The 113,944-nt window shown below is 65.1% G+C and carries 108 protein-coding genes and 1 tRNA gene (1 of these 109 cut by a window edge); 43 read left to right on the top strand and 66 right to left on the bottom strand.

What is annotated here, in order from left to right; translation table 11 throughout:
* From UU9_RS05870 to UU9_RS05835, 8 genes are all read right to left on the bottom strand, one after another.
* Positions 1–45: the start of an Ohr family peroxiredoxin gene (locus UU9_RS05870; protein ID WP_040670357.1), read on the bottom strand. Its footprint begins 450 nt before the window's first position; the window shows 45 of its 495 coding nt (coding positions 1–45); it begins with the start codon at positions 43–45; its stop codon lies off the left edge, out of view.
* Positions 46–81: 36 nt separating this feature from the next.
* Entirely contained in the window at positions 82–1,380 is a 1,299-nt protein-coding gene (locus UU9_RS05865; RefSeq protein ID WP_007080808.1) for a cytochrome b, read from the bottom strand.
* Positions 1,381–1,540: 160 nt separating this feature from the next.
* Complete coding sequence (locus UU9_RS05860) at positions 1,541–2,311, bottom strand: SDR family oxidoreductase (protein WP_007080807.1); 771 nt, start codon at positions 2,309–2,311, stop codon at positions 1,541–1,543.
* Between the two features lie 133 nt (positions 2,312–2,444).
* Positions 2,445–2,762, bottom strand: a complete 318-nt coding sequence (locus tag UU9_RS05855) for an antitoxin Xre/MbcA/ParS toxin-binding domain-containing protein (protein ID WP_156804206.1) — start codon at positions 2,760–2,762, stop codon at positions 2,445–2,447.
* A 51-nt stretch (positions 2,763–2,813) separates the two neighbouring features.
* Entirely contained in the window at positions 2,814–3,143 is a 330-nt protein-coding gene (locus UU9_RS05850) for a hypothetical protein (RefSeq protein WP_007080805.1), read from the bottom strand.
* Positions 3,144–3,410: 267 nt separating this feature from the next.
* A complete protein-coding gene (locus tag UU9_RS05845) occupies positions 3,411–3,821 on the bottom strand; it encodes a cupin domain-containing protein (protein WP_007080804.1) in 411 nt (136 codons plus the stop codon).
* A gap of 72 nt (positions 3,822–3,893) precedes the next feature.
* Positions 3,894–4,373, bottom strand: a complete 480-nt coding sequence (locus UU9_RS05840; RefSeq protein ID WP_007080803.1) for a carboxymuconolactone decarboxylase family protein — start codon at positions 4,371–4,373, stop codon at positions 3,894–3,896.
* 35 nt (positions 4,374–4,408) lie between these two features.
* Positions 4,409–5,365, bottom strand: a complete 957-nt coding sequence (locus UU9_RS05835; protein ID WP_162098769.1) for a sensor histidine kinase — start codon at positions 5,363–5,365, stop codon at positions 4,409–4,411.
* A 382-nt stretch (positions 5,366–5,747) separates the two neighbouring features.
* On the opposite strand from UU9_RS05835, the gene UU9_RS05830 reads away from it, so the two are divergent.
* From UU9_RS05830 to UU9_RS05800, 7 genes are all read left to right on the top strand, one after another.
* Complete coding sequence (locus tag UU9_RS05830; protein WP_050982394.1) at positions 5,748–8,654, top strand: ATP-binding protein; 2,907 nt, start codon at positions 5,748–5,750, stop codon at positions 8,652–8,654.
* A gap of 173 nt (positions 8,655–8,827) precedes the next feature.
* On the top strand, positions 8,828–9,832 hold the full coding sequence (locus UU9_RS05825; protein ID WP_007080800.1) for a LysR family transcriptional regulator: 1,005 nt from the start codon (positions 8,828–8,830) through the stop codon (positions 9,830–9,832).
* A 340-nt stretch (positions 9,833–10,172) separates the two neighbouring features.
* Entirely contained in the window at positions 10,173–10,937 is a 765-nt protein-coding gene (locus tag UU9_RS05820; protein WP_007080799.1) for an SDR family oxidoreductase, read from the top strand.
* Between the two features lie 79 nt (positions 10,938–11,016).
* Positions 11,017–12,243: a patatin-like phospholipase family protein gene (locus UU9_RS05815; protein ID WP_007080798.1), complete on the top strand. Its 1,227-nt coding sequence runs from the start codon at positions 11,017–11,019 to the stop codon at positions 12,241–12,243.
* A gap of 156 nt (positions 12,244–12,399) precedes the next feature.
* Positions 12,400–13,536: a hypothetical protein gene (locus tag UU9_RS05810; protein ID WP_202799803.1), complete on the top strand. Its 1,137-nt coding sequence runs from the start codon at positions 12,400–12,402 to the stop codon at positions 13,534–13,536.
* Positions 13,537–14,042: 506 nt separating this feature from the next.
* Positions 14,043–14,543, top strand: coding sequence for a hypothetical protein (locus UU9_RS05805; RefSeq protein ID WP_007080796.1), 501 nt, complete (start codon positions 14,043–14,045; stop codon positions 14,541–14,543).
* Between the two features lie 450 nt (positions 14,544–14,993).
* Positions 14,994–16,154, top strand: a complete 1,161-nt coding sequence (locus UU9_RS05800) for a patatin-like phospholipase family protein (RefSeq protein ID WP_083838939.1) — start codon at positions 14,994–14,996, stop codon at positions 16,152–16,154.
* Between the two features lie 64 nt (positions 16,155–16,218).
* Here UU9_RS05800 and UU9_RS05795 read toward each other — a convergent pair whose 3' ends face one another.
* Both UU9_RS05795 and UU9_RS05790 read right to left on the bottom strand, forming a co-directional pair.
* Complete coding sequence (locus UU9_RS05795; RefSeq protein WP_007080794.1) at positions 16,219–17,184, bottom strand: helix-turn-helix transcriptional regulator; 966 nt, start codon at positions 17,182–17,184, stop codon at positions 16,219–16,221.
* A gap of 178 nt (positions 17,185–17,362) precedes the next feature.
* Complete coding sequence (locus UU9_RS05790; RefSeq protein WP_237710228.1) at positions 17,363–18,208, bottom strand: helix-turn-helix domain-containing protein; 846 nt, start codon at positions 18,206–18,208, stop codon at positions 17,363–17,365.
* 220 nt (positions 18,209–18,428) lie between these two features.
* Here UU9_RS05790 and UU9_RS05785 point away from each other — a divergent pair, with 220 nt between their 5' ends.
* From UU9_RS05785 to UU9_RS05770, 4 genes are all read left to right on the top strand, one after another.
* The gene (locus UU9_RS05785; RefSeq protein WP_007080792.1) at positions 18,429–19,160 is read left to right on the top strand and encodes an alpha/beta fold hydrolase; all 732 of its coding nucleotides are present in this window, start codon (positions 18,429–18,431) and stop codon (positions 19,158–19,160) included.
* Positions 19,161–19,409: 249 nt separating this feature from the next.
* The gene (locus tag UU9_RS05780; protein WP_007080791.1) at positions 19,410–20,897 is read left to right on the top strand and encodes an aldehyde dehydrogenase family protein; all 1,488 of its coding nucleotides are present in this window, start codon (positions 19,410–19,412) and stop codon (positions 20,895–20,897) included.
* 5 nt (positions 20,898–20,902) lie between these two features.
* Positions 20,903–21,568, top strand: coding sequence for an OmpW/AlkL family protein (locus UU9_RS05775; RefSeq protein ID WP_083838924.1), 666 nt, complete (start codon positions 20,903–20,905; stop codon positions 21,566–21,568).
* A 16-nt stretch (positions 21,569–21,584) separates the two neighbouring features.
* Positions 21,585–22,055: an OsmC family peroxiredoxin gene (locus UU9_RS05770; RefSeq protein WP_007080789.1), complete on the top strand. Its 471-nt coding sequence runs from the start codon at positions 21,585–21,587 to the stop codon at positions 22,053–22,055.
* A 298-nt stretch (positions 22,056–22,353) separates the two neighbouring features.
* Here the strand turns inward: UU9_RS05770 and UU9_RS05765 are convergent, their stop codons facing one another.
* Positions 22,354–22,779, bottom strand: coding sequence for a cupin domain-containing protein (locus UU9_RS05765; RefSeq protein ID WP_007080788.1), 426 nt, complete (start codon positions 22,777–22,779; stop codon positions 22,354–22,356).
* 331 nt (positions 22,780–23,110) lie between these two features.
* Between UU9_RS05765 and UU9_RS05760 the strand changes: the two genes are divergently transcribed.
* Genes UU9_RS05760 through UU9_RS05745 form a run of 4 tightly spaced genes read left to right on the top strand, consistent with a single transcriptional unit; the run spans position 23,111 to position 26,890 of the window.
* Complete coding sequence (locus UU9_RS05760; RefSeq protein ID WP_007080787.1) at positions 23,111–23,575, top strand: DUF4126 family protein; 465 nt, start codon at positions 23,111–23,113, stop codon at positions 23,573–23,575.
* A 30-nt stretch (positions 23,576–23,605) separates the two neighbouring features.
* On the top strand, positions 23,606–24,712 hold the full coding sequence (locus UU9_RS05755; protein ID WP_007080786.1) for an NAD(P)-dependent alcohol dehydrogenase: 1,107 nt from the start codon (positions 23,606–23,608) through the stop codon (positions 24,710–24,712).
* Between the two features lie 4 nt (positions 24,713–24,716).
* Positions 24,717–26,339 (top strand): linalool dehydratase/isomerase domain-containing protein, encoded by a 1,623-nt coding sequence (locus tag UU9_RS05750; protein ID WP_007080785.1) that lies wholly within the window; start codon positions 24,717–24,719, stop codon positions 26,337–26,339.
* A gap of 14 nt (positions 26,340–26,353) precedes the next feature.
* Positions 26,354–26,890, top strand: coding sequence for an SCO family protein (locus UU9_RS05745; RefSeq protein ID WP_007080784.1), 537 nt, complete (start codon positions 26,354–26,356; stop codon positions 26,888–26,890).
* On the opposite strand, the gene UU9_RS05740 is transcribed toward UU9_RS05745, so the two are convergent.
* The 4 genes from UU9_RS05740 to UU9_RS05725 form a co-directional block, all read right to left on the bottom strand.
* On the bottom strand, positions 26,875–29,943 hold the full coding sequence (locus UU9_RS05740) for a sensor histidine kinase (protein ID WP_237710227.1): 3,069 nt from the start codon (positions 29,941–29,943) through the stop codon (positions 26,875–26,877). The two genes, UU9_RS05745 and UU9_RS05740, sit on opposite strands and share 16 nt — an antisense overlap.
* 300 nt (positions 29,944–30,243) lie before the next feature.
* Entirely contained in the window at positions 30,244–33,765 is a 3,522-nt protein-coding gene (locus tag UU9_RS05735) for a DEAD/DEAH box helicase (protein ID WP_007080782.1), read from the bottom strand.
* Positions 33,749–34,528, bottom strand: coding sequence for a Hachiman antiphage defense system protein HamA (locus tag UU9_RS05730; RefSeq protein WP_007080781.1), 780 nt, complete (start codon positions 34,526–34,528; stop codon positions 33,749–33,751). Before UU9_RS05730 ends, UU9_RS05735 begins: the two co-directional genes overlap by 17 nt.
* Before the next feature lie 16 nt (positions 34,529–34,544).
* The gene (locus UU9_RS05725; RefSeq protein WP_040670352.1) at positions 34,545–35,351 is read right to left on the bottom strand and encodes a restriction endonuclease; all 807 of its coding nucleotides are present in this window, start codon (positions 35,349–35,351) and stop codon (positions 34,545–34,547) included.
* A gap of 504 nt (positions 35,352–35,855) precedes the next feature.
* Here UU9_RS05725 and UU9_RS05720 point away from each other — a divergent pair.
* Positions 35,856–36,488 carry a response regulator transcription factor gene (locus UU9_RS05720; RefSeq protein ID WP_007080779.1) on the top strand — a complete coding sequence of 211 codons (633 nt, stop codon included), beginning with the start codon at positions 35,856–35,858 and terminating at the stop codon, positions 36,486–36,488.
* Between the two features lie 15 nt (positions 36,489–36,503).
* Here the strand turns inward: UU9_RS05720 and UU9_RS05715 are convergent, their stop codons facing one another.
* From UU9_RS05715 to UU9_RS05705, 3 genes are all read right to left on the bottom strand, one after another.
* Positions 36,504–37,412, bottom strand: coding sequence for a helix-turn-helix transcriptional regulator (locus UU9_RS05715; RefSeq protein WP_007080778.1), 909 nt, complete (start codon positions 37,410–37,412; stop codon positions 36,504–36,506).
* A 184-nt stretch (positions 37,413–37,596) separates the two neighbouring features.
* Positions 37,597–37,914 (bottom strand): antitoxin Xre/MbcA/ParS toxin-binding domain-containing protein, encoded by a 318-nt coding sequence (locus UU9_RS05710; RefSeq protein ID WP_237710226.1) that lies wholly within the window; start codon positions 37,912–37,914, stop codon positions 37,597–37,599.
* 51 nt (positions 37,915–37,965) lie between these two features.
* A complete protein-coding gene (locus tag UU9_RS05705) occupies positions 37,966–38,295 on the bottom strand; it encodes a hypothetical protein (protein ID WP_007080776.1) in 330 nt (109 codons plus the stop codon).
* A gap of 210 nt (positions 38,296–38,505) precedes the next feature.
* On the opposite strand from UU9_RS05705, the gene UU9_RS05700 reads away from it, so the two are divergent.
* On the top strand, positions 38,506–38,943 hold the full coding sequence (locus UU9_RS05700; RefSeq protein WP_007080775.1) for a carboxymuconolactone decarboxylase family protein: 438 nt from the start codon (positions 38,506–38,508) through the stop codon (positions 38,941–38,943).
* Between the two features lie 94 nt (positions 38,944–39,037).
* Here the strand turns inward: UU9_RS05700 and UU9_RS05695 are convergent, their stop codons facing one another.
* The 8 genes from UU9_RS05695 to UU9_RS05660 all read right to left on the bottom strand — a co-directional run bounded on the left by UU9_RS05695 (position 39,038) and on the right by UU9_RS05660 (position 45,904).
* Positions 39,038–39,220, bottom strand: a complete 183-nt coding sequence (locus UU9_RS05695) for a hypothetical protein (RefSeq protein ID WP_007080774.1) — start codon at positions 39,218–39,220, stop codon at positions 39,038–39,040.
* Positions 39,217–39,459: a hexameric tyrosine-coordinated heme protein gene (locus UU9_RS05690; RefSeq protein ID WP_007080773.1), complete on the bottom strand. Its 243-nt coding sequence runs from the start codon at positions 39,457–39,459 to the stop codon at positions 39,217–39,219. The genes UU9_RS05695 and UU9_RS05690 overlap by 4 nt, the downstream gene beginning before the upstream one ends.
* A 31-nt stretch (positions 39,460–39,490) precedes the next feature.
* Complete coding sequence (locus UU9_RS05685; protein WP_007080772.1) at positions 39,491–40,495, bottom strand: catalase family peroxidase; 1,005 nt, start codon at positions 40,493–40,495, stop codon at positions 39,491–39,493.
* A 149-nt stretch (positions 40,496–40,644) separates the two neighbouring features.
* Positions 40,645–41,124, bottom strand: a complete 480-nt coding sequence (locus tag UU9_RS05680) for a MarR family winged helix-turn-helix transcriptional regulator (protein ID WP_237710225.1) — start codon at positions 41,122–41,124, stop codon at positions 40,645–40,647.
* Positions 41,125–41,165: 41 nt separating this feature from the next.
* Complete coding sequence (locus UU9_RS05675) at positions 41,166–42,695, bottom strand: MFS transporter (protein WP_007080770.1); 1,530 nt, start codon at positions 42,693–42,695, stop codon at positions 41,166–41,168.
* 21 nt (positions 42,696–42,716) lie between these two features.
* Entirely contained in the window at positions 42,717–43,889 is a 1,173-nt protein-coding gene (locus UU9_RS05670) for an HlyD/EmrA/EmrK family protein (RefSeq protein ID WP_007080769.1), read from the bottom strand.
* A complete protein-coding gene (locus tag UU9_RS05665) occupies positions 43,886–45,382 on the bottom strand; it encodes an efflux transporter outer membrane subunit (protein WP_007080768.1) in 1,497 nt (498 codons plus the stop codon). The genes UU9_RS05670 and UU9_RS05665 overlap by 4 nt, the downstream gene beginning before the upstream one ends.
* Before the next feature lie 63 nt (positions 45,383–45,445).
* On the bottom strand, positions 45,446–45,904 hold the full coding sequence (locus tag UU9_RS05660) for a MarR family winged helix-turn-helix transcriptional regulator (RefSeq protein ID WP_007080767.1): 459 nt from the start codon (positions 45,902–45,904) through the stop codon (positions 45,446–45,448).
* A gap of 372 nt (positions 45,905–46,276) precedes the next feature.
* Between UU9_RS05660 and UU9_RS05655 the strand changes: the two genes are divergently transcribed.
* Entirely contained in the window at positions 46,277–47,245 is a 969-nt protein-coding gene (locus UU9_RS05655; RefSeq protein ID WP_007080766.1) for an NADP-dependent oxidoreductase, read from the top strand.
* Between the two features lie 249 nt (positions 47,246–47,494).
* On the opposite strand, the gene UU9_RS05650 is transcribed toward UU9_RS05655, so the two are convergent.
* From UU9_RS05650 to UU9_RS05640, 3 genes are all read right to left on the bottom strand, one after another.
* Complete coding sequence (locus UU9_RS05650) at positions 47,495–48,487, bottom strand: urea transporter (protein WP_007080765.1); 993 nt, start codon at positions 48,485–48,487, stop codon at positions 47,495–47,497.
* Positions 48,488–48,648: 161 nt separating this feature from the next.
* The gene (locus UU9_RS05645) at positions 48,649–48,894 is read right to left on the bottom strand and encodes a hypothetical protein (protein ID WP_007080764.1); all 246 of its coding nucleotides are present in this window, start codon (positions 48,892–48,894) and stop codon (positions 48,649–48,651) included.
* 286 nt (positions 48,895–49,180) lie between these two features.
* Complete coding sequence (locus UU9_RS05640; protein ID WP_007080763.1) at positions 49,181–50,392, bottom strand: bifunctional alpha/beta hydrolase/OsmC family protein; 1,212 nt, start codon at positions 50,390–50,392, stop codon at positions 49,181–49,183.
* Positions 50,393–50,619: 227 nt separating this feature from the next.
* Between UU9_RS05640 and UU9_RS05635 the strand changes: the two genes are divergently transcribed.
* The 6 genes from UU9_RS05635 to UU9_RS05620 all read left to right on the top strand — a co-directional run bounded on the left by UU9_RS05635 (position 50,620) and on the right by UU9_RS05620 (position 56,802).
* Positions 50,620–52,134: a catalase gene (locus tag UU9_RS05635; RefSeq protein ID WP_007080762.1), complete on the top strand. Its 1,515-nt coding sequence runs from the start codon at positions 50,620–50,622 to the stop codon at positions 52,132–52,134.
* 230 nt (positions 52,135–52,364) lie between these two features.
* Positions 52,365–52,784: a CBS domain-containing protein gene (locus UU9_RS05630; protein WP_007080761.1), complete on the top strand. Its 420-nt coding sequence runs from the start codon at positions 52,365–52,367 to the stop codon at positions 52,782–52,784.
* 196 nt (positions 52,785–52,980) lie between these two features.
* Positions 52,981–54,348 carry a cation:proton antiporter domain-containing protein gene (locus UU9_RS05625; RefSeq protein ID WP_007080760.1) on the top strand — a complete coding sequence of 456 codons (1,368 nt, stop codon included), beginning with the start codon at positions 52,981–52,983 and terminating at the stop codon, positions 54,346–54,348.
* Between the two features lie 163 nt (positions 54,349–54,511).
* Entirely contained in the window at positions 54,512–54,712 is a 201-nt protein-coding gene (locus UU9_RS17850) for a hypothetical protein (protein ID WP_007080759.1), read from the top strand.
* 10 nt (positions 54,713–54,722) lie between these two features.
* Positions 54,723–54,905 carry a hypothetical protein gene (locus UU9_RS17845; RefSeq protein ID WP_156804205.1) on the top strand — a complete coding sequence of 61 codons (183 nt, stop codon included), beginning with the start codon at positions 54,723–54,725 and terminating at the stop codon, positions 54,903–54,905.
* A gap of 208 nt (positions 54,906–55,113) precedes the next feature.
* Positions 55,114–56,802, top strand: coding sequence for a trehalase family glycosidase (locus UU9_RS05620; protein WP_007080758.1), 1,689 nt, complete (start codon positions 55,114–55,116; stop codon positions 56,800–56,802).
* Positions 56,803–56,849: 47 nt separating this feature from the next.
* Here the strand turns inward: UU9_RS05620 and UU9_RS05615 are convergent, their stop codons facing one another.
* The 12 genes from UU9_RS05615 to asnB form a co-directional block, all read right to left on the bottom strand.
* Positions 56,850–57,554, bottom strand: a complete 705-nt coding sequence (locus tag UU9_RS05615) for a glutathione S-transferase N-terminal domain-containing protein (protein ID WP_007080757.1) — start codon at positions 57,552–57,554, stop codon at positions 56,850–56,852.
* A 142-nt stretch (positions 57,555–57,696) separates the two neighbouring features.
* Positions 57,697–57,945: a hypothetical protein gene (locus tag UU9_RS17840; RefSeq protein ID WP_156804204.1), complete on the bottom strand. Its 249-nt coding sequence runs from the start codon at positions 57,943–57,945 to the stop codon at positions 57,697–57,699.
* Positions 57,946–58,122: 177 nt separating this feature from the next.
* Positions 58,123–60,468, bottom strand: coding sequence for a heavy metal translocating P-type ATPase (locus tag UU9_RS05610; protein ID WP_050982393.1), 2,346 nt, complete (start codon positions 60,466–60,468; stop codon positions 58,123–58,125).
* Positions 60,465–60,890 carry a heavy metal-responsive transcriptional regulator gene (locus UU9_RS05605; RefSeq protein WP_007080755.1) on the bottom strand — a complete coding sequence of 142 codons (426 nt, stop codon included), beginning with the start codon at positions 60,888–60,890 and terminating at the stop codon, positions 60,465–60,467. The genes UU9_RS05610 and UU9_RS05605 overlap by 4 nt, the downstream gene beginning before the upstream one ends.
* 201 nt (positions 60,891–61,091) lie before the next feature.
* A complete protein-coding gene (gene zipA / locus UU9_RS05600) occupies positions 61,092–62,093 on the bottom strand; it encodes a cell division protein ZipA (protein ID WP_007080754.1) in 1,002 nt (333 codons plus the stop codon).
* Between the two features lie 10 nt (positions 62,094–62,103).
* Entirely contained in the window at positions 62,104–65,604 is a 3,501-nt protein-coding gene (smc, locus tag UU9_RS05595; protein WP_007080753.1) for a chromosome segregation protein SMC, read from the bottom strand.
* Between the two features lie 129 nt (positions 65,605–65,733).
* On the bottom strand, positions 65,734–65,994 hold the full coding sequence (locus tag UU9_RS05590) for a BolA family protein (RefSeq protein ID WP_007080752.1): 261 nt from the start codon (positions 65,992–65,994) through the stop codon (positions 65,734–65,736).
* Positions 65,991–66,296 carry a YciI family protein gene (locus UU9_RS05585; RefSeq protein ID WP_007080751.1) on the bottom strand — a complete coding sequence of 102 codons (306 nt, stop codon included), beginning with the start codon at positions 66,294–66,296 and terminating at the stop codon, positions 65,991–65,993. The genes UU9_RS05590 and UU9_RS05585 overlap by 4 nt, the downstream gene beginning before the upstream one ends.
* 55 nt (positions 66,297–66,351) lie before the next feature.
* On the bottom strand, positions 66,352–67,899 hold the full coding sequence (lysS, locus tag UU9_RS05580) for a lysine--tRNA ligase (RefSeq protein WP_007080750.1): 1,548 nt from the start codon (positions 67,897–67,899) through the stop codon (positions 66,352–66,354).
* Positions 67,900–67,995: 96 nt separating this feature from the next.
* Positions 67,996–68,322 (bottom strand): hypothetical protein, encoded by a 327-nt coding sequence (locus UU9_RS05575; protein ID WP_007080749.1) that lies wholly within the window; start codon positions 68,320–68,322, stop codon positions 67,996–67,998.
* A gap of 56 nt (positions 68,323–68,378) precedes the next feature.
* A protein-coding gene (gene prfB / locus UU9_RS05570; RefSeq protein ID WP_156804203.1) for a peptide chain release factor 2 occupies positions 68,379–69,504 on the bottom strand; the annotation gives its coding sequence in 2 pieces (ribosomal slippage) (positions 68,379–69,428 and positions 69,430–69,504; 1,125 coding nt in all).
* Positions 69,505–69,620: 116 nt separating this feature from the next.
* Positions 69,621–71,303 (bottom strand): asparagine synthase B, encoded by a 1,683-nt coding sequence (gene asnB / locus UU9_RS05565; protein WP_007080747.1) that lies wholly within the window; start codon positions 71,301–71,303, stop codon positions 69,621–69,623.
* Here asnB and UU9_RS17835 point away from each other — a divergent pair.
* Positions 71,302–71,562, top strand: a complete 261-nt coding sequence (locus UU9_RS17835) for a hypothetical protein (protein WP_156804202.1) — start codon at positions 71,302–71,304, stop codon at positions 71,560–71,562. The genes asnB and UU9_RS17835 overlap by 2 nt on opposite strands.
* Before the next feature lie 53 nt (positions 71,563–71,615).
* Here UU9_RS17835 and UU9_RS05560 read toward each other — a convergent pair whose 3' ends face one another.
* The 4 genes from UU9_RS05560 to UU9_RS05545 form a co-directional block, all read right to left on the bottom strand.
* On the bottom strand, positions 71,616–71,990 hold the full coding sequence (locus UU9_RS05560; protein WP_040670350.1) for a SpoIIAA family protein: 375 nt from the start codon (positions 71,988–71,990) through the stop codon (positions 71,616–71,618).
* A 172-nt stretch (positions 71,991–72,162) separates the two neighbouring features.
* Complete coding sequence (gene recJ / locus UU9_RS05555; RefSeq protein ID WP_007080745.1) at positions 72,163–73,884, bottom strand: single-stranded-DNA-specific exonuclease RecJ; 1,722 nt, start codon at positions 73,882–73,884, stop codon at positions 72,163–72,165.
* The gene (locus tag UU9_RS05550; RefSeq protein ID WP_007080744.1) at positions 73,881–74,804 is read right to left on the bottom strand and encodes a hypothetical protein; all 924 of its coding nucleotides are present in this window, start codon (positions 74,802–74,804) and stop codon (positions 73,881–73,883) included. Before UU9_RS05550 ends, recJ begins: the two co-directional genes overlap by 4 nt.
* Before the next feature lie 13 nt (positions 74,805–74,817).
* Positions 74,818–76,752 carry an ABC-F family ATP-binding cassette domain-containing protein gene (locus tag UU9_RS05545; RefSeq protein ID WP_007080743.1) on the bottom strand — a complete coding sequence of 645 codons (1,935 nt, stop codon included), beginning with the start codon at positions 76,750–76,752 and terminating at the stop codon, positions 74,818–74,820.
* Positions 76,753–76,952: 200 nt separating this feature from the next.
* Between UU9_RS05545 and UU9_RS05540 the strand changes: the two genes are divergently transcribed.
* The 6 genes from UU9_RS05540 (at position 76,953) to UU9_RS05515 (ending at position 81,570) form a co-directional block, all read left to right on the top strand.
* Complete coding sequence (locus tag UU9_RS05540) at positions 76,953–77,321, top strand: hypothetical protein (RefSeq protein ID WP_007080742.1); 369 nt, start codon at positions 76,953–76,955, stop codon at positions 77,319–77,321.
* A 94-nt stretch (positions 77,322–77,415) separates the two neighbouring features.
* Complete coding sequence (locus tag UU9_RS05535) at positions 77,416–78,453, top strand: agmatine deiminase family protein (RefSeq protein WP_007080741.1); 1,038 nt, start codon at positions 77,416–77,418, stop codon at positions 78,451–78,453.
* A gap of 91 nt (positions 78,454–78,544) precedes the next feature.
* Positions 78,545–79,435 carry a carbon-nitrogen hydrolase gene (locus UU9_RS05530; RefSeq protein WP_007080740.1) on the top strand — a complete coding sequence of 297 codons (891 nt, stop codon included), beginning with the start codon at positions 78,545–78,547 and terminating at the stop codon, positions 79,433–79,435.
* An 80-nt stretch (positions 79,436–79,515) separates the two neighbouring features.
* Entirely contained in the window at positions 79,516–80,760 is a 1,245-nt protein-coding gene (locus UU9_RS05525) for a TraB/GumN family protein (protein ID WP_040670349.1), read from the top strand.
* A gap of 108 nt (positions 80,761–80,868) precedes the next feature.
* A complete protein-coding gene (locus tag UU9_RS05520; RefSeq protein ID WP_007080738.1) occupies positions 80,869–81,195 on the top strand; it encodes a c-type cytochrome in 327 nt (108 codons plus the stop codon).
* 15 nt (positions 81,196–81,210) lie between these two features.
* Complete coding sequence (locus UU9_RS05515) at positions 81,211–81,570, top strand: c-type cytochrome (RefSeq protein WP_007080737.1); 360 nt, start codon at positions 81,211–81,213, stop codon at positions 81,568–81,570.
* 70 nt (positions 81,571–81,640) lie between these two features.
* On the opposite strand, the gene UU9_RS05510 is transcribed toward UU9_RS05515, so the two are convergent.
* A complete protein-coding gene (locus tag UU9_RS05510; protein WP_040670347.1) occupies positions 81,641–82,249 on the bottom strand; it encodes an NfuA family Fe-S biogenesis protein in 609 nt (202 codons plus the stop codon).
* A gap of 141 nt (positions 82,250–82,390) precedes the next feature.
* On the opposite strand from UU9_RS05510, the gene UU9_RS05505 reads away from it, so the two are divergent.
* Positions 82,391–82,732, top strand: a complete 342-nt coding sequence (locus tag UU9_RS05505) for a 4a-hydroxytetrahydrobiopterin dehydratase (protein WP_007080735.1) — start codon at positions 82,391–82,393, stop codon at positions 82,730–82,732.
* Here UU9_RS05505 and UU9_RS05500 read toward each other — a convergent pair whose 3' ends face one another.
* Complete coding sequence (locus UU9_RS05500; RefSeq protein ID WP_083838922.1) at positions 82,733–83,731, bottom strand: RluA family pseudouridine synthase; 999 nt, start codon at positions 83,729–83,731, stop codon at positions 82,733–82,735. It lies immediately after the preceding gene.
* A gap of 335 nt (positions 83,732–84,066) precedes the next feature.
* On the opposite strand from UU9_RS05500, the gene UU9_RS05495 reads away from it, so the two are divergent.
* On the top strand, positions 84,067–87,168 hold the full coding sequence (locus UU9_RS05495) for an Rne/Rng family ribonuclease (RefSeq protein WP_007080733.1): 3,102 nt from the start codon (positions 84,067–84,069) through the stop codon (positions 87,166–87,168).
* A gap of 70 nt (positions 87,169–87,238) precedes the next feature.
* Here the strand turns inward: UU9_RS05495 and UU9_RS05490 are convergent, their stop codons facing one another.
* The 5 genes from UU9_RS05490 to UU9_RS05470 form a co-directional block, all read right to left on the bottom strand.
* Entirely contained in the window at positions 87,239–87,892 is a 654-nt protein-coding gene (locus tag UU9_RS05490) for a response regulator (protein WP_007080732.1), read from the bottom strand.
* 352 nt (positions 87,893–88,244) lie between these two features.
* Positions 88,245–88,329: transfer RNA gene (locus UU9_RS05485), tRNA-Leu, on the bottom strand.
* 24 nt (positions 88,330–88,353) lie between these two features.
* Positions 88,354–88,797: a preprotein translocase subunit SecG gene (gene secG, locus UU9_RS05480; protein WP_007080731.1), complete on the bottom strand. Its 444-nt coding sequence runs from the start codon at positions 88,795–88,797 to the stop codon at positions 88,354–88,356.
* Between the two features lie 13 nt (positions 88,798–88,810).
* Positions 88,811–89,569, bottom strand: coding sequence for a triose-phosphate isomerase (tpiA, locus tag UU9_RS05475; protein ID WP_040670413.1), 759 nt, complete (start codon positions 89,567–89,569; stop codon positions 88,811–88,813).
* A 228-nt stretch (positions 89,570–89,797) separates the two neighbouring features.
* Positions 89,798–90,700 (bottom strand): LysR family transcriptional regulator, encoded by a 903-nt coding sequence (locus UU9_RS05470; RefSeq protein ID WP_007080729.1) that lies wholly within the window; start codon positions 90,698–90,700, stop codon positions 89,798–89,800.
* A 139-nt stretch (positions 90,701–90,839) separates the two neighbouring features.
* Here UU9_RS05470 and UU9_RS05465 point away from each other — a divergent pair, with 139 nt between their 5' ends.
* Positions 90,840–91,607: an SDR family NAD(P)-dependent oxidoreductase gene (locus UU9_RS05465; RefSeq protein ID WP_007080728.1), complete on the top strand. Its 768-nt coding sequence runs from the start codon at positions 90,840–90,842 to the stop codon at positions 91,605–91,607.
* Between the two features lie 71 nt (positions 91,608–91,678).
* On the opposite strand, the gene UU9_RS05460 is transcribed toward UU9_RS05465, so the two are convergent.
* Positions 91,679–92,269, bottom strand: coding sequence for a TMEM175 family protein (locus tag UU9_RS05460; protein ID WP_237710224.1), 591 nt, complete (start codon positions 92,267–92,269; stop codon positions 91,679–91,681).
* 151 nt (positions 92,270–92,420) lie between these two features.
* Between UU9_RS05460 and msrA the strand changes: the two genes are divergently transcribed.
* A complete protein-coding gene (gene msrA / locus UU9_RS05455; protein WP_007080726.1) occupies positions 92,421–92,927 on the top strand; it encodes a peptide-methionine (S)-S-oxide reductase MsrA in 507 nt (168 codons plus the stop codon).
* Positions 92,928–92,983: 56 nt separating this feature from the next.
* Here msrA and UU9_RS05450 read toward each other — a convergent pair whose 3' ends face one another.
* Positions 92,984–94,087, bottom strand: coding sequence for a hypothetical protein (locus UU9_RS05450; RefSeq protein WP_007080725.1), 1,104 nt, complete (start codon positions 94,085–94,087; stop codon positions 92,984–92,986).
* Positions 94,088–94,274: 187 nt separating this feature from the next.
* Here UU9_RS05450 and UU9_RS05445 point away from each other — a divergent pair, with 187 nt between their 5' ends.
* Both UU9_RS05445 and UU9_RS05440 read left to right on the top strand, forming a co-directional pair.
* On the top strand, positions 94,275–94,832 hold the full coding sequence (locus tag UU9_RS05445; RefSeq protein ID WP_007080724.1) for a TetR/AcrR family transcriptional regulator: 558 nt from the start codon (positions 94,275–94,277) through the stop codon (positions 94,830–94,832).
* Between the two features lie 60 nt (positions 94,833–94,892).
* The gene (locus UU9_RS05440) at positions 94,893–95,852 is read left to right on the top strand and encodes an alpha/beta fold hydrolase (protein WP_007080723.1); all 960 of its coding nucleotides are present in this window, start codon (positions 94,893–94,895) and stop codon (positions 95,850–95,852) included.
* A 21-nt stretch (positions 95,853–95,873) separates the two neighbouring features.
* Here UU9_RS05440 and UU9_RS05435 read toward each other — a convergent pair whose 3' ends face one another.
* Positions 95,874–96,749 carry an NmrA/HSCARG family protein gene (locus UU9_RS05435; RefSeq protein ID WP_007080722.1) on the bottom strand — a complete coding sequence of 292 codons (876 nt, stop codon included), beginning with the start codon at positions 96,747–96,749 and terminating at the stop codon, positions 95,874–95,876.
* 105 nt (positions 96,750–96,854) lie between these two features.
* Here UU9_RS05435 and UU9_RS05430 point away from each other — a divergent pair, with 105 nt between their 5' ends.
* Together UU9_RS05430 and UU9_RS05425 are read left to right on the top strand one after the other, a co-directional pair.
* Positions 96,855–97,757 carry a LysR family transcriptional regulator gene (locus tag UU9_RS05430; protein WP_007080721.1) on the top strand — a complete coding sequence of 301 codons (903 nt, stop codon included), beginning with the start codon at positions 96,855–96,857 and terminating at the stop codon, positions 97,755–97,757.
* A 122-nt stretch (positions 97,758–97,879) separates the two neighbouring features.
* Positions 97,880–98,737 (top strand): sensor domain-containing diguanylate cyclase, encoded by an 858-nt coding sequence (locus tag UU9_RS05425; RefSeq protein ID WP_040670343.1) that lies wholly within the window; start codon positions 97,880–97,882, stop codon positions 98,735–98,737.
* An 84-nt stretch (positions 98,738–98,821) separates the two neighbouring features.
* On the opposite strand, the gene UU9_RS05420 is transcribed toward UU9_RS05425, so the two are convergent.
* Entirely contained in the window at positions 98,822–99,304 is a 483-nt protein-coding gene (locus UU9_RS05420; RefSeq protein ID WP_007080719.1) for a TlpA disulfide reductase family protein, read from the bottom strand.
* Between the two features lie 111 nt (positions 99,305–99,415).
* Between UU9_RS05420 and UU9_RS05415 the strand changes: the two genes are divergently transcribed.
* Entirely contained in the window at positions 99,416–100,348 is a 933-nt protein-coding gene (locus UU9_RS05415) for an MBL fold metallo-hydrolase (RefSeq protein ID WP_007080718.1), read from the top strand.
* Between the two features lie 6 nt (positions 100,349–100,354).
* Here UU9_RS05415 and UU9_RS05410 read toward each other — a convergent pair whose 3' ends face one another.
* The 10 genes from UU9_RS05410 to cmk form a co-directional block, all read right to left on the bottom strand.
* A complete protein-coding gene (locus UU9_RS05410) occupies positions 100,355–100,723 on the bottom strand; it encodes a tRNA-binding protein (RefSeq protein WP_007080717.1) in 369 nt (122 codons plus the stop codon).
* A complete protein-coding gene (locus tag UU9_RS05405; protein WP_007080716.1) occupies positions 100,720–102,009 on the bottom strand; it encodes an NAD(P)/FAD-dependent oxidoreductase in 1,290 nt (429 codons plus the stop codon). Before UU9_RS05405 ends, UU9_RS05410 begins: the two co-directional genes overlap by 4 nt.
* Positions 102,010–102,111: 102 nt before the next feature.
* Positions 102,112–102,987 (bottom strand): UTP--glucose-1-phosphate uridylyltransferase GalU, encoded by an 876-nt coding sequence (gene galU, locus UU9_RS05400; protein ID WP_007080715.1) that lies wholly within the window; start codon positions 102,985–102,987, stop codon positions 102,112–102,114.
* Positions 102,988–104,883, bottom strand: coding sequence for a polysaccharide biosynthesis protein (locus tag UU9_RS05395; RefSeq protein WP_007080714.1), 1,896 nt, complete (start codon positions 104,881–104,883; stop codon positions 102,988–102,990).
* Entirely contained in the window at positions 104,870–105,916 is a 1,047-nt protein-coding gene (locus UU9_RS05390; protein WP_050982392.1) for a glycosyltransferase family 4 protein, read from the bottom strand. Before UU9_RS05390 ends, UU9_RS05395 begins: the two co-directional genes overlap by 14 nt.
* Positions 105,909–107,081: a lipopolysaccharide assembly protein LapB gene (lapB, locus tag UU9_RS05385; RefSeq protein WP_007080712.1), complete on the bottom strand. Its 1,173-nt coding sequence runs from the start codon at positions 107,079–107,081 to the stop codon at positions 105,909–105,911. The genes UU9_RS05390 and lapB overlap by 8 nt, the downstream gene beginning before the upstream one ends.
* Entirely contained in the window at positions 107,078–107,326 is a 249-nt protein-coding gene (locus UU9_RS05380; RefSeq protein ID WP_007080711.1) for a LapA family protein, read from the bottom strand. The genes lapB and UU9_RS05380 overlap by 4 nt, the downstream gene beginning before the upstream one ends.
* Before the next feature lie 149 nt (positions 107,327–107,475).
* On the bottom strand, positions 107,476–107,775 hold the full coding sequence (locus UU9_RS05375) for an integration host factor subunit beta (protein ID WP_007080710.1): 300 nt from the start codon (positions 107,773–107,775) through the stop codon (positions 107,476–107,478).
* 77 nt (positions 107,776–107,852) lie between these two features.
* The gene (gene rpsA / locus UU9_RS05370) at positions 107,853–109,526 is read right to left on the bottom strand and encodes a 30S ribosomal protein S1 (RefSeq protein ID WP_007080709.1); all 1,674 of its coding nucleotides are present in this window, start codon (positions 109,524–109,526) and stop codon (positions 107,853–107,855) included.
* 169 nt (positions 109,527–109,695) lie between these two features.
* Complete coding sequence (gene cmk, locus UU9_RS05365; RefSeq protein ID WP_007080708.1) at positions 109,696–110,373, bottom strand: (d)CMP kinase; 678 nt, start codon at positions 110,371–110,373, stop codon at positions 109,696–109,698.
* Between the two features lie 178 nt (positions 110,374–110,551).
* Here cmk and UU9_RS05360 point away from each other — a divergent pair, with 178 nt between their 5' ends.
* From UU9_RS05360 to ykgO, 3 genes are all read left to right on the top strand, one after another.
* The gene (locus UU9_RS05360; protein ID WP_007080707.1) at positions 110,552–112,570 is read left to right on the top strand and encodes an NADPH-dependent 2,4-dienoyl-CoA reductase; all 2,019 of its coding nucleotides are present in this window, start codon (positions 110,552–110,554) and stop codon (positions 112,568–112,570) included.
* Positions 112,571–112,797: 227 nt separating this feature from the next.
* Entirely contained in the window at positions 112,798–113,709 is a 912-nt protein-coding gene (locus UU9_RS05355; RefSeq protein ID WP_007080706.1) for a LysR substrate-binding domain-containing protein, read from the top strand.
* 60 nt (positions 113,710–113,769) lie between these two features.
* Positions 113,770–113,895 (top strand): type B 50S ribosomal protein L36, encoded by a 126-nt coding sequence (ykgO, locus tag UU9_RS05350; RefSeq protein ID WP_007080705.1) that lies wholly within the window; start codon positions 113,770–113,772, stop codon positions 113,893–113,895.
* Positions 113,896–113,944: the final 49 nt, after the last annotated feature.

Here is a 113,944-nt window from a genome sequence, read left to right as displayed (position 1 = left end):
ATGCTTGTCGAGCAGGGATACGGGCGGTGGGCGAATATCGGTCATGAGTGGCCTTGAAGCATGAAAAAATGCGCGGCGGCATCAATGATGCGCGGTCACGCGCTCCGGCACCGGTTTCGGCCTCTCGAAGCCGAAGCGCGTGTAGATCCAGAGGAACACGAAGAACCCGAAATACGCGGCCACCATCAGGCGGCCGAACGCGTTTTCCCAAGTCGTGATGTCCGCACCTGGAAACCAGGCCGGAATCAGCTCCGCCGTAACACCGGCGCCCACCAGCCCGAGGCCGACGAACGCGCAGACCAGCACACCTAGCGCGATACGGAATCCCGCACCGCGATAGCGTACCGAGCGGACCTTGCCCCTGTCGATCCACGGCAGCAGGCCCAGCACGGCGATCGCGCCGAACATGGCAAGCACGCCCCACACCGCCGTACCCGCGAAGGACGGAACCATGCGCAAGATGGCGTAGAACGGCGTGAAGTACCACACCGGCTTAATGTGCGACGGCGTGGCAAGGTTGTTCGCTGGCACGAAATTGTCATGCTCCAGGAACCAGCCACCGAAGGTCGGCGCGAAGAACACGATGAACGCCGCCACCGTCAGAAAAAACAGCGCGGCGAAGATGTCATGCACGGTGTAATACGGATGAAACGGGATGCCGTCGGCCGGCTTCGAGGCATCCCAGCGATTGCCCTTGGGGCCCTTCTTGATCTCCACGCCGTCGGGGTTGTTTGAGCCCACCTCGTGCAACGCCAGGATGTGCAGCACCACCAGCAGCAACAGCATCAGCGGCATCGCGATCACGTGCAGGGCGAAGAAGCGGTTGAGCGTGGCGGTGGCCGGCAAGTAGTCCCCCATGATCCATTCCACCAGCGTGTCGCCGATGTACGGGATGGTGCCGAACAACGAGATGATCACCTTGGCGCCCCAGAACGACATGTTGCCCCAAGGCAGCACGTAGCCCATGAACGCCTCGGCCATCAACGCGACGAAGATCAGTACGCCGAGGATCCACACCAGTTCGCGCGGACGCTTGAACGAGCCGTACATGATGCCGCGGAACATGTGCAGGAACACCGTGACGAAGAACAGCGATGCGCCGGTCGAGTGCATGTAGCGAATCAGCCAGCCCCACTCCACGTCGCGCATGATGTATTCGACCGAATCGAAGGCATCTGCCGCGGTTGGCGTGAAGTTCATCGCCAGGAAGATGCCGGTGATGATCTGGTTGGCCAGCACCAGCAGGTTGCAGGTGCCGAAGTAATACCAGAGGTTGAAATTCTTCGGCGCGTAGTACTCGGTCAGGTGCTTGCGGGCCATGCCGCCGAGGCCCGGGGCACGCTCGTCGATCCAGCGCTGAAAACGTGTGGAAATGGTCATGGCGTATGTCCCGCAGTTGCGCTCCGGGGCGCGTGGGCGGCTCCGCGTGGATGGCCAGCGGCTTTCCTGCCCCCACGCGCCCGCCTGGTTTGACCCGTCTGGGCCGCTCAGTCGCCGCGGTGTGTACGGACGGCACCCGTGCAACGGAACGCAGGAAAGCTCACGCGGCCCTTTCGCGGCTGGCCAGGCCGGAACGGCTGAACCAGGTCTGGAAATCCAGCGAGCCCAGGCGCGCGGCATCGGCTGGCAACAGGCTGTCCGGCTCCAGCACGGCGCCGAAGTACGGCGCCTGCGGATCCGACACCACTTTGCGCGTGTCTCCGATAAGGGTGAGGAAGCGTTGCACCAGCTCCGCCATCGGAAATTTGTCGGGGCCGGCAATTTCCACCATGCCGTTGACCGGTGCGCCGAGCGCGTAATCGGTGACCGCGTCGGCGACATCGTCCGAGGCAATGGGCTGGATGAAGGCGGACGAGAGCCGGGTCTCCTGGTCTCCCGCGCCATTCTTCGCGATACCGTTGAGGAACTCGAAGAACTGGGTCGAATGGACGATGGTGTAGGGAACGCCCGACTCGCGTATCAACTTCTCCTGCGCCATCTTGGCGCGCATGTAGCCACTCGCCGCAAGACGCTCGGTACCGACCACCGACAAGGCCAGATGATGTTTCACGCCTGCCTTCTTCTCCGCATCCAGCAGGATGCGGCCGGAGGTTTCGAAGAACTCCAGCACCGCCTTGTCCTCGAACGAAGGTGAATTGGCCAGGTCGATGACGATGTCGGCACCGTCCATGGCCTCCTGCACGCCCTCGCCGGTGAGCGTGTTGACGCCCGAGGATGGCGCCGCGGCGAGGACCTCATGGCCATGCTTGCGCAGGCGCTCGACTGTCTTGCTGCCAATGAGTCCGGTACCGCCGATGACAACGATTTTCATGAGACACCTCTGCTTGCTGGGGACGCCGGTTGGCGCCGGGTGATTTCATGGTATGGAGGGATATCGCGAGCCGGTAGCGCTGGCGACGGGCTCGCCGTGTTGCCTCGTGCGCAACAATTGAGGCCGCGGATGTTCAGTACGCCAGCCGCGAACCCGATGGGGGGCGCGGCACCTCGGGCATGCCGAGCCCTTCCATCAAATCCCACACGCTGTCCTGATCGTTGTCCGCGAGCAGGTCGCAGGGGGATTTTCCACCGCAAGCACGCTGCGGGGCGCAGAGCCAGTGCGCGGCGCGCCGCTTGTTGCCGACCTGCTCGAGCAGGGCCTCGGCCAATGGCGGGTAGCGGAATTCGAGCGCGTCGAAGGCGCTCAGGACCAGTGCTTCGCGCCGCGCGGCAATCCATGAAATTTCACTGATGATGCTGCGGAACTTGTTGAAGCGCATTCGCATGGTGAGTTTCTCGGTGGAGGTGATATGCCCCGGCTATCGACCTTTCGATGTTCAGTTGCGTGCGCCATCGCGGATGGAATGCAGGAACGCGATCACCATCTCCGCACGACCCAGCGCCACCAGCCGTTCGGCGGGAAGGTTTCCCAGTTCCCTGATTGGCGTGTATCGGTACCACTGCATGACGGCCTTGGGGCAAGGCTCCACCTCGGCAGCGACGCGCAGCACCGCCAGCGCCACCGGTACCAGACCTGTCAGGGTGCTGTAGTTGTGTTCGCCCACCGGGGAGATCAGCGGATCGGACGGGTCGGCGGCACATGCTGCCAGCGTCAGCGACCATAACGACGGCTTGGAGAGCGGCAGGATCGATGGCGTGGAAATCATGGCGGCAATCTCCTCGACGGGACGGCATGGGGTGAAGGCTTCCAGGCGACGCGACAGCCGTCACGACAGTCACAGGTTCAGCGAAAGCCGGAAAGCAAGGTATGGAGGGAACGGGGCATGATCGGGTTCGCTTCTGCTTCTGGGCGCGTGGTCAGCCTTGCCGTCGTCAAAGCGGTGCTTGCCGTGAAAACGCGGAGCAGCTCCGAATGATGGCGCGCAGCAGAGGAGCAAGACGCTGCCTTGCGTCCGGGGATCGCGTACCTGCCCTCAGTTCACCGGCGTGAAAACCGGCTCATCGCGGTTCTTCAACAAGAAGACCAGGAACTTGGCGGGCTTGGTGAGGCTGGCGTTGCGCCCAACGGTATGCACGTCGTTGGGCCCTTCGTAAAAAGTCTGGCCGGGCGTCAACGTGACGCTCTTGCCACCACGCAGCCCCATCACGATCGAGCCTTCCAGCACGTAAACGAAGGCGTGCGCGTCGTGACGGTGCACCGGATCGACCGCGCCTGGCGGATAGTCAACGGTAATCATCAACAGTTCCTTGCCGGGATGTTCGGCAAGTGCCTTGCTCATCAGTTCTGTCACGCTGGCCTGTGGCGCGGCCGTGGGCGCCGGTTGCGCCAGGGCGGAACCGGTCGCAAAAAGGATGGATACACACAGGATCTTGAAGACACGCATGGCTGGCTCCTCTCATGGCCGGCGCAAGCCCCGCCGGATGTGGGGGCGCGGGGCACGCCCGCGCCACGCTGGTCACTCCAGGCCGGACTCGTCCAGGCCGAAAGCCTGGTCGTACGAGCCGGGCACCACGGTGAAGCCGATGTTGATCCGGTTCCAGGCGTTGATCGACATCACCACGAAGGTCAGGTCGGACAGCTCCTTCTCGGAGAACTGCGTGCGCACGCGCTCGTAGATCTCGTCGGGTACGCCCTGCTCGGGAATCCGGGTCAGAATCTCGGTCCATGCCAGCGCGGCACGCTCGCGCGGGGCGAACAGCGTCGATTCGCGCCAGATGGGAAGGTGATACAGGCGCAGCGGACGTTCACCTCGCAGCGTCGCCTGCTTGATGTGCATGTCCAGACAGAATGCGCAGCCGTTGATCTGCGACGCACGGATCACTGCCAAGTCGTGGATCGATGGCTCGATCGCCGACTTCTCGATGGCCTTGTTGAATTCGATGAACTTCTTGAACAGCTCGGGCGATTGCTTCTGGTAGTCGATACGCTGGGACATGATGGATCCTCGACAAGGGGCCAGGCCCTTTCCACTCAGTTCGGCTGAGGTACCCGTTCGCGATCGTTCGCGGTCGGGTCAAAGCGTAGGTTTGGCCACCGGTAGCCGGTAGGCTTGCGGGCGGACGCACCGTGTTGCCCCTCGGGCACCAATCCGGTGTCAAAGCGCTGGGCGACCACATCGCCATGCGTCATCGGGCATGGCGCGGCGGCACGTTCGGCCAGCGGCAACCACACTAGGAACTGCGCGCCACGCCCGGGGCCGCCCGAGCGTGCCTCCACTCGTCCGCCATGCGCGATCGTCAACTCGCGCACCAGCGCCAGCCCGATGCCCAGGCCCGGATTGGCGCCGTCCGCACGCTGGTTCTCCTGGCCGAACATGCTGAATACGTGCGGCAGGAAGTCGGCCGCGATACCGCAACCTGTGTCGCTCACGGAGATCCTCGCGTGGTTTCGCTCGATCGCCAGCTGCACGTCGATGCGCCCGCCGGCGGGGCTGAATTTCACCGCGTTGCCAAGCAGATTCGAGAGGATCTGCTCCACCCGAACCGGGTCCACATGGCACAGGGTCTGGCCGACACGCGCGGTATCGACATGCCATTGCCGATTCGGCGTGCCCAGTGCCGCGGTGGCGCAGGCCGCACGCACCATGCCACCCATATCGATGGGTTCGCGTGCGAGGCGAAGCTTGCCCGTGCTTATCCTCGACAGCTCCAGCAGATCTTCGATGAGCCGTGCATGGCGCCGTACCGCGGCATGCATGGCCTCGCCAATGACGTGCAGTTTTGGAGACGCGAGCGCAGGAGCAAGCTGAAGCAGCGACTCCGTGTACAACAGCAATTCGGTCAGCGGCTGCTTCAATTCATGCGCCATCATGGCTAGAAGCCGGTCCTTGGCCGCGTTGGCGCGCCGAGCCTCATCGAGGGCCTGCTCCGCGCGGCCGCTGGCTGCGCGCGACGGCACATTGCCCGAGTCGGACAATCCTGATTTCATGTTGAATACCCTTCGAGTGGTTCGCAGCGGCGACGGTCCGCCACCGCATGGGCCGGAAAAAACACGATCGTGGTGCTCGATCGTAGTCAGCCATGCGGTAAGGCAGTAGTCGCGCCGCAGGCATGATCGGGTTGACTGTGCGGCAACAGTGCTGGCCCGCGATTCCTTGGACAGGGATCGATATACGTCGGGCGCGCGCCGCCACAGACCTCGCAAACAGCACCGAGCTCGTCGATTGGCAGCGCAAGGCTGGAGGAGCAATATCGACGTCTCCAGCATGGACGGCTTGGGCGGATTGACGGAGCGCCCCGAGCGACAACCGGAAAGAACAGATAAGCGCTGATACGTTTTTCAACACACTGTCATTTGGAGCGGGATCCACTTGCAGTCAAAGTCCAGCGACCCGGCGGCTGCTTCGCCACCACAAGACACAACGCCGCCGCCCGGGGAAGTCCGTTGGTATTTCGGCGCTTTCATCCTGTGGGAAACCCAGCGTCGGCTCGAGTGGTCCGGGCAGGCCGTGCGGCTGGGACCGCGTTCGTTCGACCTGCTTCTGCACCTGCTCAAGCGGGCCGGCGAACTGGTCGGCAAGGATGAGCTACTGGCCGCCGTCTGGACTGGCGTGGTGGTCGAGGAATCCAGCGTTCGCGTCCACATGTCGCTGCTGCGCAAGGCGCTGGTCGACCCGGCCGACGACGACGATTGCAAGGAATGGATCACCACCGTTCCGCTGCGCGGCTACCGCTTCAACGGAAGAGTCCGGCGCGAACTGGCCGACACCCCGGCCGAGCCGGAGACGCGGGCGCCCGCCTCGCTCACCCGCCTACCGGTGCGATTGACCAAACTCGTCGGCCGCGAAGCCGATGTGGAAACAGTGCTGGCTTCGCTCGACAGCCACCGGCTGGTGAACATCGTCGGACCGGGCGGCATCGGCAAGACCAGCGTCGCCATCCGTGCCGCGGAGCGCTGGCAATCGAAGCCTGCCACACAAGCCGCCTTCGTCGATCTTTCGCCGTTGATCTCGCCCGACCACGTGCTCGGCACGATGGCGCGCTCGCTGGGCGTTGCCGCCGACCTGCCCGACCCCATCCAGGCCATCACGCAATCTCTGGCCGGGCGCGACGTGCTGTTGCTGATCGACAACTGCGAGCACGTGGTGGATTCGCTCGCGCTGCCGATCAGCCGCCTGCTGACCGGTTTGCCCGGCCTGCGCATCCTCGCCACCAGCCGCGAGACGCTTCGCGTGGCGGGCGAATACGTGCTTCGCCTGTCGGCACTCGCGGTTCCCGATGCGGAGAGCGTGACGCTTGCGCAAGCGCTGCACTGGCCCTCGGTCGAGCTGCTCGTCGAACGGGCCAGGGCCGCGGGTGCCGGCGTGTTCGACGAATCGGACGGCCCCTTGCTTGCCAGGATCTCGCGACAGCTCGACGGCATTCCGCTGGCCATCGAACTGGTCGCTGCGCGACTCGGCGTGCAATCGGTCAGCGATCTCGCGCTCAGGCTGGACGACCACATGCGGTTGCTCTCCATCGGCAACCGGGCGGCGCTGGCGCGCCAACGGACGCTGGCGGCCACGCTCGACTGGAGCATCGCCCTGCTGGACGAGGACGAGCTGCGGGTATTCCGTCGACTGTCGGTCCTCAGGGGTCGCTTCGACGTTGCGTCCGCCCTTGGCGTCACCTCCGACGGAATGGACCCGGACTTGGCGTTCGATGCGCTGATCTCGCTGGCCAACAAATCGCTGGTCTTCTTCGATAGCGACGACGCCGTCGCGCCGTATCGCCTGCTCGATACGACGAGGAGCTATGCCGCTTCGCTGCTCGCGCAAAGTGGCGAGCATTCAGCGTTGCTGCGGCACCACGCGATGTTCATGCTCGACCTGATGAAGGCGGCGACAGCGGATTTGCCAAATCTCACCGCGCACGATTGGGGCGACCGCTATGCCCACCACCTGGATGACGTGCGCTTTGCGCTCGAGGTCTGCCTGGCGGAACCGGATGCAAAGACTGCCGCGGCACTGGTCACGTCGTCCGCACCCTTGTGGTTTCACGTATCCCAAGTCGCCGAGTATCGCGACAGGGTCGCGGCGGCGCTCGAACTGGTCGAGCAGCAGCCGGAGCCGGACACCGAAACCGAGACCTGGCTGTTGACTGCGTTGATCATCGCGCTCCTGCACACCGACACCTTCAACCCCGACTTGGGTGTGCTCTGCGACCGCGCCCTCGCCGGCGCATTGGCAGTCGAGTCACGCGTACTGGAACTTCAGATCCGCTGGGGGCGATGCACCCACGACATGATGTTCCGCGGCGAGTACGCTGCGGCATTGCAGCAGTCGGCGACGCTACTTGCGATCGCGCAATCGTGGTCCGACCCGGCCGCACTCAATCTTGCCCACCGGGTGAGCGCGATGGCGAATCATTTCTGCGGAAACTTCGCCGCAGCGAAGCATCACTGTGAAACGTCGCTGCAGTTGAGCGGTAGCGGGGGCCGAACGCGCACCAACATGGTTGGGGTGGACCCGGCCGTCGCGGCGAAGGCGATGCTGGCGCGAACGCTCTGGATCCAGGGCGAAGCGACGAAGGCCTTGGAGACGGCCAGCGATGCGGTGAGCCGCGCCGAATCGGCCGGGCATGCCGTCTCTTTGTGCGCCGCGCTTTACGGCGCTTGCCCCGTCGCCTTATGGTTGGGCGAATTCGAGCTTGCCGGCAAGTGGATCCGCGTGTTGAGGGACACAGCGCAGCGCAGGGGGCTGGGTTGGCTTCGGTACGCCGACTGGTACTTCCAAGGCCTGCAACTCGGCACCGCCCAAGATCCCGCCCTCCATGTCAGCGAGGTGTCCGACCAGTTCGCGAGCTACGACGCGCCACGCAGGGAGATGCTCGTGACGTTCTGTGCCGACTGGGTCGATGACGGGATGGTCGCACGGCTTTCGCGTGGGGAAGGCCTTTGGAGCGCCGCGGAAGTCTGGCGTGCCCTTGGCCGGCAAAGCGAGCTGCGGGGTGTGACCGATGAAGCCGAAAGTTTTTACCTCCGGGCGCTCGAAACCTCAAGACAGCAAGGCGCGAGGTCCTGGGAATTGCGCGCCGCACTGAGCTTGGCCAGGTTGTGGGCAGGCATGGACCGGGCGCCACAGGCGACGCAACTGCTGGACGACATCTGCGCCCTCGCCACCCCCGGTGGCCTTGACCTGATGCAGGCCCGCGCGCTGCGCGAGGAGATCGGCCGCCACTCACCGGCCAACGGAAGTTCCGGAATTGCGGCAGGGAAACCTCGCGCCAAACGCGGCTGAGCGTAGCCCGCCGTTGCACCCCGAATCCCGAATCCCGAATCCCATATTTACAACCGGCCATAACAAATCTTGACAGGCTTTAACTGGTTCCGGCGCGCTTGGACGAGCAGAGTGAATGAGCGGTTCGTATCGCCAGAGCGAACTCCACAACCTCCTCAAGCGGAAGTCGTCCCATGAACTCTTCCACGGCCATCTACCCCCCACCCGGCCCGTTCACACCGCAAGCGGATCCCCTAGCCACCAGCTTCGCCACGACCTATGCGGGCGTCGTCGCCTTCATTGCCGTGGTCGCCGAAGGCAGTTTCGCGCGGGCGGCCGACCGGCTGGGCATCGGCCGCTCTGCGGTGAGCCGCAACGTCCAGAAACTGGAGGACCAGCTGAACGTCCGGCTGCTGCGTCGGACCACGCGAAGCACGGCCCTCACTCGCGAGGGTGACCTGTTCTACGCAAGCTGCCACAGCGGGGTCGACCGCATCGTCCAGGCGGTCGAAGAGATGCGGGACCTTCGCAACGGGCCGCCGCGCGGCCATCTCCGGGTCAGCTCCGCGGCTGGCTTCGGCCGGATGGTGGTGGCACCACTCCTGCGCGAGTTCCAAGTGGCCTATCCCGACGTGGCGGTCGAACTGTTGCTGGGCGACAGGCCAACCGACTTCACCGCTGATCGCGTGGACATCGCGTTCCGCAGCGGTTGCATGGAGGATGCCGAGATCATCGCCCGGCAGATCGTTCCCATGCAGATGGTGGTGTGCGCCTCGCCCGATTACCGGCAAGCACACGGGCTGCCAGTCACGGTGGACGACTTGGGCCAACACGAATGCATCAATTTGCGCACCGGTTCGGGCCGCATCTGCGAATGGGAGTTCAAGGTGGACGGCCGACCCCGCAAGTTCCTGCCCCAGGCCCGGCTCACCTACAACGATCCCGAATTGGTTCTGCAGGCCGTGCTCGGTGGCCAAGGCATCGCCCAGATGGCGGGTTACCTGGTCTGCCAGGCGTTGCGATCCGGCGAACTATTGCCCTGTCTGATGCAGCATGCGCCGGACGACCGCGGCCACTACATCTGCTACCAGAGCCGGCAGCACATGCCGTCGCGGATGCGCGTGTTCATCGACTTCATGACAGCCCGCATCCGCGCGTCCTACCTCGAGTGCGTGCCGGATTTCGGCATTCACTCGTAAAGATGCGGCACGTCCGATCTCTTGCCGAATCGCACGTCCAGAACGCCCGCACCATGCCGAACATCCTGCTGCAGATCACGATAGAGAAGGCTGCCCATTCTCGGTGAGCGGGCCTGAGGCCGATGGTACGGCTCGATGCCCAGAGGAGCTCCGGTCCCCGATGCAGTACGTCAGCAATATTGCCTTCTGGCTCGACGTCTGAGCTCGTCGACGCGCCTACGACAATGCCGACGGCATTGATGCCATGGATGAAGCGCAGCCGTTCCCGTCGCGAACCTTCTGTGCCAGGCACCTGCCGCCCAAAATCGCAAACCATAAAGCAACGCATCACGAGGGAGACATGAACATCATCGTTATCGGCGGCAGCGGCTTGGTCGGGCGGAACATTGTCGAACGGCTGTGCGCTCAAGGCCACGAGGTATCGGCCGCATCCCGCGCGACCGGCGTCGATTTGATAAGCGGGCGGGGATTGATGGAAAGCCTGATCGGCGCCGATGTCGTGGTCGATGTCAGCAATTCGCCGACCTTCGACGACGTCGCCGCCTTCGACTTCTTCAAGACCGCCATCTTCAACCTGCTTTATGCGGAAAGGCATGCCGGCGTGAAGCACCACGTGTCGCTGTCGGTGGTCGGCACTGGACGGCTGGAGGACAGCCCCTACTTGCGCGGCAAGGCGTTGCAGGAGCGCCTGATCGCCGCGTCCGGTATCCCGTTCACCATCGTGCACGCCACCCAGTTCTTCGAGTTTCTGTTAGACATCATCACTTATGCCGGCAGCGGCCAGACCATTCATCTATCGCCGGCCTACATCGAGCCGGTTGCTTCGGACGATGTCGCCGCGACGATCGCACGGGTCGCTGCCGGGACGCCCGTCAACGGTTCGATCGAGATCGCCGGCCCGGAGCGCGCGCGCATGTCCGAGCTGATCCAGCGTTTCGTGATCGACATGGAAGCGCCTTACGAGGTGCGCACCGATGTCGGCGCGCCCTATTTCGGTGCCACGCTGGACGAGCTCGTGTTGCTTCCGCGCGAGGATGCCGAGCGCGGCGAGCGGGATTTCCAGGCCTGGCTCGAACAGTCGGAGTACGCGCGTGCCGACTGGTAACGCGGCACTGCCGCCGTGATGCGTGCCCGGCAACACGGCGAAGCCTGTCTGACGTGACCACGTCCGCGGGAGGAATGACATGCGGAACGCCTTAGCTTTTGCCTTTTTGCTGCTGCTGGCCGGCTGCCAGACGGCACCACGCCGCGCTGCGCCACCCTACATCGTCGGCCAGGCGGCACCCGAGGGGTTTGCATCCGAGGTGCGTCTGGTCACCACCGACTCGGCCAGCTTCGATGCGCAGGCGCCAGCCTTCTTCACCGGCCTCGGCGCCGCGGCAACCGACGGCACCATCGATATCCTCGCGTTGTCCGGTGGCGGCTCCGGCGGCGCCTATGGGGCAGGAGCTTTGGCCGGGTTGAGTCGCGCGCATGCGCGCCCGGATTTCGACATGGTGACCGGAGTAAGTGCCGGCGCCCTGCTTGCGCCCTTCGCCTTCCTCGGCCCCGACTGGGATGCGCGCATGCAGCAGGCGTTTACCGGCAAGCGCATCGCCAACCTTCTGCACTCGCCGGTACGCACCCTCCTGGCTCGGCTGTTGTCGCCACACGGCGCTGCGCGAGAAAATCCGCTGTTTGTGCTGGTCGACCATTTCGTCACGCCGCAGATGCTCGCCGCCACCGCTGTCGAAGCGGCAAAGGGGCGACGCCTGCTGGTGGCCACCACCGACCTGGACAAGCATGAAACCGTCTTGTGGAACATGGGCGTGATCGCCCGGCATGGCGGCGAGGCGGCGCGGCAGCTGTTCCGTGATGTGTTGATCGCCTCGGCCAGCGTACCGGGGGTATTTCCGCCGGTGCTGATCCACGTCACCGACGGCTGGCGCGACTATGACGAAATGCATGTCGATGGCGGCTTGACCACGTCGGTGTTCACGCTGCCGCTCATCGCCGGCATCCAGTCCTACGCCTTGTCGCCATTGCACGGTGCCCGCCTGTACATGATCGTCAACGGCCAGCTCGCGCACCCACCGCAGACGACGCCGTTCAATACCATCGATGTGCTCTCCAACAGCTTCGTCGCGGAAACGACCTACAAGACCCGGCGGGCCATCGTGGAAAATATCGCGAGCGCGAATCGGCTCGGCATGACATTCCGGATGACCGATATTCCGGTGGAGTATCCACAGGAGGGTTTCATCGACTTCGACCAGAAGCACATGCAGGCGCTGTTCAATTACGCGGACGATTGTGCCGCGCGGGGCCTGTTGTGGCTGACGCCGCAGCAATCCGTCCGGCGGAGCATGGCACCGGCACGTACGCCTGCTTCGGGCGGTTTGGCGTGCCCTCGCGAAATCGACCCTCCGTAACTCCCGGCCAGGCGGAGTCCAACACGTTCTCGCACGAGGATGGTTCCCGGCTGAAACGGCTTCATCCGATTGTTGTCCTGGCGGAAACACGATGGGCCATCGCACGGGTCTACCGGTCGCCTGCTCGCCGGCGCAGAATTTTCTCCGCTTCCCCCCATGGCAAACGAAGACGACGGGTGCCAGGTCGTCGAGGCGGCTGTAATGGGTCGTGCACTTTCCATCCGTTCGTGTACGGGACACACCCACGTTGGCGCGGCGTCCCCGCGGAGTACCAATCAGCCACACGACGATGCCATGGGCGGGAAGCCTCCATTCACCGTGCGTCGCACCCCCGCACGTTCGCTACATGGTGCTTCGATCCGTTTCGACCGCGCATCATGGCAACCAGAGATGACGCCAATGCGGCCGAGCCGAATCCTTCTGCAAACGACCATTCCGACCGTCGAGGACGATTGGCACATCGGCCGCTTCAGCCTGCTGCGCGACCATCTGGCCAACGTGCGTGACATCCATGGCAAGCCATTGTTCGAGATCACCGCGCGCGACCGCGAGCCACCCGATGCGGCGGACAGCGTGCTGTCGCGGATCGACACCTCATCATTCGATCAACTGTGGTTGTTCGCGGTAGATACCGGCGACGGCTTGACGGACGCAGATTGCGAAGCGATCACACGCTTTCGCCAGCGTGGCGGCGGACTGCTGGTGTTGCGCGATCACATGGATCTGGGCAGCTCGGTATGCACACTGGGCGGCGTCGGCCCGGCGCACTTTTTTCATTCGAAAAATCCGGATCCCGATCCTTCGCGGCGCAGGGTGGACGACACCGTCACGCGCGACATTTCGTGGCCCAATTACCATTCCGGCGCCAACGGCGATTTCCAATGCATAAAGATCGTGCCGCCGCTGCATCCGGTGCTGCGCGATCCGCAGTCACCGGACGGCGCGATCCGCTACCTGCCCTCGCACCCGCACGAAGGTGCGGTCGGCGCACCGCCGGGCGACGCGACGGCACGCGTAATCGCGACAGGCCGCAGCCAGTCGACCGGACAGCTCTTCAACCTCGTCGTGGCGTTCGAACCCTCTGCCGACTGGGGGCCCGCGATCGCGGAATCGACCTTCCACCATTTCGCCGACTACAACTGGAACCCGTCGACGGGTTCGCCCGGCTTTGTCAGCGAGACACCCGGCGATGCGCTCGCGCGTTCACCCGAGGCGCAACGATCCATCCGTCGCTACGTTCGCAACTTGGCGTTCTGGCTGGGCGGGATACCGCTGGATATGCCTACGGCGTGACCGGGTCTGTCACGTACGTCGATTGATTTTCCGAACAGCCGCCTCACCCGGTTTCTGCTCACGCGAAGTCGCGCGGCGAGGTGACCGGAACCGCTTCGCCTCGGCTGGAACCCGCTTCAGTTTGTTCGCCGGTGGCAGAAGAGCCACGGCGGACCAAGCGATTCGCACGGCTCCCTTCGCAGCGCGCGATTGCAGGCCAGGAGGGCCTCCGATCAGCCGATGTACCAATCGTGCCCTGACAACCGAAGCACCGACACCATGAATCCGGTGGCGAAAAAAACATTGGTTCACAACATGGAACATGGTGAGTACAGCTCGCTTACTTCCGATGGGCTGCGGCCGTTCCTAAAGTCAGCTCCACGCGTGTACCTCCTCTCCTTTCGCTGACTTACGAACCAACACTTATGACCACACATCGCAGAAAGCATTATCTGACGGATACCTTGCAGCCACTCCCCTTCCGCACTGACGACCACGCCTACCCTGAAGCACTTGGCAGAGGAGCCATGGATGTCGACGAAAACGGCTCGCCAGTAACCCTGCCGGAGGCGGACTGGCTTGTCTGCTTCGTTCCCGGCCTGAGGCGACAATGGTGGCACCGTTTCGCCCACAAAGAGCACAAGCACGTCTTCGCAATACGCAAGCTCGACAACGATGCCTGGCTTCTCGTCGAGCCGTGGTGGACAAGGTTGATGGTCAACGTGTTGACGCACGATCAGGCAATTAAGTTTCTGCAATGGGGCGCCGACGGCGATGTACTCAAGGTCCGGGAAAGGATCCCAGGCCAGGGTTGCCAAATGCGTGGCTGGTCGAACTGCGCCGTACTGGTCGCGTTCCTGCTTGGGCGGTCCTATTGGACCTGGACGCCTCACGGACTTTATCGGCGCCTCAGGGCGGACAGAGGGGTTCAATCGGTCGATGCGGCATACATCTTCAGCGAATATTTCCGCTCCATGCGCGATGAATCTCTCCGCTCAACGCTGAAAACATCCTTCCTTCTCCAATAAGCTCAAGCCTGCCACAAGGGGCACACCTTTCGGGCGGTTTCGCATCGCACACTTCACGTCGAACTGCATCGCTGGCTACGATCTGTCGGGACGTTTGGCACGCGCCAGGCCTGCGCCGAACGTCTATCTCGCGCAGCGTGGCATGAAGTTCCACGTCCCGGGTCGCAAACATGCCGCCCGAACCGAAAATCCGGACGACGGCGATTAACTACTTCATCGTTCACTTGGAGAGAGGTCCAAGCGGAGACTATTTTGTTCAATCCGCAACCCTCTGGGCCTCGTAACTTCCAGCTCATGGCAGCGATCGAGGCCGCCGAGCCTCCTTATCCGTCAGCAGAATGAGCCCCATAGCTTGCGGAGGGCGCAGTGCAGAGGAAGCTGGCTTTGTTGTGGCTTGGCGTTCTGGTGGGCGGCTGCCAGACCGCGCCGCGTCGTGACGCGCCACCGGAAATGATCGGTCACGCCGCGCCGGTGGGGTTTCCAGCGAACATACGGTTGGTGACGACTGACCTGGGCAAATTCACAGAGCTCGCACCCACCTTTTTTCGTGGCATCAGTGCCGCTGCAACCGATGGCACCGTCGACATTCTCGCGCTGTCCGGCGGCGGTTCCGGTGGCGCCTACGGCGCAGGGGTGCTGGCCGGCCTCAGCCGGGCGCGGACGCGTCCGCAGTTCGAGATGGTGACGGGTGTGAGTGCCGGCGCCTTGCTGACTCCCTTCGCGTTTCTCGGTCCGGACTGGGACGCACGCATGCAACAGGCATTCACCGGTCAACGCAGTGCGAAGCTGCTGCGCTCACCCATGCGCACCATTCTGGCCCGGCTGCTGTTTCCGCGCAGCCTGCCCCATCGCAATCCGCTGTTCGCGCTGGTCGATCACTTCGTCACGCCGCAGATGCTTGCCGCCGTGGCAGATGAAGCCGCCAAGGGGCGTCGTTTGATCGTGGCCACCACCGACCTGGACAAACGCGAAACCGTGCTGTGGAACTTGGGCGAGATTGCCTTGCGTGGAGGGCCAAGTGCACGCCGATTGTTCCGCGATGTGCTGGTCGCCTCGGCCAGTGTGCCGGGCGTATTTCCCCCCGTGTTGATACGCGTCAGCGACGGCCACCACGACTACGACGAGATGCATGTGGACGGCGGCGTGACCACCTCGGTGTTCACGTTGCCCCTTATCGCGGGCATCCAGTCTTACGAGCTGCCGCAACTGCGCGGCGCCCACCTGTATGTGATCGTCAATGGCCAGCTCGCGCGAACGCCGCAAACCACACCGTTCAACACCGTGGACATACTTTCAAACAGCTTCGCCGCGGAAATGACCTACAAGACCCGCGGCGCTATCGTGGAAAACATTGCCGCCGCAAAGCGACTGGGTATGAGTTTCCGCATGACAGAAATTCCGGCGGACTACTTGCAGGAAAGCTTCATCGACTTCGATCAGCGGCATATGCAGGCGTTGTTCGACTATGCCTTCGATTGCGCCTCGCGCGGCCTGGTCTGGCTGACGCCGGAGCAGTCGATCAAACGCAACATGAGTCCGCGTCGCGCGGCGGCATCGACCATGGCAACCATCGATGCATGTCCGGTGCAGGCTGCCACAGGGGCTCACTGACCCAGAAATGCCTCGCAAGCGATCGGCGGCCTGTATGACGCAGGTACCGGGTTGCCGTGGCAGTTTACCTGCGATCACGCCGCAGCCGCGCCGGCGTGATTCCGCTGTGCCGCCGGAACACGCGCGCAAAGTGCGACGGGTCGACGAAACCGGCGCGACGGCCGATCTCCGAAATGGTCAGGCGTGCCATCAGCGGCGACTCCAGCATGCGCGTGGCCAGCGCCACGCGCGCACTCATCAGCAAACCGCCGAAGGTCTGATCGCATGCGGCCAGTGTGCGATGCAGCGTGCGCACGGAGATGCCCACTGCCAACGCAACGTCCACCGCTCCCAGGGTCTGCTCGGTGGAGCGCTGCACGATGGCATCCTGCACCAGGTCGCGCAGCTGGCGTTGCCGCAGCACCGGTTGCAACGTTTCGCCGCTGAGCTGGTTGGCGCACAAGGCCAGCAAAGCGCCCACGTGATCGACGATAAGCTGGGTGGGCAATGCCCCGTGCTGCAGGTTTTCCGGCACGAGTTGCGCAATGAAGCTGGTCAGGGCACGCGCCCAGAGCGCATCGTTCGGCATGGGCTTCCCCACGAACGCCGCCGGATCGGGCAGCCACTGGCCCAGCCATGCTTCGGGCAGCACCAGGTGCACGTTGTCGAAGGCCTGCGCGAAGTTCAGGTAATGCCCGAGGCGGGAATCCAGCAGCACCGCATCGCCACAGCCCACGTGCACCCAGTCGCGATGGCGCAGGTTCCACCCTGATCGGCGGTTGACGATGAGATGGAATTGCCGCGACGTGCTGAGCGCCACGTGTTCCCCGCCACGCACGCAATCGTGTGCGGTGCTTACGCCGTGCACCAGGATGAGCGGGCCCAGCCGGGTGGCGGTGATCTCGCCGTCGAACGGATCGGTGACGGCGCGCGCCACCACCATCGGATCGAGCGCCGAACTGATCACGTCCGAATAGAACGCCAGCCGCTGCCCGGCCGCGATGTCCCGCGTGGACCAGCGCTGGATGTCCGCGATGGGTGGCGCGCTCATGGCAACACCATTGCGCGCAGCACGCGCGCCGCCGCGCGCAGCGGCCACGGGTGACGACGGCTGGATGCTCGGTTCACGCCAGGCTCCGCGCCGGCAGGCGGCAAGGACGACGTTGGCACTCTATGCCTGCGCCCTGCCCCCGGCAATACGCGCACGCGTTGCCGGGCAACGCCGCCGCTCAATGGCAGCGGTGGCGGAAGTCGCCGGGCGTCAGGCCGGTCAGTTGCACGAAGGTGCGGGAAAAATGGCTCTGGTCCGCAAAGCCCACCTCCAGCGAGATATCGGACAGCGCGCGGTCGGTATCCCTGATCAGGGCGATGGCGGCGGAGATCCGGCGGGTGATGAGGTAGTGATGCGCCGGCATGCCCATGCTTCGCTTGAACGCGCGGGAGAAGTGGCAGCAGGACACGCCCGCGAGCTGCGCAAGGGAAAGCAGGTCGGCGCCCGTGGCCAGATGATCCTCGATATGGCTACGCACTCTGCGCAATACGCCGGGAGCCAGCCCGCCACGCGTCGATTGCCGCAGGCCCGCCTCCTGCCCTTCCAACGCCAGCGGCCCCAGCGCGGCATGGCCGAGCCGGCGCACGGCGGCAAGCAGGTCATCGGTGGCGCAATCCATCGGCAGGCAGGCATCGACCTCCGGCTGCGCCTGTCCCGCCCCGGCCTGCAGCGGCTCGTTCGTGAGCAGGATCACGCGGGGCCGCGGCAGGCTGCCGCCCAAGCGCAGTGGCGGATGCGGCTCACTGCGCCGATCGGTGATCAATACATGGACGGCACCGTTGATGATGCCTTGCGCCGGCGGCGGTTCGTCGACCAGCGCCACGTCGCATCCGGGCACCTGCTGCAGCGTCGCCAGCAAGCCGGCCGCCAGCAACGGAGAGGAGTGCGTCACACGTACCGATACATGGCACAGCCACCGCCTCGCCGTACGATCGCGCCGCTTGGGCGCCGTGCGGTTTTCGAAAGCGCCGCCCACGGCGCCGTCCACCATGCCGTCATTCGCGGCGATCGCTGCACTGGTCATCGGGATGCCCTCGTGAAAGCTGTCCGAGCCAATGATCACTCCCGCCAAAAGCCGCAAATCGCCTCTTCGTGCCACCGTGGGAAGAAAGCCTGGACGCTGCGCGCCAGCGCGATGACCGTGGCGTGGCCACCGCAAAATTTCACCAGCGGGGGCAAATTCGTACAAGGCGCCCCATGGGTGCCTTGGCAGGCTGGCGTCCGGTTGGGTAACGGAAGCGGTCATGTCGATCTCCCGCGCGGCAGGGCGCATCGCGGCGATGGAAAAAAATCGGCTGCCGCGAGTGGTCCTCGTCCACGACGCGTGGTTCGACGGCTCGTCGTGGAACGAAGCGATGTCGCGCCTGCAGGCCCACGGCCTGGACGTGCTGGCAGTGAGCAACCCGCTGCAATCGCTGGCCGGTGACGTGGCGGTAGTGCGGCGAGTGCTGGACGCGATATCGGGTCCCGTCATCCTGGTGGGCCATGGCTGGGGCGGCACCGTGATCACCCAGGCCGCCACCACCGGCAACGTGGCTGCGCTGGTCTACGTGGCCGGGCTCGCACCGGATCAGGGCGAGTCGGTGCGCTCGCTGCGGGCCTGCGACCCGGAGCTTGAGCAGCTGCCGCGCACCCGTTCCGACGAAGCCGGCTACATCCACTTCGAGCGCACCGGCTTTTCGTATTACCTGGCTCACGACCTCCCGCTCATCCAGGCCAATGTGCTGGCGGCGGTGGATGCGCCCATCCACTGCGATGCGCTGGAAGAAGTCATCGATCAGCCGGCGTGGCGTGGGCTGCCGGCGTGGTACGTGGTGACGACGCAGGACCGGATCGTGCTTCCCGCCAGCCAGCATCGGATGGCCACCCGCATGCGCGCGCAGGTGCGGGAAATCGGCGCCAGCCATGTGCCGTTCCTCTCGCGTCCGCGGGAATTCATCGAAGTGATTCTCGAGGCCGTCGCCCGAGCCTGTTAGCTGTCGCCGGATCAAGAGCGACCCCACCCCAACCCTCCCCTGCAAGCAGGGGAGGGAGCACGGCGGTTCTGCTCCTCCCCTGCTTGCAGGGGAGGCAGCATCGCGGGCGCCAGAAAGCGGCTGCGCGATCGTGCAAACAGCGGCAGGAAGCATCAAGCCCCTGGTGATTTCGCGGCCTACGCTGCAGTCATGTTCGCGGCGCGTTCGTGCCGCGCCTGGTGCTCCCTTCCAGCCCGACAGGACGCAGTCATGGATACCGCCGTCACACCCGACAGTTCGAAGCGCTACGCCTTCGATGCCCAGTTCATCGCCGGCCACTGGCGCAATGGCCATGCGCGCACCCGTCTGGATGTGCTCAACCCGTACAGCGGCGAAGTGATCGCCTGCTTCGGCAAGGCCGATGGTTTCGACGTGGATGAGGCGTTTCGCGGTGCCGCCGAGGCGCAGACCGCCTGGGCACAAGCACTGCCCTCCCAGCGCGCGGCCGTCCTGCGCAAGGCGGCCGCGGTGATGGAGCAGCGGCACGAGGAGATCGTCGACTGGCTGATCCGCGAATCGGGAAGTACCCGCGCCAAGGCCGAGATCGAGTGGTGGGTGGTGCACGCGGCGATGCTGGAATCGTCCACCCTGCCCACGCGCCTCGAAGGCCGCATCGTCGCCGGCGATTACCCCGGCAAGGAAAACCGCATCTACCGGCGGCCGGTCGGCGTGGTGGCGGTGATCAGCCCGTGGAACTGGCCGCTGCACCTGAGCACGCGATCCATCCTGCCCGCGCTGGCGCTGGGCAACGCGGTGGTGGTGAAGCCGGCGGCCGAAACGCCGGTGACCGGCGGCTTGCTGATCGCCCGCATCCTGGAAGAAGCCGGACTGCCACCGGGACTGTTCAGCGTGATCGTGGGCGACCCGGCCGAGATCGGCGACGCGTTCGTGCAGCATCCCGCGTCGCGCGTGGTGTCGTTCACCGGATCGACCAAGGTGGGGCGGCATATCGGGCAGATGGCGGTGACCGCGTCGAACCTGAAGAAGGCGATGCTGGAGCTGGGTGGCAACGCACCGCTGGTGGTACTGGACGACGCCGACCTCGAGCAGGCCGTGCACACCGCCATCGTGGCGAAGTTCCTGCACCAGGGGCAGATGTGCATCGCCGCCAACCGCATCATCGTGCTGGACAAGCTGCACGATGCGTTCGTCGAGGCGTACATCGCCTACGCTGGTTCGCTGAAGGTCGGCGACCCGAACCAGGTCGACACGGTGATCGGCCCGATCATCAGCCAGCGCCAGCTCGACCGCGTCACCGGCATGATCACGCAGGCGCGCAGCGACGGCGCGCGGTTGCGACTGGGCCGGCCAGCGGAGCAATTGATGCTCAGCCCGCACGTGTTCACCGGCGTCACCCAGAGCATGGCGCTGGCACAGAACGAAATCTTCGGGCCGGTCGCCCCGGTGCTGCGCGCCGCGGACGAGGCCGACGCACTGCGGATGGCCAACGACACCGACTACGGCCTCACCAGCGCGGTGCTGACCGGCAACACCTATCGCGGCGAACAGTTCGCGCGGCAGATCCGCACGGGCATGAGTCACGTCAACGACGTCACGGCGATCGACATGCCTGCGCTGCCTTTCGGCGGCGACAGGAATTCGGGCATCGGCCGGTTCGGCAGCAAGGGCATGATCGATGCCTTCACCTCCGAGCACTGGGTATCGGTGCAGCACACCCCCTCCCAGTATCCGTTCTGACCCTCATGACTAATTTCCGATACACACTCATCTGCACCGCTGCGCTGACGTCGTGCTTCGCCGTGCGTGCCGTCCACGCCGACGAAGCCGGCAGCTGGTTCATTCGCGGCGGCCTGGCCTATGCAGACTTCCACGCCAGCGGCACGGTGGCCATCAACGGCCAACAGGTGCCCGGCGCCAACGCCACGGTCAGGCACAACACGGGCTTCGCCTTCGAAACCGGATACTTCCTAACGCCCGACTGGTCCGTTGCGCTTACCTTGGGCGCACCGCCCACGGCGAAGATCTACGGTGCGGGCACGTTGAGAAGCGCCGGCGAACTGGCCGAAGCCACCTATGGGCCGGCGGTGCTTGCGCTGCAGTATCACCCTCCCCTGCACGGCCGCTTTCGGCCGTATGTGGGCCTGGGCGTCAACTACACCTTGATCACGCAAACCCGCGACGCCGCGATCAAGCACGTGCATGTCGACAACGGCACCGGCGTGGCGCTGCAGGCGGGTGTCGAATATCGCCTCACGCCGCGCTTTGCACTGTTTGTCGATGCCAAGAAGATCTGGGTGAGCGTGGATGCGCGCGGCCTGGCGGCGACGCCGGCGGGCGACATGCCAGCCACGTCGCACCTGACGCTGAATCCGGTGATATGGAACATGGGCGTGTCGTACCACTTTTGAACCAGCGGGGTTTGCCATGAAGATCGAACGGCACGGGTCGGCGCTGTGGTACGGCGGCTTTCCCCAGGGGCGCGGCAGCCTCTCCACCGAGAGCGGTGCGCTCGACGACCACTACTACAACGTGGCCAGCCGCTTCGACCGCCATGTCGGCAGCAACCCCGAAGAGTTGCTCGCCGCTGCCCATGCGGGCTGCTTCAACATGGTGCTGGCGATGGTGCTGGCCGAAGCGCACCTCACCGCGACCGAGCTGCAGACATCGGCCACCGTGGTGCTGGAACAGCAATTTTCCGGTTTCGTTATTGCCTCGGTCCACCTGAGCGTGCGCGCCGTGGTGCCCGATGCCGATCCGCTGGTTTTCCGCAGGCTGGCTGCGCTGGCGCGGGCCAAGTGCCCGCTGTCGCGCCTGTTCAACGCCATGGTCACGATCGAAACGGAGTTGTCGGGCGATTGGGGTGCTCTGCGGCAGCCCGTTGTCGCAAGGTCCTGATCGAGAATTGGGCCAGGTTCCTCTCGGCATGTCGTGGTTCAAGGCCCAGCGTAAGCAATGCGCGTTCTGCTGCGCTGGCATATCAGGCCAACGCAGCACGGGGTCTTTCGTTGCCGTGGAGCATCAGCGGCAAGGTCCGGGGCATCGCGACTGAAGTCGCTCCCACAGGGCCACCCTGCCGGCATGTCTAGGAGCGCACCCTGTGTCCGGGGGGAGTACCGGGAGCTGGGGGAGAGCTCGCGCACAGGGTGCGCTCCTACACATGCCGGCGATCCAAACCTCATTCGTAACAGCGGCCTTAGGGCTTGTCGTACGTCACCAGCTTGGTATCGCCGCTGTCGGTGATGAAGATCGCCAGCAGCGAGGCCGGCTGGGTCGCGCTGGCGTTGTCGCTGACCAGGTGATGCGCGCCGGGTGCTTCGGTCCAGCTTTCGCCGACGCGGTAGACCTTCGACTCACCACCCTCGAGCTGGCTGCGGATCGAACCACTGAGCACATACGCCACCACGAACGCCGAGCCGTGCCGATGCGGTATCGACTTGCCGCCCGGCTTGTAGGTCACTACTGCGGCGGTAATCGACTTGCCCGGAATGTTGGGAATGGCGTGCGCGAAGGCAGGCACGACGGTCTCGTGCTCGACCGGCCTGGGCGACGCTGCCGTCGCGGCACCGGCAGCAAGCAACGCCGCCAGCATGAAAGGTGAAATGAGCGGACGTGCGTGCATGCGCAGGCTCCTCGAAGAAGTGGATGATCCGTGGGCCATGCCCAGCGGCAAGGCTTGCCTCATATCCTCCCGCGCCGCGCGTCCCGCTTCTTTTGCAAACATGCCGCGGATTGTTCATTCACGGCATCGCGCGTCGCCGCTGCAGACGAAGGCGGGATCGGACAACGACCGCACAGAACATCCAAGCGTGCGCAGCGCCGTGTCGTCAGCATGACGACCGCACGGAATGGCAAGGCGCGATTCCGATTCGCCAAAACCGAGTGCCACGGCCCGAGCTGCACGGCAGGTCCGTTTCGTAACTCCCCACATCAACCGCTGGAGGACCGCCCGCATGATGATCGACGTTCTGGCGCTACTGATCGGCGTGATCGCCGGCCTGCGCGCGATGACCCCCGTCGCGGTGTTGAGCTGCGCCGCGCGCATGGGCTGGCTGCCGCTGCAAGGCACGCCGCTGGCCTTCATGGGCTACGCCATCACGCCAGGGCTCCTGGTTCTGGCGGCGCTGGGCGAACTGGTCAACGACAAATTGCCCAGGACGCCCAGCCGGATGATTCCGATGCAATTCGGCACCCGCCTGGTCACCGGCGCATGGGCTGGCGCCACGCTCACCGCCGCGCATGGGTCGCTCTGGTCCGGCCTGATCATCGGCGCCCTCGGTGCCGCGCTGGGCACGTGGGGCGGCCACCGCGCACGACGGGCGCTGGCGCTAGCCTTCCATAACGATTTTCTCGCGGCACTGCTCGAAGACGCCGTGGCGATCGCCGGCGCCGTGCTGATCGTGCTCGCTTCGGCTTGAGCGCTTCCCACTTCCCCACAGGTGCATCCCATGAAAACCTTGGCCGCCGTCGTCGAGTCCGTGAAGCAACCCTTCCAGCTGGAGCACATCGATCTGCCCGAACCGGGCGATGACGAGGTGCTGGTGCGCATCGTCGGCGTGGGCCTGTGCCACACCGATCTGGCCAGCAAGGACGGCCTGATCGACGCGCCCTTCCCCAACGTGTTCGGCCACGAGGGCGCCGGCATCGTGGAGAAGGTCGGCAGCCGCGTGAGCAAGGTCGCGCCCGGCGACCACGTGGTGCTCGCGCCCGCGTTCGACGGCACCTGCCCGCATTGCCTCCATGGCGAACCGATGTACTGCGACCAGTTCTTTGCGCTCAACTTTCAGGCCGACCCGGACGGCCCGCACGCCGAGCGCGAACACGGTGGCCGCGCACGCCTTGGCTATTTCGGTCAGTCCTCATTCGCGCACTACGCGGTGGTCAACCAGCGCAGCACCATCAAGGTGCGCAAGGACGTACCGCTCAAGCTGCTGGGCCCGCTGGGCTGCGGCATCCAGACCGGCGCGGGCACCGTCATGAACGGTATCCGGCCCAAGGCAGGCTCCACGATGGCGGTGATCGGCATGGGTCCGGTCGGATTGGCTGCGATCATGGCCGCGCAGGTCTGCGGCTGCACCACACTGATCGCGATCGACCAGGTCGATGCCCGACTCGACACCGCGCGCGAACTTGGCGCCACGCACGTCATCAACACCCGCCAGGCGGGCAACCTGGGCGAGGCGATCCGCGCGATCGCACCGCGCGGCGTGGACGCCATCGTCGACGCCGCCGGGGTGAATGCGCTGATCGGCGCGGCCATCGGCGGGCTGGCGATACTCGGCCACGTCGCGCTGGTGGCGGTGCCGTCGGCAGCGGGCAAGCCGCTGGAGCTGCCGTGGCTGACCTTCCTGCTGGCCGGCCAATCCGTGCAGGGCTACATCGAAGGCAACGCCATCTCCGAGGTCTTCATTCCGCAGCTGATCGACCTGTACCGGCAAGGCCGCTTCCCGTTCGATCGGCTGATCAGCTTCTACCCGTTCCACGACATCGAGCAGGCCGTGGCCGACCAGCACGCGGGCAAGATCATCAAGGCCGTGCTGGAGATGGAGGCCTGAACCCGTGTGCGCTGCCACCAGCCCCGCCGACACTTTGACGCCGCAACAGGTCGGTCACCTGCGGCACGTCGAGAACCTTTCGCTGCAGCCAGCCAACGACTGGTCGCTGATGAAAGGCATCGGCACGGGGCAGGACGACTTTGGCGCCTACCGTTTCCAGCTGGCGTACATGGCGTATGCGCTGGCGATCACCCATGTGCATCGCCTGCCCGCGGCGCCAGGTGTGTTCAAGCCGATCTTCGAGCGGCTGATCGCGAAACTGCTGCTGCCCGAAAGCTGGCTGTACTGGCGCGATGTCAGCCGCGGCGGCAGCATCTTCAACGCGCACCTGAGCGATCAGTACCGCGAAGAGTGGAACCCGGTGCTGCGCGACAACATCATGTACAGCGCGTACGTGCAGTCGTTGACCCTGCTGTACAACGTGCTGTTCGACGATGACCGCTACGCGCAACCCGGCGCCATCACCTTCGAACACTGGTCGTACTTCTGGGGCGGCGACGGGCACCGTTTCGCGTACGACCAGAACACGCTCAACGAACACCTGTACTGGAAGATGGTCGAAAGCGGCTACCTCGGCGTGGCCTGCGAACCGAACTGCATCTTCCAGATCTGCAACCAGCCGGCGATCCTCGGCTTCCGCATGCACGACCTGCTCACCGGCGGCGACCGCGCCAGCGAAGTCACCCGCGGCTACGAGCAGGCGTGGCAACAATTCGGCCGCATCGGCGACAACGGCCACTATCACGTGATGCTGGCCGAAGACACCCACGCGGTTCGCCCCAACGTGATGCAGGCGCCGTGGGTGGACGCGTGGTGCGGCGCGCTGATGAACATGTGGAATGGCGATTTCGTGCGCGCGCATTACCCGCAACAACTCGCCGACCTCGTGCTGCACCAGCCCGATGGCACGCTGTCGGTCAGGTCCGCGCCGCGTCCGCCGGTGCAGGGCCACGTCGTGCTCAACGACGATTCCGACTTCGGCTGGGTCGCCGCCTGGGCCTCGGAAATGGGCGATGAGGAAACCCTGCGCGGATTGCTGCTGCACGCCGACCGCCGCATGGCGCCGCGGTGGCGCGATGGCGGCCTGTACTATCCGCGCAACGACCAGGCCGAGGATGCCGACGGCTACCGCACGCTGGTCGAACCGATGACCGGCAACGTGCTGCTGGCGTATGCGCGGCTCAATGTACGCGACGGCCTGCGCGGCGTGTACGAGGCGCCGTGGGGCGAAGACCATTTCGACGAGCCGGCCATCGTGGCAGTCGGCAGCGGCTTGGATGTGTTGCAGGCCCGCTTCGATCGCGCTACGCAATCGCTGCGGTTCACCGTGCAAACGCGTTCGGATCGGCCGTCGTCCGAGGCATGGGTCGCCCTCGGCCGCATCGCTGGGCGGGGCGGCTGGCGCCTGCTGCTGGATGACGTGCCGGTCGCCAGTGGCGACACATCCACGCTCACCTGCAGCGGCCCGGTCTCGCTGCAGCCGATCGATCGTGGACTTGAGCTGCACTGGTCAGGTCGGCGGGTGCAAACCATGCGGATGATTTTCGAGCACGACGCCACCGCAGCGCACACCCATGAGATTGCTGGCCGCGTGAAAGTCACTGGATCCCCGCTTTCGCGGGGATGACGAGGCTTAAGTAAATGCCATTCGAATCAGGCAAGGTCAACACAATGCCTGGCTGCGGTGAGTTTTCGCTCATCGACCACTTCAACCGTGCCGTGACCGAGCAGGTGTTTCGCGACGGGCACACGCTGGTGCTGTTCGGCTTCACCCATTGCCGCGTGGTCTGCCCGCGTGCGTTGGCCCGCTACGCCAGCGTGCTCGGCCAACTGGCCGGCGAAGGCTGGCCGGCGCGGGGCCTCTACATCAGCGTGGACCCCGCACGCGATACGCCCGAAGTGATGCGCGACTACCTGCAGCCCTACTCGGCTTTCCTGGGTTTGACCGGCACCACCGCGCAGATTGACCAGGCCAAGGCCGCCTTCCGCGTGTTTGCCCGGCGCGCCAGCGATCCGGATGAACCCGACGGCTACCGCGTACCGCACACCGCGATCGCCTACCTGCTCGATGCGGAGGGACGCTGCCTGTCCCATTTCGCCGATGCACTCGCTGCGGAGGAAGTGCTGGATCGCATGCGCGCGTTGCTGGCAACGCAATTACGTCAATCCGGCGCTTGATGTGGGGCCTGTCGAACCCTGCGCAAGCGTCGCCACAGCCGCGCCGATGCGTACGCCGCGCGTGCCGGCACCATCAGCGACAATTCGGTGCCGCCCTCGTCGCCACGACGCAGCACCAAGCACCCACCGATCCTTTCCGCCCGCTCGCGCATGCCCTGCAAGCCCCAGTGCCCGGCGCGGCCACCGTCACGCAGCACGGCTTCGTCGATACCGTCGCCGTCATCGCGGACCCGCACATGCAAACCCTCGCGCCGCCACTGCATGCACAACTCGACCGTGCCGGCATTGGCGTGCACGAAGGCGTTGCGCAAGCCCTCGCGCGCGATGTCCAGGATTTCCTGCGCCACCTCCGGGACCAGCGGCCGCGGCGCGCCTTCCTCGGTCAGCACGAAGCCCGCGCGATACAGCGTGGTGTAGTCCAGCGCGATGGCGCGTAGATCGCCGGCAAGATCCGGCGACGCATCCAGGCGGCGCAGCGCCAGGATGCGATCGCGGCCGTCCACAAGCATGTCGCGCGTGCGCAGCGCCACGTCGGTCATCTCCTGCCGGTGCGTCGCCTCGATTCGGGGGCTCGCCGCCCAGGTCTGCAGTCGCAGTTGCAGGCCCTGCACGCCTTGCAGCAAGGTGTCGTGCAGATCGCGCGCGATGCGCTCGCGCTCCTCGATGCGTATGTGCATCTGCCGTCCCAATGCCTTCACGCGCATGCGATAGGCAAACCAGAGCACGAACGCCAGCAGGAAGCCGGCCAGCGCGCGGAACCACCAGGTCTCGTAATAGGCCGGCGCGCGCGTCAGAGCGAGTGACGCATGAACGGCGGAGGCGGCATCGCCCGATCGAACAGCGCGCACCTCGAACTGGTAGCGCCCCGCGGGCACCTTGGTGAAAACCGCTTCGCGACGGGTGCCGACATCCTGCCAGTCGTTGAACCCGGCCAGCCGATAGGCAAAGTGCACGCGCTCCGGATGATTCAATGCCGGCGTGGTGTACGTGATGCGAAAGGAATTTTCTGCAGAAGTAAGCGCCACGCCCCTCGCGGATGCCGGATAGACCGCCGAACCGGTGCTCACTGATTCGACGACGATCGGCGGCAAGGCCGGTGCCTTCGGCACGCGGGCCGGATCGATCCATGCCAGCCCGGACGCGGTGTGCGTCCAGATGCGGCCGTCCGCACCCATGCGCAACGACGGCAGCATGCGGTCTGCATCGACCACGCTGGGCACGCCGTCGGTGGCATCGAACAAGCGGGCCGTCACCCGCGACCCGGGAAGCGCCATCGCCTTGCGCACGTCGGCGGCCGGAATTCGCATGACACCATCCAGCGTCTGTACCCAGAGATTGCCCGCAGCATCCCTGACCAAGCCGGTGACCGTCTGGAATGCTTCGGCATCCCTGCTCACCAGCGAGGTAAAGCGCTTGCCGTCGAAAAACTGGATGCCGTCGTCACCGCCCACCCACAGCACATCGCCATCGACCAGCAGCGATCGAACGGTGCCCACGCGCAGGTTCTGCGCCTCGCCCCACCGTTGTTCGATGCGCTGCGACAACCCGATCAGCTGATTGGGCCCACCGCCTCCCAGCCACAGCCGGTTCTGCCGGTCCACCGCCATGACCTTCACGGTGGCGTGCTTTTTCAGGACGTCATGCCAGGCCTTTCCATCCCACGCCAGCACTCCGTTTCCCAGGTGCGGCGAAGACACGAACAGCGTTCCCGCCTTATCCTTGATCACGCTGTAGGGAACGCCCCGACCGGACGATGGATATTTCGCGACCAGCTGTGGCGTGCCGGGCGACAACTTCCAGATCCCGAGCTTGTTGGCCGCCCAGACCGTACCGTCGGCGCTGTCGGCATAAGTGGCCAAGGTCAGGCTGGGCACTTCGGTGGACTTCCACGGTGCGGCCGGTGAGGCAAGCTGCAGTACCGGATGCGTTTCGCTGCCCACCCAGAGGCCGCCCGCCGCGTCGATCGACGCTGACACTTCGTGGATATCGTCGGGCAGTCCGACCGGATGGAACGCGGTGCGGGCCAGGCGGTCCAGGCCACCCTCACCGCCCGTCCAAATGTCTCCGTCGCGGTCCTCGATGATGTTCAATGGCGAACGTCCAAGCTGGGGCACTTCCTCCAACGGCGGTACGGAATGGCTTTTCCCGGCCGCCGTGATCGCTTCCGGCGACACATGGGAAACCACGTACTTGTTCGATATCAGCCACAGCGCACCCGTGCGCGAAGGCAGGACGGCGATGATCGGCAGGGGAACCGGTGCCGTTACCTCTGTGAGCCCGATGCCGTGGCGCCGATAGATGGCGATCCCATTCTGACGGTCCGCGAGATAAAGCAAGCCTGCAGGCCCCGCAAAGACGTTGCCGTCGAACCCTCCTATGTCTGGCAATCGCATGGGCGGTTTGGCGGAACCCTTGGGCTTCACCAGCAGACCGGGGCCACCGGTGGTCAACCACAAGTTGCCGTCCGCATCGAACGCACCCTTGCCGAAGCCGTCCCCCGACAGGACCGTCGGCGCGACAACGTGCCAGGCACCGTCCTTGAAATACATGACCGTCTTGTTGGACACCGACCACACCGCACCGAGTGGATCACTGAAGAAGGGAAAAGGAGTCACCCCCGCTCCGACATACCCCTGGCCGAGTCCGAAATGGGTCAAGTGGCCGTTCTTCAGCAGGGTGGGACCCGCATTGTCGTTCTGTATCCACAAGCCGCCCCCTTCGGCCGGAAACAGCATGCCCAACTGCGCCTCCAGGAAATGCTCGCCCGGTGCAGGCTTGAACGGCGTGAATTGCACCCCGTCGAAACGGGTCAGACCCTTGGTTCCCGACATCCACAAGAACCCGTCGTCCGTCTGCGCCATGCCACTGATCCCGGCCGGTGCGCCGTCGGACTTGGCAAAGGACGTGCGTTGAAAACTCGCCAACGTTTCCGGCGGCGTGGAAGCCTGGAGCGAGGTAGCCGCAAGCATAGCCAGCGCGAGCAGCATGGACGCGATGCATCGAAAACGTCGAGTACGTTCCTGGCTGGTGCGGGCTGCGAGCAATGAGGGCATGGAAGCAGTATTCCGGATTGCCGACACCCGCGGGGGAATACCCTTGGTTGGCGCAGTCTTGCGCGATCATATCCCGCGCTCAGAGCGGTGCGGCTTGTACTTTCTTGATGTTTTGAAGGCGGCGTTGGCTGCCTGCGAACAGCGCTGCCGCAACCAGCCGGTGCATGCAGTGGACTGAATGCATGACGCGGCCGAGTAATGATCAGCTATAGATCAAAGTCGTCGACCGGCGGAAGCCGACCCAAAGCGGACATCGGCCAATGCATTTCACAGTGGCCGGCGGCGCCGGGAACTTGGCGGCTATGCGCCCGCCAGATCGTCGGGACCAAGATATAAGATGTCGATCTTGCTGACATCCAGCGCCACCTGTGCGCGAAGCAGGCCGCTTCGATGGGAATTGAGTGCGGCCTGAACTGTGCCTAGCGGAGTACCGTCTGGCGAAAGCACCCACGACTGACCTGCCCACTGGTGTATCTGGACGGCGGTGCCGGGCGGCGGGGGCGCCGCCAACCACGTGATACCCGCCCAATAGTGCCGAGCGGCCCATGTGTGCTTCTCGCTCGGCGTGAAGCTCTGGACGAACTCCATCCAAATCGGTCTCGTTTCTCTAGTTGGCCAGTCGGCCTGAGCACTCCAAGCGGCGACCACATCTGCATTCAGCCATTGCTGCAGCTCCTTGCCCGTGGCGAAGATCGCGCCGGTGTCGGTGACTGCTCTGATTGCACCAAGCCGCGAATTGAAGCCGGCCTGGATCAGGATCGATGCAGGGCGGTTGAGCGTGCCTGTCACGACTGCCGGCACCGCAAGGCCAAGTTCATAGTCTTCTAGGCCGCGGCCATCTGCGTCTACCTCATCACCATTTGCGCTGGCGCGGACCCTGATCGCCTCCATTGCCCAAGGCAGCCGATAGATGAGGCCTCCTTCAACAAACTGAAGCACTTCCGATGGCTGATCCCCGCCCAGCGCGGCCAGAGGCTGGCCCAGCAGCCAAACTCGCAGGATGGCCTGCCAGTTCGCCGGCAGCGGGTCGGGTATGAAGGGATAAAATGCGAATACCCGCTCAGCGAGACCGGTGATAGAGGTGATGGCGGCTTCGGCGTCACCCTCAAGGATCGCGCCATTGGCTTGGATGAGAAGTAGGTTGACTTCGGAGGCTATGGCGTCGAGGGCATGACCGGTCGTCAGACCGACGCCTGCAAGAAAATAGCCGCGGCGTTGAGCGGCGGTCGACTGATTCCAGATCAGCCGGCTGCGGGAGGAAAGACCCGCCTTCAACAACTGCTGGGATTGAGCGTCCAGACGCTCCAGGCGTCGCTGCCACAGAGAAGATTGTAGGATGTCGTCTAAAGCAGCCTCGATCCCTTCATCGGAAATTCCGTTCTCCCCGATGAGGCTGAGGATGGCTGTATCGAGCGTCGCAACGTGCCGTTCCCAATCGGCCAGGGCGCGATTCCGGTCCTTCGGCTCTTCATTGCCGATCTCGGGAAAGGTCCAGGCTGCGGCGTTGTTGACGACATAGTCAACGAGCTGATTGATGTCTCCGCCGATACGCGCGTGCATCCGCGTCAGTAGCTCCACGACCAGAAGCACAAGACCGCTTTCCATATTGCGCGCGCCAAGATCGGTGATGAGCGCTTCCCAATTGCGTCGCTTCTTGGCGATGTCCTCGAACATTGGAAAGAGGACGACGCCCTCGACGTCGACATAGGCGCGTCCGGCACGTCCGATGACGTTCTTGAATTCGCTGATCTCGATGCGCTCGCCGGCGCGGTGCAGGGAGTGCATGACGACGGCAGTCGCCGATAGATTCAAGCCCTGTGCCAGGGTCGGAGAGGAGATTGTCACTTTGAGGACATTCTCGCGAAGCAGGCGCTCGACCTCCTTGCGATAAGACGTAGGCAGAGCGCCATGGTGAAGGGCGACGCCAAGGCGTAGGCATTTAAGAATCGCATTCTCGGGCCCCAGCCATTCCTCGCCAAGCGCGATTGCGGTGTTCAGTGTATTCGGATCGGCCTCGAGCAGCGAGCGCAGCGCGCCGCGCTCATGCAGATCGACGATGACGTCGGCGAACGGCTCAACGCTGCGCCGCTCGGGGCAGAAGACGAGGACGGTCTGGCCGTCGTCAACAAGCCGCCAGGCGGTAGCAAGGCAGAGCTCGCGCTGGTCGTCAGGAAAGAGCCGAGTGCGGCGACGCTTGGGCGGGATCCAGTTGGGTGGGGCGGCGCCGGTAAGGAAACGCTGGACCCAGGGCCGCTCGTCGCCGACGCGCAGGTTGAGCCGCGCGGTTGGCGACATCCACACCACCTCACCGAACCGCAGCCGGGTCGGCCGCCAGTCACTCTTGATCAGCCCGCCCGGATGATCGCGGCGGAGCCAGCCGGCGAAGTCATCGAGCTGGTCGCCATCGGGCAGGATGGCCGAGAGGCAGACGATCCGGCGCTCTTGGGCATCAGCACGGCGCAGAAGCCGCTGAATCTGCACCTCGTAGCGAACCTCGCGCTCGTTGAGGCCGATCATGTGCCCTTCGTCGAACACCAGCAGGCCGACATCATCGAGCAGCGAAGGATCGTTACGGAGCGCGAAGTCGAGCTTCTCTGGCGTCGCGACGACGATGTCGCGCTCGCGGATCGCGTCCTCGTCGAAGCCGCTGACACCGATGCTCCCATAGAGGGCCGATATGGTCTTGCCGAGCGGGCCGAAGGTCCTTTGGAGCGTGGTTTCGGTCTGCGCCGAGAGGGCGCGCAGGGGTGTGACAAACACCACCCGCTTGCCTCCGGCGAGGCAGCGAAGGATGCAGAGTTCGGCGATGCGGGTCTTCCCGGCGCTCGTCGGCAGCGACACGACGAGGTCGTCTGACTGGTCGACCGCGCGGGCGGCCGCCTCGGTCTGCGAGGGCCATAAGTCGATCTCCGCCTTCGCCCGACGTTGAAGCAACGCGATGAATAGCTCGCGCAGACGCGGCCAGACGGCCGCAACCCCACCAGCGGGCTGAAGCGGAACCCTCTCGTGAAACGTGCTTGACCAGAGGTCCGAAAGCAGATGGATCGCAACGCGATGCGCCCACCATTGCGGCAGCATGTTCATCTCGCCGCAGATCGCCAGGCTCGCGCGAAGCCGCTCCAACGCCTGATCGACAAGCGCTCGCTCACCGCGTTCGAGCGCGAGCAGGTAAAGGGACATGGCGGCCATGAATGCGTCGGTGAGCGCGGTATCGAGACCATCGAAAAGGAAATCATCGCCACCGCCGTCCGGCGTGGCGGCGGCACCCTCAACCTGATCGAGCCGAGCCTGGATGGCGGCGGCGATCCGCGCGTCGCTGCCCTGGCCGGAGGCCCGATAGTCGAGAACGCTGCTGCGCAATGCGCTGAAGTTGCGGCGCATTAGCAGCGCGAGGGCGCGCTCGACGAGGGAGAAATTCTCATCCGCCTCGACGATTGCGAGGAGCGAATAAGCTCGAGCGGACAGGTGGGCGAGATGATAGGCGGCCGCGGCCATAACAAAGTGGAAATCGCGATCGGCCTCCTGGCGGTTGCCCTTTGCCATCACCGCTTCAAGAGCCGTTGCAGCCTGTTCGAATGCCGTGCGAGCCTCAGTCGGGTCGCCGCCGACCTCCCGACAGCGCAGGCCGAGGCCGAACAGGGCATAGGCATAGCTGTGCAGGTCGTAGCTAAGCTGCGGTGCGAAGTCCGGCGCGTCGGGCGGAAGGGTGCCGTCACGCCAGATGATCGCGCGGGCCTGCCCGCGAGCGATCAGTCGGCCCCGAAAGCCGGCGGCCGTCGCCTCGGCGATATCTGCGGTGATGGCTTCAGGGTTTGTTGGCATCGGCGATCACTCGGTCGTAGACCGCGCCGATAAAGGCGCCATGACCCTCCACGTGAAGTCCGATACCCCATTGATTGATAAGGCCGGGATACGCTCGCAGGGAGGCGGCTAGCAGTGCGTCGGGGGCATTGCCTGAGAATGTGAAAAGCAGATGCTGGACACTCTGCGGCGAGACGCCGTGCTTGAGCAGCGCGTCGTCGATTGCATCGGCCAGCGGCAGATTGCCGAACTCAAGAAGACGCGCGGAAATAAAGTGCAGTGCGTGTGCCGAGGGCAATCCTCCATCCTTGTCCAGCCCGGCGCGGGCTTCGGTCAGGACCTGAGCGGACAATGTGGCGCGGCTCTTCGCTTCCGTCTTCAGGAACTGAAGACGTTGAGTTTGGGGGTCTTGCAGAATGCCGATCACGTCTTCACCACGCATTGCCATGTTGCGATGGTCTTTCCAGCGCAGGCGCTTGATCGGAGCACGGTAGCCGCCGCTGTGAGCATCTATCCATTCTGTCGCGTAGATTTCGCCGAGGTCACCGGAACGGATCTGCTTAGTCGTCGGCAGCTTGCTCTCGATCAGGGCTGCAGCGGCGGGCTTGCCTAGCCGCGCGAGGGCGCGCGCTACGTGCTCCTCCGAGGCGTAATGCGAAGGCACGATAGCTGCCGTCGCCTGGATGCCGACCCCTAGGTTAGCGACCTGACCGGTCATCACACGCCGATAGTGGTTCCCCATCGGCGTGTCGACCGAAATGCACCAATCATCGAACTGCGCCATCCTCGTTCCTTCCCTGTTAGTAAGGAAAAAGGTCGCGTACGCGCGTGAAGGGCGCGCCAGTTTCTGCGGCGCGGCGGACTTTGCGCTCGAGGACCTGAGTGAGTGAAATTTCACGGTTGAGCATGTCGTATAAGTCGAGTCCGTCCATGCAGATGACTCGTTTGCCGCGTCCAAAAGCGGCGAGGCCGTCTTCGGTGAAGCCGCTGTTGCTGACGAAGAGGCCGCGGGTCCAGGCCGCCTTTTGCTCGATCTTGCCATGAAAGGTGTGCAGCTCGGCGACGCCGATCGGCGGCGCGTGCCATTTGGCCTCAAGCAGATAAATCTCGCTCGCGAGCTGAAAGCTGCCGTCGATCTGTTCGCCGCGCAGCCGGAACGGCTCTTGGGCGACCAGGCCGAAGGCGTCGAACAGACCTTTGAGGAAGCCCTCAAACGCATAGCCGCGCGCATGCGGCGCCAACGCCGCTACCTGCAACAGGTCCGCTTTGATCTTGGCAATGGCCGCGCGGTCAACGGGAACAGACTGGGGGCTTACTGACGGCCGCGACGGTTTGGAGCCGCCCGTTAGGCGGCTGATCAGGCCTTGATAGCGGACCTGGGCATTAGCGACGGGGTCGGCGCTGCCGGAACGGGTCAGATACTCGCTGCGATATTCCCAGAGTGCTTCGAGTGTGCGGACGGCGGTCCCGTCATCGCAGGTCTGAAGGAAATGGCGGAGGCGCTTGCCCTTCGATCCCCCATTGGCCGCGTATTTCGGATCGTCGATGCTGACCTTGAGTTCGGAGGCGAAGAAGTCAGAGAAGCTTTTGTCGGAAAAATCCAACACGAAGCCCGGGCCTCGGACGAAGTCGACGAGGTCGTCAATTAAACGTAGGTCAATGGATCGAACCGAGTTGATGAATCCCCCTCCTCTGCAAGCAGCCTTGAGAAGCTGTCGATCGCCTCTTAAAGGCTTGCAATCTTCGCAACTATCTCATCGCACGAAGGCGATGTCTCGTCAAACATCATTGGCGCTGTCGCTAGGTACTCGACAGGCAAATTCTTGACCCGCGCCTTGAATGTCCGCTCTTGGCCGAATTCTGTCCTAGTCCCGCTCCGGACAGGATGATCGATACGGCGATCACGATCGAGGGGTTCCACCGATCAATTGTGGTGGTGTGTAAACCTGAGACCCGCCCGACTCTAGATATCGCCATAAGATCATCGCCACCTACCCATTCGGGTATTGAGCCCCGCCATCCAACAGCCGATATTGTGCGCAAAACCATCGGGGCACGGATGCCGGCAGGGCGTCGTGCGGCGCCGTGCCATCTTCGAGCGAGGCGTCATCATGGGCAGTAGCGACGGCGTCATCCGGGTGTTGATCACCGATGATCATCCCGTCATGCGCGATGGCTTGCGCGCCGCAATCGCGCAGGAAGCGGACATGGAGGTGGTCGGCGAGGCGGCAGATGGGGCCGAGGCGATCGAGCGCTATCGCGCGTTGCAGCCGGACGTGACGCTGATCGACTTGCAGATGCCCAATGTCGATGGGCTGGAGGCGATCCAGGCGATTCGGGCGGACTATCCGCAGGCGGTGATGGTGGTGCTGACCACCTTCCCCGGCGATGCGCGCGTGACCCGCGCGATGAAGCTGGGCGCGATCTCCTATCTGCTGAAATCCGCCTGCCGCGACGAGATCCTACGTGCGGTGCGGGCGGCCGCGGCGGGGCGGCACGTGGTGGCCGCGGAGGCGGCGCAGAACATCGCCAATCACCTGGGTTCGGAATCGCTGACCTTGCGCGAGTTGAGCGTGCTGCGGCTGGTGGCCGAGGGCAAGAGCAACCGCGAGGTGGCCGAGGCGCTCAGCATTTCCGAGGACACGGTCAAGGCGCGCATGAAGAGCCTGATGGCGAAGCTCAATGCCGAAGACCGGACGCACGCGGTGACGATTGCGATCCGTCGCGGGTTCATGGATTCCTGAACCCGCTTGCGCGTGTCAGGCCGCGCAATCGCGGCGCCAGGCCCCGGGACTGCGCCCTACCCGGCGACCGAAGCTGCGCGTGAAGTGGCTCTGGTCGGCAAAGCCGGACGACAGCGCCACGTCGGCCAGTTGCAGCGAGCGATCGCGCATCAGTTCCATGGCGCGGTCGATGCGCCGCTGCAGCAGCCACTGGTGCGGCGGCATGCCCACGCTCTTGCGGAACGCGCGCACGAACGCGCTGGTGGAAAGACGGCACGCATGGGCCAGTTCTTCCAGCGCAATACCGTCGACCAGGTTGGCGCGCATCATCTCCTTGGCCTTGCGCTGTTGCCATGCCGCCAGCCCGCCCTGGATGGCTTGGCTGCCGGTGCGCATGCCGCCATAGCTGGACGCCAGGTGATGGCGCATCGCCAGCAGCACGTGATCGACGAACAGCTGGTTGCCGCGTTGCGTGCCGTGCAAGGCGGGCAGCAGGCACTGGCCCAGGCAGTCGATCACGGTATCGTCGACGAACCGGCCCGGTTCCTGGCGAAGCTCGTTGCAGATGGGTTGGCCCAGTTCATCGGCCAGCTCGGCGAGCGCTTTGCACGGCACGTAGAAGTTCAGCGAATGCACCGGTTCGCCCAGCCACGCGACGGGATCGCGCTTCAGGTCGTAGATGCAGCTGCAGCCGCGCTCGAACGGCTGCACCGGCACCGGCGCACCATCCAGCCACAGCTCGTGCCGGCGCAGCGCGCGAAACTGCAGGCCCACCAGGTAGCCATCGTCGTTGCCCAACGGCGCACGGAAGCCTTCATCGGAAGGATCGAAGCGGATTTCGGTGGCGGCCAGGGCCTGGCCACCCGAGGTGGAGCTCAACACCGTGGGCGGATCGCCCAGATCGAACGAGCGTCCCAGGCGCTCGCCAAAGATTCCCTGCAGCATGTCTGCCGTCCCCGGACGTGGCGTCCGCCAGCTCGCGTTGGCGCGAGGGTCGGGAATGATCGTAGGCACGAAGCCGGCGTGGTGATGCCCTCGTTTGGGTAAATCTCACCTACCCTTCATGCGCTTCCGGTTCGGATGTATGGACGTCTCTACACTCTTCGCCGCGCATGCCCGCGCCCTGGAGTCAGTACGCCATGCGCGGCCGCTCGAAGCGATTCATCGGCTCGCCTTCCGGGCTGCCGGGTATCCGTTCCCAGACCTGATCCTCGTCGCCGTCCGCCAGCACGTCGTAAGCGGTGCGACCCTCGAAGGCCTTCTGATGCGTGCACATCCAGTAGGCCGCCCGCTGACGGTTACCCACGTTGTCCAGCAGCGTTTGGGCCAGCGTGGCATGGCGGCATTCCAGGGTGGAAAACGCGTCCAGTACGATCTGGTCCCGCTGCGAATTGATCCGCGCGATCTCGCGGGCGACTTCACCGAAGTTCATGATTGATTTGCGCATGGAATGCTCGCTGGAAAGTTATCAGTGGAATCGCACGACGCGCCCCGGCCGTCAGCCGCGCTGGCCGTCGCGTATCGAACTCAGGAAGTCGATCACCGTTTCGGTACGCCCGAGCGAGACCAGCTCCGCCGCGGTGAGGTAGCCGAGCTCGGCAATCCGGGTTTGCCGGTACCAGTGCATCACGTCGGCCGGGTCCGGCTCGATCTCGGCGGCCACGCGCAGCACGGCCAGCGCGGCGGGAATCAGGCTGAACACGGTGCTGTAGCTTTCCGCACCCACTGGCGCAATCAGCTGGTCGGAGGGGTCGACGTGGTACGCCGCCACAAGCATGGCCTGCAGTGACCGCTTTGCCGACCGCTGGATCGAAGGTATCGCGCCCATCCCGTCGCCCTTTTCGCTGATGACGGACTCGACGATAGTCAGACCTGGCGGTGGCGGATTGTCCGTTTTTGCGCGTTGTTGACTCTTTGTCGCTCGTTGGCCTCGATCGCCTGTCGACCGCGAATGCGCAATGCAGGGCGAGAATGTTCAATCCAGCTTGTTCGCGGCGCCCTAGAGTTGTCCGTTCCATCAACTGCCATGGGGTTCGCCATGAACCAGCGTCTCGATTTCTACAAGTCCAGCCCGGAAGCGATCAAGGCCATGATCGGCCTGGAACAGCGCGTCGGAAAATCCTCCCTGGAAAAGGGGCTGGTCGAACTGGTGCGCCTGCGCGCTTCGCAGATCAACGGCTGCGCGTACTGCATGGACATGCACACGGCGGACGCGCGCAAGGGTGGCGAGGACGATCGCCGCCTGGCGACGATCAGCGCGTGGCGCGAAACGCCGTTCTTCAGCGAGCGCGAACGCGCCGCGCTGGCCTGGACCGAATCGCTGACCCTGGTCAGCAGCGACCACGTGCCTGACGAGGTATGGACGATGGCGCGGCCGCATTTCACCGACGAGGAGATCACCGACCTCACCTTGCTGGTGGTGGCAATCAACGGCTGGAATCGGTTCTCCATCGCCTTCCGCAAGATGCCTGCCTGACGGCCGCATGCAGGCGGGGCGCATCGTCGGATGCGCCCCGCCTGCGTACGCTGGGTTGCGGCGCCTGCTCGCCGGGCCGCGAAGCGATCGATGCTCAATGCGGAACGATCAGCAACCGCAGCGCGTGCGGCAAGGTCCAGAACGGCAGGAACACGATCGAGGCCATCGCCAGGTCGCGGAAATACACGGCGCAGTCGCGGCGCAGGCTGCCTTCCGGCGCTAGCGTCCTGCCCTGCTGCGTCGTGGTTTCCACGACGGCAGGGCGCGACGCGTTCACTCGCGTCCGCGCCAGTAGTGGTTGGCCGCAGCAATCGTGGCGAACTCGATCGCTACGGTATGGCCTGCCGCCATCAGCATGGCCGGGTCTTGCGCGTAGACATCGCGCAGCTTGCCGCGGATGGCGTCATCAGGCTGGGTGGCCTTGATGCTGAGCCTGGCCAGCTTGAAGGCGAGCTGACGGCCCTCCTCGGGCGTGGCGGTGATCAGGGTGTTGCCGGGTACCAGGGCGAAAGACATGGCGGCGCTCCGAGGTGGTGGTATGCGGGCCTTACTGCCGCGCACTGAACGACACGCCGTAGGCGGCCGAACGGAAGTTGACCATCTGGTCCTCCACCTCGATGCCCTTGGGCAGCCTGTTGGGCATGAACACGATTTTCTTTTCCGCCGCCACGCTGTCCGGCACCAGGTGATCGATGGCGATGACGCCCAGCTCGACCTGCGGGCGCGTGTCCGGCCAGGCGATGGACGGGTCGTCGATGTGATCACCCTTGCCGGCCAGCTGGAGCATCAGCCGGAACCGCAGGGGTCCGTGCCCCACCCGCTCGCCGATTTCCTTCGACAGATACTCCGGCGCGGCCACTTTCGCCTGCGCATCGGTCAGGTACTGCGCCGGCGCCATGGGAACGATCTGGTAGCGGCCGTAGGTGACTTTCCCGCTCGCATTGATGAATTTGAAGGTGTTGACGCCGTAGTACGGCAGCGTGGCGTAGCTGACCGGCGCGGGCTTGGCCACGGTCAGGAAATGCTTCGCGGCCGGATGCGTGGCCAGATAGCCGTCCAAAGCAGTCGGCTTGGCGGCGTCGGGGCCGCTGGCGGCGATGGCCTGCAGCAGCTCGCGGAACTGGTCGGCGTTCTGGCTGGGAAAGCCGTTGAACGAGTGCGACACGATGTCGGTGCTGCTGCCATCAGGCAGGGTGAAGCGGATGGCCATGCCGCGCGGCGACGACATCGGGTCGTTGTCCGGTGCATCCGGCACGCCGACGAAATTCGAGAAGCGCACGATGATGGGCACGCTGGCGCCGTGCAGATGCACCGCGCTGGAAACCCGCGCCGCCTCGGGTGACGGAGTGAAGCGGCCGGTGAGCATGATGCCCTTGGTGTGGATCGCACGCGCATGGTGATCGCCAAACACGCCGTGCAGCGTCTCGACCATTTGGGTGGGCGTGTACTTCAGCGGCGGCTGTGGCGAGCTCACCTGGGCGCCTGCGCTGCCGGCGACCAGCGCCGCAGCCAGCGGCAGCCATTTGAACGACGACGCGTTGCAAGTCTTCATGGTGACTCTCCCTTGGGCAGGTTGGAACACGGGGGCACGAGAGGCATCAGAGCACCCACGCCACCCTTCCACTTGCACGAAAACGCCGCCGCTAGGCTTTTCCCGTCACCTCCACGCGATGCGCCGACCCGGGTGGCGAAGACGCGCCATCAGGCCTGCGGGGTTCGCTGCCTGCACTGCTCGATCCGCGCGGCGAGGTCGTCCAGCACCGGCGAAAACGACACGTGCGACTGGCCGGCCTGGGCCTGCGTCGCATCCAGCGCGACCAGCAGCCGCGCGATGCGTGGCGCCACGTCCTGGTGGATGCGCTGGCCTTCCGGCGTGAGCGATAACCGGCTGCTGCGCCGGTCGTGTGGATTGCGCAGGGGGCTCAACAAGCCGCGCTGGCTGAGCAGGTAGACCGCCCGCGACAGCGAGCCGGCATCGCGATCCAGCTGCCGGGCCAGATGGGTCAGGGTGCGCCCGCCCTCCTCCGCCACGGCGCAGATCGTCAGCCACTGGGACAGCGACAGCGCGTGCGGCGTCAGCAACTCCTCGATCGCCTGCTGCAGACTTCTGTGCAGGCGCTCCACGGCCAGCAACAGCCCGTGCATGCCGGTGCTGGCACGCGGTACGAGCAACGTGCGCACGGCTGATGCATCCGCATCACTGACGATGCCATGCGACGCATTCACTTGAACACGCGCTGCATCAGCGTCACCACGATGCCCAGCGCGGCGAGTACGGCGATCAGGGTGAAATGGTCGATATTGGCCAGCAGTGCGGCCTGCTGGCCCAGCATCTGCGCCACGCGCGCCACCGCGATCTGGCCAGCCTGTGCCGGACCGACACTGGCCGACAACGCGTCCTGGATGTGGTGAATGGTGGCCTGGTAAATCGGGTTGTCCGGCGTCACCTGCGCGTTGAGCACGTTGTAGTGGACGGTGGCGCGCCACTGCTGGCCCAGGGTGGCGGCCGAGATGCCCAGCGCGATGCCGGCCTGGGCCAGCATGTTCTTCACCTGCTGCGCGTTGGAGAACAGCGTCTCGTCGTTCTCCATCTGCCGGAATGTCTGCATCGCGGCGATGGGCAACACGGTCAGCAGGAAGATGTTGTAACAGGCGAGCGCGGGCAAGACATGCAGCCAGGGGTTGGCCGACGGATCGAAGCGCGCCAGCATGATGCCGAACAGGCCGAGCGCGACGAAGCCGGTGATCCAGAACTTGCGCGGCGCGGGGTGCCGGGGCAACAGCTTCGACACCACGGTGAAGGTGACCGCGGCAGCCAATGCACCGACGGCCTCGAAATCCCCCACGGTTGCCCACGAATAACCCAGCGTCCGCTGCAGCATCACCGGGATGACGTAGTTGTTCGCGCCCAGCATCAGGTAGCCGAACAGGAACAGCGCGATGCCGGCGATGTAGCGCGCATGCAGCATCGCCCCCAGGTGCAACAGGGGCTGCCGGTGGCGACGCTGGTGGCGGGCGTAGACGATCAGAGCCAGCAGTGCGGCGGCCAGCACGCCGATCACGAACAGCGCGTCACCGTAGAAGTCGTAGTAGAAGCGCTGCAGCGAATACAGCAGCCCGAAACTGCCGCCGGCCAGCAGCACCTGTTGCCACGGATTCCAGTCGCTGCGCCCTTGCTCGTAGCCGCGCAGGCTGTTGTCGAGGCTGAAGCTGGCGAGCACGAAGGCCACCACGTCGAGCACCACCAGCAGCCAGAAGATCGCCGACCACGTATCGGCGGACACCATCTGCGCTGCCAGCCACGGCCCGGCGGCGATGGACAGCGCCAGCGCATAGGCCAGCGACTTGATGCCGTAGAACCGCTTGGGTCCGGCCAGCCGGTTATGGATGATCATGCGCGCCGACGTGAACAATACGCCGCCGCCCAGCGCCATCACGAAGCGGCCCAGCAGGAACGAGGAAAAATCATGGCTGGTCGCGCACAGCGCCGCGCCGAGCAGCGACACCGCCGTGGCGCACTGGATGAACAGCCGTCCGCCGAGATGGGTCACCCACCAGCGCTGCATCGAGATCACCAGGATCGCCACGCTGGCGTAGACCGCCGCGATCAGGCTGAAGTCCTCCGGCGTGATGCTCACCTCGCCCATGATCGGGCCGGCGCCGAAGGCGACCATGCTCAATTGCAGGAACTCGATCGCGGTCAGCACGAAGATCGTGGCGCATACCAGCCATTCCCGCCTGCGTGAGCTCATGACGATGGTCTCCGGCGTGGGCTACTGGTTGGCTGCGATGATCTTGTCGACCACCGCATCGGCGCTGGCCAGTTGGCGGGCAAACACGTCGGTGCGGTAGCCGTGCTCCGGTGCGCCGGCCGTCACCAGGCGGCTGCCTTCGCGCTGGCGCGTGGCCACCGTGACCTTCATCGACAGGCCGAGCTGCAACGGATGCTGCGCCACCTGCTGCGGATCCAGCGCGATGCGGATCGGCACGCGCTGCACCACCTTGATCCAGTTGCCGGTGGCGTTCTGCGCCGGCAGCAACGAGAACACGCTGCCGGTACCGGCGTCCTGGCCGATCACGGTGCCGTGGTAGACCACGTCGTCGCCATAGACGTCCGCTACCAGATCCACCTTCTGGCCGATGCGGATATGCCGCAACTGGGATTCCTTGAAGTTGGCATCCACCCACAGGTGATCCAGCGGCACCACCGACATCAGCGACACGCCCGGATTGATCTTCTGCCCGAGCTGCACGTTGCGCTTGGTCACCATGCCGGTGACCGGCGCGGGCACGTCGGTGCGATAGACGGCTATCCATGCATCACGCACCTGCGAGGCGGCAGCAAGCACGTCGGGGTTGGTGGCGACCGTGGTGCGGCCGATCAGCGCGCTGCTGCCGGCGACCTGCTGGGTGGCCATATCCAGCGCCGCGGTGGCGGCGTGCACCGCGTCTTCGGCGTGCTTTACTTCCTCGCCGGAAATCGCGCCGCTGGCGAGCAGTTCGCGCCGGCGCGCGAGGTCGGCCTTCGCCCGGGACAGCTCGACCTTGCGCAGCGCCACGTTGGCGCGGGTCTGGCCCACATTGGCGTATTGCGCGCGCACCATGCGCACGCTGCGCGCCAGCTGCGCCTCGGCGCGTGAAAGCGCCAGCCGGGCATCGGTGTCGTCGAGCTTGACCAGGTTGCCGCCGGCCTTCACGTAGTCGGTATTGTCCGCGCCGATCGCGGTGACCACGCCGCTGACCTGCGCGGTCACCGCCACCACGTTGCCGCTGACGTAGGCATCCTCGGTGGTCTCGCGGTACTGGCCGGCGAGCATCCACCACAGTGCGGCGCCGATCACCGCGATCGCCACGGCGGCAATACCGAGCCACTGGCCCAGGCGTGAGCGCGGTGGTGGCGCCGACGCCACGGCAACAGCGGGCGGTGTTTGTGCGTCGGTGTTCATGATTTGCTCCCGGAGGCTTGGACATGGGCAACGGAGGTGGCGCCGGGCACGGCGGCGGGCTGATAGCCGCCACCGAGCGCGCGGATCAGGTTCAGCCGCAGCTCGCGCTGGCGCGATTGCAACTGCAGCACTTGCTGCTTCTGCGCCAGTACCTGGCCTTCGGCGGACAACACCTGCAGGTAATTGGCCAGCCCGCTGCGATAGCGCGCCTGGGCCAGCGCATGGGCGTGCTCGGTCAGCCGCAGCGCTTCGTCCTGTTCGTGCACCTGCTGCTGCAGCCACTGCAGCGAAACCAGTTGATCGACCACGTCGTGCACGGCCGCGATCACCGTGGCGTTGTAATGCTCCACCGCCATGTCGTACCCGGCCTGGCGTACGCCGAGGTTGCCGCGCAGGCGGCCGCCGTCGAAGATCGGCAGCGAGAGCGCCGGGCCGATGCCCAGCACGCGGCTGCCGGCATCCAGGAAGTTGTCGAAGCCCCGGCTTTGCAGGCCGACCAGACCGTTCAAGCTGATATTCGGATAGAACTGCGCCTTGGCGACCTTGATGTCCTGGCTGGCGGCCTCGACGCGCCAGCGGTCGGCGACCACGTCGGGCCGTCGACCGATCAGCTCGGCGGGCAGGTTGCTCGGCAAGGTCACCTCGCCCACGTGGGCCAGTTGCGGGCGGTCGATGCGTGTACCCGCATCCGGCCCCTGCCCTTGCAGCGCGGCAAGCTGGTTGTTGATCAGCGCGATGGATTCACCGGTCGCGGCAAGCCGCTCGCGCGTGGCCGGCAAGGCGGCCTCGGCCTGGGTCAGTTCCAGTTGCGAATCGATTTGCGCGGCGACGCGCTTGCGGGTCAGCGCCAGCGTCTGCTCGCGCTGCTTCAGCGTGTCCTGCGCCAGGTCGCGCTGCGCATACGCCAGATCCAGCCGCAGATAGGTGCGCGCCAGCGCCGTGGTCAGCATCAGCCGCGCCGCCTGCAGATCCACATCGGCCGCATGGGCGCGATCGAGCGCCGCGTCCACCGCCGCCCGGTTCTTGCCCCAGAAGTCCAATTCGTAACCCACCCCGAGCGACAACTCGTTGATGGTCTGCCAACTGCCGGCGATCGGCGGCGGCACCGTGCCGTCCTCGCTGAAGCGCTGGCGGGTGCTGCGCAGGGTGGCGTTGGCCTGCGGATACAGCGAGGCACCGACGATTCCCGCCACCGCCTGTGCCTGGCGTACCCGCGCTTCGGCGATACGCAGGCCGGGCTGGCCGCTCAGCGCGGTGTCCATCATCCGGTCGAGTTGCGGATCGCCGAAGCGGGCCCACCAGGCGTCCTGTGGCCAAGCGGCCGGGGAAAGCCTGCTACCCGCCAGGCTTTGGCTCGCCTCCACCCGTGTCGGGTCGATCGCCGTCGCATGCGTATGCAGCCCGCGCATGCTGGCGCACCCGGCCAGCGAGCCTGCCAGCAGCAGCGCCAGCGGCCATGCGCGGGGACGATTGGGGGAAACGTGCGCGTCCATCCTGACAACCTCGGTGCGTGTTGGATAAAACAGCCTAGGCAGATAAATGCCGGTACAAAAGCCTCAGCCGCTGCGTGCGGCGTTTTCCAGGATCTTTTCCAGTGAGGCCTTCAGCGCCGCGGCTTCGCGCTCGTCGAAACCCTGCAGCAGTTCGCCGAAAACCGCCTGCACGTGGCGCCGCGCCTTCGGCACCAGCGCCGCGCTTTGCTCGGTCAGCTCGATCAGGTAGCTGCGCCGGTCATCCGGGTTGGCCACGCGGCGTATCAGGCCCTTCTTCTCGATCCGGTCCAGCAGCCGGGTCATCGCACCGGAGTCGTAACCGAGCACCCGACACAAGTCGCCGATGGTGCTGCCGCGGCCCTTGGCAATCGTGTTGAACACCACGAACTGCGCCGCCGTGATGTCCAGCGGCTGCAGCTCGCGCTCGATCGAACTCCAGATCGCATTGCGCACGCCGGTGATCAGGAAGCCGAGCTCGCCCGTGGACAGCTGCGACTTGATGCTGGCTGGCGTGGTTTTCATTGACCGTCTCCTCGATGACGGCCGCAATTTATCTGCCTAGGCTGTTTCTGTCAAGGCCGAACAATGAAACATGGTGTTGTGTGCTACGCAACGCCAGGGACCTGACCGTGCAGCACATCATCCCGCGGCTGCATCGCCCCGTATGGAATAAAGACGCCGCCGCTGGTTCGAAATCGGCGGGAACGCGGGTTGCCACCCTCCGCGCCCGCACGTACTTCGTGGCCCCTGAAAACGCCTACCGAAACGTGCAATGCAGGGGAAGATCATGCAAGCCGTAACGGCGTCGCCAGATGCAGACTTCGGACAGCCTTTCGAACCGCCCAACGAACCCGGCGCGAAACACCCGAGCCGCCTTGCACACGAGACGATCCCATGCGCACCGACCCATCCATCACCTTGCCGCCCGCCCTCATGAAAGCCGCGCGAGTGCACCGGTTCGGCGCCATCGACGAGATCCGGATCGAGGAAATTCCGCGCCCTGCCCCGGCCCCAGGACAAGTGCTGGTGCGCGTGCAGGCCGCTGGAGTGGGCCCATGGGATGCCTGGGTACGGGCCGGCTTGAGCAAGCTCGGCCAGCCCTTGCCGCTGACCCCGGGTTCGGACATCTCCGGAACGGTGGAAGCCGTGGGCGAAGGCGTCGAAGGTTTTGTCCCCGGTGATGCGGTTTTCGGGGCCACCAATCCCCTGTTCATCGGCGGCTATGCGGAGTTCGCCGTGGCTGAGGCGCGCATGCTGGCGCACAAGCCCGCACGGCTGAACCATGTCGAGGCTGCATCCGTACCTGTAGTGGCTTGCACCGCGTGGCAACTCGTCCATGCGTACGGCAAGGTCGATCACGGCCAGCGTGTGCTGGTGCACGGTGCCGCCGGCAACGTGGGCGCCTACGCAGCGCAGTTCGCGAAGCTTGCCGGCGCTACCGTGATCGGCACCTGCCGCCGCGCGGACACGGCGTTTCTCCAAAGCCTTGGCGTGGACACCCTCATCGATGTGGATGCCGAACGGTTCGAGGACGTGGCGCAGCAGGTGGATGTCGTGCTCGATACCGTGGGCGGCGACACCCTGGAGCGCTCATTTGCCGTCGTGCGCTCCGGTGGCGCGATCGTATCGTCGGTATCCGCGCCCGATCCGCAGCAATCGGCGAGCCACGGCATCCGCGGCGAGTTCTTCTACGTATCGGTGGATACGCCCACCCTGCTGCTCGTCGCCACCTTGCTCGACGCGGGGAAGATCAAGCCCCACGTAGGCGACGTGCTGCCGCTGTCACAGGCGCGCCTGGCGCACGAAATGCTGGAGGGAAAGGCGCACAAGCGCGGGAAGATCGTGCTGACGACTCCATCCTGACGGTGTCGTCGCCCCGATCCAAAGCGCACCGTCGAGTTGCCCAACCACTGCAAAAAGCTGACAACACGTAACCGCACGCATCACCACAATCGGGTTTCAAATGCATGGCTGTGTAGATCGCGGTAACTGGAGCGCTGATCACCGCCACAACGCACCTGCTCACCTGGACGGTAAAAAGGTCCAACCACCGTGGCATCTCTTCTTCCCTGTAGAGCCACCGGAAAAACTGGCATCCCCGACGCCACGGCCTCACGCATCTCCCGCAAGTCGCAGCCCCGGGAACATCGGGCCGGCGAGGACGAACAGCCACACCACCAGCACGAACGGCAGCGTCAGCGCGGGCATGCCCAACGGTTCCAGCGCGGCGGAAACGGCGGCGAACACGATCGCCGTGGCGACGGTGGCCAGCAAGGTGTAGGCGGCCGAGGCCTTGTCCAGCACGAAGAACACGCCGCCCAGCGCGATGGCCGTCAGCACGCTGTTGAAACCGAACGCACCGGAACGGATGGCCGGTTCGGCCGCGCCCATGCCCCACGCCACCAGCAAGCCGGTGAGGGAGCCCAGCAAGGCGATGATGAACACCCGGCGCGAACTGATCAGCAAGCCGATGGCGAACAGCACGCCGGTGATCACACTGCCCTGGAAGAACACCTGCGCGATGCCGTTGAACAGGCCTTCCAGTACCGTCGAGGTGGTCACGATGCCCTCGACGATGGCTGCCGCCCTGGGCAGGCCCGCGGTGGGCAACACATGGGTCGATTGCAACCGACCGAAGCGCGCGCATGCCAGCAGGAAGCACAACGCGGTAAAGACGAATGGCGCGGTGAGTACAGGCATCTTCCAGACGTCGAACAAACGCAGCATCGCCGCCATCAGCACCGTGGTGCAGGCAGCGGCCAGGATCACGTAAGCCCAGGTCAGCGCGTTCGGCTGCAGGAAATAGATCACGGCGATCGCCACCAGCGCACCGTTGAATCCGAACATGCCATCGCGCACCAGTGTCGGCTTCGCGCCGAGCAGGATCGCGGTGAGCGTGCTCACCATCGTGCCGACCAGCACCGCACCACCGAACAGCACCGAGTTGCAGAAGATACCGAGCAGGAACAGCAGGCCCGTGTAGCTGTTGTTCTGCAGCATGACCTGGCCGATGCCGCGCATGACGGTGTCGAGGAAACGCAGCAGGTTCTGCACCGGCTGCTGGCCATCGAGCACCAGACCGGTCGAGGAAAGCCGTACAGGCATGGAGGAAGGTCCGTGGATGGGTTCTCACATCCTAGAGCGGATACCCGCCAACCGCCCCTTCTGTCGCACCCCGCGCGTGACCGCCCTGCCCCCAAACCCGAAACCCCCTGCCCGTTACACGCGGCGACTCCAGCGAGCCGGCGCGTTCGAGGACAGAAAGCCTACGCCACGGCCGCGTCGTCGGATTCGGCATTGGGGTGCGCGTAGTGCCCCAGGCGGGTGGTGACTTCCGGGCTGACGAGATCCACGGAAGCGGTCAAACCGGTCAGCCAGTGATGATCCCGTGCCAGCTTGCGGGCCTCGGTGATGGCTCGCGCCAGGGTGAGGCGATTCATCACGCAGACCTGCCCGCGATGGATGCGCCACATGCCAGCATCATCTTCCCGGATTGCGAACAGGACGGTCATCGACAGGTGCCTCGGTTTGAGTCGAAAGAGTGCCTCGGTCAACGGATACCGTGGATCGCAGGCCTGTCGCCAAAACTGCAGGACAGACGCAAGAGTGCACGAACGGCAAAAGGGTCGATGTCAGCATTCCCTGACAGAGTTGTCAGTTAGCTCTGCGCCAACCTGTCCGTTTCAGGAACTGACGTACACAGTGCATACGTATGCACCTACAGCGCCAGGCAGCCTCCCGCCGACTGGCCCTCATTCTTCAACGACAGGCACCAGCCACCCAGGTTGGCCTGCACCCTCAGCCCGGCAACAGCTCGTCGTGGATATGCAGGCTGCCGGTCAATGTGCGGTGCACCGGGCACCTTTCGGCCACGGCGAGCAGGCGTTCGCGCTGCGCCGGGGTCAGGTCGCCGGTCAGTTTCAGGCGGCGGTAGATGGCCTGCACGCGCGCATCGTCCTGCTCGCAGTGATCGCAATCCCTGGCGTGGTTTCGTTGATGCGAGAGCGTTATTTCGACCTCGTCCAGCGGGATCGATTCGCGGCCGGCCACCATCCGCAGGGTCATCGCGGTGCAGGCGCCGAGCGCGGCCAGCAGCAGGTCGTAAGGTGTGGGGCCGGCGTCGTCACCGCCGACGTCGCGCGGTTCGTCCGCGATCAGCTGGTGATGCCGCGCGTCGATCGCCACGGCAAGGCCGGAGGCGTTGTTGGCGACGCGTACCGTGCCGGGTTCGAGTGCTCCCGCGGCCGGCGCGGGTTCCAGGAAACGATCGGCCCAGCAGGCGATCATGCGCGCCGCGTAGCGCGCGTCGGCCTCTTTCGACAACAGGTGGCCGGCCTGGCCGAGGCTGAGGAAGGTCTTGGGGTGGCGGGCCGCTTCGAACAACCGGCGCGCATGGTCGATGCCGACGACGGTGTCGCCCGGCGCGTGGGCGATCAGGATGGGGTGATGCAGCTGCTTCACCGCGGCAAGCACATCGGCTTCGCGCGCCGAGCGCACGAAGGCGGCGCTCAACGGAAAGCGGCGGCCCGCGATGGATACTTCGCCCCTGCCCTGCGCCTCGATCGCCTGCAGGTCGCCGTCGATGCTGTCCAGCACATGGCTGACGTCGGAAGGCGCGCCGATGGTGGCCACCACGCGCGTCGACGGAATACGCGCCGCCGCCGCGAGTACGGCCGCGCCGCCCAGGCTGTGGCCGATCAGCAACTGCGGCGCACCGATGGTGGCGGCCAAATGTTCCGACGCGTCGATCAGGTCATCCACGTCGCCGGGAAAACCCACGCTGGCGAAATCGCCCTCGCTCGAGCCCAGCCCGGTGAAATCGAAACGCAATGTGGCAATGCCCAGCCGTGCCAGCTCGTCGGTGATCCTCACCGCGGCCAGGCTGGCGCGGGTGCAGGTGAAGCAGTGCGCGAACAACGCCACCGCGCGAACCGGGCCCACCGGCTGCACGACGGTGCCGCTCAGCACATGCCCGGAACGGGTGGTGAAGCTGCTGTCGGTGCGGGACATGGGCGATCTCCTTGGGTTGAGGGCCGGCAGAGCGCTGCGCCGTTTCGGCAGGGGCAACCACCCCCTGGTTGTGTGTGCGCCATGGGTTGCGCCAACCATCATCCTAACGTGCAATGGCCGCCTCACACGGCTTCTGATGGGATGGCATCTGCAGCAACGAAGGTTGATGACACAACCCCAACGACCGGGCGAGCAAACTGGCTGGCCCACTGACCGAGGAGCGACTCATGAGCAATTCCAGCAACCCACCCCGGAACGGTTCGCCCGCCACCGGCTCGACCACCGGCACGGGCGCACCCGCGGTCAGCGATCGCAACTCGCTGACGCTGGGGCCCGACGGTCCGATTCTGCTGCATGACGTGCACCTGCTGGAGCAGCTGGCCCACTTCAACCGCGAGAAGGTTCCCGAACGGCAACCGCATGCCAAGGGTGCGGGCGCGTTCGGCGTGCTGGAAATCACCGAGGATGTCTCGCGCTACACCCGCGCGGCGCTGTTCCAGAAAAGTGCGAAGACCGACATGCTGGCGCGCTTCTCCACCGTGGCCGGCGAATCGGGCAGCCCGGATACCTGGCGCGACGTGCGCGGCTTCTCGCTGAAGTTCTACACCGACGAGGGCAACTACGATCTGGTCGGCAACAACACGCCGATCTTCTTCCTGCGTGACCCGATCAAGTTTCCCCATTTCATCCGCAGCCAGAAGCGACTGCCGGACTCCGGCCTGCGCGACAACCACATGCAGTGGGACTTCTGGACCAGCAACCCCGAAAGCGCGCACCAGGTCACCTACGTCATGGGCGAACGCGGCCTGCCGCGCACGTGGCGGCACATGAACGGTTACGGCTCGCATACCTACATGTGGATCAACGCCGCCGGCGAGAAGTTCTGGGTGAAGTACCACTTCCACACACGTCAGGGCATGGCGTTTTTCGACAATGCCGAAGCCGCCGCGATGGCCGGAACGGACGCGGACTTCCACCGCCGCGACCTGTTCGAGGCCATCGCCCGCGGCGAGCATCCCGCGTGGGATCTATCGGTGCAGGTGATGCCGTATGCCGAGGCAAAAAACTACCGCTTCAATCCGTTCGACCTGACCAAGGTGTGGCCGCACAAGGATTACCCGCTGATCAAGGTCGGCACGATGACGTTGAACCGCAACCCCGACAACTTCTTCGCGCAGATCGAGCAGGCGGCATTTTCCCCCGGCAACACGGTGCCGGGCATCGGCCTGTCGCCGGACAAGATGCTGCTCGGCCGTGCATTCGCCTACGCCGACGCACAGCGCCACCGCATCGGCACCAACTTCCACCAGCTGCCGGTGAACCAGCCCAAGGTGCCGGTGAACAGCTACATGTTCGATGGCCAGATGGCGTACCACCATCAGGGCAATGCGCCGGTATACGCACCCAACAGCGGCGGCCACAGCTGGTCGGACCAGACCGGCCCGGTGGCTGATGGCTGGGAGGCGGATGGTGAGATGACCCGCAGTGCCTACACCCTGCATGCGCAGGACGACGACTTTGGCCAGCCCGGTACGCTGGTTCGTGAGGTGTGGAACGACGCCCAGCGCGCGCAGTTCGTGGAACAGGTCGCCGGCAGCCTGCTTGGCGGCGTGCGCAGCCCCGTGCTGGAGCGTGCATTCGATTACTGGAAACACGTCGACAGCGACATCGGTCAGCGGATCGAAGCCCGGGTGAAAGCCGGCAGCGCGCCGGAGCCGGTCCAGGGCATGGGCGACGGCTGACGTTGCCAGCGCGGCACGACGACCGCCGGAAATGAACCGGGCGGTCGTCGGCGCCGTGCTTCATGGTCGAGGAACGCACCGATCGTCGGCCTGCTCACGCCCAACCGGCCTGTGAACCGTGGCAGCTTTGACACTTCGCACACCTTTTGTTGAACGGGGCCAGTGCAATCTCTGCGGACACGACGCGGTCGATCGACCCCGCGCTTTTAGCGAAGCAGCCAGGAGAAAGCATGAACGTTCAGAGCATCATGACGCCCCGTCCACGCGTGTGTTCCGCCGGCGTCCCGCTGGCCCATGCCGCCCGGCTGATGCTGGAGCAGGACGTGGGCGAGATCCCGGTCACGGACGACGAGATGCGGCCGATCGGCGTGATCACCGATCGCGACATCGTGCTGCGCTGCGTGGCCGTGGGTGGCAGCGCGCAGGACGTGACCGTCGACAGTTGCATGACGGCGCCGGCGCAGACGGTTCGCGACGACGCCACGCTGGAGGAATGCGCCCAATTGATGGCCAGGCACCGCATTCGCCGGGTGCCCATCGTCGATGCGAATGGCGCCATCTGCGGCATCGTGGCCCAGGCCGATCTCGAGGCCACCGACGCACGCTCACTCAAGCAGCAGGTCGCCGAACGCGTTTCCACGCCGCATTGAGGGCGCGACCGATCCACAGCCTTGCGCGGCGCAACCGATGCCGCACAGGGCACCACGCGCGCGCTTGCCATTCCGGCCGCGCGCGTGCCTTCGCCGCGTGCCTTCGCGTTGAGGGCTTGATCCTCCCGTAACCGTCGGGGCGCCATTCGCGGCCCTGCGTAGTCAACCATCCGCCCACTTCGCCAGGATCCCGCCCATGGGCTTTACCGCATGGTCTGCGTTGATCGGCGGCTTGTTGTTGCTGATGTCGCTGGCCTCCGGGTGGATTCACCGGTTGCCGGTGACCTCGTTCAGCCTCTACCTGCTGGCCGGCATCATCGCCGGTCCGTGGGTGCTGGACCTGATGGACGTGGATTTTGCCGAGCACGCCCTGAGCACGGCGCGACTGACCGAGATGGCGTTGGTCATCTCGCTGTTTCTGACCGGCCTGAAACTGCGTGTGGGTTTTCATGGAGCGATGTGGCGCACGGCGGCGCGGCTGGCGTTGCCGGCGATGGTGTTGACGGTGTTGGGCCTGTGCGCGGTGGCGCATGGAGTGTTCGGCTTCCCATGGCCGTTGGCGTTGTTGCTGGGTGCCATCGCGGCGCCGACCGACCCCGTGCTTGCCAGCATGGTGGCCGTCGACGATGCGCGCGACAAGGATGCCTTGCGGCTCGCGCTTTCGGGCGAGGCCGGGCTGAACGACGGCACGGCGCTGCCATTTCTGGCGCTTGCGTTGTTGATGATGCCCGGCCCGGTTTCGAGCGCGGATGTCGCGTCGTGGGCGTGGCGCGATTTCGCCTGGTCGCTGCTGGGCGGCCTGGGCATCGGGTTTGCCCTGGGCCGGGCGACAGGGCTGTTGGGCGTGAGGCTGAAAGCCACCAGCAAGGACACCGCGCCCAGCGACTTCCTGGCGCTGGGATTGATGGCGCTGGCCTATGCCGCCGCCCAGGCGGTGTCCGCATCCAGCTTTCTCGCGGCCTTTGCCGCGGGCCTGGGTTTGCGCCACGCCGAACTGCGCGTGGTCGCGCAGCATCCACACCCGCGCCTGGGGCAAGCTGGCGAACCGCTTGAGCATCCACCCGCGGAGATGCTCGTGAACCCGAATCGGGTCGGCCCGGACGACATCAGCCACCCGGCCACATCGGCGGGCCTGGTGGTGTCCGACGCGCTGTCGTTCGGCACCACCCTCGAGCGACTGATGGCTGCCGCGCTGGTACTGCTGCTGGGGGCCGCGTTTGCCCGCTACTGGCACATGGCGGGCATGACGTTGGCGCTGGTGCTGTTTGTGGGTGTGCGTCCGCTGTCGGTCTACCTGTCGACGATCGGCAGCGGCATACCGCTGCGACGGCGGCTGCTGATCGGCTGGCTCGGCGTGCGCGGCATCGGCAGCCTGAACTACCTGGCTTTCGCGATGACCTGCGGGCTCGATGGCGATGATGCCGCGCTGGTCTCCCATTTCGCGATAACGACCGTCGTGCTCAGCATCATCGTCCACGGCATTTCCACGCCGCCGCTGCTGGCATGGCGCCAGCGACGCATCGAGCGCACCGGCAGGAATCGGCATCGGCCTCCGGACCACTGATGTCGCCAAAGTCCCCGCCCGGTGCGATAACGGCGGACGCATTCCGTGGCAGCAAGCAAATGGAGCGCGCCGCCGCCTCGCGTCATGTCCGGTCGACGAAAAGATCACGCCTCCTTGCCCCGACGTGGGTTTTGCTTGGACGGCCATCTCCAAGGAGAGCGAAATGTCCCGTCGGTTCCTCGCCACACTCGCCGCCAGCGCCTTGGCGCCTGGTTTTGTCTGCGCCGCCTCCGCACGGCCGCACTCCGTGAATGCGACCGACAGCAACTTCATGATCCGCGCCACCGCTGATGGCATCGCCGAAGTGCAGATGGCCCAGAAGCTCACGGGCGAATCTTCCATGAACGATGCCACCGGCCAATGAGGACGCTTCCATGAATGCCACCGCCAACCAGCAATGCGCCCATCCCGCCTGCCGCTGCACCGTACCGAAGGGTGAAGCGTATTGCAGCGAACACTGCCGCAAGCGGGTGGAATCCCCGTTGTCCGACGAGCCCGACGATTGCCGCTGCGGACATCCGGCCTGCAACGACAGCGGTACGGCGGGTTCCCGATAGCGATCGCCGCATCCTGGGCGGGGAGGTATCGGCACCTCTCTTTGCGAAGTGCCGAGATCGAGGCTTGTCGTCACGCTGGGCGGCCATTGGCAGCGGTCGAGAGCGGGAGGGACTCCGATCTGAACGGTGGCTCGAGAGCGGCACGCCGCTTCCAAAGTCGAGGGTGTGTCACCGCGAGGGACGCAAGCCTGGGAGGGGCAGCATTCCGATGAAGATTTTTTTCCGATGCGCGTTTGCCACCGCTTTGTCGCTGGCGCTTGCGGCGGGCGCCTGGGGCGCCCAGCCTGGGAGCGCCCAGCCTGATCCGCAACGCACCCGTGCCTATATCGATCATGCGTGGAGCACGCTGACGCGCTCGATGGACGACTGCGCCTCGCTGGCGGACAGCAAGATCGCCAGCCATCCCGTGCTGTACCTGCCGGCGAACGTACCGACACCGCCGAAGGTTGCCCGGCTGAAGCAGCCATGCGGCGTCGATGTGCGCAAGCTGCCGCGTCCGATCACCGAACTGGCCGGCCTCTCGCCCACCCGATTGGACGTCCAGGGTTTGCTGTATCTGCCCCATCCCTACGTGGTGCCGGGTGGTTTCTTCAACGAGATGTACGGCTGGGACAGCTATTTCATCGTGCTGGGCCTGCTGGCCGATCACCGCCCTGCCCTGGCGCGCGGCATGGTCGACAATTTCCTGTTCGAGGTGGCGCATTACGGCGCCGTGCTCAACGCCAATCGAACCTATTACCTCACCCGTTCGCAACCTCCGTTCCTGGGCGCGATGATCCGCGCCCTGCTGGATGACCCCGCCGCTTTCCGCAACCGCGCCGAGGCGCAGGCATGGCTGCGGCATGCCTACCCGCTGGCGGTCAGGGACCATGACATCTGGCTGCGCAAGGAGCATCGCGCCGGCGACACCGGCCTGGCCCGCTATTTCGACCTGGGTGGCGCACGACCGGTGCAGGAGATTCCCGACAGCGACTATCTGGTCACGGCCATCGATTGGCTGCTGGCGCACCCGTCGATTCACCGCGATTACCTGGTCAAGGCGCCCGAGCATCCTGACGCGGCCGAGGCCGCGCACCTGAAAACCGTCAGCTGCGACGTGCAGGCCTCGGCCGTATGCGCCGCGGCGTGGTCCAACGGCTACCGCCTCAGCGCGGATTTCTACCTGGGCGACCGCGCCATGCGCGAATCCGGCTTCGACACCAGTTTCCGCTTCGGCCCGTTTGGCGGGTCCACCCATCACTACGCGCCGGTGGGATTGAACAGCCTGCTCTACCGCTACGAGCGCGACCTGCACGATTTCGCGGCGCGGCTCGATCTCGATGACGACGCGCAGCGCTGGGCCAGCGCCGCCGATGCGCGGCGACGCGCGATCGACACCTACCTGTGGCGCGCCGACCGCGGGATGTACATGGACTACGACTTCGTCAACAAGACGTCATCGAACTACGCCTACCTGACCACCTTCTATCCGCTATGGGCCGGCGCCGCGTCGCCGCGGCAAGCCGAGGCGGTACGCGCGAAGCTGCCGGTGTTCGAACACATGGGCGGGTTGGCGATGAGCGATCACGTCAGCGGCGCGCAATGGGATGCGCCGTTCGGCTGGGCACCCACCAACTGGCTGGCCGTGGCCGGCCTCGATGCCTACGGTTTCCACACCGACGCACGGCGGATCGCCCGCGCGTTCACCGCCACCATCGACCGCAGCCTGGCCGCCGACGGCACCATCCGCGAGAAATACAACATGGTCAGCGGCAACGCCGACGTGAAGATCAGCGCCGGCTACAAGGACAACGTCATCGGCTTCGGCTGGACCAATGGCGTGTACCTGAAGTTGCAGCAGTTGTTGCACGCTGCGCAACCCGACCACGAGCGGCGCGCGGGCTACGCGGTTCATTGATCGTGCTGTGGATTGAAGAGCATCGCGGCTGAAGCCGCTCCCGCAAGTCAGTCGCGGCTGGGAATCTTCAGGCCACGCTGCACCGCCGGGCGTTCCAGCGCCCGATTGAGCCAGCGCCCGACGCTGGCAAACGCGTCGTAACCGACCAGCTCGCGCGCCTCGTAGAAGGTGATCAGGTTGTTGACCCAGCCGACGGTGGCGATGTCGGCAATGCTGTAGTCATCCCCCATGATCCAGTCACGGCCGTCCAGACGTCCATTCAATACGCCGAGAAGCCGCTTCGATTCGTCCACGTAGCGCCGCAGCGGACGCTTGTCGGCGTACTCCTTGCCGGCGAACTTGTTGAAGAAACCGACTTGGCCGAACATCGGGCCGATCGACGCCATCTGGAAAAACACCCACTGGATCGTGTGCCAGCGCTGGGCCGGATCGGTGGAGATGAACTTGCCCGTCTTGTCGGCCAGGTACATCAGGATGGCGCCGGACTCGAACAACGCCAGCGGTTCGCCGCGCGGCCCATCGGGGTCGATGATCGCGGGGATCTTGCCGTTGGGGTTCAGCGAAAGAAACTCCGGCGTGTGGCTTTCGTTGCGGGTGATATCGACCAGGTGCGGCTCGTACGGCAGGCCCGTCTCCTCCAGCATGATCGACGCCTTTACGCCGTTGGGCGTATTGAGCGAATACAGCTGGATCCGATCAGGATGCTGCGCCGGCCAGCGCTGGGCGATCGGAAAGCGGGAAAGGTCTGACATGGTTGCTCCTTGGGTAGCAGCCCGCGAGCCTGTGCACGGCGAGCCTGAAGATCGGGCAATCGTAACGTCAACATGCAGCAAGACGCAGCGAGGCCCGAACAAGCCCCGCTTCGCCTTGCAAATCCGTTGCGCAAGGCCTGCCTTACGGACTGGTTCGCGCCGGTGGCGGGACGTTATCCATGCCTGCGGTCGTCGCCGGTGGCGGATAGGTCGGGGCTGTCGATGCGTTGGCCGGTGGCATCGCGGGAGCCGCCGGGGCGGTCGGTGGATAAGCCGTCGCCGCGGTGCCGGGCACTGTGTCGGAAGTGTTCGCGGTGTCGTCGTGTTTGCCACAGGCCGACAGCGCCACCGTGGACGCAACGACCAACCCTGCAACGATCACAATTTTCATGGGAATTCCTCGGTGCAAGAAGGTGCGAGCGCGGCAATCACGATAGTCACAGCTCACGTTCCACGGCAAAACCATGACACCGCGCCCGCGCCGCAGAACCTAACCGCCTGCTTGTTGCGGTCGCGGCTGCGCGGCATGAAGAGGCTTTCACGCATTCAATACACGGGTATCCACCGATCACAACGCCGTTCGCCGCAACCGCAGCGCGTTGCTCACCACCGATACCGAACTCAAGCTCATGGCCAGCGCCGCGAACATCGGTGACAACACGATACCGAACCACGGATACAGCACGCCCGCCGCCACGGGCACGCCGACGGCGTTGTAGACGAAGGCGAAAAACAGGTTCTGGTGGATGTTGCGCACGGTGGCCTGCGACAGCGCACGAGCCCGCACGATCGCACCCAGCTCGCCTTTCACCAGCGTGACGCCGGCACTTTCCATCGCCACGTCGGTGCCGCTGCCCATGGCGATGCCGATGTCCGCAGCAGCCAGCGCGGGCGCATCGTTGATGCCGTCACCGGCCATCGCCACGCGGCGACCCTCGGCACGCAATGCGTTCACCACTTCAGCCTTGCGGGCGGGTGAGACCTCGGCGTGAACTTCGTCGATACCCAGCTCGCGCGCCACCTTCTGCGCGGTGGTGGCGCTGTCGCCGGTCAGCATGACCAGATGCAAGCCGGCGGCGTGCAATGCATTGATTGCCGCGGGCGTATCGGGCTTGATGCGATCGGCCACCGCCAGCAAGGCGGTGAGTTCGCCGTCGATGGCCAGAAACATCACCGTGGCGCCGACGGCGCGCAGTGTTTCGGCGTGGACCATCGCGCGTTCGTCCACCGCGATGCGCAACTCGGTCATGAGTTTTGCGTTGCCGAGCGCGGCGGCATGACCGACCGCCGACAGGTCGGCCCCGGCAACCACGGCGCTGACGCCACGGCCGGTCAGCGAGCGGAAATCCGTAACCTTGAGTACCGGCGCGTTCTCGCCGTCCGCCGCCATCACGATCGCCCGCGCCAGCGGGTGTTCGCTGGGACGCTCCAGCGCCGCCGCCATCGCCAACAGTTGTTCGCGCGACCGTCCAGACAGACTCACCAGCTCGGTCAGCACGGGCTTGCCCAGCGTCAGGGTGCCGGTCTTGTCCACCACCAGCGTGTCGATATCGCGCAGGGTTTCGATGGCGCCGGCGTCCTTGAACAGCACGCCGTGCTGCGCACCGCGACCGCTGGCGACCATGATCGAGATCGGCGTGGCCAGCCCCAATGCGCAAGGGCACGCGATGATCAACACGGACACCGCCGCGATCAGCGCATGGGTCAATGCCGGCGCGGGCCCGACAACCGCCCACGCGATAAACGCCAGCACCGCGACCGCCACCACCGCCGGCACGAACCACGCCGCCACACGATCCGCCACACGCTGCAACAGTGCCTTGCTGCGCTGCGCCTGCGCCACCAGCGCCACGATCTGCGCCAGCATGGTGTCGCTGCCGATCCGCTGCGCGCGCATCGTCAGGCCGCCATCCTGGTTGACCGTGCCACCGACCAGCGAATCACCCGCCGCCTTGACCGCCGGCATCGGCTCGCCTGTGAGCATGGATTCGTCGACGTGGCTTTCGCCCTCCAGCACCACGCCGTCCACCGGTATTTTCTCGCCCGGACGCACGCGCAGCACGTCGCCCACTTGCAGCGCGTCCAGCGGCACGTCGCTTTCGCTGCCGTCGCCGGCAATCCGTCGCGCGCTTTTCGGCGCCAATCCCAGCAAGGCCTTCAGGGCCGCGCCCGTGCGCCGCCGTGCACGCAACTCCAGAAAATCGCCCAGGGTCACCAGGGTGATGATCACCGCCGCCGATTCGAAATACACCGCCACTCGGCCGTGCACATCACGGAAACCGGCCGGAAACAGGCCCGGCCACAGAAATGCCACGACGCTGTAGACCCACGCCACGCCCGTACCCAGCGCGATCAGCGTGTACATGTTCGGATGCCATGGCTTCAGCGAATGCCACCCACGCCGGAAGAACGGCGCCCCGCCCCACAGCACCACCACCGTCGCCAGCACGGCCTCGATCCAGCCTGCGATACCGGCCCACGGCGACGGCAGATGCCAACCGAACAGATGCGGCCCCATCGCCAGCGCGAATACGGGCAAGGTCAGCGCCAGCAGCGTCCAGAACCGTCGTGCCATGGCGTTCAGCTCACCCGCGTCGTCCTCGTCCAGGTTCGGCATCATCGGCTCCAGCGCCATGCCGCACTTGGGACATTCGCCCGGGCCGACCTGCCGCACTTCCGGATGCATCGGGCAGGTGTAGATCGTGCCCGCGGGCGCCGCGACGGGAGCCACTTTCTCTTCCAGGTACGCCGACGGATCAGCCACGAACTTCTCGCGGCAGCGGGCCGCGCAGAAGTAATACGTATGGCCCTCGTGTTCGGCGTGATGTTTGGCCGTCGCCGGGTCGACGGACATACCGCAGACCGGATCCTTCACCGCAGCAGCCGCTGCGCCACCACAACATGACGCACTCATGCCTTCACCTCGTCATCAGCCAACGCACGCAGGATCGGGCAGTCCTCGGGTTTGCCGTGCCCCGGGCACGACGCCACCAGTTGCGCCAGGCCGTCGCGCACGCGTTGCAGTTCGACAATGCGCTGCTCGATCGCGGCCAACCGCTGCTGCGCCCGCCGCTTCACCGCTTTCACGCCGCGCTGGCGATCCGCCGACAACGCCAGCAACTCGCGAATCTCCTCCAGCGTAAAACCCAGATCCTTGGCACGCCGGATAAAGCGCAATTGCGCGACCGCACTCTCGTCATAACTGCGATAACCCGACGCGCGCCGCTGCGGCTCGGGCAACAGCCCTTCGCGCTCGTAATAGCGGATGGTGTCGATCGCCACGCCGACGCGCTTGGCGACGGCACCGATAGTCAGGGAAGCAGGCTGGATGTTCATGCGGCATAGTCTAGACCCTTGATCAAGGTCAAGAGTCAAGCGAAGTCAAGGCGACAGATCGAAAGCGCTTGCTTCAAAGCCACATCAAACCGAAAAGCATCGCGGCTGAAGCCGCTCCCACAGATAGTCCAGGCAGGAGCAAGAGCATCGCGCCCATGGTGCGTTCCTGCTGTCGCTCGTGGGATGTGGGCTGAACGCCGATCAGCGGCCGAAGATGATTTCCTGGCCTTCGTGTTCGCGGTCCCAGCCGCGCAGTTCGTCGCGGATGTGGGCGACGCGCTGGCGGCCGAGTGCGTTGCGTTCCTCGTCCAGCACCTGGCCATCGAGCAGTTCGGCCAGTCGTTGCGCGGTAGGCAGCATGGCGTCCCACGCGTCGAGTGCGGACAGCGGTGCCGGCAGGGTCATGAAAAAGCTGACGCCCAGCGTGCGCACGCTGTCGAGTCGGGCCAGGTCGAAATTGCCTGGCTTCAACATGTTGGCGACGCTGAAGATCGGCCCCAGCTCGCGCTTGCCGTCCACCAGGCGGTGATAGATGCCCATGTCGCCGTACTCGAGACCGGCTTTTTCGGCGGCAACCACCAGGTCGGAGCCGTTGAAATGGCCGCCATCGCGGGCCACCACGAACAACGTCACGATGCGCTCCACCGGGAACTGGGCTGGGCGCTTGCCCAACTCGGAGCGTGGCGGCGGCGGCGGTGCAACGGCGGCTGGCGGCGGCACGGGTGCGCTGGCAATCGGCGCTGCTGGCGCAGGTGTGATGGAAGCTTCGACGGCTGGTTCCGGCGCCGCGGCTTCATCGCGCGAGCTGGGCGCGCGCAGCACATCGACGATGGATGCCACGTGGTCGGCCAGCTTCGGCTTCGGCTGCGGTTTTGATACCGGCGTGGCGGAGGTGCGTTCGCCGGACAGCGTGGCGCCCAGCCGTTCAAGTTCCTCGCGCAGGCCGATGTCGAGTTCGCCCTGCTGCGCTTCCGAACCGCGTGGTCCGGAGATGTTGAACGCAGGATCGAAGGCGGCATCGTCGGCCAGGCTGGGCTCGCGCCGCTCGCCGGGATTCGGGTGGCTGGACGCGCGTCGTGCGCCGGGCTCCTTCTTCGGCTGACCGAACAGCCAGATCAGCGCCAGCACGATCAGACCCACGATCAGCATGGGAATGCCGACGGCGGGATTCCAGGCAAAGGCGAGCACGGGTTGCAGCGTCATCATGATGTCCTCAGGCGGCCCCCGCCAGTTTAGCTGCTTCAGCCAGATCGACCTGTACCAGACGCGACACGCCCGGCTCGCGCATGGTCACGCCGCACAATTGGCTGGCCGCTTCCATGGTGGCCTTGTTGTGGCTGATGAAGATGAACTGCACCTTCTCGCTCATCTCGCGCACCATGGCGGAGAAGCGGCCCACGTTGGCCTCGTCCAGCGGCGCGTCTACCTCGTCGAGCAGGCAGAACGGCGCAGGGTTGAGGCCGAAGATGGAAAACACCAGCGCCACCGCGGTGAGCGCCTTCTCGCCGCCGGAAAGCAGCGAGATGTTGGACGGCCGCTTGCCGGGCGGGCGCGCCATGATCGACACGCCGGTATTGAGCAGGTCGTCGCCGGTCAGCTCCAGGTACGCATGGCCGCCGCCGAACAGGCGCGGGAACAGCTCCTGCACGCCGGCGTTGACCTTGTCGAAGGTTTCCTTGAAGCGCTGGCGGGTTTCGCGGTCGATCTTCTTGATCGCGCCTTCCAGCGTTTCCATGGCGCTGACCAGGTCGGCCAGCTGGTTGTCGAGGTAGGTCTTGCGCTCGCTCTGCTCGGCATGTTCCTGGATCGCGGCCAGGTTGACCGGCTCGATCCGGGCGATTTTCTGGCCGATGTCGGTGAGCTGCGCGCGCCACTGGTTGGCGTCGATGTCCTCGGCCAGCTCGGCCAGCAGGGTTTCCAGCTCCAGGCCGGACTCGGCGATCGCCTGCGCCAGTTGTTCGGCGCGCAAGTGCAACGCCTGCGCGGCGAGGCGCTTCTCGGACAGGCTTTCGCGCAACGCCGCCAGGCCCTGTTCGGCCAGGTGGCGTTGCTGCTCCAGTTGGCGGAACGCGATGTCGCATTCCTCCAGTGCGCGGCGGGCTTCCACCAGTTGCTTGTCCACCAGCAGGCGCTGGTCGAGGTAGGTCTGGCGCTCGGCTTCGAGTTCGGCGATCGGGTCGGAGCCGGCCGCCAGTTGCTCGTTGATCTGGTCACGACGCGACTCGATCTGGCGCAGCTGCGCGTCCATGCGGCTCAGCGACTGGTCCAGCGAGGCCAGCGATGAGCGCTTGGACTCCAGTGACAGGGCAAGCGAGTGCGACTGGTCGGCGGCTTCGCGCGCGTTCATGCGCGCTTCCTCGCGTGCTTCGAGCAGGGCGCGGCGCTCGTTTTCAAGTTCGCGACGCTGGTCTTCCATGTCGCCCATCAGGCCAACCGATTCGTCCAGCCGGGCGCGGGCGTCGCGGGTCTGGGTTTGCAGCTCTTCGAGCTGGGCCGCCAGGTCGTTCAGTTCGCCGCTGACCTTGTCGGCGCGGGCGCGGGCGGCTTCCAGCTTGCCGCGGTGGCTCTGCAGCTGGCCGGCCAGTTCGGACTGGCGGCGATGCGCGTTGTACAACTCGCGCTGGGCGTCGTCACGGGCGCGCTCGGCTTCGAACTTGCGCGTGCGCAGGTCGTCGAGCTGGCCGGCGGCTTCTTCCAGTTGGCCTTCCAGCAGGGCGATCTGATCAGTGAGCAGGCGCAGGTCGCGCTCGCGCGCCAGCACGCCCACCTGGTTGCCCTGCGCGCGGCGCACGCGCGCCCACTGCGGCGCCAGCCAGTCGCCGTCGCGGGTGATGATGGATTGCTGCGGTGCCAGCGCGCCGACACGGTTGCGCGCTTCGCCCAGGGTTTCGGCCGTCTGTACGTTGGACAGCAACTGCAGGGCCGCCGCGGGGCCGCGCACGCGGGCGGCCAGCGTGCCGTTGGCGCCCTGCCCGCCGTCGACGGCATTGAGCAAGGCAAGATCGGCTTCGCCCAGGCTGTCGAATTCGGACACCAGGCCCAGCGGATCGTCCACCAGCACGCCATCGAGCAGGCCGGCGAGCACGGTTTCGACGGCCGATTCCCAACCGTTATCCACTTGCAGCGCGGCACCGAGGCGGCGCGCCTTGTCCAGACCCAGCCGCGCCAGCCAGCCGCTGGCCGCACTTTCCTCCTGGCCCAGCGCGGCGTTCTGCAGCGCTTCCAGCGAAGCGTGGCGACCACGGGCGGATTGCAGTTGCTGGCGCGCCTCGTTCAGGGCGGACTGCAGCTGGCGCTCTTCCTCCTGCACCTTTTCGTGGCTGGTCTTGTGCTGGTCGAGCAGGCTGCCCAGCGCTTCCACGCGTTCGCGCTGGGTATCGTGCTCGGTATGCAGTTGCTCGCCGGCGGCGTCCAGCGCGGCCACGTCGGTGGCTTTCTGTTCGGTTTCCAGCGCCTCGCGGCGGCGCGACAGGTCGATGGCCTGGCGGTCGAGGTAGTTGAGTTTGGTGCGCTCCACTTCGGCGGCGCGGTTGGACTCGCCGGCGCTGCGCGTGTGGTTGTCCCAGCGCTGCTGCCAGTCGCCCAGTTTTGCCTCGGTGCTGCGCTGGGCCTCGGCGGTGTCGTCCTGCATCTGCTGCAGGGCTTCCAGCTTGGGCTCGCCCTCGGCCAGCGCCATGCGCAGCGTTTCGACCTGCTCGCGATCGGTGGCGATGTGCGCGGCCAGCTCTGCGTGTTCGCGCTCGGCCTCGCCTTGGGCGCGTTGCAGGCGCTCGGCGGTTTCGCGGTTGTGGTGTACCTGCTGCTCGACGCGGGCGATCTCGGCGCCGACCTTGTAGACGTCGGCCTGCACCGCATTGAGATGCTCGCTGGCATCGGTGTGGCGCTCGCGCACGGTTTCCAGTTGCGCCTCGATCTCGCGCTGGCCGGCCAGCTGTTTCTCGATCTCGATTTCGGCCGCGGACAGGCCGGCGCCTTCGCCCTCGTGCTGGCTTTTGAGGCCACGGTATTCGAGCGCGCGAAGTTCGGCTTCCTTGCGCGTCTGCTCCTCCTTCAGCGCTTTCCAGCGTTCGGCGGCGCGGGCCTGGCGATTGAGGTGCTCGAGCTGCTTGTCCACCTCGTCGCGCACGTCGCGCACGCGGTCGAGGTTCTCGCGGGTGGCCTTGATGCGGCTTTCGGTTTCCTTGCGGCGCTCCTTGTACTTGGAGATGCCGGCCGCTTCCTCCAGATGCGTGCGCAACTCTTCCGGGTGCGCCTCGATGATCTGGCTGATCATGCCCTGCTCGATGATCGAGTAGCTGCGCGGGCCCAGGCCGGTGCCCAGGAACAGATCGGTGATGTCGCGCCGGCGGCAGCGCGCGCCGTTGAGGTAGTACGCCGACTGGCCGTCGCGGGTGACCTGGCGCTTCACCGAGATCTCGGCGTACTGGCCGTATTCGCCCTGGATGGTGCCGTCGGCGTTGTCGAAGATCAGCTCGACCGTGGCCTGCCCCACCGGCTTGCGCGAGTTGGAGCCGGAGAAGATCACGTCGGTCAGCGAATCGCCGCGCAACCGGCTGGCCGCGCTTTCGCCCATCACCCAGCGGATCGCATCGATGATGTTGGATTTGCCGCAGCCGTTGGGCCCCACCACGCCGATCATGTTGCTGGGCAGGTGCAGGGTGGTCGGGTCCACGAAGGACTTGAAACCGGCGAGTTTGATCGTGCTCAGGCGCATGCGGTCATCGGTGGATCATCGGGTGGTGCCCATGGCAGCGGGCGACAGGGCACTGTGCCAAACGGTGGCCGCGGCTGCAACGCGTTCCGGCATGCTAAACAGCTTCAAGTATAACTTCTATGTGATTGTTTATTCTGTTTTTGCGTCTATCGACAGCGCATGAATGCCGTTGTCCATCAGCCCTTCAAGCGCCGCATAGATCATCCGGTGACGCTTCAGCGGCAGCTGGCCGGCAAACGCGGCACTGACGATGCGCACGTGGAAATGGCCCTTGCCCTCACCCGCGTGGCCGGCGTGCTTGTGCCCTTCGTCGAGGATTTCCAGCGCGGTCGGGGCGAAGGCCGCCTCCAGCCGCGCGCGGATCTGCGCGATGACCGGCGACCCGTTCATGCCGCCGGCAGCGCCTTGAGGAACGGCTTGACCGAGGTTTCGCGATAGACGCCGGCAGCGATATACGGATCGGCCCCCGCCCATTCCTGCGCCTGCGCCAGCGAGGCGAATTCAGCCACGATCAGGCTGCCACTGAAACCGGCCGGACCCGGCTCGGGCGAGTCGATGGCAGGGAACGGGCCCGCCAGCAGCAAGCGGCCTTCATCCTGCAACTGCTTCAGCCGGGCGATATGGGCCGGGCGCGCGGACTTGCGTCCCGCCAGCGATTCCGGATTGTCAGTGCCGACGATGGCATACCACATGGCGAACTCCCGTTGAGGTTGATGAGATTGAGGCCGCTCCTACACAGGCGCGATGTCAGGCTTCCGGGCGCATGTAGGGGAACAGCAGCACGTCGCGGATCGAGGCCGAATCGGTCAGCAGCATCACCAGCCGGTCGATGCCTATCCCTAAGCCGCCGGTAGGCGGCAGGCCCACTTCCAGCGCGCGGATGTAGTCGGCGTCGAAATGCATGGCCTCGTCGTCGCCGGCGTCCTTGGCATCGACCTGGGCCTGGAAGCGGGCGGCCTGGTCTTCCGGGTCGTTCAACTCGGAGAAGCCATTGGCCAGCTCCTTGCCGTTGACGAACAATTCGAAGCGGTCGGTGATGCCCTTGTCGGTGTCGCTCTCGCGCGCCAGCGGCGACACCTCGACCGGATGGTCGGTGATGAAGGTCGGCTGGATCAACGTGTGCTCGACCGTCTTCTCGAAAATCTCCAGCAGCAACTTGCCCCAGCCGTAACCGGGCTTGACCTGCACACCGACGCGCCTGGCGTGCGCGGCCATCGCCTCGCGGTCGCGCAGCTCCTCGCGCTTGATCTGGGGGTTGAGTTCCAGCACCGCGTCTTCCATGCGCCAGCGGCGGAACGCGGGGCCGACGTCGATGTCGGCGCCGTCCCAGGTCAGCGCGGTGGTGCCCAACACGCTCTGCGCGATGTCGCGGATCAGGCCTTCGGTGAGGTCCATGATCTCGTGGTAGGTGGCGTACGCCTGGTACAGCTCCAGCATGGTGAATTCGGGGTTGTGCCGGGTCGACACGCCCTCGTTGCGGAAGTTGCGGTTGATCTCGTAGACGCGGTCGAAGCCGCCCACGACGAGGCGCTTCAGGTAAAGCTCCGGCGCCACGCGCAGGTACAGGTCCAGGTCCAGCGCGTTGTGATGCGTGGTGAACGGCCGGGCCGTGGCGCCACCGGGGATCATGTGCATCATCGGCGTTTCCACTTCCATGAAGCGGCGCGTGGGCGCTTCCAGCCACTGACGCATGCTGCCGATGATCTTCGAGCGCAGCATGAAGGTGCGGCGCGCTTCCTCGGTGACGATCAGGTCGACGTAGCGCTGGCGATAGCGCTGCTCCACGTCGGCCAGGCCATGGAACTTGTCCGGCAGCGGGCGCAGGCTCTTGGTCAGCAGGCGCAGCTGATCCACCCGCACGGAAAGCTCGCCGGTCTTGGTGCGCATCAACAGGCCTTCGGCGCCCACGATGTCGCCCACATCCCAGCCCTTGAACGCTTCGTACGCCTCGCCCAACATGCCCTGGTGCACGAACAACTGGATGCGGCCGGTCTGGTCCTGCATCTGCACGAAACTGACCTTGCCCTGCCCGCGCTTGAGCAGGATGCGCCCGGCCACCTTCACCCGCCGTGCGAGGGCGTCGATCGCTTCGGCCGTATGGACGTCCTTGTCGGCGAATTCGGCCTGCAGGTCGCCGGCAAAACTGTCGACCCTGAAATCGTTGGGGAACGCGATGCCCTGCGCGCGCAACGCCTTCAGCTTTTCGCGACGCTCGGCGATGAGGCGGTTCTCATCGGGCCGATTTTCATCAGGCTTGTTTTCGTCGGTGATCGGGGTGTCGGTCGGTGCGCTCATGGAAACTCTGTTGCTCCGGGCAGCCACCGCGAGGGGCGTGTGGCTGTTGTCGATGGCTGTTGTCGATGGCTGTTGTCGGATGACGGCTCGCGCGCGTCAGTCGCCCTTGCTGAAAACCTGTTTGACCGCATGCGTGGTGACGTTCCAGCCGTCGCGCGCGCCATGCCCCACGGCCACGCCTGCGTCCCGGGCGCCGTGCCCGATTCCCACGCCGGCGTCCTTCGCACCATGACCGATTTTCTTGCCCACGTGGGCACTGGCATGCCCCACGTCGCGGGCGCCGTCGGCGATGCCGTGGCCCGCCGATTTCGCGCCCTGCTTGACGCTCTGGCCGAAGCTTTCCTGGCCCGCGTGGGCGGCCATGCCGAACATGGCAAATCCGGTGCACATCGCCAGCAGGATGCCGTTCTTCTTGCGGTTCATGGCTTCACTCCCATTCGGGCAATACGGATTGGTAGCACGGGGAACCCACACGGCACTCAGGCGTCACTGCGTTTGGAGCCGGCTTCGAGGCCCGATTTCAAACTTGCCTCGATGAATTCGTCCAGGTCGCCATCCAGCACTTTCTGCGTATCGGTGCGTTCGATGCCGGTGCGCAGGTCCTTGATGCGGCTCTGGTCCAGCACGTAGTTGCGGATCTGGCTGCCCCAGCCGATATCGGACTTGGTCGCTTCCAGCGCATCCTTCTCGGCGTTGCGCTTCTGCACTTCCAGCTCGTACAGCTTTGCCGCCAGCATCTTCATCGCGGTATCGCGGTTGGCGTGCTGGCTGCGGCCGGTCTGGCAGGCGACCACGGTGTTGGTGGGGATGTGCGTGATGCGCACGGCCGATTCGGTCTTGTTGACGTGCTGACCACCGGCACCGGAGGACCGATAGACGTCCGTTCGCAGGTCCGCGGGGTTGATGTCGATGTCGATGTCGTCATCGACTTCGGGCGACACGAATACCGAGGTGAAGCTGGTATGGCGGCGGTTGTCCGAATCGAACGGCGACTTGCGCACCAACCGGTGCACGCCGATCTCGGTCTTCAGCCAGCCGTAGGCGTAGTCGCCCTCGACGCGGAAGGTGGCCGACTTCACGCCGGCCACGTCGCCGCCGGAGACTTCCATCAGCTCGGTCTTCCAGCCACGGTTTTCGCACCAGCGCAGGTACATGCGCAGCAGCATCTCGGCCCAGTCCTGCGCCTCGGTACCGCCGGCGCCAGCCTGGATATCGACGAACGCATTCATCGCGTCCATCTTGCCGGAGAACATGCGCTGGAATTCCAGCTTGCCGACCTGGCTTTCGAGCCGCGCCAGATCGGCGATGACCGACTGCGCCGTCTCGTCGTCCTCGTCGGCGATGGCCATTTCCAGCAATTCACCGGCGTCGGTGAGCCCGGCGGTGAGCGTGTCGATGCCGTTGACGATGGTGTGCAGGCGGGCGCGTTCGCGGCCCAGTTCCTGCGCGCGGGCCGGATCGTCCCACACGGTGGGGCTTTCCAGTTCGCGGGTTACTTCTTCCAGACGTTCGCTTTTTGTAGCGTAGTCAAAGGTACCCCCTAAGCGACTCGACGCGGTCCCGAAGGTCCGCGATCTGCGCATGGATGGGATTGGTCTCGATCATGATGAGGTCGGTGAGGGATGCAAGCCGCCAAGGATACCAGACGCGTCTGTGGGAGCGGCTTCAGCCGCGATGCCTTTCAAGAGCATCGCGACTGAAGTCGCTCCCACAAGGGTGCCTCAAGCCAGCGCTTTTTCGTGCACGCCCTTCACCGCGCGGCCGGACGGATCGGCGGCCGCAGCGAAGGACGGATCCCAGGCGATGGCCGCCGGCGACGAGCAGGCGATCGACTTGCCGCCCGGCACGGTGGCGGCGCAGGCTTCGCTCGGATAGTGCTGCTCGAAGATGCGGCGGTAGAAATACGCTTCCTTGGTGGTCGGCGTGTTGAACGGGTAGCGCGCCGCCGCGGCGGCGAACTCGCGATCGCTGACCGACTGTTCGGCATGGTCCTTCAGGCCATCGATCCAGCCGTAGCCCACGCCATCGCTGAACTGCTCTTTCTGCCGCCACAGGATTTCCTTCGGCAGCGCGCCATCGAACGCTTCGCGCAACACGTGCTTCTCGATCTTGCCGTTGCCGGCCATCTTGTGTTTCGCGTCCAGGCCCATCGCGGTGTCGAGGAATTCCAGATCCAGGAACGGCACCCGTGCCTCCACGCCCCAGGCCATCATCGACTTGTTGGCGCGCAGGCAGTCGTAGCTGTGCAAGGTGTCGAGCTTGCGCACGGTTTCCTCGTGGAACGCTTCGGCCGACGGTGCCTTGTGGAAGTACAGGTAGCCACCGAAGATTTCGTCCGAGCCCTCGCCCGACAGCACCATCTTCACGCCCATCGCCTTGATCCGGCGCGCCAGCAGGTACATCGGCGTGGCGGCGCGGATGGTGGTGACGTCATAGGTTTCGATGTGGCGGATCACCTCGGGAATCGCGTCCAGGCCTTCGGCGAAGGTGTAGATGAAGCCGTGGTGCACGGTGCCCAGCGCGTCGGCGGCGATTTGCGCGGCGGCCAGATCGGGCGAGCCCTCCAGCCCGATCGCGAACGAATGCAGGCGCGGCCACCACGCTTCGCTGCGGTCGTTGTCCTCGATCCGCTCGCGGGCGAACTGGGCGGCGCAGGCAGCCACCAGCGATGAATCCAGGCCACCGGAAAGCAGCACGCCATACGGCACGTCGGTCATCAGTTGGCGATGCACCGCCTGCTCGAACGCCTGGCGCAGGGCGGCGGGAGTGAGGTCATGGCCGCGCGTGTTTTCGTACTCGCGCCAGTCCTTCTTGTAGTACTGACGCAGCTCGCCGACGGCGCTGTCGTAAACATGGCCGGGCGGGAACGGCGCCACATCGGCGCACAGCGTGGCCAACGCTTTCATCTCCGATGCCACGCACAGACGACCTTGTGCGTCGTGACCCCAGTACAGCGGGCAGACGCCGATCGGATCGCGGGCAATCACATAGCGCTTCGCCGCGCCGTCCCACAGCGCGAACGCGAAGATGCCGTTGAGCTTGTTGACGAAATCGCCCGCAACATCGGTGGCCGCCTGCTCGCGGTACAGCGCATTGATCACTTCGCAGTCGGAGCCAGTGGTGAAGTCGTAGCTGCTGGCGGCACGCAGTTCGCGGTGGTTGTAGATCTCGCCGTTGACCGCCAGCGCCAGCACGCCGTCGCGCGAACGCAGCGGCTGGGCGCCGCTGGTCGGGTCGACGATGGCCAGTCGTTCGTGCACCAGGATCGCGCCCTCATCGACGAACACGCCGCTCCAGTCCGGGCCGCGGTGGCGCTGGCGCTGCGACAGTTCCAGTGCCTGGCGGCGCAACGCGCCCAGGTCGTCGCCCGGCTGCAGATCAAACATCCCGAAAATCGAACACATGCCACTACCCCTTCTCGTCAATGTGATTGATGGTGTCGCCGGTTGCCCGGCAAGATTTTGTCGCGCCCGAAAACAAAAAGGCCCGCACTGGGCGGGCCTTCTCGCGTATGGGATGAAACTTCAGCTACGCGCCGGCCCGCCAATGGTTGGCGTTATTATTCGCGCGATTATTATTGCGACCGACCAGCACACCAGGACGCGCCAGAGCGGCGGCGTCGATGAAAAAACTGGCGGGCTGAAAATGCATGCTGGTCAATAGAACAGATTGGACGTCCATACGCAAGTGCCGCGTTGCAACATTAAGGCGATGCCTTAACCCGGCAGCAATTCGGCGACCCAGCGTTTGGCCGTCTCCAGGTCGGCCAGCGAAAACAGGCGGAACTCGCCGGGTACCATGAAACCCATGGCGTTGGCCGTGGCGCGCAGCCAGGTCACGTCGGTCACCAGCGCCACCCGCTCCCAGCCGCTGAAGTGGCGCGCGCCCATCTTCAGGTCGTCCCACATCGCGCCGGGATCGAATCCGGTGAAGTCCTCGTCGATCACGTACAGCAAGCGCAATTTGCGGTTGAGCGCGAACGCGGCTTCCACGTCGGGTACGACCACGCGCTCGTAGTCGGCGGCGGTGACCTGGCCGTGGGCGCGGAAACCCAGCGTGCCAGCGGGCAATCCATCCATTTGTGCGATCACGGGCGTTCTCCATGAGTGACTGCCGATGAGCTTGACCGACGTACCGTGAAAACCATGCAAGGTTCGTCGCGATCCCTGTGGGAGCGGCTTCAGCCGCGATGCTCGTGCTTCCATCGGCAACCAACAAAGCATCGCGGCTGAAGCCGCTCCCACAGGTCAAGGTGAGGCGTGGTCAGGCGGGCTCGATGTGGCGCAACAGCAGTCGCGGCGATTCCCGCCCCTGCCAGTCGTTGATGGTCAGTTCGTAAGCCGCGCGCAGCGAGCTCGGCGGCGGCTGGCCCTGGTAGGCGTTGAACATCACCGCGTCGTGCTGGGCGCCGTCGCGCGGGTCGCGTAACTGCAGGCGCAGGTGGCGCTCGCCCATCACCTTCCAGCTGGTGCAGTCGAAGACGTCGTCGAACAACGGCTCGGGGAAAGCCTGGCCCCAGGGGCCGGCGTGGCGCAGTTGCCGCGCCAGCGCCAGCGAGGCCGCACCGGGTGGCAGGCCGCCGTCGGTGAGCAGCACAGCCTGCAGCCGCTCCGCCTCGATCAACTCCTGCGCGACCGCGTCGAATGCCGCCGCGAAGCGCGGGTAGTCGCACGTCTTCAGACTCAGCCCGGCCGCCATCGCGTGGCCGCCGAAGCGCTCGATCAGGCCCGGATGGCGCGCGTCGATCACGGCCAACGCGTCGCGAATATGGAAGCCGGCGATCGAGCGGGCCGAACCGCGCAGGTCGTCGGCGTTGTCCTCGCTGGCGGGCGCGAACGCGATCACCGGCCGATGCAGGCGATCCTTCAATTTCGACGCCACCAGGCCCACCACACCGGCATGCCAGGACGGCTCGTACAAGGCCACGCCGATCGCATCGGTGTACGCCATGTTGGCGGCCATCACCTCGGCCTCGGCCACCATCGAGGCCTGCAGGTCGCGCCGTTCCTGGTTGATCGCGCTGAGCTCTTCGGCGTAGCGGCGCGCCCGCCCCACGTCGTCGGTGAGCAGGCATTCGACGCCGAGGCGCATGTCTTCCAACCGCCCTGCCGCGTTCAGGCGCGGGCCGACGGCAAAGCCCAGGTCGCTGGCGCACAGTGTCGCCAGACTGCGCTTGCCCGATTCGACCAGGGCGGTGATGCCGGCGCAGGCCTGACCGCTGCGGATGCGCTGCAAGCCGGCAGCCACCAGCACGCGGTTGTTGAAATCCAGCGGCACCAGATCGGCCACCGTGCCCAGCGCCACCAGATCCAGCAAGCTGGAAAGATCGGGCCGCGCTGGCGATCCGGCCGGAAAAAGTCGCCCACGCAACGCCAGCAACAGGTAGAACATCACCCCCACGCCCGCCAGCGCCTTGCTGGGAAAACCGTCGCCGGCCAGGTTGGGGTTCACCATTGCATCGCAATCGGGCAGTTGCTCGCCGGGCAGATGGTGATCGGTGACGATGACGCGGATACCGCGTGCCTTCGCCGCCGCCACGCCGGCCACGCTGGCCACGCCGTTGTCCACGGTGACGATGAGTTGCGGCGTGGGTTGCAGCGATGCCACCAGCGCCGGGCTCAGCCCGTAGCCGTGGATGAAGCGATTGGGCACCGCATAGCCGAGATGCCGCGCGCCCAGCAGCCGCAACCCGCGCACCGCCACGGCGGTACCGGTGGCGCCGTCGCAGTCGTAGTCGCCGGCGATCAGGATGCTCCAGTCGCCTTCGATCGCCTGTACCAGCAAGTCGACCGCCTGCTCCATGCCGCCCAGCATCTGCGGCGACAGCAGCCGGGCCAGCCGGTGTTCCACCTGATCGGGGCCGAACACGCCGCGGGCGGCGTAGATCCGCTGCAATACCGGGTGCACGGAATCGGGCCAGCCACTGGCTTCGCCCAGGCTGGCGCGACGACGCAATTGCAGCGGGCTCGACGCCACCGCGCTCAACCGCCCACCCCGCACCAGAAGCGCCAGCGATGCCAGGGTTTGCGCTGCCAGCGCTCGCCGCTGGCGAAGTGCAGCACCACCGGCTGACGCGCCAACAGCGATTGCAGCGCGGGCCACCATTGGGTGGCGATGTCGCCGGCCGGCAGATCCTGCAAGTCGATCAGCCAGCCCTTGCCCGCCGCCGCCACCGTCTCGGCCGTGCGCGATCGATGCGGAGTTCCGGCGCGTGCCGCCAGCGCGTTGAGCACCACATCGTCACTGACCACGCCAGCCCATTCGCTGTGCAACGGACCCGGCAACACGCCGCCACCCCACAGCCACAGGCTGTTGACCGGCGACAGCCCCTGGGCCCGCCGCTGCGCATTCAAGGGATGTTGGTGCAGCAGGATCTGCACTTCATTGAGCAGCACGCGCCAGCGCTTGCCTTGCGGACCTTGCGGCAGATGCTGTGCCAGATCCTCGCCCATCGCCTGCTCCGGCGCGGCGAACGTTGGCAGCGGACTGTCCTTGGCCAGCCGTAGATGCCAGCGATCGGGGGACGTGATTTCCAGCAGCATGCCGGCGTCGCCGAACACGGGTTTCAGGGGAGCGGCCAGCGCCTGTGCGTCGGCCATGCTCAGCTCCATCTGGCCGCATGCCAGCAGGCGCACGCCGTTGATGTCCGGCTGCACCCAGGCCGGGTCGGCCGACAACCAGCCATGTCCCGCCGCGTCACCGCTGAGGTAATCGCGCGTCAACGCCGCTGCCGGCAGCGGCGAGCCCGCACCGGAAAAATGATCGCCAAGCCCGTCGAGATACCCGGTGGAACCATCGGCCAGCCGATCTGCGCGAACCAGCAACTGGCGCAGCGGATGATCCGGCGCGAAGCGTGGCAGTGCGGGTAACCACAGGTGCAGCGGACGTTCGGGCTTCGCACTCACGACTTTATCGCTCCTAGGCTTCCAGCCGCTCGACCAGTTCCAGCCACTCGGTTTCGAGTGCTTCCTTCTCGCGGCGCAATTCCGTCTGGCGCTGGCCCAGCCGCATCATTTCCTGGGTGGGACCGTTGTAGGTTGCCGGGTCGGCCAGCTGGTTTTCCAGCGCGGCCAGCTCGGTATCGATGCTGGCGGTACGGGTTTCGATGCGCTTCACCCGCTGGCGCGAGGTTTTCTCGTCCTCGCGCTGGGCGGCCGCCTGGCGGCGACGCTCCTCGGGCGACACCTCCGGCGTTTTTGGCACCGGCTTGACCGTGGCGCTGGCCTTGGCCGCCTTCTTGTTGGCCGAGCCCCGGGTACGCAACCACTTGGCGTAATCGTCCAGATCGCCATCGAAGCTTTCCACCGTGCCGTCGGCCACGCGCCAGAAGCTGTCGCAGACCAGGCCGAGCAGGTGGCGGTCATGCGAGACCAGCACCAGCGCGCCGTCAAAATCGGCCAGCGCATCGGCCAGCGCCTCGCGCATGTCCAGGTCGAGATGGTTGGTGGGCTCATCCAGCAGCAGCAGATTCGGCTTGTCCCACGCGATCAACGCCAATGCCAGGCGCGCCCGCTCGCCGCCGGAGAAACCGTCGACGGATTCGAAGGCACGGTCGCCGGCGAAATTCCAGGTACCCAGGAAGTCGCGCATCACCTGGGTGGCCACACCTGGCGCCTTGTCCTGCAGGTGATCGAGCGGGCTCGACCCCTCGCGCAGGCTTTCCACCGTGTGCTGGGCGAAATAGCCGATCTTCAGGTCCTTGTGCGCCTTGCGCTCGCCGCTGAAGGGTTCCAGCTCACCCACGAGGGTTTTCACCAGGGTGGATTTACCGGCGCCGTTCGGACCCAGCAGACCGATTCGCTCGCCCGCTTCAATGGAAAAACGCACGTCGGCCAGCACGATATGGGCAACTTCGCCGTTGCCCTCGCGGCTGGCGGGGTCGACTGCGTAGCCCGCAGTGACGTCTTCCAGCTGCAGCATGGAATCGGGCAGCCGCCCGGGTGCGGGGAACTGGAAGCTGAAAGGCCGCTCGGCGCGCACCGCTTCGGTGCCGGCCAGTTTCTCCAGCCGCTTCATGCGCGACTGTGCCTGCTTGGCCTTGCTGGCCTTGGCCTTGAAACGGTCCACGAAGGATTGCAGGTGCGCACGCTCGGCCTGCTCGCGCTCGTGTGAGATCTGCTGCTGGCGCAACTGCTCGGCACGCAGGCGTTCGAACGCGCTGTAGTTGCCGGTGTACAGCTTCGCGCCGCCGCCATCGAGGTGCATGGTGTGGGTGATCACGCCGTCGAGAAATTCGCGATCGTGCGAGATGATCAGCAAGGTGCCCTGGTAACGGCGCAGCCATTCCTCCAGCCACAACACAGCGTCGAGATCGAGATGGTTGGTGGGCTCGTCCAGCAGCAGCAGGTCCGAGGGGCACATCAGTGCGCGTGCCAGGTTCAGGCGCCCGCGCCAGCCGCCGGAGAATTCCTGCACGGCGCGCTCGTGCGTCTCGGGCGAGAAGCCCAGCCCGTGCATCAACTTGCCGGCGCGGGCGCGGCCGTCGTAGCCGTGCAATTCCTCGATGCGGTGATGGGCGGCAGCCATCGCCTCCATGTCGCCGCGCTCGCCGGCATCCGCCTCGGCGGCCAGGGCCGCGGCCAGTTCCTCGTCGCCGCCCAACACGTAGTCGATAGCGGCATCGGGCAGCGCAGGGGTTTCCTGGTCCACCGACGCCAGCCGCAGCTTGGCCGGCATGTCGAGTTCGCCGGCGTCGCTTTCCAGCTTCCCCTGCAAGGCGGCGAACAGGCTGGACTTGCCGCAGCCGTTGCGGCCGATCACGCCCAGCCGCCAGCCAGCCTGGATCACCAGGTCGATATCGGAAAGCAGCAGGCGGCTGCCACGGCGCAGCGCGAAGTGTCGAAAAGCAATCATGGAATGAGCGGGTATCCGGAAGCAGGCGTGCGGTCGCCACAGCCGCCCATGATAGCCGCCCGGCCATGCCACCGCCGATTCGGGCGATGATCACGCAGGTGAATGCCGATCACGTCGCACCCGGCGCCGCCGGACATGGCGTAGCATCGGCAGTTCTGATAAAACGACGCCGCATACAGCTTGTATGGAGAGGGGAATCCATGGTCACGTCCACGAACGGCTTGCCGATCATCGTCATGCTGGCTGCGCTCACCGGTTTCGCGGCCTCGCCCGCGGCCCACGCCCTTCAATCCCGCACCACGCACGGTGACAATCTGCTGATCCACCGCGTGCAGCAGGAAAAGGGCATGAACCTGCCCAGCCGCGGCCTCAGCATGGCGCAGGTCGAACGTGATTACGGCGCGCCGTTGCGCAAGCTGTCGCCACGCGGTGGCGATACCAAGAAACACCCGGTCATCAATCGCTGGGACTACGCCAAGTTCATCGTGTATTTCGAGCACAACCACGTAATCCATTCGGTGCTCAACACGCCCGCGGGCAACAACACCAACCCGGCGGCGGTGCAGTAACAGCGCTGGATGAAGCCCACCGGCATCGCGACCGGTGCCGCTCGCTTTACACTTGCCGTTTCGCCCGCCCGGGCTTCGAAACGCGAGTGCCGACATGACCGCCATTCCCCAACTACGCCTGCCGGCGGAATGGGAGCCGCAATCCGCCGTGCTGATCGCCTGGCCGCACGGCGGCACCGACTGGGCCGACCGCCTGGCCGCGGTGGAATCCACCTACGTGGCGCTGGCTGCCGCGGTCACCCGGTTCCAGTCGCTGATCATCGTGGTGGCCGACGCCACATTGAAGGCACATGCACGGGAAAAGCTCGCCGCCGCGGGCGCCGATCTGTCGCGCATCCGTTTCGTCGAGCTGCCGTACGACGACACCTGGCTGCGCGATTCCGGCCCGATCACGCTGGCCGGCGGAGACCGTTTCCAACTCACCGATTTCCGCTTCACCGGCTGGGGCGGCAAGTTCGGCGCCGCGCAGGATGACGCGCTGGTGGCCGGGCTGGTCGACGCCGGGGTGTTCGGCCACGCCGCCCACAAGCGCATCGACTGGGCGCTGGAAGGCGGTGGCATCGAAAGCGATGGCGCCGGCACGATCCTCACCACCTGGCGCTGCCTGGTGCAGCGTCATCCGGACCAGTCGCGCGAGGAGATGAGCACGATCCTGCGCGACGGCCTGCACGCCGAGCGCGTGCTGTGGCTGGATTACGGCTACCTCGAAGGCGACGACACCGACGCGCACATCGACACCCTCGCCCGCTTCGCGCCCGGCGACCGCATCGTCTACCAGGCCTGCGACGACACCAGCGACCCGCACCACGACGAACTGCGACGCATGGCCGCCGAACTGGCCGCGCTGCGCACCGCGGATGGCCGTCCATACCATCTGTACCCGCTACCGTGGGCGCAACCGATCATCGACGAAGGCCGCCGGCTCGCCGCGTCCTATGCGAACTACCTGATCGTCAACGGCGCCGTGCTGGTACCCGCCTATGGCGATGCGGCCGACGACGAAGCCGCGCGCATCATCGGCACGGCGCATCCCGGGCGCGAGGTAGTGCAGGTGCCGTGCCGGGCACTGATCTGGCAGAACGGCAGCCTGCATTGCATCACCATGCAATTGCCCGCAGGCATGGCGCACTGACAAGTGGCTCGCCGCCCATGCGACGGCCTTGGCGGCGCCATCACCCCCACCCGCTAAACTGAGCCGATTGGCCCATTCGGCAGGACATCCCATGACCCGCAAGACCCTCAAGGTCGCGCTGCTGCAGGAAACCGACCGCGGCAGCCGCGACGCCAACCTCGACGCCATCGAAGCCGGCCTGCGCGAAGCGGCCGGCGCCGGTGCGGAGCTCGTGTTGTTGCAGGAGCTGCACAACGGGCCGTATTTCTGCCAGCGCGAATCGGTGGAGGTCTTCGACCAGGCCGAAACGATCCCCGGCCCCGGCACCGCGCGCATCGGCAAGCTGGCGCAGGAGCTGCAGCTGGTGGTGGTGGCGTCGTTGTTCGAGAAGCGCGCCGCGGGCCTGTATCACAACACGGCGGTGGTGTTCGACCGCTCGGCCGAGATCGCCGGCAAATACCGCAAGATGCACATCCCGGACGATCCGGCGTTCTACGAAAAGTTCTACTTCACCCCGGGCGACCTGGGCTTTGACCCCATCGACACCTCGGTAGGCCGGCTCGGCGTGCTGGTGTGCTGGGATCAGTGGTATCCCGAAGCCGCGCGCCTGATGGCGCTGGCCGGCGCCGAATTGCTGCTCTACCCCACCGCGATCGGCTGGGATCCCACCGACGAGCAGCCGGAGAAGGATCGCCAGCGCGACGCCTGGATCACGGTGCAGCGCGGCCACGCCGTGGCCAATGGCTTGCCGCTGCTGGCGTGCAACCGCACCGGCTACGAGGCCGATCCCAGCGGCGTCGGCGCAGGCATCCAGTTCTGGGGCAGCAGTTTCGTGGCCGGGCCGCAGGGTGAATTCCTGGCGCAGGCGGGCACCGACCAGCGCGAGCTGCTGCTGGCCGATATCGACCTGCAACGCAGCGAGCACGTGCGCCGCATCTGGCCGTTTCTGCGCGACCGCCGCATCGACGCCTACGCCGACCTGCTCAAGCGCTTCCGCGATTGAGCTGGCACCACTTCATCCCGCTTGTTCCGCATGCCGGTCATCCCCATGCTTGAACTTCACCCCGACCGGCTTGCTGACGCATGAGTGTTCCTGATACTGACTCCACCTTGTCTGCACCGCCGGCGTTGCAGGACCAACCCGTCGAGCGGGTGATCCGCGGCGGCGTGGAATACGTGGTGCTGGGCACCGCGCATGTATCGCGCAGCAGCATGGAAGCGGTGGAGGCGATGCTGGCGCACGAGAGCTTCGATGCGGTCGCCGTGGAGTTGTGCGAGAGCCGCGCCCAGGGCATGCGTGATCCCGAAGCGTTCAAGCAGATGGATCTGTTCAAGGTGATCCGCGAGGGCAAGGCCGGCATGGTCGCCGCCAGCCTGGTGCTGTCGACCTTCCAGAAACGCCTGGCCGACCAGTCCGGCATCCAGCCCGGCGCGGAAATGAAGGCGGCGATGGATGGCGCCGAACAACGCCACTTGCCGCTGTGGCTGATCGACCGCGAGGTGGGCACCACACTGAAACGCGCCTGGCGCAGCGTGGGTTTCTGGCAACGCTTCGGCTTGCTCGGCGGCCTGCTTGCCAGCGTGTTCGAGCGCGAGCAGATCGAACAGGTCGAGATCGAGAAGCTGAAACAGGGTGACCTGCTGGAGAGTGCCTTCAGTGAATTCGCCAGCGAATCCAAGCCGCTGTACGACAGCCTGATCGGTGAGCGCGATGCGTTCATGGCTGCGCGATTGCGGCAGGAGTCGGCACGTTCATCGACATCGGACACGCCGGCGCGGCGCGTGCTGGTGGTGATCGGCGCCGGGCACCTCAAGGGGCTGGGCGAGCAGTTGCGCACGCAGCAGGATGATCCCTCCGCCAAGGTCACGGAGCTGGCCACCACGCCGCCCAAGGCGCGCTGGCCGAAATGGTTGGCGGTGGCGCTGGTATTGCTGGTATTCGCGGCAATCGCCTACGCCTTCCATCGAAATACGGCGCTGGGTGCGCAGGCGTTGCGCGACTGGGTGTTGTTCACCGGTGGCTTCGCGGCGCTCGGCGCACTGGCGGCGGGCGGGCATCCGCTGAGCATCGTGGCGGCTTTCATCGCCGCGCCCATCAAGCCCTTCCGCCCCGGCATTCCCGCCGGCGGCATCAGTGCGATGGCCGAGGCCTGGGTGCGGCGTCCGCGCGTGGTCGATTTCGATACGCTGCGCGACGACATCGTGCACTGGAGCGGTTGGTGGAAAAATCGTGTCGCCCGCACGCTGCTGAATTTCTTTCTTGTCAGCGTGGGCACGATCATCGGCGAGTACAGCGCCGGCATCCATATTTTCAAGAGTCTGGTCTGAGCCGTCGGACAGGCGCCGACGTACTCGTGTTGTCCCCGCGTCAACGCAACGTCTATACTTGGCCGGTTGCATACACTCCACACCGTCGCACCCGTGGGAACGAATTCGATGACTCGACTGCAATTGCTCGGCCTGGCCGTGGCGACTACTCTTTTTGCCGCTACCAGCGCACATGCCGAGGGCGACAAGGCCGCCGGCCGCAAGCTGGTTTACACCTGCGCCGGCTGCCATGGCGTACCCGGTTACACCAATGCTTATCCGCAATATCCGGTGCCCAAGATCGCCGGGCAGAATGAGCAATACATCGTCAATGCCCTGCACGGGTACAAGAGTGGCGATCGCGTCCATCCCACGATGGATGCCCAGGCCGAGAGCTTGTCCGATACGGACATCCAGAACATCGCCGCCTATCTCTCCAGCCTCGCCAGCAAATAAGTCAGGGACTTCCGCATGAAACATGCACGCATTCTGCTTTCATTCGGCGCCGTCCTGGCGTTCGCCTCCACATCGTTGCTGGCCGCCGACGCGGGCAACGCGGCGAATGGCAAGGAAAAGGCCGCCACCTGTTTCGCCTGCCACGGCACCGACGGCAACGCGGTTGATCCGCAGTATCCGCGCCTGGCCGGTCAGTATCAGCTGTACCTTTCCCACGTGCTGCACGAGTACAAGAGCGGCCAACGCAACAACCCGATCATGAAGGGCATGGTTTCCACCTTGTCCGACCAGGATATTGCGGATGTGTCCGCGTACTTCGCCGGCCTGCCGACCAAGCTGGATACGCTCAAGGGTCATCTGCAGGGCGACAACTGAGCCGCTCGATCCACGATCGAAAAAAAGCCCGCTTCGGCGGGCTTTTTTGTTTCCGGTGACCCGGCCTGACTCAAACCGCGGCGGATGTACCCTCATGCTTGCGGTAATACGGCTTTTCACCGCCCGCGTGATCGGTCGCGTCGCGAACGGCGGTGATCTCGGGTACCCGCTCGCGCAAGGTTTTTTCCACGCCCTGCTTCAGCGTCACATCGACCATGCCGCAACCGTGGCAACCACCGCCAAACTGCAACAGCACCACGCCATCGGCATCGATTTCCAGCAGGCTGACACGGCCGCCATGCGATGCCAGCTTCGGGTTCACCTCGGCCTCCAGCACATAGCGCACGCGCTCGATCAGACCCGCTTCCGCACCCGGCACGTGACCCTTGATCATCGGTGCGCGGATGTTGAGCTGGCCGCCGGTGGAGGTCGGCTCGAAATCGATGGTGGCGTTGTCCAGCCAGCGTGCACTGTCGCCGTCGATATGGAAGTTGAAACCGGCGCACTCGATGGTCCATTCACCACCGATCAGGTCGACCGGCTCGCAGAACTCCAGCTCGCAGTTCGCCGCCGGTGTGCCTGGCGCCGTAACGCGCAGGCGAATGCTCAAATCGTCGATGCCCTGTTGTGAAAGAAGGCGCAGGAAATGCTGCTGTGCGCGTTCCGAGATGTCGATCATGCCCACTCCGCCAAAGCTTGCGCCGCTGCTGCGGCTAATCAGCACCATTTTAGTCCAGTTTCCGTTTGCACGCGCGGCTTTGACTTTTCAGGCGGCAACATCAACGCTGCATGGCTTCACCACGGATCCCCGGAGTACCGCATGAAAGCGAACCATTTGTCCGCGCAGCATTGCCAGCCGCGCAAGGGAAAGGCGGATGCGGTGGACGCGTCACAGACGGCGGAGTTGTTGCAGCAATTGCCCGGCTGGAAACTCAGCGACGATGGAAAGGCCGTCGCCAAGGATTTCCGCTTTGACGACTTCCACCACACGCTGGGCTTTATCGCCGCCGTCGGTTTCATGGCCAATCAGCAAGACCATCATCCTGATCTCGAAGCCGGCTACGGCCACTGCCAGCTGACGTGGTCGACCCACGATGTGGGCGGATTGTCGATGAACGATTTCATCTGCGCGGCGCGGGTCGAGGCGCTGCTTGAGCGCTGATCAAATGTCCGTACGCGACTTGTCGCGGGTATAGACCAAGCGCTTGCCTTTGACCGCCAGCACGTCGAGGAAGGCCTTCAGGTCGTCCGGCAGCGGCGTGGAAAAGCTGTACGAACGCCCGTCCAGCTCGAAGCTGAGATGCGCCGCGTGCAGGAACAGGCGCTGCAGGCCCATCTCGCGGAAACGCTTGTTCATCTCCCGATCGCCGTATTTCGGGTCGCCCGCCAGCGGATGGCCGATATGGGCCGCATGCACGCGGATCTGATGGGTGCGACCGGTACCCAGCGTGGCCTGCATCAGGCGCGCGCCCGGGTACTGTTCCATCTCGCGGAAGAATGTCAGCGACGGCTTGCCGCTTTCGGCCACCCGTACCATCCGCTCGCCCCCTTGCAGCACCGACTTCAGCAGCGGCGCATTCACGTCGAACTTGGCCTTGGACGGGTGCCCGAGCATCAGGCACAGGTATTGTTTGGTGACCTCGCCGGCGCGGATCAGCGCCTGCAAACCGGTCAAACCGGCACGCGTGCGGGCAAAGACCAATACACCGCTGGTATCGCGGTCCAGCCGGTGCACCAGTTCCAGGTGTTCCTGCGGCCGGGCGGCGCGCAGCAGTTCGATGGCGCCATGGCTGACACCGCTGCCGCCGTGGCTGGCCACGCCGGAGGGCTTGTCGATCACCAGGAAATGCTTGTCCTCGAACAGGATCGCATCGGCCACCGAGGCCACCAGACCGCTGGCGGGCGCCTTGCCTTCCTCACGCTCGGCCACCCGGACCGGAGGGATGCGCAACGTATCACCGTCCGCGAGACGCGTATCCGGCTTGGCCCGCTTGCCGTTGACGCGCACCTGACCGGTGCGCAGCAACCGGTAGATCATGCTCTTGGGAACGCCTTTGAGCAGGGTCATCAACGCATTGTCGATTCGCTGGCCATCCCGTTCAGGGCCAACCACGACTTGACGCACACCTTGAGGTGCATCGGGGGAAGTTACCGTTTGCATTGAAAAAAACCTGCTTAAATAGGATACTCGGCGGGCGTCCACTTGGCCCGCCGTTACATGGCTCGGGAGAGGTGGCCCACCCGCAACGTCGGCGAGGATGGCGGCGGTTGCCCGTTCGGCACCGACCACGATCTCCCTTTCATCGTAACGGTTGGGTTGTTGTTTGTCCGATGCCATGTGGGGTCGGATACGACAACGCAAGTAGATCGAATCATCCCCGACACCGGGAACGGTGCCGTCATTTTGCCGCTTAACCGCTGCGGCGCGATCCCCGGCAGGCCGCCATTGAGGCGCCACCGCGGCACGCGACGCGCGGCAAGCCGAGGAAATCCACCATGAAACGTATGTTGATCAACGCGACTCAGCGTGAAGAGTTGCGTGTGGCCATTGTCGATGGCCAGAACCTGTACGACCTGGACATCGAAATCCCTTCGCGGGAACAGAAAAAGTCCAATATTTACAAGGGCCGCATCACGCGGGTTGAGGCTTCACTTGAAGCCTGTTTCGTCGAGTATGGCGCCGAACGCCACGGCTTCCTGCCGCTGAAGGAAATCTCCCGCGAGTACTTCACCGCCGGCCTGGACCCGCACAAGTCCAACATCCGTGAGCTGCTGAAGGAAGGCCAGGAAGTCGTCGTCCAGGTCGAGAAGGAAGAGCGCGGCAACAAGGGCGCCGCCCTGACCACCTTCATCAGCCTGGCCGGCCGCTACATGGTGCTGATGCCCAACAACCCGAAGGCGGGCGGCGTCTCGCGCCGTATCGAGGGTGAAGACCGGCAGGCGCTGAAGGAAGCGCTGGAGCACGTCACCGTACCCGACGACGTCGGCCTGATCGTGCGCACCGCCGGCCTCGGCCGCGACGCCGAAGAACTGCAGTGGGATCTGGATTACCTGCTGCAGCTGTGGAAATCGATCTCCGAAGCGGCCAGCAAGCAGAAGGCGCCGTTCCTGATCTATCAGGAATCGAAGCTGTTCATCCGCGCCCTGCGCGACTACCTGCGCAGCGACATCGGCGAGATCCTGATCGACGAGGAATCGCTGTACAACGACGCCCGCGATTTCATGCAGCAGGTCATGCCCAACGCCCTGCGCAAGCTGAAGCTGTACAAGGACGACACCCCGCTGTTCACCCGCTATCAGATCGAAACCCAGATCGAGAGCGCGTTCGACCGCCAGGTGCGGCTGCCCTCCGGTGGCTCGATCGTGATCGACCAAACCGAGGCGCTCACCGCCATCGACATCAACTCGTCGAAGGCGACCAAGGGCAGCGACATCGAGGACACCGCGTTCAACACGAACTGCGAGGCCGCGGTGGAGATCGCCCGCCAGGCGCGCATCCGCGATGCCGGCGGCCTGATCGTGATCGACTTCATCGACATGGACAGCCCGCGCCATCAGCGCGAAGTGGAAGACCGCCTGAAAGAGGCGCTGAAGCTCGACCGCGCCCGCGTGCAGATCGGCCGCATCTCCCGCTTCGGCCTGCTGGAAATGTCGCGCCAGCGGCTGCGCCCGAGCTTGGGCGAAGCCAGCGAAATCGTTTGCCCGCGTTGCGAAGGCCACGGCCACATCCGCGGCGTGGAATCGCTGTCGCTGTCGACGCTGCGCCTGATCGAAGAGCACGCGATGAAGGACAACACCGGCCAGGTGCTGGTGCAGGCACCGCCGGCCGTCGCCAACTTCCTGCTCAACGAAAAGCGCGTCAGCGTGGTGGAGATCGAACTGCGCCACAAGGTGCACGTGGTCGTGGTGGCCGATGACAAGCTGGAAACGCCGCACATCGAGATCATGCGCATCAAGGAAGCGGAGATGGGCGAGCACAGCAAGCCCAGCTACGAGCGCCTCACCGCAGTCACTGCCACTGAACTGCCGAAAATGGGCCAGACCCTGGGCAGCAGCGAACAGCCGGCGGTCAGCGGCATCATGCCCGCCAGCCCCGCGCCGATCCGCGAAGAAATCGCCGCAGCCCCCGTGGCCGCAATTCCGTCGGCCAAATCGACAGCACGCGCCAAGCCATCGCCGACCGCGTCCACCGGCGGCCTGATCGCGCGCATGCTGGGCTGGTTCCGCAGCAGCATGGAAGCGGCGCCGGTGGAAAAGTCCGCCGAAAAATCCCCGGCCAGCGGTGCCAATCGCAATAACCACCGCGACGAGCGCTCCAACCGCGGCCGTTCGGGCCAGCCTGCGCAGCAGAACGGCACACCGGCGCGCCAGCCCCGTCGCGACGGCGCATCGCCGTCAGCAGCCAAATCCTCTTCATCACAACAGCCCAAGGGCAACCGCCAGCGCAACAGCGAGCCCGGCCAGTCGCGGCAATCGCAGCCGGCGCAGAATGCCGCCCCGGCTCGCCAGCCACGTCCGCCACGTCCGGCTGCCACGGAAAGTGCCGCTGCCGTCACCCCGCGCCCCAATACCCAGCCGCAGGCCAAGCCCGAGCGCCAGCCGCGCCCACCCGTTGCCGAGCCGCTGGAAGCCGCACCGCTGGCCGATGCCGCGCTGGAAGCGAAGCAGCTCGCACCGGCCGTGACCTCGGTCGCACCGGAAGCCGAAGAAGCACTCGATGCCGACGGCAGCCCGTCCCGCCGCCGCCGGGGTCGCCGTGGTGGTCGCCGTCGGCGCCGACACGACGAAACAACCGTCGCAGAGGGTGGTACGGAAGCCCAGGCGCAGTCCGTCGACGATGAGGACCACGACGCAACCAGCGACGTCGGCACCGAGAAGCCGAAGCCCACGACGCCCAGCCAGAGCGCGCCAAAGGCAGTCGACACGGCGGCTACCTCCGAGCCCGCGCCCCGCGTCGCGGTGGAATCGTCCAACGTCGCCGTAGCAGCCACCGCCGCTGCCGTCGCCGGCGTATCCGACAACATCCCGCAGCAGGATCGCCCCGCACCCGTCGTCGCCGCAGCGGCTGTCACCGAACTCGAGCTGCCTCCGCTCCCGCCCATTCCCGCCTCCATTGCGGACTCGGCGGCCGTACCAGACGACACCGATATCGTGGTCAAGGCATCGCCTGTTGCACCGTCGGTAGCGCCGCCAGTGGCTGCCATCCCGACATCGACGACATCGGCCGACGCACCCGCACAGGCGCCCGCCAAGCAGCCAGCGCATGAAGCAGCCGCAAGCGAGAAGACGAACACCGTCGCGACGCCCGGTGTGCATACCCCGCTGGTAGCAGCGGTGGCGGCTGCGATCAACGGACCGCGTCGTGAGGACGTCGCTTTCGCAACCGTCTCCACGCCGGCGCCCGCAGCAAAACCGATGATCGCGGTCGTCGCCGAAGAAGCGGCGCCTGAAGTGGCGGAGCCTTCACCCGCGCCAGCACCCGCGACCCCGGCACCGGAACAAGGTGACCTGTTGGCCGCCAATCGCGCTGCTTCCGTAAGCCACAACATCAACACGACCGAGGCCAATCGCCCGGCCGGACAGCCGCAAGCTGACTGAACCCCGCGGCACAGCTGTGCAAACAAAAGCCGGGCATTGCCCGGCTTTTTGTTTGCCCCATCCTCTGCGATCAACTGCCGATGGCGTGGCCCGGATTGTCGATCAATCCATGCACCGTCATCAGGTGCGCCAGGTTGAGCACGTGATCCACCCGCAATTTTTCCATCAGGCGCTGCTTGTACGTCGACACGGTTTTCGGACTCAGGTTGAGCTGCTCGCCGATCAGCGTCAGTGGCTTGCCGCACACCAGCATCATCGCCACCTCCAGCTCACGGCTGGACAATGCGTCGAATGGCGAGGTGCTGCCATCGAGAGTCGCCAACGCCAGTTGTTGCGCCACGGCAGGCGCCAGGTAGCGCCGACCGGTCGAAACCTGGCGTATGGCGGTAACCAGCTCCTCGGCCCTGCATCCCTTGGTGAGGTAGCCCAGCGCCCCTGCGTCCAGCAGCCGTTTCGGAAAGCGCGCGTCATCGACCACGGTGACCACCACGATGCGGGTCGACATCTTCGCGCGATTGACGCGTTCGGTAAGTTCGATGCCGCTCATGCCCTGCATATGGACGTCCACCAGCGCGATGTCCGGCTTCAACGTGCGAATCAATCGCAAGCCGTCTTCCGCATTTCCCGCTTCGCCCTGGATACAGATGTCCGACTGCTGCTGCAAAATCATCCGGAAGCCGGTGCGCACCAGCTCATGATCGTCCACCAATATGACATTGATCACCGCATGCCCCTCCCTGGTTAGGCTTAGTGAAATTAGGCTGCTGAACAAATCATTGCAAGCCATGGAGGTGCTGCCCGCGAAAACAGGCAGCCACCTGCCGACGTCACGCATCGTGATCTGGCATCCCCGCCAATCATCGCTGCGGCAAATCGATCACCAAAATTTGCCACGCCCGCCCTTACCTCTTATGTAAGCGCTCGCCCTGGCATACCGTGCGGGAATGTCTGGCCTGCAAGCCATCGGTGGTATCCGGATCCCCGCTCGGATACCAAAGACGATGGCGGCGGCATAAAAAAACCCGCCGAGCGGCGGGTTCTTCCATTCCGCAGCAGTCCGCTGCGAAAGTATCAAATGGTGCCCAAGAGGGGACTCGAACCCCTACGACTCTCGTCGCTACCACCTCAAGGTAGTGCGTCTACCAATTCCGCCACCTGGGCAGGTGTGTTTCTACCGCGCCCTTTTCAGGGTTTTGTCGCAGGTTTCGGCTGGGGTACAGCCGGAACTTCGCCTTGGTTGCCGGCGGGAGCCGTTGCGGCCTCGGGCACGGTCGTGGCCGGCGAGGTGGCTTGCGGCACTTCCGAGCTGACGGCTGTCTTGCCGGCGGGTGCTTCAGCGGGCTTGGTGGCCATGCCGGACATCACGCCAAGATCGACGGCGTCCTGATGAGCGTTGCCGTTGTAGTTCAGGTAAATGCCCATACCCAGGCTGAGGGCAAAGAACACCGCGGCGAGCGCGCCGGTGGCCCGGGTCAGGAAGTTGGCCGAACCACGCGCACCGAACACGGTGGCAGAAGCACCGCCGCCGAAACCGGAGCCGGCGCTGGCGCCCTGCCCGTTTTGCAACAGGATCAGCACGGTCATTGCCGCCGCGACCAGAATGTAGAAGACGCTGAAGATGACGAACATGATTTCTCGGAGCCTATGGCGCTTGGTGCGCCGCGGCGCAGATGTCTAGGAAGTCGGTTGCAGTCAAGGCTGCGCCGCCGACCAATCCGCCATCGACGTCCGGTTGCGCAAACAGCTTTGCGGCGTTGACCGCGGTGACGCTGCCGCCATAAAGCAGCCTAGTCAGACGGGCGATTGTAACATCTTCTTTTTCGAGTTTGCTACGAATGAACGCGTGAACGTCCTGCGCCTGTTGCGGCGTTGCCGTCTCGCCGGAGCCGATCGCCCACACCGGTTCGTACCCGACCAGCGCCGTGTCGAAACTCGCAATTCCGCTGAGTCGCAGGACCGCTTCGAGTTGTTCGCCGATGACGTTTTCGGTTTCACCACTGTCACGCTGCTGGCGGGTTTCACCGACACAAAGGATGGGGGTAAGTCCTCCCGCCCTCGCGGCCGCGAATTTTCGCGCGACGCATTCGTTGCTTTCGCCGTGATAGCGGCGGCGCTCCGAATGACCCACCAATACATAGTCCACACCGACTTCCGCCAGCATCGCGGCGCTTACCTCGCCGGTATAGGCGCCCTGACCTTCATGTTCGCTTACATCCTGCGCGCCCCATTGCAGGGCCGTGCCGGCAAGTTGTTCGCTCAAGGTGTTGATGTATGGATACGGGGGAAACACGGCTACATCGATGTCGGTCGGCATGCTGGCGGCAATGGCGCCGGCCAGGTCCGAGGCCATCGAGCGACTGCCGTACATCTTCCAGTTTCCGGCCACAAGTTTTCTGCGCATGGTCTGCTTCATAGGCGAGCGAGCGGCAAGCTTACTGATGCCCCTGCCCCCCGGCAAACTGGTCATGCCGCCCGCCGCAATCCAGTACCACTTTGCCTATAAATTGATACCACGGGCACCATCGGACCATACCAATTCACATTTGTGCGCGATCCCGAGTCGTGAGGGTTGGAGATCGGCGAGGGCCAGGAACGCATGTTGGAGCCGGGATCACCCACGCGAGGACCGTCACAACTGCAGATAAGGCGCCAGCAAACCTTCCAGCCAACCCATGAACTCGCGAACCCGACCGGGCAGGTTGCGGCGGTTGGCGTACAGGATCGACAGCGGCATCGGCTCGGCTGGAAATTGCGGCAGCACTTCCACCAGTTGCCCCTGCTCGATCCACGGCTGCAGGCTTGCAACGGGCGACTGGATCAGCCCCAACCCGGCCAGGCAGGCCGTCGTATAGGCCTCGGTGTTGTTGACCGTCAGCACGCCCTCCATCGGCAGGCACGCGTATCCCGTGGCGGTGGGATATTCCCACCCCGGCGGTTTACTGCCCAGCGTGGACGCGTAGTGGATCAGTCGATGTGCCGAGAGATCCTCCAACGTTTGCGGCGTGCCGTGGCGGCGCAGATAGTCGGGGCTGGCGCAATTGATGACGCGCAGGTTGCCGAGCGGACGGGCCACGAGGTTGTTTTCCGCCAGCGGGCCGGCGCGCAACACGCAGTCGAAACCCTCACGTACCAGATCGACCAGGCGATCGGTGCTGCTCAACTCCAGCTCGATCGATGGATGCGCCTGCAGGAATTCCGGCAATCGCCTGATCACGATGTTGCAGGCCATGCCGGTGGACATGTCCACCCGCAAGCGCCCGCGCAGCGATTGGCCACCTTGCTGGAACATCGACTGCAACTCGTCCATGTCCCCCAGCAAGTCCTTGCTGCGCTCGTAGAAAGCCTGGCCGTCGTGGGTCAGGCTGACCTTGCGCGTCGTCCGGTGCAGCAACCGCGTGCCGAGCAGGCTTTCCAGCTGTTGCACGGCCATGGACGCGCTGGCCTTGGGCATCGCCAGGCTCTCGGCGGCGCGCGTGAAGCTGGCCATTTCCGCCACCCGCAGGAATATCCGCATCGCATCGAGTTTGTTCACGCGCCTTCCCGTGGAGGTGCTCAGGTCTGGCTGAGCAGCTATTGTTCAAAAATGACGAACATACAAATCAACTAATGCCAATTTATCCCTTGTTCCTCGATCAATAAAGTGGCCTCTCCCTTATTCATCGGAGACATCCATGACTCGCAACGCATCCCCCATCGCACTCGTCACCGGCGGCAGCCGCGGCCTGGGCAGGAACGCCGTACTGAAACTGGCCGAACAGGGCACCGACGTCATCATCACGTACCGCACCAATCGCACCGAGGCCGAGGCTGTGGTGGCGCAGGTCGAGGCCATGGGCCGCCGGGCGGTGGCGCTGGCGCTCGACATGGCCGACAGCCAGCGCTTCGATGCCTTCGTTCGACAGGTGGGTGAGGTGCTCGAAAGCCGCTGGCAGCGCCAGCAGTTCGACTTTCTCGTCAACAACGCGGGTACTGGCGGGCACGCCGGCTTTGCCGAGACGACGGAAGCGCAGTTCGACGAACTGGTCAACGTGCACTTCAAGGGCGTGTTTTTCCTCACCCAGAAGCTGTTGCCGCTGATCGCCGATGGCGGACGCATTCTCAACGTCTCCAGCGGCCTGACTCGATTCACCCTGCCCGGCTACACCGCTTATGCGGCGATGAAAGGTGCCATCGAGGTACTCACGCGTTACCTGGCCAAGGAACTGGGCCCGCGCGGCATCGCCGTGAACGTCCTGGCGCCGGGTGCCATCGCCACCGATTTTGGTGGCGGCGCGGTGCGCGACAACGCGCAGTTGAATGCCTTCGTGGCATCGCAGACCGCCTTGGGCCGGGTCGGCGAAGCGGACGATATTGGAGGCGTGGTGGCGTCGCTGCTGACGTCCGCCAATGGCTGGATCAATGGCCAGCGGATCGAGGCCTCCGGCGGCATGTTCCTGTAATCATCGACGGAAGTTCTACGGCGCTGGTCGCGACGCCACCGCTGCCAGCTCCACGGAGGGAGCTGTGGTGCTCAGGAATTGCTGGCGCGTTCGATGCGGCGATCCGGAATCAGCCACAACAACGCGGCCAGCACGTACATGGCCTGGCCCGCCCACGGCCGCCAGAACGTCAACGCAATGCCCGTCAGATAGAGCAGCGGTGACACTTTGCCCTTCCAATCCGACCCGATCGCCGTGGCGAGCACGGCGTCGCGGCCATCAGCCACGATAAGCGTGCGCTGCAGCAACCAATAGGCGACCGCCGCCATCAACAGCACCACGCCATAGACAGCCGTCGGTGATGCGGCGAAGTGGTTTTCGCCCATCCAGGCCGTGGTGAACGGAAGCAGCGACAGCCAGAACAGCAGGTGCAGGTTCGCCCACAACACGCGCCCCGATATCCGGTGCACGGTCGAGAGCATGTGGTGATGGTTGTTCCAGTAGATGCCCACGTACACGAAGCTCAGCACGTAGCTGAGCAGTACCGGAGCCAGTGGCGCGAGCGATGCCAGCGCATGGCTTTCGGGCACTTTCAGCTCCAGCACCATGATGGTGATGATGATCGCGATGACGCCGTCGCTGAACGCTTCCAGCCGCCCCTTGCCCATGTTGTCGATCCCCATCGGCCACCCGGTGGCCCCAGGTGGCACAGCTTGCCTCACGACCGACGCGGTTGCACGGCGAGCGTCGGATGGGGCTGCCCGTCATTCCAGCACTCGACAAAGCCACGCATCATCCCCATCTTCAACCGCACACCAACCACCGGAGATTTCGATGACAGCCACCACCGATCGCGCCATCCTTGCCGGCGGCTGTTTCTGGGGCATGCAGGATCTTCTGCGCCGTCAGCCCGGCGTCGTCTCCACCCGCGTGGGTTACTCCGGCGGTGACGTGCCGAACGCGACGTATCGCCATCACGGCACCCATGCCGAGGCCATCGAGATCGTGTTCGATCCGCAGGTCATCAGTTATCGGACCCTGCTGGAGTTCTTCTTCCAGATCCACGACCCGAGCACCGTCAATCGACAGGGGAACGACCGGGGCACCAGCTACCGGTCGGCCATCTTCTACACCAGCGAAGCGCAGAAAGAAGTGGCCGAAGACACCATGGCCGACATCGACGCGTCGGGCTTGTGGCCGGGCAAGGTCGTGACCGAGCTGGCGCCGGCGGGTGACTTCTGGGAAGCCGAGCCCGAACACCAGGACTATCTCGAACACTTCCCCACCGGCTACACCTGCCACTTCATCCGGCCGGACTGGAAACTGCCGCGGCGCGCCTGAAGCCCGACGTCGCCAACCGTTGTCGCCCCGCTCGCGCGTTCGCGGGACGACAACTTTCAGCGCGCCTTCTTCGACCGTGGTGGCCATGGCGCAACGCGCCAGCAGGTGTAATAGAAAACCTTGAGCTGTGCGCGCACCGACTGCAACGGCATGGTGAAGCCATCACGGAAGGCGTCACTACGACCGCCCACCCATGCGCCGACCGACCAGGCCGAAATCAGATCCACCAGATCGGCGGGCGGGAGATCACGGCGGATCACCAGCGCGTTGCCAATCGCTTGCGCACCGCCCCGCGGCTGGCTCAAACGCTTTTCGTCGCCGAGCTGAAAATAGGAGCTGCCACCACGCAAGGCAATCTGACGCGCACGTGGGATGCCTACTTCGTCGTACGCCGTCACCGTGGTCCGGCCCGGTTGGCACTGAATCGTGAGCCGGTGCGTTCCCTTGCGATCAGCCAGACGCAAATCCAGTCGGGGCGCCGGCGCGGACAGATCGTAAGTGGCCGTCGTCGGTAGCCGGCCATTGTTGGCGAGACCGGAAGCGGTCATCTTTTCGGCCGTCAGCCACGCCTCGCTGCCAAGCATTTCATCCTTGATCCCCATTGCCTTCAGATAGGTGACGGCATCGGGCGAATGACGCGTGGCCTGCGTCTGCGGCGAGCTGAATCCGATACGGTCGCGCCCGCTGGGCACCCAGCGATACAGGCCACCGAGATAGGCGTAGAGGCAGGCATCCATGCAGACAGCTGTCTTGGCCTCGATGCTCGCCCGCTTCGGCTGTCGCGGCGTACCCAGATGCGTGGCCATGCCGCCAGCGCGAAACATCCTGCCCAACGCCATGCCAGCAGCGCGGTCATCGCCGCGCGCGTTGAGATAGACGTCCGAACCTCTTTCGATGCGGCCGGACGCAACCAGCGCCGCAAATCGCTGCGGCGCGCCGGCATCGATCTCGCCATGCAGATACACCTGCGGGTAATGCGTCAATGACAGCGTCAGCCGATCGCGGACGACGTCGATCTTCAGTGGCTTTCCGCGGCCGGTCGACGCGCTGCCGAACGCGGGCATCGCGACAGACAGGAGCAACAGCGCGCACAGCAGCGCGGCACAGCGCGCGGCATGGCGGACAATCGAAATGGGGCCGGGATTGCGGTGCACTTGCATGACTCGGGATCAGGCCCTCCAGTGTGTGGGTTGCTGAATGTCTCGAGAGTGAATATCCGTCCGGATCCATCGCCTGCCGATCGCCATTGATTTTGGAAACGATCCATTCCAAAATGGCGGCATGAGTCCATCCAATCCGCCCATGACCACGCGCCCCCGAGGACGCGGACGGCCGCGAGAATTCGACATGGCCAAAGCCCTGGACGGAGCAGTCCGGGTTTTTCGCGAGCGTGGTTACAACGCAACGACGATTGCCGATCTCACCCAGGCCACCGGGCTGGTCGCGGGCAGTATCTACAAGGCGTTCAAGGACAAGCGCGGGATATTCCTGGCCGCCTTCGACCGTTATGTCGAGGAAAGGGACGCGATGCGCCGTCTTGCCCTGCGCCATGCGGGCAACGGGCGTGAGCAGCTCGGGGAATTGCTTGGCCTCTACGCCGTGGCATCCTCCGGAGCAGAGGGAAAGCAGGGTTGCATGGTGGCCGGTAGCGCGACCGAGCTGGCAACCATGGACGCGGACACTGCACGGCGCGTGCGAGCCGCCTATGCCCGCAATGAACGACTGCTCGTCCGCACCATCCGCGATGGTCAGTCGGATGGATCGATCCGTGCGGATCTGGACAGTGCAGCGGCCGGTCGACTGATGCTGTGCGTCCTGCAGGGCATGCGCGTCGTCGGCAAGACCGGGCGATCGCACGACGACATGAACGCGCTGGTCTCGCTCGCCCTGAAAGTCCTCGATTGATTTTTTTTGACCTATTAGGAAATAAATATTTCCTTTTTTATATTGGTAGAGGAATCCATGATGAAAGACCGGGAAGACAACAATGCACAGGCTGGAGAACGGTTGCCTGATTTCCCGTCGAGCGCGAGGCCCGAGCTGTCGTCACCGGGCTTTGTCCACCGGTTCGCAAACGTCGACGGCGTTCGGCTGCATTACGTCCGCGGCGGGCGGCCAGGGGGCGACACCATCGTCCTTCTGGCCGGCTTTCCGCAGAGCTGGTATGCATGGCGCCAGGTCATGCCCTGCCTGGCATCGACCCACGACGTGATCGCGATAGACCTGCCCGGACAAGGTGATTCCGACCGACCCGACGGTGGTTACGATACCGGCGCGCTGGCAGCGAAGGTGCACGCGCTGCTGCAACAGCTCGGGGTTAATCGCTATGGGCTGGCCGCGCATGATGTGGGCGCCTGGGTCGCCTACCCGCTTGCCGCCCGCTACAGCAGTGAAGTACGGGCGCTGGCGCTGCTCGACGCCGGCATCCCGGGCGTGACCTTGCCTGATCGCCTGCCGGTAGCGCCGGAACAGGCTTGGCGCACCTGGCACTTCGCCTTCCATGTGATTCCGGATTTGCCCGAGATGCTGATCGCCGGCCACGAGCGCGAATACCTGGCCTGGTTTCTGCGTCGAAAGGCGGCCGATCCGTCGGTTTTCAGCGAACAGGATCTGGATGAATACCTGCGCGTCTTCACGCTACCCGGTGGACTGCGCTCCGGCCTGGCCTATTACCGGGCAACGCCCGAATCCGCACGCCAGAACCGCGCATTCGCCGACACGGGGAAACTCGCGATGCCCGTGCTGGCCCTGAGTGCGGATCAGGGTTCGATCCCCGATATGGCCGCACCGTTAAGAGCATTTGCTGAAGACGTACGCGGAGGCAGGATCGCCAACTGCGGTCATTTCATGCCGGAGGAGCAGCCCGCCGCCGTAGCCTCCGAGCTGGCAGCCTTCTTCCAAACCTCGGACGAGGCCGCCGGATGACCGCCGGCGGCCTCGTGCCGTTCAGTTCGCCTGCCAGGCCAGCGCCAGCTCGGCAGCGAAATCACGATAGCGACGGGGCGGATGGCCAAGCAGCCCCGCAAGTGTTTTCATCGCCAGCGGTTTGCCGAGCATGCCATCGACATGGAATCGCGCGAGCATCAGGCGCAGGTCGTAGGCCGACCACGAAGGCATGATTCCGGCCATGAAACCTTCGAACGCAGCGAGGTCATTGCCCGCGTACGTTATCGGCTTGCCCAGCACACCGGACCAGAGCGTTGCCAGCGCATCGCCGGTCAATACATCCGGCCCCACGATTTCGATCACCTCGCGCGGCAGCGGCGTCGGCGCATTCGCGCGGCGCAGCAGCGCGGCGACCGCGATCTCGGCGATGTCACGCACATCGACCATCGATATCCCGACGTCGCCCACCGGCATGCCGTAGCGCCCCTGCAACAAGCCGTCCCTGAGCCTGGCGTCGTTCTGCATGAAGTACGAAGGGCGCAGCACCGTCACCGGCAAGTCGAGCTGTTCGATCATCCGTTCCACGGTGTACTTGCCGGTGAAGTGCGGCACGTCGGTATACGTATCGCTGTTGAGCACCGACAGATAGACGATGCGTTCGATACCCGCCTCGCGCGCCAGGCTCAGGGTACCGATCGCCTGGGTCACCTCGTCGGCGACCACGGCGTTGAGCAGAAACAGCGTATCGACCTGTTTCAATGCGGCCCGCATCGAGGGGATGTCGGTCATGTCGCCCTTGACGGCGGTGACGCCGGCGGGAAACGACGCCTTGTCTGGGTTGCGCGTCAGCGCATGGACGCTGGCGCCCTGTGCCGCCAGCCCTTGTACGACCAAGCTGCCAATGGTGCCGGTACTGCCCGTGACCAGAATGTTCATGAGGTGTCTCCTGTCTCTGTGGATGTGGGAGCCACATCCTGGTGTTTCATGGAAACGCGCGATAGCCGCATAATATGGACATCCCGTCTCACTCATGGAACACCCATGGATCTCCTCGCCCTGGCCGATTTCAACGACGTGGCGCGACATGGCGGCTTCGGTCGCGCCGCGCGGATCACCGGCCGCCCCAAGGCCACGCTCTCGCGTCGCGTGCGTCAGCTCGAGGACGCGCTGGGTGTGCGTCTGTTCGAGCGTGGCGGCCACACCTTGCGTCTGACGATGGAAGGGCGCGAGCTGCAGGAGCGCACCCAGTCGCTGCTGGAACACATCGACGAAGTGGGCGATGCGCTGCGGCGCGGGATCAGCACGCCACGCGGCCGGCTGCGGGTCAGCGCGCCGGTACTGTTCGGGCAGCGCGGCCTGGGCCGCATCGCCGCGGATTACGCCCTCGCCTATCCGCAGGTACAACTGGAGGTGGTGGCGGAAGACCGCTTCGTCGATCCCGTGGATGACGATTTCGACCTGATCATCCGCGCCAACCCCGACCCTTCAACCGAGTTGTCCGGCCGATGCTTCCTGCGCGACGTGATGGTGGCAGTGGCCACGCCGTCGCTGCCTCTGCCGACAAAACGAGCTGACGCCACGGTGCCGGTCATCACGTTGTCGCGCACGCCGGCCGACGCCTCCTGGCAGCTCAGCCGCGCGCGCGGCGTGCGCAGCATCGCGACCCGTACGGTATTGCGGTTGTCGTCGATGTCGATGATCCGCGATGCAGTCATTGCCGGCATCGGTGCAGCCGCCATGCCACGCTCGCTGGTGCAGGCCGATATCGATGCCGGTCGCCTGATCGTCTGGGGCGTGCTCGCCGCCCATCCGGTGGAGGTGTGGGCGCTGTACCCCTCGCATCGGCATGTGAGCGCGCGCGTCTCGGCGTTCGTGAAGCTGCTGCTGGAGCGGTTCGAGAACGCCTCGCCCGCCGCCTTCGCCGGGCTCACCCATGCAAGCTGATGCCGGTGCATCGACAACCCGCCGGAAGCGACTTCACCGCGAAGGAAGAGGATTCTGGTAATTTCGATATCCATGCAACGGCGACGTCATGTCGCCGCCGGGCATGCCACCAACGCAGATTGATGACTCCGACGTTACCGCCCCTTGCCGACGTACTCGACCTGATGCCCGATGCCGTGTGCGTGGTCGATGCCGATGGACGTTTCCTGTTCGTCAATGCCAGTTTCCAGCGCATTTTCGGCTACATGCCCGACGAGGTGCTCGGCCGGCTGATCTTCGACCTGGTTCATCCCGATGACCGCGACGCCACCGCCAGACAGGCCGAATCGGTCATGGCAGGCGAACTGCAGCGCCACTTTCGCAACCGCTATATCCACAAGGACGGCCATGACGTGGACATCCAGTGGTCCGCGCGCTGGCTGCCCGACCATCACGTGCGTATCGGCGTCGGCCGCGAAGTGACCGAGCTGCGGCGTCTGGAGTGCGAACTGGAATATCGCGCGAACCACGACTCCCTGACCGGCCTGGCCAACCGTGATCGCCTGCGCGCGGAAATCCGCTCCGCCATCGACCAAGCCGCGCACGCCGATCATGGCTTCACGCTGCTTTACCTCGACCTGGATGGCTTCAAGTTTGCCAACGATCGCGCCGGACATGATGCCGGCGACCAGCTGTTGCGCGACGTTGCCGTGCGCCTGCAAGAGAGCATCCATCCCGACGACGTGTTGGCCCGCATCGGCGGCGACGAGTTTGTGGCGCTGCTTCCCGCTTGCCACGACACGGCTTCGGCCCAGCGGGTAGCCGATTCATTGCGCGCTCGCCTCACGCAACCTTTCAGCCTGCCCGATGGCCCGTTCCTGCTGGACGTCAGCATCGGCATCGCCCGTTTCCCCACGGATGGCACCGACGCGGACAGCCTCCTGGCCCACGCCGACCGCACCATGTACGCCGCCAAGCGACAACGATCGTTGCCCGGTTGAGCGGAACGCCCGCACAACGGCACCGGCGCTGGCGGGCAAACGACCTCATCTGAATTGTTCCGCCGCGATGGCGTTGCGCGGAACTCAGGCGTCGGCCGCCACAGGCAATTCGGCCAGAAGCCGTCCGATGCTGGCGCCCAGCGCAAGATCATCCGCCACACCGAAATGCTGCTGGCGCAAACGTCCTTCCGCGTCGATCAGAACCAGGGTTGGCGTACCTTGCATGGCATAGGTGCGCATCGTCCGGGGCAACGGGTCGCCCTCATCGTGTGCGTCCACGCCCACCGGAAAGTCGTAGCGATACTCATGCAGGAAGGCCGCCAGCGAAACCGGCCCCTGCGCGTCGTGATGTTCGAACACGGTGTGCAATCCCACGACGGCGAGGCGCTCATCCGCAAAGGCGCGCCGTACACGTTGCATCTGCGGCAGCGCCTGCATGGCGCAGGCGGGGCACAACATCTGGAACGCATGCAGCAACACGACCCTTCCGCGCAGGTCGGCCAGGGCCAGCGGTTCACTGTTGAACCAGCGCGACACCTGCCACGCGGGCGCCATGGGCGATGTCATACCCTTCTCCTGTCGAGACTGCATGACATCACAGTTTACGCGCTGCACGCGCGGCGGATGATCCCCACGCGGCAACTTGCTAACCTGCCCCGACAAGCATCGGGAGGCACCATGACAGTCCACGGCATCCACACCATCGACACCGGTTTCGTGCGCCCGCGTTTCGATGCCGCCTACCTGATCGTGGAAAACGGACGCGGCGCGTTTATCGATTGCGGCACGAATTTCGCCGTGCCGCGCATGCTCGACGCACTGCGCCAGGCAGGCCTCACGGCGGATGATGTGGACTGGCTGATCCTCACCCACGTCCATCTGGACCATGCCGGCGGCGCCGGTGCATTGATGGCGCAACTGCCCCACGCACGCCTGGCCGTGCACCCGCGCGGCGCACGCCACATGATCGACCCCGCGCAACTCTGGGCCGGCGCCAGCGCGGTCTATGGGGAGGCGGTGATGGAGCAGACCTATGGCCGGCTGCAGCCCGTCCCGTTGGAGCGCGTGGTGGAAGCGCCGGACAACCACATGATCGACCTGGCGGGGCGACCGCTGCGCTGCCTGGATACGCCCGGCCACGCGAAGCACCACCTGTGCGTTTACGACGAGCGCTCCAACCGCTGCTTCAGCGGCGATACGTTCGGCCTCAGTTATCGCGAGTTCGATACCGCCAACGGACCGTTCGTCATTCCCACCACGTCGCCGGTGCAATTCGACCCCGAGGCATTGCATGCATCGCTACATCGTTTGATCGCCCTGCAGCCGGAGGCGATCCATCTCACCCACTACGGCGCGGTCGAGCAGGTGGAAAAACTTGCCGACGATCTGCACCGCCGGATCGACGCCATGGTGGCGCTGGCCCGATCGGCAGGCGAGTTGCCCGACCGGCAAGCGCGCCTGATGGAGGCTCTCACCGATCTTTACGCCCAACACGCCGCCGCGCACGGCTGGATCGGCAGCCGCGCAACGCTGTGCGAGCTGCTGGGCATGGATATCGAACTCAACGCGCAAGGATTGCTGGTGTGGCTGGATCGGCAAGCGCGGCACTGAATCCGCTCAAGCCATTCGCGTACCGTTGGGCACCGGCCTCTCCAGCGTGGTGATCACCACGCCCTGCTCCGTCGCAAAACCGGTCAACAGGAACTGCGAACGGAACGGGCCTATCTGCTTTTCGGGGAAATTGACGACGCCCACGATTTGCCGGCCGACCAGCTCCGCGGCGCCGTAGAGCGCCACGATTTGCGCACTGGTTTTACGCTCGCCGTACGGGCCGAAATCCACCCAGACCTTCCATGCAGGCTTGCGCGCTTCCGGAAATGCCTCCACCCGCGTGACCGTGCCCGCAACCATGACGACCTTTTCGAAGTCCGCCCAGGATATTTCGGCGCCGGGGGCGCGCGCGATTTGTTGCCCGATATCGCTCATCGTTCCAGTTCACTCTTCAACCAGTCGCGGCTTTGCTGCCACCAGTAGTGGGTTTGCGCCCCCAGGTAGCCCCAGGGGCGATGTGTGCTGCGCAATCCGTAATCGCGGAATTGTTTCCAGCTCTCGTCGCCGTGCGCGATGGCGGCAGCAAGCAGTTCGCCGGCGGCGCAGGTTGGCGCCAGCCCGTGCCCACCGAACGCCTGCGCCCACCACAAACCTTCCGTATTGCCACCGATTTGGGGCATCTGGTGTCTCGCGTAGCTCATCAGGCCCGACCACGCGTAATCGATGCGCACGCCCCGCAGTTGAGGAAACACCCGCAGCATGTCAGCGGTGAGAAGCTGTTCTATGGCACGCGCGGAACGTTCGCGAATCGAGATGCGAGCGCCCCACAGCAGGCGCGTGTCGGGCAGTGGTCGATAGTAATCGAACGCAAACCGGGTGTCGTACACCGCCGCCCGGGTCCGCAGACAGGCTTGCAGTCGTTCGCCCAGCGGCTCGGTCACCATGACATAGGTGGCGATCGGCAGGATCGCGCGATCAATCGATTCTTCGAGCCCCGCCAGATAACCGCCACAGGCCAGCACCAGCTGATCGGCAAGCACGCTGCCGTGCGCCGTATCGACACGCCAGCGCGAACCCTCACGGCGCACCTGCAGCGCACCGCTGTTTTCGTGCAGGGTCACGCCACGGCTTGCCGCCGCACGCGCCAACCCGGTCGCGTAATTGAGCGGATGCAGATGCAAGGCATCGGATTCGTACAGCCCGCCGTGGTACCGCGCGCTGTCGACCACCTGACGCAGTTGCGTCGGCGACAGGGTCTCCCAGTGCACGTCGTAGTGATCGGCAAGCAACTGCTGGCGTCGACGCAGGATGGACGGGTCGCGAAACCAGTTGGCCCAGATCACGCCCTCGTCCACCATGTCGCAAGCAATGTCGTATTGCGCGATACGTTGACGGATGCGCTGCACTGCTGCCGTGGTCAGCGCAAACAATGCCCGGGCACGCGGCCCACCCGATTGAGCGAGCAGGCTCTGCTCGCCCAGCGAGTAGCCGGCAAAAACGAAGCCACCGTTGCGTCCGGACGCGCCGAAGCCGACCTGCTCGCGCTCCAGCAACATCACCCCGCGCACATCGCGCTCGGCCAGGCCCAGCGCGGTATTCAGCCCCGCGTAGCCGCCACCCACGACGACCACCTTGGCCTCCTGCGCGCCATGCAACGTCGGATACGGCGCATACGGCGTGGCGGTGGCGCGGTAATAGGAAGCAGGCAGTCCGCGGGGCATGGCGTCACCCTACAACCCGGGCGCGCAACCCGACGAGTGCCGGAGGTCGGGATGCCGCACGGGTTTCAGCTCATCACCGCAGGTGCATGCGCTGGCGCGCGGTCAGAGGTCCGCGAGAAACGAGCGCACCGTCGGCTCCAGCGTCGGGTCCTGCATCGCCATGTGCATGGTGGCGCGCACCAGGCCGGCCTTGTTGCCGCAATCGAAACGAGTGCCTTCGAAGCGGTAGGCCAGCACCTTGCCCTGCTCTTTCAGCAGTGCGTCGATGGCGTCGGTCAGCTGGATCTCGCCACCGGCACCGGGCGCGGTCTGTTCAAGCAACTGGAAAATCCGGCTGGGCAAGACATATCGACCCACCACGGCAAGGTTCGAGGGCGCGTCGGCGGGCTTGGGCTTCTCCACCATGTGGTCGATGCGCGCGCTGCGCTCATCGATCGCGGTCGCCGCGACGATGCCGTACTTGTCGGTTTCGTTGGGTGGGACTTCTTCCACCGCGATCACGCCCGCCTGCTGCTCGTCGCCCAGCTCGGCCATTTGCCGCAGCGCGCCCTTGCCTTGGCCGTTCCAGATCAGATCGTCCGGCAACACGATGCCAAACGGTTCATCGCCCACGACGGGCTTGGCGCAAAGCACGGCATGACCGAGGCCGAAGGCCTCCGGCTGCGTGACGAAGATGGCGCGGACATTCTTGGGCAACGTCCCCTGCACCAGCGCCAGCAAAGCCTCCTTGCCCTTGGCGTGGAGCTTGGCCTCAAGCTCGTAGGCCTTGTCGAAGTAGTCGGCGATCGCGTGCTTGTAACGGTTGGTCACGAAGATCAAGGTGTCCGCGCCAGCATCCACCGCCTCGTCGACGGCGTACTGGATCAGCGGCTTGTCCAGCACCGGCAGCATTTCCTTGGCCACCACCTTGGTTGCCGGAAGAAAGCGTGTACCAAGCCCCGCCACGGGAAACACCACTTTGCGCAGAGGCTTGCTCACTTACTTGTCTCCTGATTCATTGCGACGGATGGACACCACGTTGTCGGGCTGCGCCACTTCGCTCCAGCGGAACGAAGGCAGCAGGCTGGAAACGCAGCGCCGCAGATCTTCCTCCCTGAAATCCCGTACCGCGTCGACGGATTTGTTCAGTAGCGCATGCAGCAGTTCCCACGACACCTCGCGGTGCTGCGCCAGGAAAATCTTGGCGTGCGCGGTGCCGCTGTAGTTTTCCAGCGGGTGGAACAATTCCTCGAACAGCTTCTCGCCAGCGCGCAGCCCCGTGTAGACGATGGGGATCTCGCTGCCCGGCTTTTTGCCGGCAAGCCTGATCATCTGTTCGGCGAGGTCGCGGATGCGAACCGGTTCGCCCATGTCCAGTGCGAAAATCTCGCCGCCCTTGCCGAGGCTCGCCGCCTGCAGGATCAGCTGGCATGCCTCCGGAATGGTCATGAAGTAACGCGATATCTCTGGATGCGTCACCGTCACCGGGCCACCGGCGCGGATCTGGCGGCGGAACAGCGGCACCACGGATCCTGCCGAATCCAGCACGTTGCCAAATCGCACGGTCATGTAGCGCGTCGACGTCTGGGCATCCAGGTTCTGGCAATAGATTTCCGCCACGCGCTTGCAGGCGCCCATGACGCTGGTCGGGTTGACCGCCTTGTCGGTGGAGATCAGCACGAAGCATTCGACACCGGTCTCGCTGGCCAGATCGGCCACCGTGCGCGTGCCTAGCACGTTGTTGCGGAAGGCCGAACGCAGCTGCGTCTGCAACATCGGCACATGCTTGTAGGCTGCCGCGTGGAATACGACCTGGGGCTGCGCCTCCACGAACACCTTGTGCATGGCGGTGCGATCGCCGCAGTCGGCCAGCACGCCGTCCAGGATGAGTTCGGGGAAGTCGGCGCGCAATTCCTGGATGATGCGATACAGGTTGTATTCGCTCTGGTCGACAACGACGAGCGATTGCGCACCCAGCCTCGCCAACTGCCGGCACAATTCGGAACCGATCGAACCGCCACCGCCGGTAACCAGGACGCGGCGCGTGGTCAGCGTCTGGCGGATCGCGGTCCAGTCCAGCTCCACCGCGTCGCGGCCCAGCAGATCCTCGATCGCCACATCCTTGATTTCGTTGAACTGCGCGCGACCGGCCACGACGTCATCCAGACGTGGCACGGTGCGATACGGCAAATCGGTGGCGTCGCACAGGGCAACCACGCGGCGCATCTCGTTGGTCGAGGCACCGGGCATGGCGATCAACAGCATGTCCACCGCCGCTTCCCGCGCCACGTCGGGCAACTGTTCCAGATCACCCAGCACGGGATGGCCGTTGATGCTGGCACCGCGCAACGTCATGCGGTCATCCACGAAACCCACCACGGCGTAGCCGCTGTCGCGGCGCAGATCGCGTGACAGCACCTCGCCGGCGCGGTCGGCACCGACGATCAAAACCCGTTTGATGGACACGCCACGACGCGAGTCGTCCCGACTGTCTTTCCAAAACCGGTAGGTGAGCCGCGGCACGCCCAGCAACCCGGCCAGGACCATCGGATACATCAACAACACCGACCGCGGGACGCCTTCCAGACGGTTGTAGAGGAACAGGGACAACCCGATCGCCAGCGCCCCCATGAGCACCGCGCGCAGGATGTTCCACAGGTCAGGCAGGCTGGCGAAGCGCCATACGCCCTTGTACAACCCCGTCCAGCGGAAGATGAGGCCCTGTACCAGCAACACGATGGGAAACTCGAACAGCATGAAGCTGACGATCTCGTCCGGCTTCAACGCATAGCGCAGCAGCTTGCTGATCCACCAGGCGAGCGCCGTCGCCGCGAGATCATGCAGCACCACGGCGACACGCGGATGGATGAAGGCGGCCATCTTACGCAGCAACATGGCGGCCTCCTGCTGCAGGGCGCTGCAGGCAGCGACGTTTCATGACCAGCCAGAGCATCGCCGCCATTACGTAGATCGCGACAGCAATCGGCAAGGCGGCCTCCGGATGGCTGGCCATCCACCATGCGGCAGGCGCCGCTATCAAGAGGTTCCAGCCGAGGTAACGCGCATCAACACCAGCGTGCGACATGCCACTGCGCACCATCCATTGATAAAGATGTTCACGGTGAGCGCTATGCCACGAGCGCCCGCCCGTCATTCTCGTCAGGAGGGTCAGGCTGGCATCGGTCACGAACGCCGACGAAAGCACCAGTGCCGCCCATGCCAGCGACGGTTCGACGCGCCACAGCAGGACGGAAAAAACAAATACCAGCAGTCCCGCACTGCCGCTGCCGACGTCACCCATGAAAATGCGCGCAGGCGATCGGTTGTAGAGCCAGAAACCCACACCGGCCGTCATGACCGTACCCGCCCCGATTGCCAGAGCCGGTTCTGCAACGGACCAGGCCAGGCAGCCAAGGGCGCCCGCCACGAAAACGATTTGCTGCGCAAGCAAGCCATCGATGCCATCCATGAAGTTGTGCAAATTGATGCTCCACATACCCGCCAGCAGCAATAACGGGAACCAATACCACGACAAGTTTGTAGCGATCAGCGTGAAGGAAAACAAAACAACGGCCGCCGCCTGTGTCCCCAATCGCGGCCATACCGGCAATGGACGATGATCATCCCACCACCCGACCAACGCCACCAGAAACAACGCTGCCGCCATTCCCGCCACAACCAGCGTGGATATTGGGCTCGACAAGGTCAGCAGCGCTCCCGAAGCGCAGATGAACACAGCCACTACCACGCCGATGCCGCCACCGCGCGGCGTCGGAATGCGATGGGACCGACGGTGACCAGGTTGATCGAGCATGCCGCGTCGGCGCGCGTAGTAAATGGCGGCGCCCACCAGCAGCGATGTCAGAACGAATGACGATACCAACCACCCCGCTGCCAGCCCTGGCACGACAAATCCATGCTCATTCATTGGCGACCCCGTGGATGGGCCGGATGGTGCTCCAGTTCTTGCAACTGGGGCATTGCCAATGATGGGCCTTGGCGCCGAAACCACAACGGCTGCAGCGATACATCGCCTGCCCTTCCAGCAGCTTGCGCATCAACTCGCGCAATATCTGGAAATTCTCTCTGGCCTCACCGTCGATCTTGTCCATGGTGGCGTCGATCAAGGTCATCAGCCCACGCACCGACGGCCGCTGGCGCAACTGCGCGGTGAGAAATTCCACCGCCTGCCGGTCGCCGTCGCGCTGTCGATACAAGTTCGTCAACGCCAGAACCGGCGAGACACCGTGATAGCGATCGAGCAAACCTCGCAGAAAATGCTCCGCGCGGCCCATTTGCCGTGACCGTTCATAACTGTCGAGCAGCGGCGGCAGAATATCCGGCACAAACGCCACATCCGCCTCGACGGCGGCTTCGTAGGCTTCCACGGCCGCGTCGTACGCGCCGTCTTCCGAATGCAGGCGACCGGTCAGCATATAGGCGCGCACGCATTGCGCCTGGCTCGCGAATGCCTGGGCGAGATAATCGCGCGCCTCGCTTCGCGCACCGTGCTGACGTGAACGTTCGGCGAGTTCGCAGTAGAACTGCGCCATCATCGGCGTCTCGTCCTCGCCCGTCATGGTCTCCAGCCGGCGCGCGTGTTCGATCGCCTTGTGCCAATCGCGCTCGTGCTGGTAAATCGCGATGAGATGACGCAACGCCGAGGGCGCGTGGGCGTCCATCGCCACCAGATCACGGAACAATGCCTCGGCGCGATCGAGCAGCCCGGCACGCATGTAATCCTCGCCCAGTTCCAGCAAGGCCACGGTTTTCATGGCGTCATTCAAGCCGGGGCGCGACACCAGGTGCTGATGCAGGCGAATGGCACGATCCACTTCGCCGCGGCGGCGAAACAGATTGCCGAGCGCCAGGTGGGTTTCCACCGTGTCGCGGTTGTACTCGGCGAGTTTGAGGAACACCTCGATCGCCTTGTCCTGCTCTTCATTGAGCAGGTAGTTCAGGCCACGAAAATAGTCGGATGAGAGTTCGCTGACCTTGGCGCCCGAGCGACGTACACCTGCCCGGCGCGAGGTCCACCAACCGAGCGCGAAGGCCGCCGGCACCGCCATCACCAGCAGATACAGGAAGCTCATGCGCCAGCCGCTGGCTTCTTGTTTGCCTTGCGTTGTTGGCGACGATGGCCGGTGCTCACGCCGAACCAGGCGGTAAGACCACCGAGCAGCCAACCGATGACCAGACTCCCCAGCAGGCCGGCGCCCTTGGGCAACTGGATACGCGCAAAGCCCAGGTCGTAACCGACGAGGTCGGCATTCAACGCCCCCAGCAAAACGCCAGCAGCGAGGAAGGCAATGAGGAGTAGCAATACGAGCAATCGCATGGCGGGACTTTACCTGATTGACTGACGTCGTCACAGCCGGGCCACATGCACGATCAGGCACTGGTCAGCAAAAGATGCGGATGGATATCCATCAAAAAAAAGGCAGGAACGACACCTGTCGCCTGCCTTGATCAACTCGTGGTCGTGATTCAGGCCGTCGCGCTTTCCAGCTGCAGGTTCACGCGTTCGCGCAATTCCTTGCCGGGCTTGAAGTGCGGCACATGTTTGCCGGGGAGCGCAACCGCTTCACCCGTCTTGGGATTGCGGCCCATCCTTGGCGGACGGTAATGCAACGCGAAACTGCCAAAACCGCGTACTTCGATGCGTTCGCCATGGGCCAGCGCGTGACTCATCTGTTCGATCACACTTTTTACGGCCATCTCGACGTCCGCGAACGCAAGATGGGTCTGGCGTCTTGCCAGCGCTTCTATCAATTCGGATTTGGTCATGGTCCCCAATGTCCGTGACATGAAACAGCGGGGCGGCGTGATGCCGCCCCGCGTCAACTCGGCAATGTCGCTGCCGATCAATCAGCCTTGTTGAACTGCTCTTTGAGCAAGGCGCCAAGCTTGGTCGTACCGCTTGCAGCTGCCGAATAATCGACGGCCACGTCGGGTGCATCTTCCTCGTCCTTGGCGCGAATCGAGAGCGCCAGCTGGCGACCCTTGCGATCCATGCCGGTGAACTTGGCTTCGACCGCGTCGCCCACCTTCAGATGCTGGGTGGCATCGTCGATGCGCTCCTTGGCGATGTCGTTGGCACGCAGGTAACCCTCGACGCCCTCGCCCAGATCGATCACGGCGCCCTTCGCATCGACTTCCTTGACGGTGCCGTTGACGATCGTGCCGCGCGGATTGGCGGCCATGAACTGGCCGAACGGATCCTGCTCCATCTGCTTGATGCCCAGCGAGATGCGCTCGCGCTCCGGGTCGACGGCCAGCACCACGGCCTCGATCTCTTCGCCCTTCTTGAAGTCGCGCACGAGATCTTCGCCGGACACCTGCCAGGAAATGTCGGACAGGTGCACCAGGCCATCGATACCGCCGTCCAGGCCGATGAACACGCCGAAGTCGGTGATCGACTTGATCTGGCCGGACACCTTGTCGCCCTTCTTGTGCATGGCGGCGAACGCTTCCCACGGATTGGAACGCGTCTGCTTGATGCCCAACGAGATGCGGCGACGCTCCTCGTCCACGTCCAGCACGGTGACTTCGGTTTCGTCACCGACCTGAACCACCTTGGCCGGGTTGACGTTCTTGTTGGTCCAGTCCATCTCGGACACGTGCACCAGGCCTTCCACGCCCGGCTCGATCTCGACGAAGCAGCCGTAATCGGTGACGTTGGAGACCTTGCCGAACAGACGGCTGCCGACCGGATAGCGGCGGGCAATGGCGACCCACGGGTCGTCGCCCAGCTGCTTCAGGCCCAGCGAAACGCGGTTGCGCTCCTTGTCGTACTTCAGCACGCGCACGTCCAGCTCGTCGCCGACGTTGACGACTTCGGAAGGATGACGCACGCGCTTCCACGCCATGTCGGTGATGTGCAGCAGGCCGTCGATGCCGCCCAGGTCCACGAATGCGCCGTAATCGGTGAGGTTCTTCACCACACCCTTGACGACGGCACCCTCGGTCAGGCGCTCAAGCAGCTTCTCGCGCTCCTCGGAGAACTCGGTCTCGACGACGGCGCGGCGGCTGACCACCACGTTGTTGCGCTTGCGGTCCAGCTTGATGATCTTGAACTCGAGCTCCTTGCCCTCGAGGTAGGTCGGCTCGCGCACCGGGCGCACGTCGACCAGCGAGCCGGGCAGGAACGCGCGAACGTCCTTGATGTCGACGGTGAAACCGCCCTTGACCTTGCCCGAGATCATGCCCTTGATCGTTTCTTCCTTGTCGAACGCCTGCTCCAGGTCGTCCCACACCATCGAGCGCTTGGCCTTCTCGCGCGACAGCTTGGTTTCGCCGAATCCGTCTTCCAAGGCTTCGAGGGCTACCTTCACCTCGTCGCCAACCTGCACCTCCAGCACGCCCTGCTCGTCCTTGAACTGCTCGATCGGGACGATGCCTTCGCTCTTCAGGCCCGCATTGATCACGACGACGTCGTTGCGGATTTCCACAACGATGCCGGTGACGATGGCGCCGGGCTTCAGCTTGGAGATAGCCTGTTGGCTCTGTTCAAACAGTTCGGCAAAACTTTCAGTCATGTTGATTCCATAGTGGGAAAGGACCGCTGGCTGTGGCGTCTGTGTCGGCCACGAAATCATCGGTCCACCGGTTGAGGGTGTCTTCGGCGGTTCTGTCGAACCGGTCGCAAGCCACCGTTGGCCAAAATCCCCTGCCACGGCAGGGGCGCAAAAACCGCCGTGCAACCGGTCAGGGCTGCACGACGGCGAGTACTTTCGCGACGACCTCGTCGATGCCCATGCCGGTGGTATCCACCAGCAACGCATCGGCGGCGGGCTTGAGCGGCGCGACCGCGCGCGATGCATCGCGGCTGTCACGCGCCTCAATTTCGCGCTGAAGGCCGGAAAGTGTAACGCTGAGTCCCTTGTCTTTCAACTGCTTATAGCGTCTTTTCGCGCGTTCGGCGGCGCTGGCGGTGAGGAAAACCTTGAACGCGGCATCGGGAAAGATCACCGTACCCATGTCGCGCCCGTCCGCTACCAGTCCGGGCGCCTTGCGGAAACCCAATTGCAGGGAAACCAGGGCCTCGCGTACCGACGGCACGGAAGCGATCGCCGACGCCGCCGCCCCGGCTGTCTCGGTGCGCAATTCGTCGGTGGCATCGTGGCCGTTGACGATCACCCGCGTCTCGGCGCCCTTCTTCGCGCGGAACTGGATCCGGGTGGTCTGCGCGCAGCGCGTCACGGCCTCCACATCCGACAGGTCCAGCCCTTCCATGCCGGCCGCGTAGCCGACCGCCCGGTACAGCGCGCCGGAATCCAGCAGATGCCAGCCAAGCTGTTGCGCCACCAGCGCGCTGATCGTGCCCTTGCCCGATCCGGACGGCCCGTCGATGGTCAACACGGGAACGGAGGAAGCGTGCGGCATGGAAATTCCTGATCGTAACGTCGAATCGCGAAGTTTAACCCGTCATCGCCACGAAGCCCGGCCCGGGCGTCGGCTTCCTTGCGCATTCCGGCGGCAACCGCCCCGCGCATGACCGGCGCCCTTGCTTTTACCGCCTCGATACCGGCACATTCATACGACCGTTTGAGGTGGCGCCACCATGAATTACCCGCACCTGTTCACCCCGCTGGATCTCGGCCATGTCGTGCTGCCCAATCGCATTCTGATGGGTTCGATGCACACCGGGCTCGAAGACAAGGCCCGCGATTACGACAAGCTGGCGGCCTATTTCGCGGAACGGGCACGCGGCGGCGTGGGCCTGATGGTCACCGGCGGCATCGCTCCCAGCATCGCCGGTTGGCTCAAGCCCTTCGGTGGTCGACTCACCCTGCCCTGGCACAAACCGCGGCATCGCAAGCTCACCACCGCCGTGCACGCCGAGGGTGGGCGCATCTGCCTGCAGATCCTGCATGCCGGCCGCTACGGCTATCACCCGCTGTCGGTGGCGCCGTCGAAACTCAAGTCACCGATCACGCCGTTCACCCCGCACGCGCTGTCGTCGCGAGGCGTCGAGCACACCATCGACGACTTCGTCCGTTGCGCACGGCTGGCGCGGGAAGCCGGCTACGACGGCGTGGAAGTGATGGGCTCGGAAGGCTATCTGATCAACCAGTTCATCGCCGAACGCACCAACCACCGCAACGACGCCTGGGGCGGCGATGCCGAGCGGCGGATGCGGCTGCCGATCGAAATCGTGCGCCGCACGCGCGAAGCGGTGGGTCGCGACTTCATCATCATCTATCGCCTGTCGATGCTCGACCTGGTCGAGGGCGGCCAGCAGTGGGATGAGATCGTGACGCTGGCCAAGGCCATCGAAGCGGCCGGTGCCAGCATCATCAACACCGGCATCGGCTGGCACGAGGCGCGGGTACCCACCATTGTCACCAGCGTGCCCCGCGCCGGTTTCTCCTGGGTCACCAGGAAACTGAAAGGCGAAGTGTCGATTCCGCTGGTAGCCACCAACCGCATCAACATGCCCGAGGTGGCCGAGGGCGTGCTTGCCGCTGGCGAAGCGGACATGGTTTCCATGGCGCGGCCGCTGCTGGCCGATCCGGCCTGGGCGAACAAGGCAAAGGCCGGGCACAGCGAACGCATCAATACCTGCATCGCCTGCAACCAGGCCTGCCTCGACCATGTGTTCCAGAACAAGCGTGCCAGTTGCCTGGTGAATCCTCGCGCCTGCTACGAAACCGAATTGCGCGCCGAGCCGGTCGCAACGCGCAAGCGCATTGCCGTGATCGGCGCCGGTCCGGCGGGCATGGCATGCGCAAGCACCCTGGGTGAGCGTGGCCACGCGGTGACCCTGATTGACCAGGCCGATGAAATCGGCGGCCAGTTCAACTACGCCAAACAGATCCCCGGCAAGGAGGAGTTTCACGAGACCTTGCGCTACTTCCGCCATCAGCTGGCCGATACCGGGGTCGACGTGCAACTGGGCACGACGGCAACGGCCACCTCGTTGCGCGATGCCGGATACGACGAGGTGGTGATCGCCACCGGCGTCACGCCCCGCGCCGTCAATTTCCTCGGCCACGATGATCCGCGCGTACTGAGCTATCTCGATGTGCTGGCACGCCACCACCCGGTTGGCGCGAAGGTCGCCATCATCGGCGCGGGCGGCATCGGTTTCGACGTTGCCGAATTCCTGGTGGAACACCTGCCCTCGCCCACCACCGACACCGTGCGCTGGACGCGCGAGTGGGGCGTGGACATGAGCCTGCAGAACCGCGCCGGCCTGCAGAAACCCCGGCCCGAAGCACCCGCGCGACAAGTCTGGCTGCTGCAACGCAGCCAGGGACGGCTTGGCGCACGACTCAACAAGACGACCGGCTGGGTTCATCGCGCCACGCTGAAGGCCAAGCAGGTCACCATGCTGGGCAACGTGGGCTACCAGCGTTTCGATGACGATGGACTGCACATCACGGTCGACGGCGCACCTCACCTCCTGCCGGTCGACCACGTCGTGATCTGTGCCGGACAGGAGCCGAACCGGGCGCTGGCGGATGCCTTGATCGCCGCCGGCCTGCGGGTGCACGTCATTGGCGGCGCCGACGTGGCGGCGGAACTGGACGCCAAACGCGCCATTGCGCAAGGCACGCGGCTGGGCTGCCGCCTCTGACCCGACGGTCCGCCAGCATTGGCGGATCGCAAAACAAGAACGCCCCGCAAATGCGACGCGTCAATATGGGCCCGAGGGGGAGGGGAGCCAGATATCGCGATAGCGTCGCTGCGGGGCGAGGGCCACCATCACCAAGGGGGAGGAAGTGATGGGACAGAGACAGTTTATGACCGACGCAATAAAGAAACCAATATATATTTAGCGCTCCACTTAGTCGGTATTGCTATATGTTCGATTTCCGTCAGTTACGCTACTTCGTCGCCGTCGCCGAGGAACTCAGCTTCACCCGCGCCGCCATCCGGCTGCATCTGTCGCAACCACCCCTTTCGCAGCAAATCCAGGCACTTGAACGCGACCTCGGGGTTCGGTTGCTGGAACGCGACAAGCGCAATGTGGCGCTGACCGAGGCAGGCAGGGTTTTCCTGGAAGAGGCCCGGCAGATCCTGGCCAAAGCCGAAGAGGCACGCAGCCACGTCCTGGCGGCCGCAGCCGGCTACAGCGGGCAACTGCGCCTGGCGTACACCGTATCGGTGTCGTTTCACCCCGCCCTGCCCCAGGCCTTGCTGCGTTACGGCCAGATCGCGCCGAACGTGCGCATCCAGCTCAATGAGATGTACAGCGAACCCCAGTTCGCCGCGTTGCTGGCCGGGCAGATCGACGTGGGCTTCGTCCGTGACGAACCGCAGCACACGAAGGACGCCCGCAGCCTGCGCCTCACCGTGATCGACCGCGAACCACTCCTGCTGGCGCTGCCCTCAGGCCATCCGCTGGCCGCCAGGAAAAGCGTGCGGCTGGCCGAAGTTGCCGATGATGCCTTCATCACGCAACCGCGCGAACTGGCCGCCACCTTGTACGACCGGCTGGTGAAACTGGCCGCCAAGGCCGGGTTCAAGCCGCGCATCAACCAGCACGCGCAGCAGATCAATGGCTTGCTGGCGCTGGTGGCCGCTGGGCTCGGGCTGGCCCTGGTGCCCGCCACCATGCGCACGGTGAGGCTGGCGGGGGTCAGCTATGTGCCGCTGGAAGACGCCGACGCCTACCTGCTGCTGGCCGCCGCCAGCCGAATCCAGGACCAGTCCCCGGCACTGGAGAAATTCCTGGCCACGGTGGCGGAAGTCGCGGTGGTGTCCAGCTTGTGATAAACGCGACAAGCCATTACACTTGCTGGCTTGTCCATTGTTTAGTATCAGGAGCCGGCCGTGAAGGTGCTTAACTCTTTGAAGTCCGCCAAGGCGCGGCACCGCGACTGCAAGATTGTGCGTCGTCGCGGCAAGGTGTTCGTGATTTGCAAGAGCAACCCGCGTTTCAAGGCTCGCCAGCGCTGATTTCAGCCAGGGTTGAGTTGAAGAAAAAGGCCGCGAAAGCGGCCTTTTC

The sequence above is a fragment of the Rhodanobacter fulvus Jip2 genome, from assembly GCF_000264315.1.
GTDB lineage: Bacteria > Pseudomonadota > Gammaproteobacteria > Xanthomonadales > Rhodanobacteraceae > Rhodanobacter > Rhodanobacter fulvus.
Note: the sequence above shows the minus strand (reverse complement) of the source record. Positions and strands in the feature narration are given on the sequence as shown.

Coding starts and splice junctions, on each gene's coding strand:
- UU9_RS05865 (WP_007080808.1), bottom strand. CDS start 1,380: ATGACCATTTCCACACGTTTTCAGCGCTGGATCGACGAGCGTGCCCCG.
- UU9_RS05860 (WP_007080807.1), bottom strand. CDS start 2,311: ATGAAAATCGTTGTCATCGGCGGTACCGGACTCATTGGCAGCAAGACA.
- UU9_RS05855 (WP_156804206.1), bottom strand. CDS start 2,762: ATGCGAATGCGCTTCAACAAGTTCCGCAGCATCATCAGTGAAATTTCA.
- UU9_RS05850 (WP_007080805.1), bottom strand. CDS start 3,143: ATGATTTCCACGCCATCGATCCTGCCGCTCTCCAAGCCGTCGTTATGG.
- UU9_RS05845 (WP_007080804.1), bottom strand. CDS start 3,821: ATGCGTGTCTTCAAGATCCTGTGTGTATCCATCCTTTTTGCGACCGGT.
- UU9_RS05840 (WP_007080803.1), bottom strand. CDS start 4,373: ATGTCCCAGCGTATCGACTACCAGAAGCAATCGCCCGAGCTGTTCAAG.
- UU9_RS05835 (WP_162098769.1), bottom strand. CDS start 5,365: ATGAAATCAGGATTGTCCGACTCGGGCAATGTGCCGTCGCGCGCAGCC.
- UU9_RS05825 (WP_007080800.1), top strand. CDS start 8,828: ATGAACTCTTCCACGGCCATCTACCCCCCACCCGGCCCGTTCACACCG.
- UU9_RS05820 (WP_007080799.1), top strand. CDS start 10,173: ATGAACATCATCGTTATCGGCGGCAGCGGCTTGGTCGGGCGGAACATT.
- UU9_RS05815 (WP_007080798.1), top strand. CDS start 11,017: ATGCGGAACGCCTTAGCTTTTGCCTTTTTGCTGCTGCTGGCCGGCTGC.
- UU9_RS05810 (WP_202799803.1), top strand. CDS start 12,400: ATGGCAAACGAAGACGACGGGTGCCAGGTCGTCGAGGCGGCTGTAATG.
- UU9_RS05805 (WP_007080796.1), top strand. CDS start 14,043: ATGGATGTCGACGAAAACGGCTCGCCAGTAACCCTGCCGGAGGCGGAC.
- UU9_RS05800 (WP_083838939.1), top strand. CDS start 14,994: ATGATCGGTCACGCCGCGCCGGTGGGGTTTCCAGCGAACATACGGTTG.
- UU9_RS05795 (WP_007080794.1), bottom strand. CDS start 17,184: ATGAGCGCGCCACCCATCGCGGACATCCAGCGCTGGTCCACGCGGGAC.
- UU9_RS05790 (WP_237710228.1), bottom strand. CDS start 18,208: ATGACCAGTGCAGCGATCGCCGCGAATGACGGCATGGTGGACGGCGCC.
- UU9_RS05785 (WP_007080792.1), top strand. CDS start 18,429: ATGTCGATCTCCCGCGCGGCAGGGCGCATCGCGGCGATGGAAAAAAAT.
- UU9_RS05780 (WP_007080791.1), top strand. CDS start 19,410: ATGGATACCGCCGTCACACCCGACAGTTCGAAGCGCTACGCCTTCGAT.
- UU9_RS05775 (WP_083838924.1), top strand. CDS start 20,903: ATGACTAATTTCCGATACACACTCATCTGCACCGCTGCGCTGACGTCG.
- UU9_RS05770 (WP_007080789.1), top strand. CDS start 21,585: ATGAAGATCGAACGGCACGGGTCGGCGCTGTGGTACGGCGGCTTTCCC.
- UU9_RS05765 (WP_007080788.1), bottom strand. CDS start 22,779: ATGCACGCACGTCCGCTCATTTCACCTTTCATGCTGGCGGCGTTGCTT.
- UU9_RS05760 (WP_007080787.1), top strand. CDS start 23,111: ATGATGATCGACGTTCTGGCGCTACTGATCGGCGTGATCGCCGGCCTG.
- UU9_RS05755 (WP_007080786.1), top strand. CDS start 23,606: ATGAAAACCTTGGCCGCCGTCGTCGAGTCCGTGAAGCAACCCTTCCAG.
- UU9_RS05745 (WP_007080784.1), top strand. CDS start 26,354: ATGCCATTCGAATCAGGCAAGGTCAACACAATGCCTGGCTGCGGTGAG.
- UU9_RS05740 (WP_237710227.1), bottom strand. CDS start 29,943: ATGCCCTCATTGCTCGCAGCCCGCACCAGCCAGGAACGTACTCGACGT.
- UU9_RS05735 (WP_007080782.1), bottom strand. CDS start 33,765: ATGCCAACAAACCCTGAAGCCATCACCGCAGATATCGCCGAGGCGACG.
- UU9_RS05730 (WP_007080781.1), bottom strand. CDS start 34,528: ATGGCGCAGTTCGATGATTGGTGCATTTCGGTCGACACGCCGATGGGG.
- UU9_RS05720 (WP_007080779.1), top strand. CDS start 35,856: ATGGGCAGTAGCGACGGCGTCATCCGGGTGTTGATCACCGATGATCAT.
- UU9_RS05715 (WP_007080778.1), bottom strand. CDS start 37,412: ATGCTGCAGGGAATCTTTGGCGAGCGCCTGGGACGCTCGTTCGATCTG.
- UU9_RS05710 (WP_237710226.1), bottom strand. CDS start 37,914: ATGCGCAAATCAATCATGAACTTCGGTGAAGTCGCCCGCGAGATCGCG.
- UU9_RS05705 (WP_007080776.1), bottom strand. CDS start 38,295: ATGGGCGCGATACCTTCGATCCAGCGGTCGGCAAAGCGGTCACTGCAG.
- UU9_RS05700 (WP_007080775.1), top strand. CDS start 38,506: ATGAACCAGCGTCTCGATTTCTACAAGTCCAGCCCGGAAGCGATCAAG.
- UU9_RS05690 (WP_007080773.1), bottom strand. CDS start 39,459: ATGTCTTTCGCCCTGGTACCCGGCAACACCCTGATCACCGCCACGCCC.
- UU9_RS05685 (WP_007080772.1), bottom strand. CDS start 40,495: ATGAAGACTTGCAACGCGTCGTCGTTCAAATGGCTGCCGCTGGCTGCG.
- UU9_RS05675 (WP_007080770.1), bottom strand. CDS start 42,695: ATGAGCTCACGCAGGCGGGAATGGCTGGTATGCGCCACGATCTTCGTG.
- UU9_RS05670 (WP_007080769.1), bottom strand. CDS start 43,889: ATGAACACCGACGCACAAACACCGCCCGCTGTTGCCGTGGCGTCGGCG.
- UU9_RS05665 (WP_007080768.1), bottom strand. CDS start 45,382: ATGGACGCGCACGTTTCCCCCAATCGTCCCCGCGCATGGCCGCTGGCG.
- UU9_RS05660 (WP_007080767.1), bottom strand. CDS start 45,904: ATGAAAACCACGCCAGCCAGCATCAAGTCGCAGCTGTCCACGGGCGAG.
- UU9_RS05655 (WP_007080766.1), top strand. CDS start 46,277: ATGCGCACCGACCCATCCATCACCTTGCCGCCCGCCCTCATGAAAGCC.
- UU9_RS05650 (WP_007080765.1), bottom strand. CDS start 48,487: ATGCCTGTACGGCTTTCCTCGACCGGTCTGGTGCTCGATGGCCAGCAG.
- UU9_RS05645 (WP_007080764.1), bottom strand. CDS start 48,894: ATGACCGTCCTGTTCGCAATCCGGGAAGATGATGCTGGCATGTGGCGC.
- UU9_RS05640 (WP_007080763.1), bottom strand. CDS start 50,392: ATGTCCCGCACCGACAGCAGCTTCACCACCCGTTCCGGGCATGTGCTG.
- UU9_RS05635 (WP_007080762.1), top strand. CDS start 50,620: ATGAGCAATTCCAGCAACCCACCCCGGAACGGTTCGCCCGCCACCGGC.
- UU9_RS05630 (WP_007080761.1), top strand. CDS start 52,365: ATGAACGTTCAGAGCATCATGACGCCCCGTCCACGCGTGTGTTCCGCC.
- UU9_RS05625 (WP_007080760.1), top strand. CDS start 52,981: ATGGGCTTTACCGCATGGTCTGCGTTGATCGGCGGCTTGTTGTTGCTG.
- UU9_RS17850 (WP_007080759.1), top strand. CDS start 54,512: ATGTCCCGTCGGTTCCTCGCCACACTCGCCGCCAGCGCCTTGGCGCCT.
- UU9_RS17845 (WP_156804205.1), top strand. CDS start 54,723: ATGAATGCCACCGCCAACCAGCAATGCGCCCATCCCGCCTGCCGCTGC.
- UU9_RS05620 (WP_007080758.1), top strand. CDS start 55,114: ATGAAGATTTTTTTCCGATGCGCGTTTGCCACCGCTTTGTCGCTGGCG.
- UU9_RS05615 (WP_007080757.1), bottom strand. CDS start 57,554: ATGTCAGACCTTTCCCGCTTTCCGATCGCCCAGCGCTGGCCGGCGCAG.
- UU9_RS17840 (WP_156804204.1), bottom strand. CDS start 57,945: ATGAAAATTGTGATCGTTGCAGGGTTGGTCGTTGCGTCCACGGTGGCG.
- UU9_RS05610 (WP_050982393.1), bottom strand. CDS start 60,468: ATGAGTGCGTCATGTTGTGGTGGCGCAGCGGCTGCTGCGGTGAAGGAT.
- UU9_RS05605 (WP_007080755.1), bottom strand. CDS start 60,890: ATGAACATCCAGCCTGCTTCCCTGACTATCGGTGCCGTCGCCAAGCGC.
- zipA (WP_007080754.1), bottom strand. CDS start 62,093: ATGACGCTGCAACCCGTGCTCGCCTTTGCCTGGAATCCCGCCGTCGGC.
- smc (WP_007080753.1), bottom strand. CDS start 65,604: ATGCGCCTGAGCACGATCAAACTCGCCGGTTTCAAGTCCTTCGTGGAC.
- UU9_RS05590 (WP_007080752.1), bottom strand. CDS start 65,994: ATGAACGGGTCGCCGGTCATCGCGCAGATCCGCGCGCGGCTGGAGGCG.
- UU9_RS05585 (WP_007080751.1), bottom strand. CDS start 66,296: ATGTGGTATGCCATCGTCGGCACTGACAATCCGGAATCGCTGGCGGGA.
- lysS (WP_007080750.1), bottom strand. CDS start 67,899: ATGAGCGCACCGACCGACACCCCGATCACCGACGAAAACAAGCCTGAT.
- UU9_RS05575 (WP_007080749.1), bottom strand. CDS start 68,322: ATGAACCGCAAGAAGAACGGCATCCTGCTGGCGATGTGCACCGGATTT.
- UU9_RS17835 (WP_156804202.1), top strand. CDS start 71,302: ATGCCACTACCCCTTCTCGTCAATGTGATTGATGGTGTCGCCGGTTGC.
- asnB (WP_007080747.1), bottom strand. CDS start 71,303: ATGTGTTCGATTTTCGGGATGTTTGATCTGCAGCCGGGCGACGACCTG.
- UU9_RS05545 (WP_007080743.1), bottom strand. CDS start 76,752: ATGATTGCTTTTCGACACTTCGCGCTGCGCCGTGGCAGCCGCCTGCTG.
- UU9_RS05540 (WP_007080742.1), top strand. CDS start 76,953: ATGGTCACGTCCACGAACGGCTTGCCGATCATCGTCATGCTGGCTGCG.
- UU9_RS05535 (WP_007080741.1), top strand. CDS start 77,416: ATGACCGCCATTCCCCAACTACGCCTGCCGGCGGAATGGGAGCCGCAA.
- UU9_RS05530 (WP_007080740.1), top strand. CDS start 78,545: ATGACCCGCAAGACCCTCAAGGTCGCGCTGCTGCAGGAAACCGACCGC.
- UU9_RS05525 (WP_040670349.1), top strand. CDS start 79,516: ATGAGTGTTCCTGATACTGACTCCACCTTGTCTGCACCGCCGGCGTTG.
- UU9_RS05520 (WP_007080738.1), top strand. CDS start 80,869: ATGACTCGACTGCAATTGCTCGGCCTGGCCGTGGCGACTACTCTTTTT.
- UU9_RS05515 (WP_007080737.1), top strand. CDS start 81,211: ATGAAACATGCACGCATTCTGCTTTCATTCGGCGCCGTCCTGGCGTTC.
- UU9_RS05510 (WP_040670347.1), bottom strand. CDS start 82,249: ATGATCGACATCTCGGAACGCGCACAGCAGCATTTCCTGCGCCTTCTT.
- UU9_RS05505 (WP_007080735.1), top strand. CDS start 82,391: ATGAAAGCGAACCATTTGTCCGCGCAGCATTGCCAGCCGCGCAAGGGA.
- UU9_RS05500 (WP_083838922.1), bottom strand. CDS start 83,731: ATGCAAACGGTAACTTCCCCCGATGCACCTCAAGGTGTGCGTCAAGTC.
- UU9_RS05495 (WP_007080733.1), top strand. CDS start 84,067: ATGAAACGTATGTTGATCAACGCGACTCAGCGTGAAGAGTTGCGTGTG.
- secG (WP_007080731.1), bottom strand. CDS start 88,797: ATGTTCGTCATCTTCAGCGTCTTCTACATTCTGGTCGCGGCGGCAATG.
- tpiA (WP_040670413.1), bottom strand. CDS start 89,569: ATGCGCAGAAAACTTGTGGCCGGAAACTGGAAGATGTACGGCAGTCGC.
- UU9_RS05465 (WP_007080728.1), top strand. CDS start 90,840: ATGACTCGCAACGCATCCCCCATCGCACTCGTCACCGGCGGCAGCCGC.
- UU9_RS05460 (WP_237710224.1), bottom strand. CDS start 92,269: ATGGGGATCGACAACATGGGCAAGGGGCGGCTGGAAGCGTTCAGCGAC.
- msrA (WP_007080726.1), top strand. CDS start 92,421: ATGACAGCCACCACCGATCGCGCCATCCTTGCCGGCGGCTGTTTCTGG.
- UU9_RS05450 (WP_007080725.1), bottom strand. CDS start 94,087: ATGCAAGTGCACCGCAATCCCGGCCCCATTTCGATTGTCCGCCATGCC.
- UU9_RS05445 (WP_007080724.1), top strand. CDS start 94,275: ATGGCCAAAGCCCTGGACGGAGCAGTCCGGGTTTTTCGCGAGCGTGGT.
- UU9_RS05440 (WP_007080723.1), top strand. CDS start 94,893: ATGAAAGACCGGGAAGACAACAATGCACAGGCTGGAGAACGGTTGCCT.
- UU9_RS05435 (WP_007080722.1), bottom strand. CDS start 96,749: ATGAACATTCTGGTCACGGGCAGTACCGGCACCATTGGCAGCTTGGTC.
- UU9_RS05430 (WP_007080721.1), top strand. CDS start 96,855: ATGGATCTCCTCGCCCTGGCCGATTTCAACGACGTGGCGCGACATGGC.
- UU9_RS05425 (WP_040670343.1), top strand. CDS start 97,880: ATGACTCCGACGTTACCGCCCCTTGCCGACGTACTCGACCTGATGCCC.
- UU9_RS05420 (WP_007080719.1), bottom strand. CDS start 99,304: ATGACATCGCCCATGGCGCCCGCGTGGCAGGTGTCGCGCTGGTTCAAC.
- UU9_RS05415 (WP_007080718.1), top strand. CDS start 99,416: ATGACAGTCCACGGCATCCACACCATCGACACCGGTTTCGTGCGCCCG.
- UU9_RS05410 (WP_007080717.1), bottom strand. CDS start 100,723: ATGAGCGATATCGGGCAACAAATCGCGCGCGCCCCCGGCGCCGAAATA.
- UU9_RS05405 (WP_007080716.1), bottom strand. CDS start 102,009: ATGCCCCGCGGACTGCCTGCTTCCTATTACCGCGCCACCGCCACGCCG.
- UU9_RS05395 (WP_007080714.1), bottom strand. CDS start 104,883: ATGTTGCTGCGTAAGATGGCCGCCTTCATCCATCCGCGTGTCGCCGTG.
- UU9_RS05390 (WP_050982392.1), bottom strand. CDS start 105,916: ATGAATGAGCATGGATTTGTCGTGCCAGGGCTGGCAGCGGGGTGGTTG.
- lapB (WP_007080712.1), bottom strand. CDS start 107,081: ATGAGCTTCCTGTATCTGCTGGTGATGGCGGTGCCGGCGGCCTTCGCG.
- UU9_RS05380 (WP_007080711.1), bottom strand. CDS start 107,326: ATGCGATTGCTCGTATTGCTACTCCTCATTGCCTTCCTCGCTGCTGGC.
- UU9_RS05375 (WP_007080710.1), bottom strand. CDS start 107,775: ATGACCAAATCCGAATTGATAGAAGCGCTGGCAAGACGCCAGACCCAT.
- rpsA (WP_007080709.1), bottom strand. CDS start 109,526: ATGACTGAAAGTTTTGCCGAACTGTTTGAACAGAGCCAACAGGCTATC.
- cmk (WP_007080708.1), bottom strand. CDS start 110,373: ATGCCGCACGCTTCCTCCGTTCCCGTGTTGACCATCGACGGGCCGTCC.
- UU9_RS05360 (WP_007080707.1), top strand. CDS start 110,552: ATGAATTACCCGCACCTGTTCACCCCGCTGGATCTCGGCCATGTCGTG.
- UU9_RS05355 (WP_007080706.1), top strand. CDS start 112,798: ATGTTCGATTTCCGTCAGTTACGCTACTTCGTCGCCGTCGCCGAGGAA.